This is a genomic window from Flavobacterium sp. WC2509 (genome assembly GCF_052683105.1).
Genome location: NZ_JBQZFG010000001.1, coordinates 1 through 115343, shown reverse-complemented (window position 1 = coordinate 115343; position 115343 = coordinate 1). Strand labels below are relative to the sequence as shown.

The following is a 115343-nucleotide window of genomic DNA, read 5'->3' as shown; positions in this document are numbered from 1 at the left end:
CCCTAATGTTTGCTGTTATCATACTGCTACTCTTCATACATTATCCATACTTAGGATAGGGCTTTGAGTACCCTTCCCTTGCTAGACAAATTTACTTAAAAATATTTTGTTTTAAGTGACTTAAAAGGATTATTATAGGCTTTTTACTACCGTTTTTGACCGTTGCCTTTTGAAAATTGATTTAAATGATGAAATATTTGCTCCAAGCATTCCAGATTTAGTTGCAACGAATATTCAGGATGAACGAGTAAATCAATCATTTTTTAACCTAGAGCCTGTTTAATTTTTATCTAATTATTTTGTTACGTTTCTTTTCGGCTACAAATTCGTTAAATTTTTCGAGATAGTTCTCAACTATCTCTGCAAAATTTGCCTTTTTTCGCTCAAAAATAAACCATAACAATTCTAAAATATAAAATTTAAACAGACTCTTAAATTTTAAATTATTATGGCAAAACAGAAAGGCATAATCAAATTGAAAGGTACTATCGGGGATATTACTTTTTACAAATCAAAAGATGGGTACATTGCCCGTGAAAAAGGGGGCATTGATGCCAACCGAATTGCAACTGATCCTGCATTTCAACGCACACGAGAGAATGGGTCTGAATTTGGCAGAGCAGGTAAGGCTGGAAAAACATTGCGTTTGGCTTTGCGTACGCTGTTATTGAATTCATCCGACAGTAGAATGGTTAGCCGTCTTACTCAAGTGATGATGAAAGTAATTCAAGCGGATGCGACTAATGACCGTGGACAAAGAAATGTCATTGATGGTGAAGCAGAATTGCTCAGCGGTTTTGATTTTAATATCACAGGAAAATTGACTGCTACTTTTTTTGCTCCATTTCTGGGAGGAATCGATCGTGCTACTGGTGAAATCACTGTTGATGTGGATCCATTTATTCCTATTAACATGATTGCTGCTCCAAGCGGGACTACTCATTTTAAAATCATATCAGCCGGTGCCGAAATTGATTTTGAAGCGGAAACATTTGTCTCTTCTACTTCTGAAACGGCTGTACTTCCATGGGACAGTAATCCGACGGTAGCTATCAACCATCTGAATGCTGTTACACCAAATAGTACTAAACCTTTGTTTCTTGCTCTTGGAGTAGAATTCTATCAAGGGGTGAACGGTAAGATGTATCCTTTAAAGAATGGTTCTTACAATCCTTTGGCTTTGGCTCAAGTAAGCGGATTGTAGCATGGATATAGTATTAACCCGTACTTATTTCTCTGACGGGACTAATGGGAAAATCGAATGTGAAGGCAGATTTGTCTGTTATACCATTGAATTGCCCTGGCTCGATAATGCTAAACAGATTTCCTGTATTCCAGAGGGGAAGTATTTATTAAGACGGCGATACAGTCCCAAATTTCAATGGCATGTTGAGGTAGCGGATGTAGCAAACAGAAGTTCTATTTTATTACACCCTGCTAACAATGCCCAAAAGGAATTGAAAGGATGTATAGCTCCTGTAACAAAAGTTTCGGGAGCTGGTTTAGGTCTTCAGTCCAGACAGGCTTTTCTCAAAGTAAAATGTTTAGTTTATAGTGCTTTGGAAAGAAATGAGACTGTTTTATTAATTGTTCAATCATAATCCTTCGACTCCGCTCAGGATGACAGGGATAAAAAAAAACAAATATTTATGAATGTTATGCAAAGAGCGAAAGCTCCCATACCGAAATTTTTTAAAGTGCTTCGAAACATCGGATTGGCTGTCGCAACTATTGGTGGCACCATCGTAGCATCGCCAGTTGCTTTGCCTTTAGCAGTGATAACTGTTGGAGGATATTTGGCTGTTGCGGGTGGTATATTATCCGCAGTGAGCCAGCTTACCACCATAAAAGATGATTTGAATGCAGTCGAGTAATCCTATATTGTTTGGTACTGCAAGCGGTACTTTTTTGAGTGTGCTGCCAAATTTACATTCGGAGGATATTTTAAAAACTGTTTTATTGGCTACTATTGGAGCTATAGTCAGTTTTGTATTTTCCATGATGTTTAAATTTATCGTTAAGAAGTACAGGAAGTAGTTTTACTTAAATTGTTTTTGTTAGAGAAGCCCAAACCGGAATAGGAATGGGCTTTTTTAGATTTTAGATTGAGGATTTTAGATTTTAGATTGAGGATTTTAGAATCAAGAAACAAGATTTTAGATTGTGGGGATTCTTACTTTGTCAGGAGGAAGTATTGTGTGGATTTTGGCCACAGATTGAACGGATTAAACGGATTGTCACTGATTTTTTTATGAGAAGCGTATTTTTGTTTAATCGTTTAATCGTTTAATTGTTTTAATCGTTTAATTGTTTAATTGGGGATTGTTAATTGTTGATTGTTGATTGTTGGGATGGAGGGTTGTTGTTTTTAAAGAAATATTATCGTTTGTCTTTGGCGTCTTTGTCGAAAGCTATGAGGTTTAGTGAGGAACGCAAGCGGGATCGGACACGGTTGCCGTATGTTTCTTCGATTTCGGAAGCGGATAGGTTGGTGGTTATGTGGGTTTGGAGTTTTCGACTAATGAATAAATCATAGCGGGATAAAAGGATTTCGGCTATGACATTGCATTCGTTACCGAAGTATTTGAGGTTGTTTTCGGTTCCCAGATCATCAAAGCAAATTATTTTTGGGGCTGACTTGCTGTATTTGTGAATGATTTCGTAGCCTTCTTTTATAAATTCAAAACTGATGTCTCTACATGGTTTTACTGCAAATTTGTGAGTGGAAGAGGTGAGGTGTTTCATCAAATGCATTAGAGATGTTTTGCCACAGCCAACTGGACCAGAAAGCATAATTCCTTTGTTGAGGTCGATACTGAATTGAACACAAGTTGGTTTGTCTTTGAGGAAATATGCAATTAGTTTGGAAATAATTGTGTGATCATTGTCGTGGATTTTAAAGTCAATACCGTAAAGTTCGACACCTTTTTTCTCGAGCCAAAGTATAATTTCTTTGTAGTTGTAATTGGAGTTTGTTTTCATTGAAGATTCTAAGTTGCTGAGATTCTGATATGGAGTTTATTGGTACTTTTTTATGTGGAAACCACCCCGCCCTATGGGCACCCCTCCAGGGGAGGGGAATTTTTTCGGGATAAAATTATAGTGGTTCTGCGTAGTTTTTATTGGTGGCGGTATTCAGGTGTTTTGCTCTGGTGGGTTTTTCGGGGAGATTGAATTTTTGTGTATTCAACATCCAATTTCTTGCTGATGCCTGCCAATCAACCATAGGAGTTTTGCCTCCTACCAGCCAGCCGTTGCTGGAGAAATGATTGAAGAATTTTTGTGCTTCGATTTCAGGGAAGTTTTGCTGTTCGAAGTAGGTTTTGATTTCTTCGATTGTTGGCTTCTCGACTTCGCTCGAAGTGACAAGAAATTTTTTTTGCTGCTCTTTTTCTATTTTGTTTTTTTCATATGTAGATAATATTGTTTTTGTTGGAGTATGTAATTCGCTTATGTTCATTTGTGTTTGCGACAAATTTTCGGTCGTGCTCATTTCATAATTGGAAAAAGCTATATGCATTTGGAACTGTGGGGATGGCTCTCCCAAGTTTAAATTGTTTGTTTTGTTTATATTGTTTATAGAAGATACCAGCGCTTGTTCAGTGCCTGTTTCGGTACTTGTTTCCTGCTTGTTTAACAGCTGTTCATTTTTTGGATTACTGTTTACTCTTTTTTGAACTGGTTTTGGGTCTTCTGAAAAATTGAAAAGGATTACCATACTGCCTTTGAAAGGATTAAAAGAAGGCATGTATTTAATGTATTTCTTTTCATGTAGTTCTCTCATACATTTATGATAGGTTGCTTTCGAACAAATTTTACTGATATGCATCACTTCTTCTCTTGTTATACTTATCGGACTTCGGAAATGGTTCACATTCCAAAACTGGAATAATGCCATGTATAAACTGATATGGGTTGGGTTGAGGTTTGGATCAACAATTATACGATCGAAGAATCCAGTCAGGTGTTTGATGTAGTTCATTTTTTAAGTTTTTTCTTAATTTTTTTTGTGGTGCAAAAATGTTGGGATAGATTGTTTTTGTATCACAAGGGCAATCACAAGTTGTGAAAGAAAAAACTGTAAATAAATTTTGTTTTTAAGTGTTGAGTTTCCTTATTTGATAAATAGCATTGCGGGAGATTTTGGCCACAGATTGTACGGATTGAACTGATTTTTCACGGATTTTTTTTTTAATGCTTTGACTTGGACTGTGGATTTTCTAGGTGGGGAATTTTGGCCACAGATTTCACGGATTGAACTGATTTTCACGGATTTTTTTGATTGTGGGTTTGGTTGCGGATGCCGTTTCTTCGTTAGGAGGAGAATGTTATAGGGGATTGGATTGCAAAGTTATTGTTGAGGTTTTTTTGTTGTCTAGATGAATAGGTAACTTTGTAACTATATATTGTTATTGATTTTTTAATTTTTTGATGAAGTAGGTGGGAGAGAGGCCTGTTCTATTATTGAATGCTTTTGTGAAATTTTGAGTGGAACCAAAGCCTGCTTCTTCGCCTAATGCTTTGTTGGTGTAATTGCGGTATTTGTTTTCGTTTTTGAGTAATTCTACTATATGGTCGATTTTTAAATCGCTTATGTATTCAATAGTGCCCTTATTACGATAGCGTGTAATTATTTTTGTAACGTATTTGGTATTGGTGTTTAATAGGATTGCCATTTTTCCCAAAGTCATGTCTTTTCCAAGATACTTTTTTTTGGACTCAAATTTTTCAATGTTTTTTAGAATTGTGGCCACCACTTCAGGACTAATATCCAGTTCTATTTCTTTATTGCTGCTGCTTGAATCCAAAGGTTTTTCGGTTCCGGGTTTGCGATTCATTAATTCTTTGAACAGTTTTTTATTTCTAAAATGCCTGTTAACCAATAAAGCTATGATCAAGGTCATTATCATAATGATAATTAATCCACCCACTGTCTCGTATTTCATTGACTGCTCAATGTCTCTTTGAGTTTGTAATAATTTTTTTGTATCGTATTCTTTATGGATTTTTCCTGAAAGGTATCTGTAATCCTGATTTAGAAACTTGTCTACTTTTAAAAGAGCACTTATGTAGTATAACTGTAATTCTTTATTATTCTGCTGTTGATAATAATCAATCAGTAATTCGTATGCTTCCCGTAAATCTGGACGGATATAATTCTGTTTTTGGAAAGCTGTATCTATCTTTTTGAAATAAGGGAGTGCTTTTTCCTGTAAATTTTGTGACCAGTAACTTTTGCCTATATAAAAATTGATTACCGTTTCATTAGTAAGGTCTTTATTGTTTTTTATACTGGGCAATGCCATCGTTAACTTCTTGATGGCGTCTCTATAATTGTGAGTGAAATATTGATTAACTCCTTCTGATTGAATAAAATAGTATTGCATGTCTATGTTTTTCAGTCGTAAACCCTCACGAAGCCCTATTTGATTTATTTGACTTGATAATTTGTATTTTCCTATGCGGTTGTAACAGAGTCCTAAAGAATGAAGTGAATTCAGATAGGCTCGGTCATTTTAATATTTGAAATAGCTAATGCATTCTTTGAACAATGCTATAGCTTCATCATAGAATCCGAGATAAAATTTAATCTGAGCAATTACGTATTTTACTTTATATGTAAGATACTGGCTGTTTGTCTTTGAAAGGTATTCATCTGCTATAAGGTAATTATTGAGTGCTTTTTTATATTCCTTACGATCATAATGTATTATTCCTTTTGTCATATAAACAGATCCGATTAATTCAAGATTGGCTGTTTGTCTGGCAGCGATTACCATACTGTCAACATATTTAAGCTGCAATTTTATATCGCTTTTATAGATTAAAACTTTATAAGCCATTGCCATTTGGCTGAAATTCCTCTCCTTTTTAGCCTTAATTAACCAAGATTGTGCATACAATAGTTCTTTACTATTGTCTTCGTCTTTATAGTGAATATTTTCATTAAAATATTCATAGTCTTTAGCAGAAAGGCTATCTGGAATGGCAAAGTTTTTTTGTTGTGTATAAGCATACTGGTATAAGCATAGCCATACTATGATTAAGTATTTATTTATCATATTTCTAAGAAAATGTGAAGTAGTAATTAGAAGTACTGAATATTGTATTAATGAGTTTTTTAAAAATAAATGTAGCTAAAATAAACTATTAAACACAGGGGTTAACCTTACAAAAAGTATTTTTTGTGATGTTACATGCAACTCGCTGTAGGGTCGGTTATTAGCGAAAAATGCCGTGTATTCAATTCGAGAATCACATAGTATGGATTCAGGAATCGAACAGTTGTTGGTTTGCTCAGGGTAGAATGACCTATTAGTTTTGCCCTGAATTCAAACGGTTTTGTTATGAGCAAAATCAACATCAACACTGTTCAGATTACCCCGGGAGAAATGAACTGATAAAAAAATATCAGTAACATTTAAAACATTAACCAAAATGAAAAACATCAATTTATGCTACATTACTTTAGTTTTATTCTCTTGTATGTCTGTTATTAATTCATATGCTAATAATACTTCTACTCCAATGATTGCTTCCCATTCCATATGTTTGGGACAAACGAAAACGGCTCCAATCATTGATCCAGACTGGACTAAACTTGTAACCTCTTTTAATGCCACACTTGACAGTGTTCATTCGACAGTTAAGTAGTGTATCAATAAACATCATATAAGGATTGAAGATTCCGAAGAGACAGTTTTGTCTCTATTATATTAAGGCTGCTCTATTTGAGCAGCCTTTTTTAGTTTTCGTCTGCATCGTCCATGCGGATAATCAGATTGTTTTTGAGTGTGTTCAGGAATTTTGTCCTGTCAGATTTTCTGTTTCGGATTTCAATAAATACCCTGTGGAATTGTCCTAAATCAATATTAAAAGCGGATTCGAAAAAGGCTGTGACTTCTTTTAGGCCTGAAATTCCATTATTGAATACTCCTTCTGAATGGAGTGCGTAAATCAATTCAACTAATTCTACTTTGGATCCTGTCCATTTTTGTTTTTTAACGATTTGAGAAGGTACCTTTGTTTCTATAGGTTTTCTTTCCAATTGTTTTAATTGATCTTCCAGAAAAACTTTTATCTTTTCATTTGCCAATATTTGTGCCATTTTATAGTCATGTGATGTGGTAAAACGGTGGTCTGCCTGAAAATAAGTACTATCCAGTATTAATTTGGGATCGTATTTTGCCCGTATAAAATATTTGTGATCCAGACAATTATTACCAGTGCGACAGTAGCGGTAAAATTCCTTATTTTCTTTAAAGAATATTTTTAATTTTTGGAGTTCTGCTTTATAATATTTGCGAATCGTTTTTTGTGTCCCTAGTGGTTTGTTGGTTTCTATTGTATAAATCTCGTTGTAATAGATTAGTTTGGCAGTAAATTTTGGTTTGATTTCCCGAAAGAATTCGATTTCTTCTTTTTTCTTCAGGTACTTGTATTTTATGAAAAAGACCTTTAGTTTCTCTACTGCTATCGCAGTACTTTTTATTGCCAGTTCAGCAGATTGTATTGTGTGTTCTGTTTCTAAATGAACTGATTTTAATTGTTTTTCCAGCTCGGATAGTAATGTTTCTGCAAATAATTTCATTAGGGCAGTTTAAGATTTACAATTTAATGGACTCGAGAATTGAATCGGGGCGCAAATCTATTTAGTGAGTGCTATGGTTGCAAATAATGTAGTGTGTGATTCCCGAATTGAATAGAGAAATTCCCGATTTGCATAGGGTGTAAGAGTCGAAAGTTGAAAGTCAAAAGTCAAAAGTGGAGAGTGAAGAGTAAAGATGCAAGATTGAAGATGCAAGAGGGGTACAGTTATCCTTATTTTGTGCTCAGCTCCATTTTTGTCTGGGTAAATTAATTTCATGTTCTTGTGGATAAGGTGCGCGATGGGTACTGCTGACATCTTCCTTGATTTGATTTTGTGTTTTGAACTGGTCTTTAGAGTCCATGTATCGAGGGTCGGGGATGAAGGGCATTTTTGCCATTTTGGTTATGGTAATTGTGGGGAAATGATAGTCCACTTCGACAGTACCCAACAGCAGATAACAGCCGCCTCCTTGAAAAGGATACTGAGTCAGACTGTCGGGAAAGTGGGCTGTGTCAAAATAGGAACCCTCGTGGTCAATCCAAGTTCCAAAATACATTGTTCCTCGTTTGGTAGGTACTTGTTTGCGGGAGATAAGATAGGCTAGCATGCGTACTTGTTTTTTGTGACAGGTCAGCAGGTCTTTGGCCATACTATCTCCTCGGTTCTTGGTTTGTAAAAGATCAAAGGGGGTACAGGAAACAGGGAAGCTTAATAGTTCAATTTCATCAAAAGCATCTTCAAACAGAGAACGTTCCAAAGTAGGGAGTTTATATTCCTTAACGGGTTCCTGAATCAATAGTAAGTTTCTATTTTCGGGTTTGTAATTATTCAAGAGTAGACTGGCAATGACCAACAACTGATTTTTGGATTTGCCTGTAAAGCGAAAAGCTCCAATGAAAATTAGGATTTTTATTCCTTCAATACCCATTGGGATGCGATTAATAAAATCCTCCAACGACTGAAAGTCACCATTACTGTTGCGATCTGAGACTATAAAAGATGCCATTTTGGATTCCAAACTTTGTAGGTGCATAAAACCCAAATAAACTTCGATGCCGTAGAGCGTGGTTTCGTACTCACTTTTATTCACACAAGGATTATTGATGGTGGCTCCAGACATACGCGCTTCGTGCACATAGACTTCGGTTCTGTAAAATCCACCCTGATTGTTTATGACGGCTACCATAAACTCAATAGGATAATATACTTTAAGATACAGGCTTTGATAGCTTTCCACAGCATACGAAGCTGAATGGGCTTTACAAAATGAATAACCTGCAAAGGATTCAATCTGTCGGTAGATTTCCTCGCTAAGGGCTACAGGATGTCCTTTTTGGGCACAGCAGGCAAAGAAATTGTCTTTTACTTTTTGAAGAGCTTCTTTAGAGCGTCCTTTTCCACTCATAGCCCTGCGAAGAATATCGCCATCAGCAGCGGGAAGGCCACCATAATAGAGGGCGATTTTAATAACATCTTCCTGATATACCATAATGCCATAGGTTTCTCCAAGCTGTTCTTGAAAGACAGGATGGAAATACTCGAATTTATCGGGATGGTTGTGACGAAAGATATATTCTTTCATCATACCTGATTGTGCCACACCTGGGCGAATAATGGAGGAAGCAGCTACCAGTATTTTATAATTGTCGCATTTCAGACGTCTGAGTAAACCCCGCATGGCTGGGCTTTCTATATAAAAGCATCCGATGGTTCTGCCTTGTGCCAAATAGCTATTGGCTAAAGCTTCATCTTTTGACAGGGAAGTGTCGCGAATATTCACTCGGATTCCTCTATTTTTCTCGATAAGCTTCACGCTGTCGTCAATATGCCCGATACCGCGCTGGCTCAGGATGTCAAATTTTTCGAAACCAATGTCTTCGGCAATGTGCATGTCAAAAAGTACAATCGGAAATCCCTTGGGAGGCATTTCCAATGGCGTAAAATTGGTAATGGGGTCTTCGGATATTATAATTCCACAGGAATGCATGCTGCGCTGGTTTGGGTATTTCTCCAGTAACATTCCATATTCCTGAACGAGTTTTACAATGCTGTTTGTCTGATGTAATTTTATTGGGTTTTTAGCCAGCATATCTAATTCTTCTTTGGGCAATCCAAAAACTTTACCTACTTCCCGAAAGATGGAGCGGTATTTGAATTCGACATTGGTGCCGCAAAAGGCAACATGATCGGCTCCGTAACGATTGAAAATGTATTCTAAAATTACATCCCGTTCTTTCCAACTCCAGTCGATGTCGAAATCGGGCGGGCTTTTGCGATTCAGGTTTAGAAAGCGTTCAAAATACAAGTCAAGCTCCAAAGGGCAGATATCCGTAATTCCCAGACAGTAGGCAACAATGCTGTTCGCACCGCTACCGCGACCGATGTGCATAAATCCACGGCTGTTGCTGTAGCGAATAATATCCCAAGTGATTAAAAAATAACCGCTAAACTGGAGTTGGTCAATCACTTTAAGTTCTTTTTCTATACGAGCCTTGGCCAAAGAATTGTTTTTTCCATAACGCCACAAAAGTCCCTGATTGGCCAAGGTAGTCAATAGGGCAATATCACTTTCCCGATTATTGGTATAGAATTTTTTGTTTCTGGGGGTATTGAATTCAAATTTAAAATTACAAGCCTCTATCACTTTTTGTGTATTGGAAATAATTTCAGGGTATTCCTGATAGGCTAATAAAAGTGATTCGATAGGCAACATTACTTCAGAAGTTTTACAATAATCTGATTCGGTAAGTTTGGACAGAATGTTGTTCGTATCTATAGCCCGAAGGATTTTATGGAGGTTGAATTCTCTTTTTGTTCTGAACGTTACCGGCTGAAGGATGATCATTTTCGAAATTTTGCTTTTCCATTCTAACAGAAAAAGTTTAGGGAGTTCTTCCGGGCGAATTCCAATATACTCGTTCTTTCTAAGTGTTGTAGGGGCCTGTTCCATGGAATACACTATGCACACATCATTGAATTTAGGCGCGCAAATTGGTAGCGGTTCCCCGCTGAAATTATGGGCAGTTAAAAAGCGATTCATCTCAGCCAGTCCATTGGCATTTTTGGCCAGACCGATATACCGAAATTGGTGCTGACAGCGAAACTCGATTCCGACAATGGGTTTGATGCCTACGGCTCCGCATCCTTTTATAAAGTCATAAATTCCTGTTACGGTATTGATATCAGTAAGTGCCATTGTTTTTACTCCACAAGTGATTGCCTGCCCGATGAGGTCTTCAAGGGGGATAGTGCCGTAACGGAGGGAGTGGAAGGAGTGGGAGTTTAGGTACATTTTTTAATGGTTGATGGTTGATGGTTGATGGTTGATGGTTGATGGTTGATGGTTGGTGGTTGGTGGTTGGTGGTTGGTGGTTGGTGGTTGGTGGTTGGTGGTTGGGGGTGATGTTTAATCGTTAGTCGTTTGATCGTTTGATTTGTTTAATCGTTTAATCGTTTGTGGTTTGTGGGTGATTGTTTGATCGTTTAAGGGGGCGGGGGGATGGTTAATTGTTTAGGGGTTGGGGGGGCGTTTTAGAATTTCTTGTTTGGTGTTGGGTTTGAGGGAAGCGCCGGCGCAGCGCATTACGGCATCGAATCCATAGCGGCTTTTCATTTTATCCATTGCCTGATACAACGACAGCATTTCTTCAGTGTCTTCAAAAAGGTTGATCTGGTATGTACCCCGAATGAGTCCGCTGAAACGTATTCCAATTAATCGCAGACGCATGCGACGTTGGTAGAGTTTGTCAAACAGATCGGTGACTGTATTTGTTAGTATATGATCGGCTGAGGTATATTGCACACGGCATTGCTTGGTCTCCGTATCAAAATTGGCATACCGTATTTTAATAACGACCGTTGATGTTAGCCACTGCTCCGACCGCAACTGAAAAGCCAGTTTTTCAACCATGCCCAACAGTATTCGTTTGAGTTTTGGGATGTCGATTGTATCCTGCGTGAATGTATGCTCTGTTGATATGGACTTTCTTTCGGTATAGGGTTCTACGGGATTGATGTCTATACCATTGGCTTTTTTCCATAGTTCAGTGCCATTTTTTCCTATCATCTGCTGCAGTACTTCAGCTGGCATTTCTGAGAGTGTCTGAATGGTACGGATGCCGATTCTGGAAAGCAACTGAAACGTTTTGTCGCCAACCATCGGGATTTTTTGAATTGATAATGGATTTAAAAAGGACTGTACTAAATGTTCCGGTATTTCCAGATTTTGTTTTTGCTTTCCTTCGCCCGTTCCTATTTTAGAAACGGTTTTGTTGACGGACAGTGCAAAGGTTAGAGGGAGACCTGTTTCTTTTGTAATGGTTTTCGCAAGTTCATTTGTCCACTTGTAACTGCCATAAAATTTATCCATTCCTGTAATGTCAAGATAAAATTCATCAATGCTGGCTTTTTCGACTACTGGTGCATTTTCCTGAATGATTTCTGTAATGGTGTGTGACAATTTTGAATACAATTCCATATCGCCTTTCATCACTTTTGCCTGAGGGCAAAGCCTCATTGCCATAGCAATTGGCATAGCTGAACGTACTCCAAATTTCCTAGCTTCATAAGAGCAGGAAGCGACAACACCTCTTTCGCCACCACCAATAATCAGGGGTATTCCGTTCAATTCTGAGTTTGTCAGTCTTTCGCAGGACACAAAAAAGGTATTCATATCGATATGTACAATTGCCCGTGTCATTTTTCTTTGTTTTTGCAAGGAACAAAATTAGTACAGGTTGTAACATTTTTTAATATATTTGCTGTTACAAATTGTAACAAAATTGTTATGTCCTTATTTTCAGACAACATTAGAACCCTTCGGGCAAGGCATAAGATATCGCAGGAGAAACTTGCCGAGAGCCTTTGCATTACAAGGGGCAGGTATGTTAAGTATGAAGACGGCACTTCGGAGGCTCCCTATGATATTTTAAAGAAAATAGCCCATTATTACCATATTAGCATCGATTTATTGCTATCTGTGGATTTACGTAAAATTGACACTGAAGATTTACTTAAATTAGAGAATAATCGATTGGTACTTCCTATTATGGTGGACAGGGAAGGGGAAAATTTTATTGAAGTTGTTACGCAAAAAGTAAAAGCTGGTTATTTGAACGGTTATGCTGATCCCGAATATATTGAAAATTTACAGCAAATCTCACTTCCTTTTTTAGGTCCTGGCAAGCACAGGGGGTTTCCAGTAGAGGGGGATTCGATGCCTCCCCATGAGGATGGTTCTATAATTATTGGCCGTTATGTGGAATCATTGGGTGAGGTACTTGATGGTAAGACCTACATATTCATTACCAAGAGTGAGGGTATGGTTTATAAGCGCCTTAATAAGAACAAAAAAAATGCACTTATTTTGGAATCAGACAATCGACTTTATCCTAACTATGAAGTTAAAGCCTCTGATGTATTGGAGATATGGGAATATGTTTGCAATATTGGACGAAGCGATATGAAGCCTAAGGTTTCTGAGCCTGTAAGTGTGGAAAAAATGTTTTTAGAATTAAAGCGTGAAATTTCTGAAATGAAAGAAAGTATTAAGAAGTAAGGTGTTTGTTTTTCATAGGTATATAATTTTTTCTCAGGACGAGACAGGGATGGTCTAAAAATTTTTGTAGAAAACCAAAAGACTTTTATCATATTTTGATTTATAAGGACTTTTTGAAAAAAAAGCAAAGTCGGGAGACTTTGCTGAGCGGAGTAAAGAGTAAAGAGTAAAGAGTAAAGAGTAAAGAGTAAAGAGTAAAGAGTAAAGAGTAAAGAGTAAAGAGTAAAGAGTAAAGAGTAAAGAGTAAAGAGGCAAGAGGGGGCATAAATGGGATGTTACTATTTTCTCCAATTTTAACAACTTTTTAATGCTTTCTTTTTGGTTAACTTCTATTTTTGTGCGCTAATTTAAATACTATTATTATGAAAGATTTAGTTGCTAAAATCAATGCCGAATTCGAAACGTTCAAAACAGAATCTGAGTCTCTGATTGAGAAAGGTGTTAAAGCGGCTGGACCAAGAGCCCGTAAATCGACTTTGGAATTGGAAAAACTTTTAAAGGAGTTTAGAAAAGTTTCTGTTGAAGAATCAAAAAAATAAGATTTCAATTAACGGCCCTCTGGATTTTTTTTAGAGGGCTTTTTTTATTACCCTCTGCAATCTATTAGAAGGGGTTGTTTTTACCATCAATAGCATACTTTTAAGTAGTCACGGAATGCCAATTCTACGCCATCTGGTTGGAATAAAAGATGCAAAGTTTAGAACTTGTTTTTTGCATCTTAGTAACTTTGCTGTTGTTTTTCTCGCGAAGGCGCAAAGACGCAAAGTATTGAACTGTTTTTTTTGCATCTTCGTAACATTGCTAAAGCAATATTTTATGGTTTTGAAGCACTTAAAAAAACGCAAATTATGAGACATTTGCAGATAGTACAAATGAACCCTTCATGGAGTTAGTGAAAAAAATAAAAAAACAGCACGCAGATTAGGCAGATTTTTCACTGTACTAGCGGGGGAATAAAAAAGTAACACCCTAAAAATGTTACGCAACAAAGGCGTTACCGTATTATAATAAAGCATTCTGACCAAGTGCATTTAATATGTCATCAATTGTTTTGGCTCCATAAAAACGAATGGCAACACAAAAAAACATGTTCTTATACTACATTATCAGGTCTTTATGACATTTTTTAAAATTACGGCATATTATTTCAATAATTTAGAATTGTCCAATGATAAGGAGGAGGATATAGATAAAAACGCTTAGTGGAAAATATTGCAATTACATAACACTACATATTATGTTGTAAATAGTAAATAATATAAAATATAAGAGATCTATGTTTTGTTGGATTTATAAAGGTATTCACGGGGAAAATCGGGAGACTCTTATCACAATTTCAGTTTACAAGAACTTTATAAAAATGCAAAGGCATGAGACATTTGCTCAGTGTAGAGATGAATACTTCGTGGTACGTGGTTTATTTATTTTTTAAATAAATGTGATAAAAGCGGGTAAATGTAGATTTATATTAAATTTTATATGAGAGAAAAACTAATATTCTAAATTCTAAAACATAATCCAATGAAAGTAAAAAATTACCTATTATTGATGTATTTTATTGCTATAACATCAAATACTATTTTAGCGCAAGATAATAACGCAAAAACTAATTTTTTTGGTGATCGTTTAAAAGATCCTGAGATTTCAGAGAATCATTTAACTTATAAAGGTGTGCTAGAAGCGGATGATTATATAGCTTTTCTAAAGGAACTAAAGACTAAGGATTCAGACCTTTCTAAAAATATCGAAAGTTTATTAAAAGTATCTGGGTTTTCAAATGGTTTCGAAAATTTAAACAGTACTAATGTTAAGTTTGTCAAAAAGATTAAAAACGCTGATGGTACTTATGGTACTGTAGACAAATTTTCTAAAGTAGATGATTTTGGTGGTATAATGAATGCTTTTCTTGTCAACACACAAAGAGGGCCTATATATTTTCTAACGTCAGGCTACCTGTTTTATTCAACAGATTATGATCTTATTTATGACTTTCAAAATGAAGAATTAAGAGGTAATAATGGTAAAAGAATAAAGGATTTTAGGGATGTTAAAGTGCAATACAATAAACCTTTTAGACTTAAAGTAATTAATGTAAATCGATATCTTTATAATGTAAAAGCTACTTTTGACGATGAATTCTTAGTAAGTAATGAGCCAGAGCTTTTTAAGAAATTATTTAAGGGAGAAGGCTTTGATATGTCACTATTAACAGGACTTGCGACATCAGATGCAGAAGCTGCTGCTGGATTTATGGGACAAGATGATGAAACTAAAAAACTTTTAGCTTCTTATCTAGAATTTAAAAAGAAATACAATGCTTTATTATCTAACTACATAAATGCATATAGTGTCTGTCTTCCAGAACCTGTACCTTGTTGTGAGGAAAAAAAAGGTGCTGAAAATTTTAAGCAATTATCGGAAGAATTAGCGACGCTAAATATCAATAACCTTGCTGTGTCGATAGAAGTAACAACGAATCTTAGCCAGGCTGAGAAAGATAAAACTGATCTTACTGCAAAACTTGAAAAAGCAGCTGCAAAAGAAAAACCGGGGATTCAGAAAAAATTACAAGACAATACGAATGAAATTACGAAGCTAACTGCTCAAAAACTTATATTAGCTGAATTATCAAAGATTCTAGCTGATATTACGGATGACAAATTAAGCATACTAGTTCTTTTCGATAATAATTTTATTGCTGAGAATTATCAAATTGCTTTCCCTGCTGTTTATCCCAAAGGGGATAATCTTATTTTTGGTTTGGATATCGAACCTAATAATAATGAAGTAACTAAAAAGTTAGTAAATGTACCATTAAAAGAAATACATTTAAAAGATGATTTGAGAGTTAGAAACAAATGGTTTTACAGTTTTAGTACAGGGCCATTTGTTGGACTGGGGGAAAAATTTCGTGAAGATGAATATGGATGGCAAGCTCAGCCCGGTACTTCAGGAGTAATAGATGATACATCAAGCTATAAAATTATTTCTAATGGACGTTCAGGTCTACCGATTGGAATAAGCGCTATGGCAAATTATGGAGTTAAATTATCGAATTTTTATGGACTTGGTGGATCTATAGGGGTTGGGGCTACTATAAATGAAAATGTTCATCCAGCATATTTTTTTGGTGTAACAAATTTTTTTGGACAGGATAAGCAATTTAATGTTACTTTGGGTCTAGCTTTTATCGAGACTGAAAAATTAAAAAAAGATCTGTATCCAGGAATAGGAACACAATTATATAATGCTCCAATTGATCTTGAGTATACAAAAAAGATGGAGGAAGGTTTTTTTGTAGCGTTATCTTATACTGTATTCAGTTCAACAAAGGTGAATAGAGTTAGAGCAGGAAATACAACAGTTACGCCTACAGTATCTGCAACGTCTGAAGCAGCAGCAGTTGAGCCAGAAGAAAAAAAATAAATTAAACGTAATTTTAGATACGATCCTGTAGAAGAATAGTAGTTTAAGAAAGGTCAGTTAATTTTGAAAATTCGAAATTAACTGGCCATTATTTGATTTAAATAGTTGTCAGAGATTTTTCATGGATATATCTCAGTAAAACTTCTTATATACTTCAATATTAAATTTATTATTTGATAAATCTAAATTGGTTGGTTCATATTTTTTGGCACCAGTCTTGTTAATTACGCTATGATGAATAAATGTACTCTCTATAATTTTTTTTGTGAGCCGTTCTTTATAAGATAATTATTTTTTGTTTTATATAAGGCTGTATTTCAGGTTTAATAAAATGAAAGCGAAAAGCCAAGACGTGAGACCTAGCTTTTTTTGAATTTAGGATTTGATTTGAATGCTAATTTGGGTGAGCAGGGATTACTGCGTCAGTTCACTTCTTTCGTATGCGAATCCACGCGATCGGGTTTCAGGAACTTTTAAAAAAAGCACACAAAGTCATGAGACATTTACCTAGCGTAAAGTTAAACACTTCGTGGAGTTGAGACTTCGTAGTAATCGGGGTAACTTTTTATCGTTAAGTCATTTTAATCCAATTTTCTATAAATTCATTAATCTCATCTTGCCAAAGTCTTACATCTTTGTTAATTGAAATCTTCAAAATACTACATTCTTCATCTTTTTCATCATGATCGCGTTTATAATAGGTTCCAGTATTTGTATTTTTGACTCTACCGGGATATAATAACGCTGTTTTAGATGCATTGTAATAATGAAGATATGCAAACATTTGCCTTAAATCATCGTTGGAAGGTTTGTCATCGTATAGATTTTTCCATTTAGTGTCAAGAACAAAATTTTTGCTGTTATACTTAATAAAAATGTCGGCTTTGAAATATGATTTTCGCTGATTATTAACTTTCCAAAAATCAGTAATTTTTTGTTCTTCTACTTCAAACGACGGATTAAATTTAATACTGTGATAAACGAATTTTTCCCATAGAGCATTCATGTCAAACATCAATGCCACAACTTCATCTTTTCCTTTTGATACATCTGGGTGAAAATTTAAAAGTATCATCTTAGCAATTAAAAGTGATGTTTTATAAGGTTGGGATTTCCTGTTTAAAACAATTTTATCAAATGTGCTTTCTTGAACATTTATATCATTGAGTTCAGGAAAACTCATTATCAATCTATTGATTCTACTTTTTAAAAGCTGAGATCCGTAGGTTTGCTGCAGTACTTTCAGGGCTTTATACAATATTGCATGCAATTGATGCTGATTGTCATATTCTGTTGTATGAACGTAGAATCTCTCTTTATGGACTAAATTGTACTGCAGTTGTTTAGAAAAAATTAGATTTCCAACTAATGATTTTCTATTATCCTCAATCTCTCTATATTGCTTTATCAATCCGTTATGAATTAATTTTTCAACTTCAATTATAAAAAGTTCATAGTAAATATCTAAAAAACTATTTGGCAATAATTTTAAGGAACTAAAACTAGTTGCATTAACATCAAATGCATTTACGGCTTGAAGCATTCTTATTAATAATGAACGCCAGGTATCTTTTTCAGTTTTTTCAATATTTTCATTCCAATTTTTATCTGCTTTCGGCAAGATTTCAATTATCAAGTCATTTAATTGCAATACACCAACAAATTGACAAAAACGCACTCCATTTTTAATTAAGGAATAGAATGGAAATGAGTCTTTATCACTGTTTAGTTTGGTAAGCTGACTTAAATTTAGAAAGGTATTAGACTTATACTTCCCATCTCCATAGAAAGTTTCTAATGCATCTAAATGTTTTGCTTCAAATAGAATTCCATTATATTTTTCACCAAGAATGAGATTTTCATGTTCAAAAAGGGTAATTTGCCTTTTATTCATTAGCAGCTAAAATTGTTGATTTGTTCATCAATGTTTCTAATGCATTATAGAAAGTTTCATCATCTTTAAAATCTGCAATACTATAAATATGTGAATCTCCATTTATATAATCATTTCCATTAAAATCTTTGCTATCGGCAAATAGTTCTTTATGATTTTCAACTTTAGTTTTTGTTACAAAACCAGAACCTAAAACCAGCCCAATTTTATTGTAATCACCATAAAAATATTCTTGTAATAGAGGAATAATATTTTTGTAAAACGCGGTTTTTAATTTATTTTCAATAATTTCTTCGTCATCTAATAGAAAGAAAGAATGACCAATCAGGTGATCCCGGCCTAAAAGAACTTCAATTCTTTTGTTGATCGTTTCTAAAATATCAAACGCAAATATTTTATTCCAAAAATACTTTTCGTTGTCTTCTTCTTCAATCAGATCATATTTTGGCATCATTTCCACAAAGTCAAATCGTCTTCTTAAAGCAGTATCTAAAGCTTCCACTGATCGATCAGCAGTATTCATTGTCCCTAGAATATAAACATTTTCAGGAACGCTAAATTCTTCCTTACTGTATGGTAAAATTGCCGTAATGGCTTCTGGTCTTCCAGTTCTTTTACTTTCTTCAATTAAGGTAATTAATTCTCCAAAAATTTTGGAAACATTTCCACGGTTTATTTCGTCAATGATTAAAACAAAATTTTTATTGGAATTATTAGTATCTTCAATATCTACATGATATTTTTTTTTAATGTATTCGCCAATTGCTGTTGTATATGGTTTCCAATCTTTAATATTACCGTTAATAACATAGTCCCTGGACATTTCCTTAGTAACACCCATATTGGTTCCTTTTTCTGTTTCAGGAATTGCAACTGCTGTTTCATTACTATTGATTATGACTTTAAATTTCTTTTTGTGGCTTGGGGTTTCTAATACAATTGAACCCTTTGCTAAAACTTCTTCTACAAATTTTGAATACGATTCATCAAAGTTTTTAGAAGTTTTCTTTTCAGATGCTTTTATGCATAGGTTTTTAAAAATACCCTTCTCTATTTTATAAATAACTTTGTTATCGACTGTTTTAGGTTTTATTCCTTCAATAAAATCTTCATAACTCATATTTTGATGAAAAGTGGTAAATACAATTTGACCTTCTTTTACTTTCTTTTCAAAAATAACTTTAACTTCATCACGAGTTTTTCCTTTAATTGACTCGCCAATGAGTTCTAAAGATTTATTAATTGTATTATAGGTCTTTCCCGTTCCTGGAGGACCATAGAGAATTTGGTTAAGTGATACTTTGTTTTTTTTATTTGATGACATAAATTCAGCAGTATTATTTCCTTCTCTATTATTATATTTTTTAGAATCAAACTTTTCTTTTAAAAATTTGATATAATTATTATTACCTAATATAGCCCTAGGTCTATCATTAGAACGCTCTTTACTAAAATTAGAAAAATCAGCATTTTTATCATAAATGTTATTTTTTATTATTTCAATTTGGTTCTTATAAATGCTAGTATCTATAATGAAAAGTTCGGTATTGAAACTTTCTTTATATTCGATTTCATATAAGTCTAATTCTTCTACAAGCCGCTCTTTTTTTGCTCCAAACTGCTTTGAATAATAATTACTTAATTTACCATCATTTAATATAAACCAATTGACAAATTCATTTTTGACATTTATTAAATTCACATTTATTTTTCCTTTGTTAATTATTTCAAATCCTTCTTTTTCTAATAGCTGAAAGGCAGGGGTATTACGACCACCTGCAAATGTATTCGGATCAAGTTCTTCTCCTGTGGCAAACCGATTGGCGATGCTAATTACTAATTTTGGCGGATAAGGTTTGTTTTTATGAATTAGATCATACGTACTTGACTGCCTACTTGCTGGGACACCATTTTGATCAATTTCTTCAATTGCAGCCAGTATGTCTTCTTTAGTTATATCTTCCATATCCTAATATAATTGTAGTATTATTTAGTTCTCAATTTTATTGAGTTTGTGTCAATTTGTTCAAACAAATAAGAATAATTTCCTTTTGATTTAGTTGATCTTAACATAATCTGCTTTGCTAAATCGATTCCTCCCTTTCGTTCTGGGTAGAGATTTCTTTTTTCGATATAATCTGCAATTTCATCAAAGGTTGCCGTGAAATTCTCTTTATTGATATTGATTAATGCGATGACAATAGCTTCATGCAGCGTTAATATATTTTTCATTTTATTTACTTTTGAATAGTTTAATTGGATAATCTACGCACTCCAATCGCTAAATTGCCCTTCGGCTTGCTGCATTATTTCTTGGAGTATGTCATTCAATTCTGAGATGCTTACTTTTCCCCGTAACTCTTTTTTTACAGCCAATCGGATACTTGCTTTAGCATCTTCCTTATTCATCCAGTCGAGTTGCAGGTTGTTTTTGACGGCATTTACAACGCCGTGAACGATATCTTGTATCGGTCCAGCTTCTTTAATAATCTCTTTTTTGGAGGCCAATATGTCGTAAAAAGCCAATTCTTCGTCACTTAACCCTAATTCTTTGTTGCGGTGATCTTCTTCTTGCAATTCCCTAGCTCGCTCAACTAATTCGGCTATGGTGGTGTAGGAATCGATTGCATTTTTATGGTAGTTGTCGATTACTCTTTCTAGTTCTTCTTTGAGCGAAGTATATTTTTTGATGTTCTGGTGCAAACGTAATTTTACTTCGTCCATCAGAATGTTTTTCAATAGTTCAATCTTGATATCGATGCTGTCCTTTTCTTTTTTGGCACCCAAAAGGAAATCCTCATTCAAAATAGAAATATCAGCTCTTTCCAATCCTGCCATAGCAAAAACATCCACTATATCGTCAGACTCGATGCTCCGACTAATCAATTCCTTGATTTGATCTTTTTGGTTGGTTCGGGTTCCTTTTACCGATTTGGCATTTCGTATGGCTTTCGACAAATGTTGGATAAACAAAACATCAACGGAGTATTCCTGAATTTCAGGCTGTGATTTTACGATGGATAATAAACCTGTGAGTTTCTTTTCTTCAAGCATGAAACTATTGGCTGGTTCATCGTATTTGATTATGCTGTTCAGCGCTTTTTTTATTAAAAGAATTTTATCACTTTCACGCAATCCTTTCCAGTCTGAATAATCAATATTTTCAGATACTAATCCTTTGCAAATTTCTATTTGGCTGTAGAACATTTCCAAGGCTTGGTGCATGTCAATAGTTGGCTTTCCGTGACCGCCACCGCCTGTGTATTTTGAAGTGGCTATTTTCAGCTGGTCGCCAATTCCGATATAGTCCACAATAACGCCTGAAGGTTTATCTTTAAAAACACGATTGGTTCTGGTAATGGCTTGCATCAAGGTATGTCCTCGCATAATCTTGTCCACATACATGGTATGTACACAAGGTGCATCAAAACCGGTAAGCCACATATCGCGAACAATTACTATTTGTAAGGGATCATTGGGTTTTCGAAACCTTTTCTTTAAAGCTTCTGTGGCATCTTGTGTTCTGATGTGATCGTTCCATGCAATAGGATCTTTGGAAATATTTCCGGTCATTACAACAGCAATTTCGGGACAGCCGTCAATGGCTTTTAGTGCATTATGTATTTTTACGCTATTGCGACGACTCATACATACTACCATTGCTTTACCCGGCAGGGTTTCGGTACGATTCTTATAATGCTTCATTATGTCTTTGGCAATTTTCTGAACGCGTTCTGCCGAACCTGCCGCATCTTCAATTGCTGCCCATTTTAAACTGCCGTCATCTTCCAAATCCTCGGTGATTGCATCTACTTCAGCATCTATATTTTCGTTTCCTAAATGGAGCTTTGCTAAACGGGGTTCGTAGAATATAGGAACGGTAGCTTTATCATTGACCGCTTGCTTGATATCGTAAATGTGTATTGTTTCTCCAAATACATCCTGAGTGTCGGCATCTTTGCTGTCTATTGGAGTTCCTGTAAAACCTATAAAGGAAGCATTGGGAAGTGCTTTGCGCAAGTTGGATGCAAAACCATCCAGTAATCCGTATTGCGTTCTGTGGGCTTCATCTGCCATCACGATAATGTTTTCTCTTTCTGAAAGTATCGGATGGGCAGTTTCTCCCAGTTCATTATCATTGCCTTGTTTTAATCTGAATTTTTCGATGGTCGTAAAGATCACACCTCCGCTACCTGTGGACAATAATTGACGTAATTCATCAGTAGAACCGGCATGTTGTACATCGCCAACCAAATCTTTGGCTAAGACAAAGTTTTCATACAATTGAAAATCCAAATCACTTCTGTCAACCTGCACTACAATTGTTGGGTTTTTCAGTTCGGGTAAGCTTCGTAAGATTCCGGCATAAATAGCCATGGAAATACTTTTTCCGCTGCCTTGCGTATGCCAAATCACGCCAATACGACCATCTCCATAAGGCTTAATGGCTTTTTTTGCAGCTTCTACGGCAAAGTTTACACCAAAAAATTGATGGTATTTGGCTCCCTTTTTTATCAAGGTTCCATTGTGGTCTTCAAAAAAGACAAAGTTTTTAATATAGGACAGTAAACGGTCTTTTGGGAATAATCCGAAAAGCAGGGTATGCATTTGGAAATCATCTTTTACAATTTCGACACCGTTGGTGCTTTTCCAAGCGGCATACCATTCGGAAGTGCTGTTAAACATTCCGTGCTGTGCTTCGTTACCATCGCTAACAATCGTTAGAGCATTGTATTCAAACAATAGCGGAATGTCTTTTCTATAATGCTGTATTTGGTTGAAGGCTTCGTCTATGGTTGTGTTTTCGTCAAACCAGTTTTTGAGTTCAAAAAGGACTAAAGGAATGCCATTGATGTAAATAATAATATCGGGACGGCGTTTGTTTTTGCCTATGATACTGAATTGATTGACACACCAAAAGGTATTGTTTTTTTCGTAACCAGATCTAAAATCAATAGGGTAGATGTGTACTGCTTTTTCATTGTCTTCTTCATCCTTGTATTCGTAGCTGATCCCTTTGGTCAGTTTGAGATGAAAGTCACGGTTGCGGTAATCGATATCGGCTCCAAGATTGTTGCAAAAGTCGGCTACGGCAAGATCTTGTATTTCAGGAGGAAGCTGTGGGTATTGGTTCACAATAAATTCCCGTAATTGGTCTTTTAGAATGACTGAATTTGCATTTTGTGGCAACTCATTTCCTTTAACATGTATATAGCCCAAATCAGTAAGCCATTCTATGGTTGCCTGCTCTATTACTGCTTCTGTAGTCATGTAGTTTTTATTAAATGCCACTAAAATACATTGTTTTAAAGAAATACTACTATATTTACTACACATTTATAATAAATTGTATGGTTGACATTCCCAAGGTTAAAACAGAATTTTTATTAGAAGAAACAAAAACAAGTGGGCACGCCCCTTTGAAGTTTATTTGCAACGATAACAATCTGTATTACTGCAAATATTTAATCGATTTTGATCCCAATGAAATTAACTGTCTTGCTTATGAAATAGTTTCCCATTATTTATTGAAAGCTTTGAATATCCCTACTCCCGATATTGCTTTGGTTCAAATTTCCGAAGGGACTTTGGATAAAAGTAAAATCATAAAAAACAGACGGCTTCGAGTAAATCATACTTGCTTTGGTTCTAAAGGAATAGATCCATCAGAAGAAATTACCGAATTTGAAATCTGTACTAGCAAAAGAGATTACAATCGAATTCAAAATCAAGAGGATGTAATTAAAATTGCCCTTTTTGATTTATGGATTAATAATGCTGACCGAGGACGATTTATCGATCCGGGATTTAATTACAATCTTTTGGCTGTTAGTTTTGGCAATCAACGTAAAATAATGGCATTTGACCATGCTTTTGTTTTTGGCGGAGTACAGCAAATTGGCGTATTTAATTCTAAAATGCCTTTTGAGAATCAGGGAAAATTCCATCAATCTGATTTTTATAAGAGCTTCATCGGCTATATGGATGAACAAGAAGTTATTAACATTGTTGATAATTTCATACCTTTGCTGAAGATTTCACATAAAGAGGTTATTGATTCTATTATACTTCAATTGACTGATATATGGAAATTAACGCCTAATTTAGCGGACCGAATTCAGGAGTATTTGTTTTGTGAAGAGCGAATAGAAAAGGTAAAATCGGTTATATTACACAGTAAATCCATTTTTTGAAATGAAAACATTTTTTAGCATCGTCAGTATTCAAACCAATCCTATTTCTACGGAAAAAGTGGTTATGGGAGTATTGGCTATTACCAAAAATGAAATTTATTTTGATTATTCTAAAAGCAAATTGGGATTATTGGATAAATTGGCTCCTGCCAAAATTGGGATTGGCATCATGGCTAAAAATACTTTACAGCAAATCAAACAAAAGGTTGCTGAGGAGAATAAAGCACTGATTAAAGGCCAGACGAAACTACAATTTGAAAAATCGATTTTCTCCAAAGATTATATTTCCTATTTGAATAAATACAATAATGGCATTTTGCATTTTTCGGAACCTGCTTCTTTGCCTTTTGATTTTACTGCCGAAAAATTTGCTCAGTATTATAACAACTTTGTGGGTGAGATTGCTCCTGTAGAAGCCAAAAAAGAAATCGTAACTTTTGCCAAAAAGATTAAGCCCGCATTTGAAAAGGAAGGTCTTGATGAAAAAGCAGATTTAAAATTTACTTTTGAGCCTTTTACTTTCAATGGTATTCTAAAAGAAACACACATCCCATTGATTACTAAAAACGGTGCCATTAGTGCCATTCAAACTGTTGATTTTAGTTTGGGGGAACAAACCGTGGTGCACCATTTGTACGAAACCTTAATCATCCAAAAGGCTTTGAATGTCTTTGCCGAAAAAGCAAAAACTACAGTTAAAAAAATTAAAATAGCTTTTGAAGAACCGGCCCAAGGAACCTTGCAACACGATTTGTTTGATTTGAGTATTAAAAACTATAAAGACGATTTTGATTTTATTACACCCGATATATTAGAAAAAGAAACAGAAATGATTAGTAATAGTAACAATATCAAGTTTTCTGAATTTCTTTTGACTTTAGAATCATAAAAAGGGCTTTTCAGCCCTTTCTTTTTTATAATACGTTTTCTATTTGTTCTCTAAACTCTTTTAACCGCACTTCACCGCTGATTAATCTTGGCAATAATGTATCGCGGAGTTGTGTCAAGGTTTGGTTTTCTTTAATATTTGCTTTTATCTTTTCAAAATTCATATCAACTTCCTTTTTTATTTCTTCAAATATTTCTTTAGACGGAACAATTACTTTTATGTTTTTAAAAGTTGAAGTTGTAATGGTGTCAAAAACAGAACCATAAGAAACATTCATGAAATGAGTCATTAGTGACTGTATCAGTAAATATGTCAATGCTTGTGAATAATTTGATTTTGAATAGATTCCATAGCATGATTGATTAATTGCCATTGGTTTTGCAATTATTCCAAATTTGCCGACAGAACCTCTCGCTACAACAATGACAGTATCTTCTGGAAGAATTTTTGTTGCACTTTTTTCTACACCTAACTGAGTTATTTTTTTTTCAGTGTCATTTATATATGAACCTCCATTATTACTTCCAATATCTTTTGCCGAAACCCAATAAATGTTACCATTCCAATAGTTTTCAACAGTTGTTTTTGGAGTCCCGCCACTTAAAAGTTGGAATAATTCAAGGAATGGTTTCACTTCCCAACCTTTAGGGATCATTCCCAATTCACTTTCTGCAAACTCATCGTCCTGAAATGGACCAAAATCTACAAACCAGTGTTTATAAAGTGTCATTGCCATTTCCTCAAGAGTATTGTTGATGGCGAGATTGTTTTCTATTTTATCGTCTATGACGGAGAGGATGGAGGCAATGGATTGTTGTTCTTGTATTGAAGGAAGCTTGATTTCAAATTCTTCAATCATACTTTTGGTTATCGCTTGTCTTGTTGCACCGGCACTAGCCAAATTTAGCAATGAGTTTTTATTAGAAGTTTCAAGAAGTGAATATTTCAGAAAACTAGGATTTAAGATTTCTTTATTTGCTCTAATAATTGCAACGTGTTGATTTACTCTTGCAGGCAAAAGTTCTTTTGGAACTTGACAAACCCTTGCAACAGAATCACCAGTAATATTAAATAAAACATCTTCTTCTTCCAGAGTGACATTGTTTAATTTTGAAGCTTGTGCGTCATCTATAAAAGCTAAACCATTAGTAGAAAAAGTAAAATCCAAAACATTTTGGCTTCTAATCAAAGAAATACCGGAAGTTTTGTAGGCTTCTTGACCACCTCTAGGAGTAGATCCACTTCCGATTTTAGTTGTTACTTGTGAGAGTTTATATGATTTCCAGTTGTTAGGCATTTATTTCTTTATCTAAAAGTGAAAGCTTCTCAGCAATGGTTCTAATTAATTTTAGACTAGAGTCGAAAGTAATATCTGTCTTATCAAAGCTTTCATCGTGTAATAAATTGTCAAAATGTCGGGCAATACCAACTTTTGAAATAGGTGTGCTTTTTTTATTCCAAACTGCTTCTTCTATACCTTCTTCAAAATAAAATTCTTTTATTTTAGTAACAACAGCTGTTTTATATCTTGAAGCTTTAATTTTTGATAAATCTAATAAGAATTCAGTCTCAGGTGTTCTTAAATTATAAACACCAATTTCTACTAATTCTTTAGAATAATTTATTACAGCTTGCTGTAATAACTTACTAGGCATCAAATCTTCAATAGATACAGCATCTCTATTGAATTCATTAACTTGAATTAAATCAAGCATTTCTTTGTTATCAATTTCAACTACTTTTTTGTTTAATCTGTTATAAGTTGAAGTGGAGTCCGAATCAATTAAAACCAGAGTAGGCCTATCATCATCCATTATTATCTGTACCATTGAAGGTAGGTTACTTTCAGTTCCAGCATCTATAAAAGAAAATAGATCCGTATTGATATTCAGTTTTCCTTTATTGTTGAAATAATTCATCAAACTTGAAATGAAAATTAAATCTTCAGGACCTTCGACAATTAGTGCTTTATCAGAATAATAAAAACTATCTTTTATATTTAGCCCTAAAGAAGAGCGCATGGGTTTCCAGTTTTTGGAGAATCCTTTGTGTTTAAAATGCGTACCTAAATCATGATCGCGTTCCACGATTTTCACCCTATTTGGATGTAAACGATTTATTAAAAACGGAGAATGAGTAGTGTAAATAATTCTATATTTCTTTGAAAGCTCTTCTAAATACTTTAACAAATCTCTTTGTCCACTTGGGTGTAATCTCAAACCTGGCTCATCAAGAAGAAAAATAATATCTTGAGTATCATCATCAGCCAGGGTTGCCATTTCAATCAATAAATTGAAATAATACTTAAATCCTTCACTTCTTTCATCTATCGAATAGGTTGATTCTGTTCCATCTTCAATTTGCAAATATATTTCACCAGAGTCATGTACAAATTCGAAATTTAAATTATCGTCCTGGGTATAATATTTTTTTATAAACTTTTTATTCAGATTTTTGTTTAGTCTATCTAAATACTGCTTTAACTGAACTCTTTCTGTTGGTATTTTCGAAGTGTCTTTTAAGCCTGCAATTTTTAATAGTTTATAAAGTGAAGTATCTATAGCTGTTTCATTTTTCAAATCCGTTAAAGTTACAGTATAAGTTAAATCAATACTTTCTTTAATTTTTATAATTATTGTTTGAAAATTATATATATCAGGACTAGATATAGTAAATTGAGAATCGTCAAAAAGGGGTATTTTTATAGCGGGTGTAAGACTATTAATTAAATAGAAATTTGCACTAGTATTTAATTGATTTTTTGTTTCAAATACAATATAATCTGGCAAAAATGAAGACTTCACAGATTCTTCACTAAACGACGATCTAAAAGCATCTAAGAACGCATTAAAACCATCAACCTTTATATTGTAATGAAACGAAATATTAGGAATTTCTTGATTAGTATACTTTTCACTAGCTCTTCTAGTGTGTTTTTTGTAATCAAGAGTCAACATATTGTCAAGGTCTGCAAAATCAAAAACATCTAAAACATTACTTTTACCGCTTTCATTTTGTCCCACTAAACAAGTTAGACGGTCATTTAAATCCCATTCTATTTTTTTAATAGATTTATAATCTTCAATAATTATTTTTTCTAATCTCATATTTTTAAAATTATCTTATAAAACTGCGTAACATGCTTGTTTATAGATTGTTTGTTTTTTAAAGTTGCTCTAGCTATTAGGTTTTCTCCGCTGTCTTTAATTTTTTTTATTGTTTTCAATTCCAAAAATTGCTTTAGAAATATTTCTTAGCCTGTCTATAAAATCATTTAAGCCAAAGCCAATTATTCCTGATATGGCAAGTAAGAAATATAATCTTGAACTTGAAAGTTTATTTGTATTCAATTCCATCATACCTCCATAGTATAAAAAATAAAAGATAACTCCTGCCAAAAAACCTATTGTTGGTCTCAAAAAGTACCAAGGCCACCATCGGTCTACATCAAGGTCGTCTTTATAACTAGCATTACCAACAAAGTCCCAAAGACTTCTAATGTTAACTCCTATAACTGAAATTAATCCGGAAGCTATAAGTAACCATGGTAATTGATTCTGATCACTCTTTTGCGATTTATAAGCCAATACATTTACTTCTTTGAAATAGCTATTGTCTGATTTTATTGAATCAGGAGCCAATCCAATAAGTTCTTGCTTCATATTATCGTTTATAAATTCTGATGATATTAATGTGTCTTTTTCATAGATGAACCAAGAAGGTGATTTTTTAAAGTTTAATTTAATGTTTTCATTGTTATTCCAATATTGCGTATGTCTTATATTGTCATTTAAATTAAAAGTGAAAATATAGATAAATAATCCTACTATTAATAAAGAAAAGAAAGTCAAATTAAATGCTGTATATTTTTTTTGTTTTTCAAATCCAAATTTCCTTAAACCTAATGTAAATACAAAGTAGTCACGCATTTTCGATTTTTTTTTAATTTCAAAACTTTGATATATTTCAAATAAACCTTTAAACACACAAAAAAAAGACTCTCGTTTTTTTCCCGTAGGCAAATCATTTTTTAAATAGGGTGCAATTCTAAAAAGTCTTAAAATAGCATACTTATCTATAATTTCTTGATCTATATTGATGTTTATTTTCGTGTTTAGTTTAGTTATTATTCTATTAAAAAAATCACTTTTGCCTTCTCTAGCATATAAATAACCAATCGACATTGCTAAATCGCCGGAAATCATTTCTTCAAAATCAATAAAACCTGCAAATTCGTTTCTATCATTAATTATTATATTTTCTGGATAGAAATCCAACCAAATCAATGCTTTTTTGTCTGAATGATAAAGGTTTTTAAAAGAAATATTGTCCTTAAAATCATTTAGTATCTTTTCAACGTCATTATTTTTATTGTATTTTCTTATTTGTTTTTTTCCTTCATTATAAGCGTTTTCAATAAATAATTTCCAAGTAGAGAAGGATCCTAGTAAATTTGTTTGGAGAGGTCCGAAATCTTCGCAACTTATCGATGATAATTTTAATAGATTGTCGACAATATCTTCAACAATTCTATTTTTGGAATCGTCCGTTAAACTGCTATAAATACTATTTAACGTATTCCCTTCAATGTAATCATATAATATATAATTACTTTTTGCATCCTTATTTTCTATTGAAGAACTAATGTAATTAGGGACTTTCACACCAGCTTCTTTTGCTTTTTTAAAAACTTCAGGTTCAAATTTCAATATCGATTCTCTACCGTCAGGGTATATTCTTAAAATGACTTTTTTCTCTATGTTTTCATCACCCTTTTTGACTGTTAAAAGGTATTTATCGGTCATAACACCTTGTTCAATTTTAACTGATTTTATAACCTTAATATCATTATGTTTTTCGATTTCTTTAAAAATAGTTTTCATAATCAATCTAAATTGAATTCGTTTAGTAAATCTTTATTTAAGGTAGGGATAAAAAAGAAGCTTGTGAATTTATCTAAGTCTTTATAAAAAGCTTTGTTCTTTAATAACCATTTGTTTGTTGAAACATCAATATCAAAATTTAATTTTGATGCATAATGAAGAATTCTAAACCAAAGTATTGAATTTCTAGAAATATTAATCTCTTTTGATAACATTTCATCTGGATAATCAAAACGCACCATTTTAATCACTTTGTCTTCTATATCTTTTAATCCATTACAAGGACTATAAAAGTGACCGTCATTTAGTCTGTAAGCAATACTATTGGCGGTAAAATCAAATTGGTTTAAAACGTCAGTGATCGTCGAGCATTTTTCCACTCCATTATTGAATCGTTCAATTGAAATAATATCATAATAGATTTTACTATTTAAAGGAAACCATCTCAACGAGCCAAATGGACCAACATCTAGCACCCCATTTTTTTCCATTATCTCCAATAGTGGTTCTATATTTCCTTTATAAAATAAGTCAATATCTTTTATTTCTAATTCATTGTCTATGAAATAGTTTCTTACAACTCCTCCAGCTATATTTAATTCTAAATTATTTATCTCTTTTAATGAGTTCATAATTAATTTAAAACTATCTATGACTTCAAGTTTTTTTAGAATATTTTGAAAATGATTCATCATAATTTATGGAAATTATTTAAAATCTTTTCTTGCAACTCGTTTCCTTTTGCAAACTGCATCTGTAATTGAGCTTTTAATGCTTCCATTTTGTCCTCAAATAAAATACCGTCGTCTTCTACTTCTTCTGTACCTACATAAATTCCAGGTGTAAGTTTGTAGTCCTGTTTTTTTACTTCTTCTAGTGTTGCATTGTAACTATAGCCATCCGTATTATCGTAAGTACCATCCACATTACGCCAAGCATGGTAGGTTTCGGCTACTTTGTCAATATCCGCATCAGTAAAAACACGTAATTTTCTACTTTCCATAGTTCCCATTTTACTAGTATCTATGAACAGGATTTCGTTAGTACGTTCTCTATGCACACCGTCTTTACCATCACGGTTTTTACTCAAAATGAAAATACAGGCAGGGATTCCTGTGGTCAAAAACAACTTATCAGGCAAACGAACGATACAGTCAATCATGTGGTTGTTTACCATAAATTCACGTACATTTTTTTCGCCTTTGTTGTTTGAGGTCATTGCTCCATTTGCCATTACGATCGAAGCTGTTCCCGTATCACTGAGGTGACTCCAAAAGGTTTGCATCCACATATAGTTGGCACTTCCATCAGTTGTGAATTCTTCTTTTGGTCCAAATAGGCGGGGATCATTTTCGGGTAAATCTTCAGGATGCCATTGGCTTACGTTAAAGGGCGGGTTCACGATGATAAAATCGGCTTTTAGCTCCGGGAATTTGTCGTTGAGTAAAGAGTCTCCTAAACGTACGTCAAAAGACAGATCGCGTAAGGCTAAGTTCATTTTACACAAACGCAAGGTGCCATCGTAACGTTCCTGTCCGTAGATAGAAATATTCTTTTTATCTCCTCCGTGTGATTCCAAAAATTTCAGGGACTGCACAAACATACCTCCCGAACCACAGGCTGCGTCAAATATTTTTCCTTGGTAAGGCTCTATCATTTCGACCATCAAACGCACGATGCTTCCCGGTGTAAAGAACTGTCCTGCACCAGAACCTTCAGCAATGGCGAACTTGCCAATGTAGTACTCATAGACACGCCCCAAAATATCGCTTTCGGGATTTTCTTTTTGGGAGAGTTTTGGGTTTGATAAAAGATTTATTAATCCGCCCACCTGTCTTGGAGACAATTGGCTTTTTACAAAAAGGCGGGGTAATATTCCTTTTAAATCAGGACGGAAAAGTGCTAATGTACTATCCAAAACATCAAATGCATCGTCAATAATTACTTTTATATTGTCTTGCTCTGCATTTTCTTTTAGGAATTGCCAAGTGGCTTCTTTAGGAATGATGTATATGTTTTTGGAAAGGTACTCGTCGGCATCTTCCAACACGTAATTGATTTCGTCTTGATTTTGTGTATAATAACCAGAAGTTTTGTCTTGGACTAAATGGATTAATTCTTCTTTTCGAATCTCATATCGTTCTGACATGTGCTTGAGGAAAATCAAGGGAAGAATATAGTCTTTGTATTGATTTTCAGCTACTGCTCCGCGTAGTTCGTTTGCTGCTTTCCAAAGTTCTTGTTCGAAGTTTATATCGGCTTTTATAGGATTCTTTGACATTATCTCTTTAAATGGTTTTATCTATAGTAATTTGCTAAGGTATTGAAATTAATTTCATCCTTATTGAGAGAAACCACAAAGAATTAGACTTTTTATTATTTTAAGAGATTGTTAATTCTTGCAAGAATATTTAGTGTTTGTGGATTGTTCAGAAGTAAATAAAGAGGTATCAACGCTGTGGCACGAGCGGGACGCTCGCGCCAGCAGGGGTATTAAACCTACATCATGATTCATTGTAAATTAAAAAGCTGTATAAGATAAAAAGAGTGATACTAGTAAAATCGCAATAAAAATAATTCTAGTTGATTTTCTCTTTTTATTAGTAAGATCTTGTCGTATTTGCTCAATTTTAATTTTTCTTTCTTCAAAGTCAAAATCCTCTTTTTTTAGGAAATTATTTTTATCAAGATATTTTAATGCTGCTAATCTTCCATTTTCTAATAGAAAACCTTTTTCAGAAGGACTTAATTTAAATGAATAAGTACTTATAGGATATGGGTCAATTATAATAATTTGATCTCTATACTTTTCTAAAACAGCTGGATCTTCAGATTCAGTACCTAGCATAAGTAAGTCACGGAATATATTGTTTCTTTTTGTCTTATAAATCTCTCTACCCAAATATAATCCTATAAATTTTGAATTTGGATTGTCTCTAAGTAATACTTCCACCGGAAAATTATTCTGAACACCTCCATCAAAAACATTTAGTCCTTCATTTTTCTGTGGAGTGAAAAAAAATGGAATTGACATACTGCATCTTGCAGCGTACGATGCTATAGTATCTTTGTTTTTTTCGTTAAATGAATCGAACGTCAAAGCATCCTTATCTCTGCGACTAGCATATATAGTAACTCTTTTTGGGAGATGTCCAAGTTTAACTGCATAGGCAGAATCTAATTTCAAGGCTAATAATTCATCAATCCAATCTATGAAAGAATTTGCTTCATATAAACCACTTTTAGTAACTAAATTGTATATCGCTTTTAGTAAATTTGCATCTTTGAAATCACTAAAATCTTTCTTTTCCAAGATAGATTTTAGATCATTATGAGTATATCCGCATGCCAGTAGTAGAGCTGTTACTGCACCCGCAGATGTACCTGCATACCAATCAAATTCATGAAATTTCGTTAGTTCTTCTAGGGCACCAACATACGCTAGGCCTTTAATTCCTCCACCCTTCATTATTAGCGCTAACTCAAATTGATCATCAAACTTTAGCACGCCTGAAACTTTTAAAAAATGAAACGTTTCCGTTAATAATATTTCTGTAGCATTTTGAGTTATCTTGGCATTATTATAACGATCACTTATATCCTTGACCCACAATAGACCTTTTTCTTCATAATCTATAGCAGTTTTCCATTTCACTTTTACTTTGTAGTGAAATTCCATAGATATAGCAAGAATATCTGTAGTAAATGTATCTGATGAAGACAAGAAAATATTATTTGAGAAGTTTATAATAAGGAACTATAAATACATCTCGTGTATTTTTTTTTTCTCCCCACATGGTATCAATCGTATCGGGAATTTCATTATAATCATCAAAATCCCTTCCGATCTTCGATCCATCATCATCTAATATTCTATATATTGTAGTAAGGATTAGATTTTCTTTCATCAAAATAAAAGCAATATTTATTTCTTCCCTTGAAAATGAAAACTTGCTTGAGTAAAATATTTCCATAGAAATTGCATTTGTGTTAGGGTGGGATTTAAACCACTCTAAAACAGCTTGAAAAACACGCTTATACTGCGGGAATTCTTTAGCTAAATTCTGCAATTTTTCTTCTGACATATTTGTATTCTTGAGGTTTTATCTTAGCAGGAATAATTATTTGATTAATACCATCTCTTCCGATAATTACATTAATATCACTTTTTAATTCTCCATTAGATCCATCTGCTAAGAATCTAACGACCACTCCATCGGCCTTTCCATTGCCATTTAAATAAGCTTCAATTGCTTGTTTTCTTGAGCCTTCTGACAACAAATCACTTTGGCCTTGATCGTCAAAAGCTCTTATCGAAGCCCTCCCAAATTGAGAATCAATTAAAGTGACACTAATTAATTTATAAATCTTTTCGTTGTCTTCCGATTTTTTTAAAATATTATTCACACAATCGGTTAGATCCACATATTTAATCTCCGTTTCAGGATTTATACCTTGGCCTCCATTATAAATCTTATTTCTAATTAACTTAATCGATTCATTTAAACTTTTAGCTGAATCGAATGAAGTTCTACTAATTTTTATCTCTAATTGTTCACTTTCAGTCCATTCAATCAAGTAAATCAATCTGCTTTCAGTTCTTTCAAATGTTACTACCCGTTGACCTTTAGAAATATCATATTTGTCATCTATTTTTATCTCTCTAACTTTTCGGTCGTACATTTTTAATAACCATGTATTTTTCACTCCTCGATATGGGGATCGAAAATCCGCCCATTCAAATTTGGTAGGCTTTATCGTTAATTTTGGAAATCCTAATTTTATCGATTGACTAACAATAGAGTCTATAATCGAATTTCCATCATTATATTTTTGACTTATTGTTTTGTTAATAGGTTCGTAAAGGTAAATATATTGATCACCAAACTCTTCAGAGTCTTTAATCAAAATTTGTAAATCTGTTGCAGGAATAATATTTTTTTCCACTGCATCAAGTAAATTATTTACATTATCTAATTTATTCCCACTTAAAGTAATATCATCCTTATGTGCATCTTTGTAAGTTTTTAACAATTCATGAATGTCCTCTTTTAAAACTTGTGAGTTGAGTAATTCAGTATAAATATCTCTTTGCGCTAGAATCATAACTTTAAAATTGTATAGAAAAAAATAAGTAATTATTTAATTTATTTTGACAAACCTATGAAAAATTTTGCAACATTGTTTAAGCTTTTCAAAATCACAGAAAAAAAGATGCATTCTTAGCATCTTTTTCGTAGTCGTATTTAATCAAGTTCAAACTTTATTTTTGAAATTTATCTTTAATTATCGATTAACTTAAAAAAATCTGAAAGTTTCATATTACGAGATTCACAGATTTTTTTAAGTGTATTGACTGGGATATTATAATTTGAAGCTTTGATGTTTAGTGCGGTATTTTTAATTTTCCTAACTATACTTTCTTCAATATTGTGATCTAATGCAAATGACCTCTGGGATTTATAAGATTCAATCCAGTTTCTATAGATATAGTTACAAATGATATTGTTTGTTGCAGTCATTATAACAAAGGAAAGTTAATCACTAAAAAATAACGCGTACTAAAGTGCGCATTATGAAATATTTTCTTATATTTGTTTTATCATTACGGGTATGTAATGTATTTTTGCGATTCTTCATATAAAAATATTTGAAGCATTCGCTTAGAATCTCGCGTTAGAAAACTGGTAATTTTGCAACGAGATGATAAGTAAGATGCTCACGTCCTATGGCGTGGGCTCACTTATTGTTGCACGGTATACCAGTACCTCTAACGCAGTAAGCTGAGTTCCATGCCTTTTTTTATGCCTTTTATTTTAGGTTAGAACTCCTGCTTTTATTCTTAGCGTTATTTTTCTTCATTTTTACTAGTCTCGCAGAAATGCAATGGCAATGGCAATGACAATGTCAATGGCAATTTCAATTTCAATGAGAATGCCTTATTACAGTTTTAAAAAATTAATTTAAAATGGTGCTTATGGTATAAAACGGAATTTTTCTATTATTTAATGCCTGTGCTGATTCTTTATTTTGAATTAGTGTTTCGGTGCAGGCTTTATTTTAATTGTTAATTGTGAGTTGTTAATTGTGAGTGGGGGATTGAGGTGAATAATTGTGAGGTTGCTTCGTTCCTCGCAATGACTTTGAGGTGAGGGTACCAATCTTTGTCGAGTTGCTTGTGTGGTCCTTCCTTCGTCAGGATGACAATATTGTGGGGATGTGGATTGTGGGAAGCCTATGATCGTGAGGTTGCTTCGTTCCTCGCAATGACAGTGAGCAGGTTGCAGGTTGTAGATTACAGAGGGTAGGTTGCAGATTGCAGAAAGCAGAAAGCAGAATGCAGAGGGCAGAAAGCAGAAAGCAGAAAGCAGAATAGTGAGGTTGCTTCGTTCCTCGCAATGACGTAAAACAAATAAATATTTAATTTAAAATTAAAATATGTGCCTATGATATAGACAAAAAACTATAATAAAAATGGCCCTCTAACCGTCTGGACAACATATAGAGGACCGTAGCTAAACAAAACTGAATATTTTAATTTAACCAACCCAATATTATGAATAATTTTTCATTATCTATGGGGGGAAGGGCTTTTTGTTTCCTGTTTTTAATGGGAGTGATACTGTCTTTTTCGCCTATTCAAGCTCATAATTTTTCTCGGCAACCTCTTGCCAAGCCCCAACAGCATCAGGTACAGGGAACTGTCACCGATGGCAACAGTACTTTGCCTGGTGTTACTATTTCGATAAAGAATAAAACTCATGTGTTTAGTGTATCGGATTATAACGGAGGGTATGAACTTTCTGCATCACCTCAAGATACTTTGGTGTTTACTTATGTGGGATACCGCACGGAAATTGTTCCTGTGCAGGGGCGTACTACAATCAACATAGTGTTACAGCCCGATGCTACCACCTTGCGGGAAGTAAAAATCAATGCGGGATATTACAGTGTAAAGGAAAGCGAACGCACTGGAAGTATTGCCAAAATCACTGCCTCGGATATCGAGAAACAGCCCGTGACTAATGTGCTTGCTACGATGCAGGGCAGGATGGCGGGTGTGGATATCGTGCAGGACAGTGGCTCGCCGGGCGGATCTTTTAGTATTAAGATTCGGGGGCAAAACAGTCTGCGAGCCGATGGGAATCAACCGCTGTATATTATAGATGGTGTTCCTTATTCATCGGAAACCATTGGCTCTACGACGACCTCGGGAACTGCGCCGACTATGACCAGTCCGCTGAATTCTATTAATCCGCAGGACATCGAAAGCATCGAGGTGCTTAAGGATGCCGATGCGACTGCTATTTATGGTTCGCGCGGGGCTAATGGGGTAGTACTGATTACTACTAAAAAAGGAAAGGCGGGAGATACCCGTTTTACGATTAATACTTCCACCAGTTTTGGGACTGTGACTAAATTGCCTAAGCTGATGAATACCCAGCAGTATCTGGCTATGCGCCAGCAGGCTTTTGCCAATGATGGCGTGACCACTTATCCCGCGACCGCCTACGATGTAAACGGAACGTGGAGTAAGGAGCGCAATACTGACTGGCAGGAAGAACTGCTGGGCGGTACTGCCACTATTTATAATATGCAGGCTTCGGTATCAGGAGGGAGTGCGCAGACACAGTACTTGTTGAGCGGTAATTACAGAACGGAAACGACTGTTTTTCCGGGTGATTTTGAGTATAAAAAGGGCTCGGCTCATTTTAGCATGAACCATAAATCGGAAGATGAGCGTTTTAGAATAAATTTTTCAGGGAACTACACCACGCAGAACAATAATATGCCTTCGGTGGATTTGACTCCGGTATCCCGAACTCTTCCACCTAATGCTCCTGCATTGTATGATGCTAACGGCAATCTGAATTGGGAAAATGGGACATGGACGAATCCGCTGGCGGGATTGGAGTCGGAATTTGAATCCCGTATTAATGATCTTGTTGCCAATGCAGTGCTGTCGTACCGTTTTGTTCCCAATCTGGAATTTAAAAGCAGTTTTGGCTTTACGGATCTGCAGAATAATGAAAGCCGTACGATGCCCTCGACGATGTACAATCCCTCTTTTGGACTGAACAGTAAGACTTCGAGCATAAGCACCAATTCGACTGCCCGCAGTTCGTGGATTATCGAGCCACAGCTTAATTATACGACAGAAATTGGCAAAGGGCAATTTGAAGTTTTGCTAGGAAGCACTTTCCAAAATCAGCATACCGAGCGCCTTTATCTGGGAGGTACTGGTTTTTCGAGCAATAGTCTAATTCATGATATGGCATCGGCGACCACCAAAACTGTTCGGCAGAGTGATGCTACTGTTTATAAATATGAAGCCCTTTTTGCCCGTCTGAATTACAATTGGGATACCCGTTATATCGTTAACCTGACTGCCCGTCGTGATGGTTCGAGCCGTTTTGGTCCTGGGAAGCAGTTTGCGACTTTTGGGGCTGTTGGAGCGGCGTGGCTTTTTTCTAACGAGGCTTTTTTGAAAAACAACACTGTACTTAGTTTTGGAAAACTGCGCGCTAGTTACGGAAGTACGGGTAACGATCAGATAGGGGATTACCAGTTTCTGGACACTTATGTTTCGACTGGCAATAATTATCAGGGAACTGTAGGATTACAGCCTGCCCGCTTGTTTAATCCTGAGTTTGGATGGGAGACCAATCAAAAACTGGAAGCGGCATTGGAAACGGGATTTTTGAAAGACCGTATTTTTCTAACCACCGCCTACTACCGTAACCGCTCCTCCAACCAACTGGTGGGCGTACCGCTGCCAGGGACGGCAGGATTCAGTTCGCTGTACGGGAATCTTGACGCTACGGTGCAGAACAGCGGATTGGAGTTGACGCTGAGGACTATTAACCTGACCCGTGAACACTTTGAATGGAGCAGTAGTTTTAATATTTCGTTTAACCGCAATAAGCTAATTTCCTATCCCAATCTTGCCAGTTCCACCAATGCCAATACGTATGTAGTTGGAGAACCTATCTCCATTACCAAAGTTTTTCATTATACGGGCATGAACCCTACAACTGGTATTTATGAATTTACCGATATGAACGGCGACGGCCTCACAACTACTCTGGGTGATAAACAGGCATTAGCGAATTTGAGTCCAAAATATTTTGGTGGATTGGAGAACCATTTTAAATACAAAGGGGCACAGCTGGATTTTCTGTTTCAGTTTGTGAAGCAGGAGGCTTTTGCGCCACAGCCCGGAGTTCCTGGAGGGATGCAGAACCAACTGGAAAGCGTTGGCGATTCTGCCACACAGCAGCCTTATACGGCAGGAAAGAACAGTAATGCTGTGACGGCTTATTTTCGTTATGCAACTAGTGATGGTGCGGTGGAGGATGCTTCGTATATACGGCTTAAGAATATTTCGCTGACGTATGATTTGCCGTTAAAGGTTAGTCAGGGGATTCGGTGTCAGGTGTATTGGCAGGGGCAGAATTTATTGACGTTTAGTCATTATTCTAATGGTGATCCTGAGTTTAAGTTTGGGGGGTATTTGCCGCCGTTGCGGGTTAATGCTGTGGGGGTTAAGGTTAGTTTTTGATTTCGTCTAGGTTTATTTGAAGAGTATTTTACTTTTTTTCTTGATAAAAAAAGTAACAAAAAAATCAAGCCTAGAATATTTTTTTACTAAAAATCATCGAACGGATTTTCCCTATCGCGACCCCAGCCGCTCGTGTTTCACACTCGACTCCGGGGTCACTCCCTTCGGCCAATGCGCAAAATCCTTATCGTGATTTTTTATAAAAAAATATAAGGGCGCGAGAGAGGACGGTTTCATGAGTTTATTTCTGTTTTATTGAGAGTATTTTACTTTTTTTCTTGATAAAAAAAGTAACAAAAAAATCAAGCCTGAATATTTTTATATCAGAAAATCATCGGACAGATTTATCTCACTTAGCTCTTATTTTTATTGGTGTTCGATGAACCTCACTTCGTTTCGGTTTTCCTTATCGCGACCCCAGCCGCTCGTGTTTCACACTCGACTCCGGGGTCACTCCCTTCGGCCAACGCGCAAAATCCTTATCGTGATTTTTTATAAAAAAATATAAGGGCGATAAGAGGACGGTTTCATGAGTTTATTGCTGTTGTTTATTTTACTTTGATTATTGATTCGCATGCTGAGGTTACGTGGTTTTCGTAATCTGTTTTTAACCAAAATATTTTAATTATGAAAAATTATATAAAACCTATAATGCTGTTTATGGCATTCTTTTCTTTTGCGGGATGTGATAATTTTGTGGATGTTGCTATTCCTGATTCGCAGCTCACGGGGGATCTTGTTTTTGAGGATGCCAATACTGCTAGTGCTGCTTTGGCGGATATTTATTCGAAACTACGGGACAGTGGTATGTTGGCTGGAAGCAATATTGGTTCGGGTTCGTATTTAGGGCTATATGCGGACGAGCTGTTTTATTATGGGGCGAGTAACGAAAATAGCCTGTTTGTTTTTAATAATACGCTACTGCCTAATACGGCGGCTGTCTCACAATTGTGGAATGACAGCTATCAGCAGATATACTGCGCCAATGCTGTTATAGAAGGCTGTGAAAAGTCGGTAGCACTTAGTAAAGCGGATAGGAATCAGTTTATCGGGGAGGCTAGTTTTATAAGGGCGATGGTACATTTTTACCTGACGAACCTTTATGGCGATGTGGCTTATATTACCACAACGAATTATGAAATTACCCGACAGGCAACCCGCATGCCTGTTGCCGCTGTTTATGCTTCGATTATTGCCGATTTGAATCGGGCGATTGCCTTATTGCCTGAAAATTATCTGTCGGCTGACAGGGTAAGGCCTAACCGCTCGACGGCAATTGCTTTACTGGCGAGGGTTTATCTGTATAGAGGGGATTGGGCAGAAGCTTCCAATGCCGCCTCGGCGGTTTTGAATAATCCGGCGTATGTTTGGGAAACCAATCTTGATAAAACCTTTTTGAAGGATTGTAAGGCTACCATCTGGCAGTTCATTCCCAAAGCGGCGGGCAATAATACCGATGAAGGGGCACTGTTTATCTTTAAGAGCGGACCGCCAACTTTTGCAGGACTGCGTCCAGAATTGTTCCAATCGTTTGCCAGCAATGATCTTAGAAAAACACGCTGGATTGCTACTGTTACCGATGGCAAGACTACTTGGTATCATGCCAATAAATACAAGCAAAAAACTGCTACAGCGACCTCGGTGGAGTATTCGATTGTTTTCAGATTGGCAGAACAATACCTTATCAGGGCAGAAGCCCGCGCGAGACAAGGGGAACTGATTGGGGCGAAGGAAGATTTGAACGTAATACGGAAAACGGCAGGACTGCTCAATACGACAGCGATTACAGCAGATGATATTGTGGCTGCGGTTATGCAGGAAAGACGGTTTGAATTGTTTACCGAATATGGACATCGTTTTTTCGACTTAAAAAGAAGTGGTACGCTTGACAGCACGCTGCCTATCCTAAAACCGGGATGGAATAAAACGGATGCTTTATGGCCGATACCTGAAAAAGAACTGCTGGCTAATCCGAATCTTACCCCAAATCCGGGTTACTGATGAAAGGGTCTTTTTTGTCGGCTGTTTATGGCATCATTGTCATAACGCTGAGTGGTTTGGTTTGCTGTCCCGTTATGGGACAGGTACCAACCCAAAAGCGACTGACCGAGGCTGATTACGGTCTTTGGGGAACGATGGGGGCGGAACAGATTTCGCCTAAGGGGGAATGGGCGAGTTATCGGATGGAATATGAGTCTAATGCAGACACTCTGTTTGTTGTCAATACACAGACACATCAGCGGTATTTTTTTGCGGGAGCGAGTATGGGCAGATTCAACACAGATCGGACGTTTGCTTACAACAGAAAAGATATGTTGGTGCTGGTTGATTTAAATACTGGAGAGGATATCAGGATTCCTGATGTGGCCCGTTATGATTTTTCGGCAGACGGGCATTATCTTATCACACTGGAAAAAGGACAAAAAGAGCAAAAGCAACAACAACTTGTGATTCGAAAGGACGGAAAGGTTATAGATGTGATTGCCAATGTAACGGAATTTCGCTGGAATGAAGCCAATACAATGTTGGTTTATGCAACAGCAACAAATGGTATTGCCATGGCGGGGTATCTGATTTTGCAAAAGACTTATGCCAAACAGCCCATTATCTCATCATCAGTCCAGACTTATACCGTCCTTAGATGGCAGTACAAAGGGAACAATGTTGCTTTTTTCGGTAACAGTGGAGGAAAAATAGAGCTGTATCGTTATGAGATTGGTTCTGGCAAGCTGTATGTTTTAAAAAGTACGGATGTTATTTTTCCCAAAGTCATGGAGATTGATCCTAACCAAAATGTGCCGCTGTCGTTATCAAGGGACGGTGAAAAGGTGTTTTTTGGAATAACTGCCTCAACGGTAACTGACAATAGTATGCCGGATGATGCTGTTGAAATTTGGCACGCAAAAGATAAAAAGATCTATCCCAAGCGCAAGCTGGCCGCTAAAGTAAAGCGCGAAGACTACCTTGCGGTTTGGGATGTCAAAGATAATAGTGTACGCCAGATCACCACAATAGATCAGCCGTGGTCGATGTTTAATGGCACTCAAGATTATGCTCTTACGGCTTCGCCTTGGCAGTATGAGCCTAAAACAAAAATGATTGCCGATATGGATTACTATTTGGTACATCCCCAAACTGGTAAACGGGAACTGTTATTGAAAGAGCAGTCGGGATTCATTGATAAGTTGGGTATTTCGCCTGATGGACGCTATATTACTTACTATAAAGAAAGCAATTGGTGGGTTTATGACCTTAAAAACAAAACCCACACCAATGTCACTAAAGGGCTGGATGTGTCTTGGGACAACAGGGCAACAGACCCCGGAAATGAATTGAAGGTTTGGGGACAGCCTGGTTGGTCGGTAGATAATCGATGGGCGCTGTATTATGATTATAATGATATTTGGGCGATTTCACCAGATGGATTAGAGCGTAAACGGCTCACTCGAGGCAAGGAAAAACAACTGCGTTTTCGTTTTGATGCTTCGGCTGTTTCAGATGGTCAACCAAATAGTAAGGGGCGGAGCATTTATCGCTATGATCTTTCCAAAAAAGTGTTGTTAACTGCACTTGATTTATATGGAGGTGCGGCTGGATACTATATGCTCGAGCCTAAAAAAACGGAACAGCCCCTCGTGATGGATAATAGCTTTGTTAGCAAACTGCAAAAGGCCAAAGATAGTGATGCTTTTATCTATGTGACACAACGATTTGACCATCCGCCCTGTCTGATGTTTAAAAAAAGTATGAATCAGCCAGCTACTATTTTGGCGCAAAGTAATCCGCAACATCAATTGTATGAATGGGGGAAATCGGAAATGATTCATTATTCCGACAGTAAAGGCAGACTGCTCAATGGGGCTCTGTTTTATCCTGCGGGCTATGATCCTTCCAAGCGATACCCTATGGTGGTTTATATTTATGAAATAGTATCGCGTGATGTCAACAATTATGTGAATCCAACATTGCATAATACCATTGGGTTTAATATCACAAATCTGACCGCTGACGGCTATGCGGTACTGCTGGCTGATATTGCTTTTGAAAAGGGCAATACGGGATTTTCGGCGGTGGACTGCGTGACGAAGGCTGCCTCTAAAGTTATTGAAATGGGAGTAGCCGATGCCCGAAGCATTGGGCTGATGGGGCATTCGTTCGGCGGTTATGAGGCCAATTTTATCATTACGCAGACCCATATGTTTGCCACAGCGGTAAGCGGTGCTGGAGTTTCGGATACCACAGGGAGTTATTTTACTATCAATTTGGATGATAATACGCCAGATGGCTGGCGGTATGAAAACCAGCAATACCGCATGGGGTGGTCTTTTTTTGAGAATCAGGAAGCTTATTATCGTAATTCACCATTGTTTAATGCCAGTAATATTAAAACTCCATTATTGACTTGGGCTGGTAAACAGGATACTAATGTACAGCCTAGGCAGGCGGCTGCTTTTTATGCTGCACTAAGGAGGTTGCAAAAGGAGCATGTGATGCTGGTGTATCCCAATGAAGGGCATATTTTTTATAATTCTAAAAATCAGGAGGATTTGACCCGTAGAATGCAGGAGTGGTTGGGGTGTTATTTGAAGGGGGAGGGGAAAAGGGAATGGATGAAGGGGGATTGGGAGAAGTGATTTTTTTTGATTGTTTGATTTTTGGATTTTTAGATTTTTAGATTGTTTGAGGGTAAAAGTTTGGCCACGGATTAAACAGATTGTCACGGATTTTTTTTATTGGAAGAGTATTTTACTTTTTTTCTTGATAAAAAAAGTAACAAAAAAATCAAGCCTGAATATTTTTAAAGATAAAATAATCGAACAGATTTTCCTTATCGTGACCCCAGCCGTTCGTGCTGGGCACTCACTTGGGGGTCACTCCCTTCGGCCAGCGCGCAAATCTTTATCGTTATTTTGTCTTTAAAAATATAAGGGCGATAAGAGGACGTTTTCATGAATTTATTATCTGTTGTTGATTTTGACAGGGATTGTGGAGTGCGTGGGGTGGGTGAATTATCTTGAGAGATTTTTAGTGTTTGACAAGAGGGAAATAGCATCAATACTGATGTTTTGCGTTCTTCAAATTCTTGATAGAGAGTAGAATTGGATAAATTATTAAAGTTTTAAATAGAAATTATAATGTTTAAAAAATACAAATTAGTTGTTGCTTTTTTATTTGCAATTGGGAATGTTTTCTTTTCGAATGCACAAAATTTTAAGGCAAATGACCCCATTGCGGTTAATCAAAAAGTTATAAAAGGGGTTTTGCCCAACGGTATGACTTATTATATTTATCCTACTACGGTTAATAAAAATACGGCGAGTTATTATATTATTCAAAATGTGGGTTCTATTTTGGAAAATGACCAGCAAAAAGGGTTGGCGCATTTCTTGGAGCATATGGCTTTTAATGGAACTAAGCATTTTGAAGGAAAAGGTATTTTGAATACACTTCAAAAGCAGGGGGCTGTTTTTGGTAAAAACATTAATGCTTACACAGGGACAGATGAGACTGTTTACAATCTCGATAATATTCCGTCGCAGGATGGGGGAGTGGTTGATACCTGTCTGCTGGTTTTGCATGATTGGTCCAATTTTTTGTCTTTGACTAATGAAGAAATTGATGCCGAGCGTGGTGTAATTATCGAAGAATGGAGAACCCGACAAAATGCTGGACAGCGAATTTACAAGCAGTTAGATCCGTTTTATTATAACAATTGTTTGTATGCCCACCGTGATCCTATAGGTGATATGAGTATTATTAAAAACTTTGATTATCAGGTTCTGAAGGATTTTTATAAAGATTGGTATCGTCCAGATTTACAGGCCATCGCCATAGTGGGAGATGTGAATGCCGCTGCCATTGAAGCGAAAATTAAGAAACTTTTTGCGGATATTCCGACGCCTCAAAACTCGAAAAAGCGTTTTGAAGTAGCCATTCCTGAAAATGACAATCCCACTTTTAAACTGGCTTTGGATAAAGAAATTTCAGCTTCTGAGATTACTTATATGATTCGTCATACTGCTGAAAAACCTACGGGTACTTTTGCCGATTTGGAAAGATCAACCCAGCGCAATATTGCGTTTTCAATGCTGAATAACCGTTTGCTGGAAATGGCACAAAAGCAGCAATGCCCTTTTAAAAGGGCCCAAATCAGTTATCAGAATTACTGCCGTTTGAATGCAATTTTAGAGATAAGCCTTTCTCCTAAACCGAATCAGCAGGCACAAGCTTTTACTGTCGTAATGAACGAATGGGTACGTGCGTGTACATTTGGTTTTTCAAAAGGAGAAATAGAAAGGGCTGTAGCCGAAAAAGTTTCATCTTATGAAGATTATCTGGATAAGATAAATGAGATTTCGCATAAAAGCATCATTAGAATGGTAAAAGATGATTATTTACATCACGAAATCATTGGTGATCCGAAAGCAGAATTCGAAATGGTAAAAGCCATACTGCAACAGTTGGATACTAAAACGCTTGAAGCTAGTCTTAATCAATTATATACAATTAAAAACCGTGTAGTTACCGTGACTGGTATTGAAAACGAAACCAACTTGAATCAGGAACAGGCGCTTAATATTATATACAAAGCTGAACATGACAGTTCTTTACAACCTTATGTTGATTCTTTTGTCGCTAAAACTCTTATGGGCGATATGGTTTTGAAACCGGGTAAGATTGTATCGGAACAAAAAACGGCAGCAATTGATGCCACTACGTATGTATTAAGTAACGGAGTTAAAGTACACTACAAATTTGTCGACAAAAACAAGAAAGACGTACGACTAAAAGCAGAAAGTTTTGGTGGAGCTTCGTTGTATGTACCAAAAGATATACCATCGGTAAGTCGTGCTGCCTCTTTGGCAATGATGTCTGGAGTGGGATTACTATCGAATATCGATTTAGAAAAAGTACTGAACGGAAAAACAGCCAGTACTTCGGTAGAGATTGATAATTTAACTGAAACGGTTTCTGGATCAGCGAATGTAAAGGACATTGAAACTATGATGCAATTAGTGCACTTGCGTTTTGCACAGCCAAGATTTGATGCAGATATGTTTGCACTACTGAAACAAAAATTGCAAAATTCACTAAAGAGCAAAGAAAAAGACATTCGTTTTAAAATGGCAGATAGCTTGACTTTTGCCATTTATGGAAAAAACAATCCTAAAATACGTATGATGGATCAGCAGTATATTGATGATTTGTCTTTTGACACAATGAAATCCGTGTATCAGGAGCGTTTTGCCGATGTATCCAATTTTGATTTTTATGTAGTGGGTGATGTGACTCCCGAGGTTTTGAAACCGCTACTGGAAAAATATATTGCAAGTATTCAAAGCATCAAACGTAAAGAAAATTTTAAAGACAATACCGTTGACTGGATTGCCAATAAAATAGATAAAGATGTTTTTATACAAATGGAAACGCCTAAGAGTTCTGTTCGAATTAAATACCTCGAAGATTATGCTTTTTCACAAAAGAATAAAATTATGGCCTCTTTCCTTGCGGATATTCTGACTTTGAGATATACCGAAAGTTTACGGGAAAAAGAGGGTGGGATTTATAGCGCTCATGTGAGTTCGAGTTTGATTAAACTGCCAAAACCAATGGCTTCTCTTTCTATTGCATTTGATTGTGATGCTAATAAAGTTGAACACTTATTACCTATTGTTTATCAGGAAATTGAGAAGATTAAAAAGGGATCTATTGTTACCGAAGATTTAGAAAAAACGAGAACTAATTACATAAAGTCAAGAAAAGACAGTCAGAATTTTAATAGTTATAGTATGGATTTGGCTTATAATTTTTTCAAAAATAACTTCAATATGGACGACCCTAAAAATTATGTGGATATTGTAAATTCTATTACAGAAAAGGATATTCAGGATTTTGCCAATTCTTTTTTGAATAAAGCCAAGTTTTATGAAGTAGTGTATAAACCGCTATTATAGGTTTTATAATTTTTTATTTTCCCTATCATTTCTTATTTTGAATTAGTAACCGATTAAGTTGTATAGTGGATTATGTGAGGGCTGGATGTTTGTCATTCAGTCCTTTTTTTTTGGATTATTTGATTATTCGATTTTTGGATTGTTTGGAGGTGAAAGTTTGGCCACGGATTGGACGGATTGAAATAGGATGCTATTATTAATTGAAGAGTATTTTACTTTTTTTCTTGATAAAAAAAGTAACAAAAAAATATTCATGGTTTATTATTGTTTTTTCGGAATTCATGAATCTTCGATTTCAAGCCTAGAATATTTTTACACCAAAAATCATCGAACGGATTTATCTCACTTAGCTCTTATTTTCATTGGTGTTCGATGAACCTCACTTCGTTTCGGTTTTTCCTATCGGGACCCAACCGCTCGTGTTTCACACTCGACTCTTGGGTCACTCCCTACGGCCAGCGCGCAAATCCTTATCGTGATTTTAGGCGCAAAAATATAAGGGCGAGAAAGGACGTTTTCATGAGTTTATTGTCTGTTAATTTGATTTGTTTTCTGGGATTACTTGTGGACATGGAAAAGTTTGGCCACGGATTGGACGGATTGAACAGATTTTTCACGGATTTTTTTATACTGCTGATTTTGATTGGGATTGTGGAGTTGCTTGATGAGGTACTTCCTTCGTCAGGATGACACTATTGTGGGGAATAGTGTAGGGGAGAATTACTTATAGGGATTGTGAGTAGGAGTTAGCGGTTATAGGTACGTTCTAAAATAATATGCAGTTCCCTCTTTTGAAAACTGCATATTACAATTAAAATGAATTAGTCAATTATTTTGTATAAGTTGACGTTACAGGCATTTGCTTCGTCTTTTGCAAAAGCTTGTCTAGGAGAGGCTTCAGCTGTCATACAGGCTTGTCCTGAGTTTACTTCTGAACAGTTTACTTCGACTTCATCGCAGTCTTGTGGTGATGGATTCTGGATGTAACCCAAAACAGCTACCACTTTTTTTGACTCTTTTATTTTTGCTTCATTGGTGCTTACCGCTGCAGCACTTGCCAATGTGAATGCCAATACAGGCAAAATCACTTTTACAATTGTTTTCATAATACTAGAATTTTAATTATAGTTTTGACTTACTCTTTTTTACAGGTTTTCAGTCTCGGTCCTGTTACTGGCCAGTAAATTTTTATATTGTTGGTTATTGGTTGTTAGTTGTTGGTTGGGGCTTTGAAAAATTTTTTGTTTAAACGGTATTTGTGTATCTGATGACCTATGATTGCATATAAATTATTTTCCGATATCAGCATGGAATGGATTTTTGCTTTTTTACTATTATAGATGTAGAAGCTGAATAAATAGGTTTTCTGATTTATATCATATATATCAATGATGGATGCTTGTTTCCACATTTTTTTTGATTCGTAGCGTCCCATTATCTTGGAGTTGACAAAGAGCAAATTTCCTGAAATAGCTATAAGCTGATTGACTGTTGATGGGATCGAAGCCAATTTTCTTTGGCCTGTCTCTTTTATAAATGCTACTTTGAGGTTGGCATGCGCCGTAGTATCAATTGTTTTTCCACGGTAGTTGAGCTGAAGATCTTTGTTTGCCACAATGAACTGGTTTCTATAATAATAGGCGTAGATGAATTTTTGTGTATGGCTGTCATATTGCATCATGCCATCGGTATCGAAGAAGCCATCAATTTGTTTTTGAAGGAGGTTAGGAGCATACTGCACTTGCAGGGAATCTGAAAAATTAAAAGTTCCGAGTATGTTATTTCGTGATTTTAATTCCTGTGCGCGAAACGCAATTTTATCTGGTGCGATAATTTCGGCCTTTGAGAAATAGTAATTGTTGCTGTGCATCAGTAGTTTCGCTTTCCAGTTGGCTGTATTTCCTTTATAAATAACGGGTACTGTTCCGTCCATTAAATAGAAATAAGGAGGTGATACCCTTACCTGTACCGAACTGAAAGGAAAGTCTTCCCGTTCTAATTGAATTTTATATTTGTTTTTTATTTTTAGTGTGCTGTCGTAAGCTGTGATGTGCAACGGTGCGAGATTGTCGCCAAGGTAAACAGTATTGCCATCAGTGCCTGCAATATATTGGGAATTACTGTTTAAGCTGGTTTCGCCAACTTTGAATGCGGAACCCTGAATGAAACGGCGAATAAAAGGGTTTTCGTGGTGCATCGCGTTTTCTGATGCGAGGAATAGTGCTATTATTATAAATGTACTTGAACATGTAATTATTGGCAGTATACTAATCGCCTGTTTTTTGTTAGCACTTAGAAGCAATACTGCAATTGCTGCCATTAGTGTAAAACCTATATTAAAAGCTAAATGCTCATACCAAGTCATTTTTTCCAATATTCCTCCACAGGAACATGGTACATAAGAGGAATAGTTTAGGATTACGATAATATAAGCTGTGAATAGTATCATTAGCATAAAAGAAGCCAGCAGACCAACAAAACGTGTTTTTGGAACTGCAAGTAATATGGCGATTGTGAATTCGACCACTAGAAGGGAATAAGAAATGAATCCCGTGAAAGCACTTAATAGTGGGGACTGGCCTAATTGTGTCTGGAAGTTTTGAAATTCAAGTGCTTTGCTGAGTGCAGCATAGATGAAGAGGAGTATCAATGACAGACTTATTATTTCGACTGCTAGTTCTTTTAATTTGGCACTATTTATTTTTATGCTCATAATTTTACAGGTTTATATTGTAAAATTCTGTTTATTAATGTTATAGCTGTTTGCGTATTGGGAGTTTCTCTATGCAGAATGGGAAATGGACTTAGAAAATTAGTTTAATGTAAAAAATAATGTTTCTGGTAGTGAACAAATTTCTAGTAATGAAGAGCTTTTTTCTTTTGTCTTGATACAAAAGAAACAAAAAATCAAGCCTGAATATTTTTGCACAAAAAATCATCGAACAGATTTTTCCTATCGCGACCCCAGCCGCTTCGCTAGGGGGGCACTCCCAACGGCCAGCGCGCAAATCTTTATCGTGATTTTTTGTGTAAAAATATAAGGGCGACTAAATGACGTTTTCAGGAATTTATAACTGTAGTTTATTTTAAAGATGATTTCTAAATTATAGTATTATCCCGTTTCAATTCGCTGGGTGAATAGCTAAATTTTTTTTTGAATGCTTTGTAGAAATTGGTGTAGTCGTTGTAGCCGCTGATAAATGCGATTTCTTTTAACGGGATGTTTGTTTGAAGGATAAGGAGGTGGGCTTTTTTTAGTCTTTCTTCGGTGTAAAACTGATAGATACTGGTGTTGAAAAAATGCCTGAAAGTGTCTTTTAATTTGAATTCGTTGACATTGAATATTTTTGATAATTCGCTGGTAGTAGGGAGCTGATTTTCTACGTTTTTTAAAATGTATTCCCGGACCTTTTGAATGAGTACTGCGTCTGATTGATTGTGTACTACTGAGCTCGAGATATGTGTTGCTTCGGGTAACAGATCCTGAAGAACCGTTGTAATAAAATTAATGATAATATCATCGCTATATAAAAATCTTGAAACGGTACAGTAGGAGGGAATCAAGTGTTGGCTTTGCGTACTAAATATGAATTGAACGACTGCAAAGGCATTGCTATCTGCTGCTGTTTCAGTTTTGATCTTATCCCAAATTGGAATGGATTGTTTGGCTAAAATTTCGTCAAATCGTAATTCTAAAAGTTTGTCGGCATTGTATTCCAGGAGAGCAGGAATTTGATGGCTAAAGCTTTTGATTGTAAAAGTATTGTTTAGAATAATTGTTGCCTGTACCAAACCTTGGTAGGTGTAATGCGGATTTATAAAACCTAAGGTAGTTGTTAATGACTGCATTTTTTCGGCTACAGTATTTAGTATAGTTACCAGTTCATCCAACTCTTTACTTTCTGTATCAGGTTTTAACTTTAATGTAAAGTTACCAGTTGCCATTTCGAATAGCATCTGGTATATGTTTTTTACTTTTTGTTGGATATGGCTGTTCATCTAAATTACAACTAGTGGATGTACTTGTATGTGCGCTGATGAACAAAATTATGGGAGATTATTTTTAAAAACTACAGTAGTGATGTTTGATTCGGGAATTGAATAGGGGTGTTGAATAGGTAAATTATTACTAAGAGTTTGATTAGTTGATCAATTTTATTAATGATTTTTTTGTCTTCATCACGGTAATCTTCAGTTGTTATTAAAATTAATAAAGACTAAGACAAAAGAATTTGATAGTATGAGAAAAGAAAAAACCCTTTAAATCATATGATTTAAAGGGTTTAAGTTCAATTTGTATTTCTACTGGCGGAGAAAATAATATTTAACCCGCTCCCCTAAGTCCTCTTTAATAGAAACAAGTAATCGTTATTTTAAGAATACCGAAGTATTCCGACATCGTACTCGTTGCTATATGCCGTTTCTGCCTTATCACACTTACTCCAATATGCACTTTTAGTATTTTGCGTGATCGACTGCTTGGACAATTGAAGCGGATACGAAGTCGGGAGACTTCGCACAGCACAGGTGCATTCAAGAACCCTATGTTTTTTACGGAACACTTTGCAGAGCGGGGAACAAGTATTTTAAGAATACTGAAATCTCCGACCTCACTCGTTGCTATATGTTATCACACTTACTCCAATAAGCACTTCAAGTATTTTGCATGATCTACTGCTTGGACAATCGGAGCGGGTACGAAGTCGGGAGACTTCGCATAGCACAGGTGCATTTAAGAACGCTTTGCTTTTCGTGGAACACTTTGCAGAGAGGGTTTTGCAAGTGTTTTTTTTTGTTTTATAAACTTTCTTTTCGAAAACTATTTCAAGGTTATAATCCAGTTTTATTTCTTCACCACAACTATTTGATGATTATAGTATCTCTATAGTTCTTATAACTATACTCATTACTTTTTTGTTATTGTATAATTATGTTTTATTTATTTTAAATGTTATTTAAATCTGAGTTTTTGTCACCCATTTTTAATCTTTTCTTATTTGTAATAAGACAAAAAATGTTTTGAGTAAAATATGCATTTAATATTTTGAAACTGTTAAAGAAACTAAATTGATCTCCAGATTGTGGTAATTTAAAATAAAATATTAGTAAATAATGGAATTAAATCTATTAAAAATGGCTATTGTTAGTACTTTTGATACAACATTTATAAATTATCATTTTAAAAATAAATATGAAATTGAGGAAGCTAAAAAAATAGCATACTCACGTACTTCGTATTTATTTTCATTTGCTATTTTAATAATATCTCTTGTTGTCTTGATTTTAACTTTGGCTTTGTTTAAAGTAGTGATGGGGCATATTATGATAATAGTATGTACTTTTAGTATTACCTTATTGTTGTACATAAAAAATAATAGGATTCAGCAACATGTTAAAAATTATGTTGATTTTAAATTAGAAAAATATTCTGAAGCTTTTGTTAGATCCAATAAAAAAAGAGGATTACTTAATGCTGCTTATTTTGGAATTATTTTAGGAATGGGTGGATATGTAGCAATTAGGCTATTAGGATGGCTATTTTATCATTTATAGTCATTCGTGATTATAAAGAATATACAGTAATTAAAAGACAGGTCATTGTGTTTCTATTGAATTTGTGTGATAGTATTGCAATTGTCAAAACCAGGAAATTACTGTCCAGTTTTTATGTAAATTCCTGAATGAGAATAGTAAAAAAAGTTTAAGCCTTTTGGGATTTTTTACAATTTTATTTCCCGATGCAAAAATTGGCAAAAATATTACCTAACAATTCATCATTAGAAACCTGACCAGTAATCAGTCCAAATTGATATAAAGCTTCGCGAATATCTAACGCAATTAGATCACTTGAAAGATTAGTTTCTAAACCAAATTTCACTTTTGTGATTTCATCCAATGCTTTTAATAAGGAGTCATAATGTCTTGTATTAGTTACAATTGTCTCATTATTACGTAAAGCTCCAGTATTAACAAAAGAAAGCAATTCATTCTTTAATTCATCTACACCAATTTTTTCTTTAGCAGAAATGTAAATGGTTGTTAGTTGTTGGTTATTGGTCGTTAGTTTTTCGTTAATAGCCGATAGGTTTGCTGGCGAAATCAAATCTTTTTTATTGATAATAAATAAGATTGGTTTTTGAGGAAATTGGTTTCTGGTTTTTCCGATTTCCACTAGCAAATCATCTAATTTTCCATCAACGGATAACTGGCAACCATCAACCAAATATAAAACCACTTGTGCCTGTTCTATTTTTTCGAACGTTTTTTTAATTCCAATACTCTCAACATAATCCTTAGTTTCGCGAATTCCGGCAGTGTCAATAAATCGGAATCCAATTCCACCAATCACTAATTCATCTTCAATTGTATCGCGGGTAGTACCTGCAATTTCCGAAACAATGGCGCGTTCTTCGTTTAACAAAGCATTCAATAAAGTAGATTTACCAACGTTTGGTTCACCAACAATGGCAACAGGAATCCCGTTCTTAATGACATTTCCAATAGCAAACGAATCGATTAAACGTTTTAATACAAACTCAATTCGGTTCAATAACTCATAAAACTGAGTTCTATCTGCAAATTCTACATCTTCTTCGGCGAAGTCTAATTCGAGTTCAATTAAGGAAGCAAAATTCAATAATTCTTCACGCAGTTTAGCAATTTCATTAGAGAAACCTCCGCGCATTTGTTGCATCGCAATTTGATGAGAAGCTTCATTATCTGATGAAATCAAATCAGCTACAGCTTCGGCTTGCGAAAGATCGAGTTTGCCATTCAAAAAAGCTCTTAGGGTAAATTCTCCTGGATCAGCCATTCGACAGCCTTTTCGCAGTAATAATTGAATAATTTGTTGCTGAATATAAGTCGAGCCATGACAAGAAATCTCGACAGTATTTTCACCAGTATAGGAATTTGGGTTTTTAAAAATAGAAACTAAAACTTGGTCTAATGTTTTTTCTCCATCTACAATATGTCCCAAATGCAGAGTATGCGTTTTTTGTGTGGTTAAATCCTTGTTTTTGATAGATTTAAAAACTGAATTTGCAATAGTAATAGCATTTTCTCCGGAAATCCGAATTATGGCAATTGCACCAGCTCCCGATGGTGTGGCCAATGCCACAATAGAATCTTGATTTATCATAGCGCAAAGATATAAAATTAGCAACTAAGTAACGAACGTAGGGCATTCGCATTTAAAAAACAAACATTGTTTTGTTATTTTGGCAAGCAATTGAATTAGCTATGGATTGCAAGAATAAAACAGATTAGAATGGATTTTTTAATAAACCTGTGTAAAATCCGCTTAATCTGTATAATCTGTGTGCCATTTTTTGAAATCATTTAAGAGCATATAGGTTTTGGCTTTATTTCAACGTAATTTCAATAGATTTTTTAAGTTTTATAGGGTGAATTTTAATGAGTATTGATAAAAAATTCTTTTTATTAAAGGACATAATAATCTTATTTTAAGAAAAAAATAACTGTTAAATTACTGGTAATTATACTATTGTTGTTTTTTTAATTGGTTAAATTTGAGAAACAAACCTAAATTAAAAATAAGATGAAAAAGATTTTATTTCCAACCGATTTTTCTGATGTCGCAAATAATGCTTTTGTTCACGCTTTAGAATTTGCAAAAATTATAAAAGGAGAAATTCTTTTATTACATACTTTTGAATTACCTGTTATCGAAAATCAATTTACTCCAGATAGTTACTTTTCTATTTATGATTCGATGCAATTGACCCAATTTGATATGTTTAAAGGACAAATTCCAAAGCTTCGGGAATTGGCCGAAAAGCAACATTTAGAAAATATTAAGCTAAGTCATAAACTCGTCGAAGGAGATTTGATATACAATATTAAAAGGACGATCGAAGAAGAAAATATTGATTTTGTCATTATGGGAACTTCTGGGGCCACAGGATGGGAAGCTTTTTTTATAGGTTCTAATACGGGAGCTGTAGTTTCGGCGGTTAATGTTCCTGTACTGAGTGTCCCTGTTGAAGCTGAATTTACTAAAGTTAAAAACATTGGCTTTACCACACGTTTCAGAGAAAAAGATAAAAAATCATTGCGACAAGTGTTGAAAATTGCTAAAAAATCAAATGCTGCTGTCAAATGTTTATATGTTAAAACCAGTAAATCGGATATAGACCAAGAGGCTATCAATCAATGGGAAAAAGAATTTTTGAACGAACCAATTGAATTTTCAGTTGTCCAAAGTGATCTGGTCAAGGAGAATATTTTGGATTTTATCTCTCATAAAAATATTGATATTTTGGCGATGATTACACATAAAAGAAATTTCTTTTCAGAGCTGTTTAATCCAAGTCTGACACAGAAGTTTTCTAACATTTCAACTGTACCAATTTTAGCAATGCACGAGGAGGAATAGATTGTAGAATGTAGATTTTAGATTTTAGATTTTAGATTTTAGATTTTAGATTTTTTTATTGAAATTGCCATTGAAATTGCCATTGAAATTGAATACGATATTCCTTATATTTGTTTATCATTAAATAAAAAAATGGAAATATATAAAAGCAATAGCCAAAGCTATTCACAGGAGTTAAAAGCAATCAATACGAAATACAATACTATTAGTTTTTTTAGATTTATTAGTATTTTACTTTTTTTAGGAAGTCTATTTTATTACATAAAAACCAGCGAATCAATATTTGTCATAATGGCAATTATATTGTTTGCTGGTTTTCTTATTTTGATGCGAATTCATTCTAAGTTATCCTTCCAGAAAAAGATAAAAACGGCTCTTGTAGCTATCAATAAAAATGAAACTACGTATTTAGAACGAAAATCAATCCCATTTGAAAATGGTGCCGAATTCAATGATTTTCATCATCCATATGCTTATGATTTAGATATTTTTGGAGAACATTCTTTATTCCAAAATCTAAATAGAACCGCCACTTTTATCGGTAAAAAGACCTTAGCAAAGCAATTATTAACACTTTTGCCAAATGATGAAATACTAAGAAATCACAAAGCTGTAGAAGAATTAAGTAAAAAATTAAATTGGCGTCAGGAATTTTTGGCTTTCGCCAAAGTAGGTCAGGACAATGAAACTTTTTATAAAACATTGTTGCAATGGAGAGTGTATAATAGTAAGCCTTTATCTAAAGTAGCTGTGGTAATTTCGTATTTATTTCCGGCGCTTTTTGTAAGTTGTATTATAGGGTATTTGTTGACTTCAAACATGGTTTTCCTGACGTATTCTTCTTTTATGTTTGTAATTAATTTGGGTGTTTTGGGTAATTTCACAAAGCGTATTCAAATGGAAATTGCACAATCCGAAAACATCAATACAATAATTAGTCAATACAGTTTATTGGTTCAAAAAATTGAAAACGAAAATTTTAAGTCGGAGAAACTGAAAGATTTACAACAAAAATTAAACTTTAAAAACCAAAAGGCTAGCGCACATCTTCAAAAATTAGCGGAGTTGTTTTCTAATATGGAAACTATTGGGAATTTTGTGACTGCTTTATTATTTAACGGAACATTTCTTTTTAATCTTCACGTTTTAAAATCGATGATTGCCTGGAAAAAAGAACATGCTGAAGTTTTAGAAGAATGGCTGGAAGTAATTGGTGAATTTGAAATGCTCAATAGTTTGGCAAATTTCGCTTATAATAATCCCGATTTTGTGTATCCTGAATTGAATTCTAATTATGAAATTGCTTTTTCTAATCTAAGTCATCCTTTATTAAATCCAGTAACTAGAGTAGGGAATGAGGTACAGTTTCAGCCACAATCTTTTATGATTTTGACAGGTTCCAATATGTCAGGTAAAAGTACATTTTTGCGTAGTTTAGGAATAAATATGGTGCTTGCTGGAATGGGATCTCCTGTTTGTGCAAGTTGTGCTAATGTGCATCCATTGCCAGTTTTGGTTTCGATGCGTCTTTCAGATTCCTTATCAGATAGCGAATCGTATTTCTTTGCCGAAATCAAGCGTCTAAAGCAAATTATGGACGAATTAGAAGCGAATCCTGCTTTTGTTCTCTTGGATGAAATTTTAAGAGGTACAAATTCAGATGATAAGCGAAACGGAACCATTGAAGTGGTCAAAAAAGTGATTGCCCAAAAAGCTATTGGTGCAATTGCAACTCACGATATTGAAGTTTGTTTGACGACTAATGAATATCCAAATATCCTAACCAATAAATGTTTTGAAGTAGAAATTAGTAACGACGAATTGCATTTTGATTACACACTCCGTGACGGAATTTGTAAAAACAAAAGTGCCACTTTCCTAATGAAAAAAATGGGTGTGATTTAAGAGGGAAGTTAGCAGTTAGCAGATTTTAGTAGGCAGTTTTCAGACTGTGATTTAATTTGTCTAGCTATATCGTATATCAATATATTAGAAAAAACTTAAATTTAATATGACACGAGACCATTATATTCCGTTTAATAAGGAATTCTTACTCGAGCAACAACTAGCAACTTTCTCAGATAATCCCAAAAAGATTGAAAATTTTAAAAAGCTTTTCGATATTATTGAACATTATTATCATTACGAAGCCTTTAATCTTAATCAGAGTCTAAAACAAAATTATGCCTTATTCGACCCAGATTTAAGTCAGCAAGAAAAAGAAGGGTTTATTGGCAAAAGTGATTTTTTAGCATTTAAGGAAACACTTTTAAAAGTTCTTAATCACAGTAATTATACTCGTGTCCATCAGGAAACTTTAGATATTGCATTCAAGAATTCGGACTTAATTGGTTTGGATTTAGCGATAGATTTTAATGCTTTCAAAGATTATGAAATGTATGTTCGTGGGGAACATAAGGCAAAGGAAAAGATAACAAAATACTTCTTTTGGAAGAAAGAAATAGAGATTGAATACTACGACCGTGTTATGATTTATCTTAATTATAACGATGCGGATTATCTGAAAGAGAAAAAAGTTAAATTAAGAAAAATGCCTATTGAGCCTGGTTCAATAGCTTTGAAAATATTTAAACGTGTTCCTAAAAATGACTTAGAAACGATATTTCCAAATGCAATCCCGATGATGTCAACTACAGATAAGTTGCTTTTATGGGTGCCTGCTATTTTTGGAGGAGTTTCGTTATTAAGTGCCAAAGTAATTCCTGCTTTGATAGGCATGTATGGCGCTTATCAATCGGGTGAAGCTATTGATTTTTTGAATAGTAAAACCTCATTAAATCAAGGTTTGATTGCGTTGGGCATACTTTCTGCCTATTTATTTCGTCAGTACAATAACTATGTCAATAAGAAAATTAGATACTCAAAAATGCTGTCCGATAGTCTTTATTTTAAAAATTTAGGGAATAACAGCGGTGCATTTTATTCATTATTAAATTCTTCGGAAGAAGAAGTGCTTAAAGAAACTATTTTGGTATATGCTTTTTTAAGTAGAAGTAAAAATCCGTTATCTGCGGAAGAGCTAGATGATCAAATTGAGTCTTGGTTTTCATCAGAATTAAATACAAATCTAGATTTTGATGTAAAAGATGCCTTATCTAAATTAAAAAATATTGGGCTGGGTGTAGAAACAAATGGGAAGTGGGACGTACTTCCTTTAGAAGAATCACTTATTCAAATTGACACCTTATGGGATGGAGTTTTTGATTATAATCAAGGGTAGTTTATATGCTTTGCCTTCCATTGTGAAATATCTTGGGAACTTTGCGCTTAAAGCAAAAAAAAACCAAAACCTTGGTTAGGGAGTTTTGGTTTTTTCAAATATAAAATGGTTTTGGTTAGTTTCGTGTTTTAATACAACTAGTTGTTTAGCATTACTGGCATTACAAGCATTGTTACTGTTTCACCTTCTTCTAGTCCATCAATTGGAGTTAGAATTCCAGCTCTGTTTGGTAATGACATTTCAAGCATTATCATATCTGATTGAAGATTGTTCAGCATTTCAGTCAAGAAACGAGAGTTGAATCCAATTTGCATATCATCTCCTTGATAATCACAAGTCAATCTTTCTTCCGCTTTGTTAGAATAGTCAATATCTTCAGCAGAAATATTCAATTCAGCACCAGCTACTTTCAAACGAATTTGGTGTGTTGTTTTGTTTGAGAAAATAGCAACACGACGTACTGAACTCAAAAATTGAGAACGATCCATCATTAATTTGTTTGGATTTTCTTTTGGAATAACCGCTTCGTAATTTGGGTATTTCCCATCAATCAAACGACATAATAAAATGTAGTTATCAAAAGAGAAAGTAGCATTCGAATCGTTGTATTCTATTTTAACTTCAGCATCTGATGAGCCTAGGATACTTTTTAAAATGGTCAAAGGTTTCTTAGGCATAATAAATTCTGCTACTTGTGATGCTTTTACATCCGAGCGAGCATATTTTACCAATTTGTGAGCATCTGTTGCTACAAAAATCAAACCTTCTGGTGAAAACTGGAAGAAAACTCCAGACATTACTGGACGTAAATCATCGTTTCCAGCTGCAAAAATAGTTTTGCTAATTGCTGTTGCCAAAACATCTGCAGGAACTAATGTTACAGATGGTTCGTCTAAGCTTACTGATTTTGGAAATTCTTCTCCTGGAGCATATGCTAATGCATATTTACCTGAATTAGAACTAATTTCGATAGTACTGTTTTCTTCAACTGTGAAAGTTAGCGGTTGTTCTGGAAAAGTCTTAAGGATCTCCAATAATAGTTTAGCAGGAACAGCAACACTTCCTTTGCTTGTAGAGTCGATGGCCAATGTAGCAGACATAGTAGTCTCTAAATCGGATGCCGAAACAGTTAATTCGTTATTATTTAATTCAAATAAAAAGTTGTCTAAGATAGGCAAGGTATTGTTGCTATTGATAACACTACCTAAAACTTGTAATTGCTTTAATAAGTACGAACTCGATACTATAAATTTCATCTGTATTGTTTTGTTTTTAATGGTGTACTTTTTTAAAATAAAATTTGTCATACACTTTTACAAATATATTGTAAACTATTCTAGTATCGCAAATTTTTTATTAACATCTATTTGCTGTATTTTCTTTTTCTTAACAATGTAAATCCAAAGCCAAATAAAACTAAAATTAAGATTGGAAGCCCGAGAGTTAGGAACTGTGTGAAAGTATAGTTTTCATATACTTTTTCTTTATCCAACAAAGGCAAATCGAGATCTTTGCTTCTAATGTTAATAAGTCCAGTGTCATCCAACAAGTAATTGACACAATTCATCATAAAATCTTTATTGTCATATAAATTGCCAGATCGTTGGTCGTAACCTAATTCTACTGGTTGTCCCGCTTTATCCAATTGGTTTTTTATAAGATCTCCATCCGAAATTACAATCATTTTACTTTCTTTTCCTTTGTTTAAAAAGGATTTATCGTCAAATGGTAATACACGATTTTCAAACATTGAATGAAAAGATCCTTCTAATAAAACTGCTAACGGAATATTTCCTTTATTCAAGTACTCAGCAGGGGAGGTTTGTTCCGAAACCATATTCAAACTGATTTGCGCGGGAGTTCCTATTTTTTTAGAATAAGGAGAAGATTGTAACAGAACTGTTTTTTTAATTCCATTTTTCAAAGTATCGATTGCATTGGCAAAATCAAATTTGATTCCGCCTAAATTTTTCACGATAGGATGTTTACTGATTGGATACACTTGTGGGGCAAATTTCCAGTTAAAATCCTGATAGGTTGTCCCGCTTCCTTGTTCTCCACTGGCTAGTTTTATAGGACTTCCTTGTTCATCTTTAACTAAGTCCGGATTGATACGAACTCCATATTTAAAGAATAAATCATTCAGATTTAAATCTTTTGGAAATGCTAAAGTAGCGCCAGATGGATTGTAAAGACTATCCATTTCGGCATTAACTTGTTCTACTAACCATAGTGTTTTTCCACCATTAATGATGAATTGATCCAGAACCAGTTTTTCTTCGTCAGTAAAAGCTTCGGTTGGTTTGGCAATAACGGCCAAGTCATAATTCTGTAATGATTTTAATGTCCCCGTTGGATTTTTAGCAACTGAATCTAAAGTAAATGGACCAATGAAGTAGCTTTCGCGAACTTGCATCAGGAATTTAGCAATATGTCTTTCTTCTAGTTCTCCATTTCCTTTTATGATAGCAACTTTCTTTTGTTTGCCTTTAGAAATTTTATTAATTCCATCAGATATCGAATATTCAAGATGCTGAACTGAACCAATTACTTTTTGAGTCGTATTAGTTCCCATAATATTTTTCAACAATGGGATATTGACTTCTTTGTTATTGTAAACTGCAATTGCCCAAGGAAAAACCATTGATTGAGATTGTTTTCCTTTATCGTCAACCGTAATATTGATAGGAGTAAGCCCTTTTCGATATAATTCTTTGATATTTTCCATGCTTTCGTCTTTGTTCTCCAGCGGATCAACAAATTCGATGATAATATTAGAATTATAGGCTTGAAATTCTTCTAATAACTGTTTGGATTCTTGCTGTAATCGCTTGAATTCAGCGGGTAATTCTCCTTGTAAATAGACTTTTATTGATAAAGGTGCTTTTACCTCTTTGATGATTTTTAAAGTCGTAGGCGAAAGCGTATACCGATGATCTTGCGTTAAATCAAATCGGTGAAAAATGAAATTACTAATGATGTTTAAAAAGAATACGATCGCAACAGTAATCAATAACGATTTGGCGTTTTTTATATTGAATGCTTTCATTACGACTTGATAGATTTTAAATTATAAACGGTGAAAGAAAGGAACAAAACAGCAATGCTCACAAAATAGATGACATCTCGAGTATCAATAACGCCTCTGCTCATACTTTTATAATGATCCTGCATTCCAAAATATTCAATAAAAGAAGAGAAACTTGGCAAAATAGAAGCTAATCCCTGAAAACCAAAATAGAAAATGAAGCACAAAAATACAGCGATAATAAATGAAACAATCTGATTCTCAGAAATCGAAGAAGTAAAAATTCCAATTGCAGAATAAGCTGCGATTAAAAATAATAAACCAAAATAAGATCCAAGTGTACTTCCCATATCTATATTTCCTTCGGGATTACCAAGATTCCAAATTACAGCAACATAAATAAAAGTGGGGATGATGGCCATTACTATTAATAGAAAAGCGCCTAAAAATTTCCCATTTACAATTTCCCAAAGACTGATGGGTTTTGTGAGTAATAATTCGAGCGTGCCTTGTTTTTTCTCATCCGAGAAGCTACGCATTGTTACTGCAGGAATCAGGAATATTAAAATCCATGGAGCCAAAGTGAAAAATGGTGTTAAATCCGCAAAACCAGTATTCAATACATTATATTCACCTTCAAAAACCCAAAGGAATAAGCCATTTCCAATTAAGAAAAGGGCAATTACTAAATATCCAATTGGTGAGCCAAAAAAGGATTTTATTTCGCGAAATACAATTGACTTCATTTATTTTTTTGTTTAATCGTTGATTTGTTTATTTGCTACAAAGGCGCAAATATACTAAGTTTATTAATCTGAAATTTGCAGTTTGAAAACTGCAATCTAAAATCTGCTTACTGCAAACTTACTAATTTATCGACGCTCCAAGCCTCAGGTTTTGCATTGAATAATTTTTTAGTGTATTCCCAAACGTTATAAAAAAGCTCTGAATTGCGATAATTTTCCAAATCAGCTTCTGATTCCCAATAGCTATAAGTAAAGAAAATACTTTTATTGTTTTTATCTTGATACAATTCTAAAAAACGATTTCCTGGAGCGTTTCGTATTTTATCTTTCATAAGTTCAAAGTTTTCCAAAAAAGCAGGAATATGTTCCTCATGAAAACTCAGTTTTACTATTCTTACAAACATGATTACATTCTATTTAATGAAAAATAAATAACAATTTCAATGGCAATATCAATTTCAAAAACTCTATTTTCTTTTCTCTTTGTTCTTTTTTCTAAAATCTGAAATCAAAAATTGTTACCCGAGCCTGAATGGCGAACAGGCGAAGCAATCAACAATCTTAAATTTTTAACTCTTAAATTGTATCGAAACCACATCTCTATAATTAAGACCTAATAACGAACTTGCAGAACCTACTGTTAAAGGATTACTTCTAAAAACGGCTATTTCTAGAAAACCAGCCTCATTAAAAATAGCTAGTTTCTCTCCTTCATAATATTTTATTGGATATTTATCGGAACTGGCTATAGCCGAATAATAGGGTAAAATGGTTTTTATAGTTTGTGCTTTAAAAACAATTTTATAACTTCTTCCTTTTACACATTCCAAAAACTGTTTTTTTGAAATATTAGTTACAACATTACCAAAATGGTCAATATAAATCACATTTCCTTTCAATTCACTTCCGTCTTCGGATAAAATTACTTGTAAATCAGTTACTTGTTTTAAGTTGCTGATTTCTTTTCCAATAACACTTAATGCTCCGCCTTTGGCAACATGGCATGCTACTTTTACAAAAACATCCAGATCGGTTGCTTCATTATGCAAGCGGTCATGGATGGTTATGGCGACAATTTTTTGAGGAATTATCTTTTGCGAAAGCATACTTAATATACCATTATCAGAAGCGATAAAGAAATGATCGTTCCATTGCATTACAATATGTTGGTTTTCTTTATTGGATTCTAAATCGACACCAATTATATGAACAGTGCCTTTCGGAAAACTATTATAAGAAGCCGAAATGATGTAACTAGCTTCGGCTGTATTGAATGGATCGATGTAATGCGAAATGTCAATAATAGAAGCGTCAGAATACTCAGATAATATTTTCCCTTTCAAAGCGCCGACAAAGTGGTCTTTTAAGCCGTAATCGGTAGTAAGGGTAATTATTGACATAAGATTGTTTATAACTATTGAGTTTTGAAGCGACCGAAACTTATTTTTTCTTAAATTTGAGAAATGCAAAGCTAAAGTATTTTATACTTTATTGAAACAGAATTTTATTTGATTTAAAACAAAATGTATGTCTAAGTTTATTTTTATTTTATTTCTTTTATTTACGAGTATAAATTCATTTGGTCAGAGTTATTTTTCAAAAAAAAAAGCAACTGAATCAAATGTTTCAGATGATTTAATCATCGTTAAAAGTGAAAAAAAGGAAATAGTGAATGAAACAAAGATTAATTTGTTGCTTAACAATAATCTTTGCGAAATCTTATCGATTAAGCCTTCTGATTTAATGAATGAAAAAATGTTAAAAAAATTAAAAGCTAACGTGTAATTAGAACTAGAATTCCCTAAATTCTAGAAGAGATGTTTTTAGTGTTATTTGCCTACTGATTTAGAAATTAAAAACTGTAATGCAATATTACAGCGCAAAGATTGAATTGATTTAAACTCAATTAATTAACTTAAAAACTTCTTATTTTGAACGAACGAATCATTGAACTCATCGACATTGCTCCCAAAGATTTCTGGGGGACACAGGACTCTCACTTAGAGTCAATTAAAAAACTTTATCCAAAACTAAAAATTGTAGCAAGAGGTACCACTCTTAAAGCATTTGGTGACAAAGATGTTTTAGATGAATTTGAAATGCGGTTCCAGCGTTTGATGTTGCATTTTACCAGATATAATACTATAGATGATAATGTAATCGAACGAGTGATTTCAAGTGACTCCAAAGAGGAAACAAGAGTATTTGGTCACGACAAAATCTTAGTGCACGGAGTAGGCGGAAAAATTATTAAAGCCATGACTCCTAATCAGCAATTGCTGGTTGATACTATGGAAAAAAATGATATGGTATTTGCTGTTGGCCCTGCTGGTACAGGAAAAACCTATACAGGTGTTGCTATGGCTGTAAAAGCATTGAAGGAAAAGCAAGTCAAGCGTATAATACTTACTAGACCAGCTGTAGAAGCAGGTGAAAATCTTGGTTTTCTTCCAGGAGACATGAAAGAAAAACTAGATCCATATATGCAACCTCTTTATGATGCATTGCGTGATATGTTACCAAACGAAAAGCTAGAAGATTATATTTTGAAGGGAATTATTCAAATTGCTCCTTTGGCTTTCATGCGTGGAAGAACTTTAGATCATGCCTTTGTGATTTTGGATGAAGCTCAAAACACAACGCATTCGCAAATGAAAATGTTTTTGACGCGTATGGGTAAAAGTGCTAAGTTTATGATTACTGGAGATCCAGGCCAAGTAGATTTGCCTCGAAGAACTATATCAGGTCTTAAAGAAGCTTTATTGGTTTTAAAAGATGTAGATGGAATTGGTATTATTTATTTAGACGATAAAGACATCGTGCGCCACCGATTGGTGAAAAAAGTAATTGATGCTTACAAACAAATAGAAAATAATGACTATTAAAGTTATAATAAAAAAGATAATTAAAATTAAAAGGAGAAGCTCGTCGTAGAGTTTCTCCTTTTTGTATAAATAAATGGGAGTTCTTGTTTGTTTTGCTAATTAAAGTTAATAGATCTATATAATTAAGTTAAATGCATTTTATATAAAACTAACTTTTTTGGTATGTTATTGAAAAACAATAAATTTGCAATGATTAAAATGAAATTGAAATTAAAAAATGTCGAAACAAAAAATTAAAGTAGTAATAAGCGATTTAGACGGAACATTACTCAACTCAGATCACACAATATCAGCGTATACCAAATCTGTTTTTCAAGAATTACACAAACAAAATTATTTGATTATTGTTGCTACAGGTCGCCATCACATGGATGCTATGGCAATCATAAATAGCTTGGACTTTCCTGTTTATTTAGTAACGTCAAATGGTGCAAGAATCCATTCACCACAAAAGGAATTACTGTATTCTTTTAATATGGATGGAGATTCGGTTAAATCTGTTTTATCATTGGATATTGATCCAGAGATTACAACTGTTTTATTTAGGGAGACTGTTTGGCAAACTTCAAAAACGAATAATAAGCTAAATGCTTTTCAAAAAGATTTGGCATATCCTCCTCAAGTGGTTGATTTTTCAGAGCTTGATGATTTTAATGCCATAAAGATATTTTTTACTCATGACGATCATCAAAAATTAGTTGATTTAAAAGAAAAAATTCTTGAAAATCATTTAGATGTTTTTAGTCATGCTTTTAGTTTACCGATTTGCTTAGAATTTATGGATAAATCAGTGGATAAAAGTGTTGCGATAGGCAAGATTCTTGAAAAAGAAGGTTTTACATTTGAAGAAGCTATCTCTTTTGGTGATGGTTTTAATGATGAAAAAATGTTGGGTGCCACTGGAATCGGACTAATAATGGGTAACGCACCAGAAAATTTAAAAAACAAATTGCCTCATTTAGAAGTGATTTCAACTAATAATGAGGATGGCGTAGCCAAATATTTAGCTGCAATTTTAGAAGGATTGAGTGTTTCATCTTAAATATAAATCATTATGAACAGTTATTTTGAAAGAGTTAAGCAAAATTGTATTTCAGGGATTTTATTTTTATTGCCTGTTTTGATTTTATTGATCTTGGTCAAAAAAGTTTTTGGTTACTTCGCTAAGTTTGGTGGCGGAATTGCAAAAATGATTGGGTTTGATAAAATATTGGGACCGAATGCAGCCAACTTTTTTGGAGCGCTGATTTTGATTCTATTCGTGTATTTATGTGGGTATTTGGTGCGAATGGCTTTTTTTAAAAGGATGAGCGATTCAATTGATGCCAAACTAAAAGAAGTAATTCCGGGTTATGAAAAGCATAAAGAAATGGCCAAAAAGCAGTTGGTTGATGAGCCAAAAGTAGAAAATGATGTACCTGCTTTAATACAGTTTGGAGATTATTGGCAACCTGGATTTTTGATAGAGCAGGATAATGAAGGAAATGCTGTAGTAAACATACCCAACTCTGATGGAAGCGAAATATATGTTGTTCCGATTCAAAAGGTAAAAATCCTTAAAGACACTACCTTAACTACACTTAAAGCTTCTATTAAAGCCTCAGGAAAAGGACTTCTGGCTTGTAAATAGAACTTTTGGTTTTCCTTGCGTTCTCTATTAATTAGTTTTAAATTTGCATCCATAAAAATAACAACAACACACTACTAATGAGCAATACAATTACCACAACCAATTTTAATTTTCCGAATCAAAAATCAGTGTATCGCGGAAAAGTAAGGGAAGTTTACAATATTAATGACGATTTACTTGTAATGATAGCTACTGATAGACTATCTGCATTTGATGTAGTTTTGCCAAAAGGAATTCCATACAAAGGACAAATTTTGAATCAAATTGCTACAAAATTCATGGAACTGACTCAAGATATTGTACCAAACTGGTTAATTGCTACTCCAGATCCAAGTGTTGCTGTTGGGCATTTATGTGAGCCTTTCAAGGTTGAAATGGTTATTCGTGGTTATGTTTCTGGTCATGCAGCACGTGAATATGCTCTTGGGAAAAGGCAAATTTGTGGCGTAACAATGGCTGAAGGTTTGAAAGAAAATGACAAATTTCCAAAGCCAATTATTACACCAACCACTAAAGCGGATAACGGAGAACATGATGCCGATATTTCTAGAGAAGATATTCTTGCGAAAGGAATTGTTACTGAAGAAGATTATCTAGTTTTAGAAAAATATACTCGTGCTTTATTTCAAAGAGGAACTGAAATCGCTGCAAGTCGTGGTTTGATTTTGGTGGATACAAAATACGAATTTGGAAAAACCAAAGACGGTGTTATCGTATTGATTGACGAAATTCACACGCCAGATTCTTCTCGTTATTTCTATTCTGAAGGATATCAGGAAAGACAAGATAAAGGGGAGGAGCAAAAACAATTGTCGAAAGAATTTGTAAGACGTTGGTTAATTCAAAATGGATTTCAAGGTCTTGAAGGACAACAAATTCCTGACATGACTGATGAATACATTGAAACTGTTTCTGATAGATATATAGAATTATACGAAAACATTTTAGGAGAAAAGTTTGTGAAAGCTGACATTTCGAATATTAATGAAAGAATCGAGAAAAATGTTTTGGCTTATTTGGCACAAAGATAAATTTGAGTCTAATCGCTAAATAGCGATATTATAAAAAAAACCATAATTCATTGTTTGAGTTATGGTTTTTTGCTTTGAGCTTATTAAAAAAAAAGAAATAAAAAAACTCTTTGTGTGGAAGAGTTTTAATAAATTATTTTTTGATGATGTCTTCTAAAACAGCTTTGTTATCGTAGTTAATCACTTTGATTATGATTTGCTGATTCTTTTTAGTTTTGCCTTCAATAACATATAATTTTCCTTTTTTCAAAGGAACATTGCTATTATCAAAATCTACATCTCCTAGTTTTAAAGTGGCCTTAATATCGGTAGTATCAATCCATTTTTGTGATAAAATAAGGGAAGCCTTATCAGAATAAAAAAAAGGTTTAGTGCTTAAATCATTCAAGACTCTAGCATTTGGAAAATAATTACAACGGGTATCTTTTCCACTAAAAATAGCAGCTACAATAAATCCTCCCATTATTAAACCTATTAAATAGTAGGCAAAACGCTGTATAAAGTTCATATTTTAATTTTTGCGCAAAGGTATGGGAAAGTTTAGTTAAAAAACAATTAAATTAATGTCGTTATCTGGTAAATCAAACCAGTCGCCAATGGCCTTATTGGTAAGAATGCCGTGATATAGATAAACACCATTTTTTAAACCTGAATTACAGCGTATCGCACTTTCGATACCGCCATCTTCGGCAATTTGCAATAAATAAGGAGTAATAATATTGCTTATAGAAAGAGAAGCTGTTTTGGAATATCGGGAAGGAATATTAGGAACACAATAATGTAAAACGTTGCTTTTAATAAAAGTGGGTTTTTCGTGAGTAGTCACTTCGGATGTTTCAAAACAACCTCCAGTATCAATACTGATATCAACAATTACAGCTCCTTTTTTCATGTGTTCAACCATAGTTTCGCTAACTACTACAGGACATCGTTCTTTTCCTCTCATGGCACCAATAGCAACATCGCAACGCCTTAGTGCTTTAAGTAATGATTTTTGTTGTATAGTTGAAGTAAAAATACGTTGGCTTAGGTTGTTTTGCAATCTGCGGAGTTTTGTTATTGAATTATCAAAAACTTTGACACTAGCACCAAGTCCAATAGCAGTCTTAGCAGCAAATTCACCAGCTGTTCCTGCTCCTAGAATGACTACTTCAGTAGGGGCAACTCCAGTGATATTACCAAATAAGAGTCCTTTTCCAAACTCATTAGTAATCATCAATTCGGCAGCAATTAATATAGAAGCGGTTCCTGCGATTTCGCTCAATGAACGTACGGCAGGGTAAGATCCGTCTTCATCTTTTAAATATTCAAAAGCAAGTGCAGTTATTTTTTTTTTGGATAAAGCTTCGAAATAGGCTTTTTTTCTTGTTTTTAATTGAATTGCCGATAAAACAATTGTTTTTGAATTCATCATTTCAATTTCGGCAATTGTTGGTGGTTCTACTTTCAAAATCATAGGACAACCGAAAACTTTTTTGGTGTCTTGACTGATTTCGGCACCAGCATCACTGTATTCCTTATCACTGTAACTAGAACTCATCCCTGCACCTGCTTCAATCATTACGCGATGACCTTGATAGGTAAGCGAATTTACTGCGTCTGGAGTTAAACAAATGCGTCTTTCTTGATAACTATTCTCTTTTGGAATCCCTATAAAAAGTTGGCTTTTATGTCTAGCTATTTCTAGTTTTTCTTCTTGAGGCAGTAATTGTTCTTTTGTGAATGGACTTAGAGACATTGATTTCGTGTAATTAGTGGTACAATTTACAAAAAAGATTCAAAGTATTGTGTTTTACGACTTACTAACTTGGATTGTATCAAATTATTCTGATTAGGGTAGAGAAGTTAGTTTAGTTCTAATAAGCGCTCTCCACTTGGTAGCAATTCGATTGTAATTACAGTATGATGATCTGGAATCAAGTTTTCAATTTTTTCAGACCATTCGATGAAACACCAATTTCCAGAATACAAATAATCGTCTACGCCCATATCCAAAGCTTCGGTTTCTTTATTTAATCTGTAAAAATCAAAATGATAAACGGTTTTATTTGTGTCAGTTTGGTATTCATTCACTAATGAAAAAGTCGGACTGCTTGTAGCATCATTTACGCCCAATGTTTTGCAAAGCTGTTTGATTAATGTTGTTTTTCCAACCCCCATTTCTCCATTGAAAAGGATTACTTTGTTTGGGTTTTGATCTAAAATTTTTTGCGCAACTTCGGCAAGTTGGTCTATAGAAAATGTAATTGTCATTTTTAAAATATTGTTATGCATTTTGGATCAATGTTCAGTTTTTAATAATCTAAGTTTTAAATTTATTCATCAGCATAATAACTGCCAACTAAAAACTGAACACTGACCACTTTTTTACTTTGGATTAAAAACAAGAAATGGAATAATCATTTCTTCCAATGAAATTCCACCATGTTGATAGGTGTTTTTGTAATAGCTCACATAATGATTATAGTTGTTTACATAAGCCAAAAATAAATCGTTTTTGGCGAAAATATACGAACTACTCATATTTATGGCAGGTAATCCAATAAGTTTTGGCTCTTTTACAGCATAGACATCTTTTTGTTCGTAAGTTAGACTACGTCCTGTTTTGTAACGTAAATTCAAGCTGGTGTTTTTGTCGCCAACTACTTTCGATGGGTTTTTCACATTAATCGTTCCGTGATCGGTAGTCAGGATTAATTTGAAACCTAATTTTTGCGCTTGCTGAATGATTTCTAATAAAGGTGAGTTTTTAAACCAACTTAAAGTTAAGGAACGATACGCTTTATCATCAGAGGCAAGTTCTTTCACCACATCCATTTCGGTTTTAGCATGTGAAAGCATATCGACGAAATTATATACCACAGTAACAAGATCGTTGTCTTTTAACGATCTAAAGCTCTCAGCTAGTTTTTTTCCTCCAGCCAAATTGGTGATTTTAAAATAATCTTCTTTTAAGTCAAGTCTTAAACGTTTAATCTGCGCTGTTAAAAACTCGGCTTCATATAAGTTTTTACCACCTTCTTCTGGGTCGTTTTTCCAATACTGCGGAAATTGTTTTTCCATTTCAAGTGGCGTTAATCCAGAAAAAATGGCATTTCTTGCGTATTGTGTAGCCGTAGGAAGTATAGAGAAATAAGGAACTTCTTTTTCCAGTTTGTAGTAATTGCCTACGACGCTTTCAAAAGCTTTCCACTGATCGTAGCGCAAATTGTCAATTACAACGAAAAGTACCGGTTTGTCTTTTTTCAGAATTTCCGGAACGACCAATTCTTTGAATAAATTATGGGATTGAATCGGTTTATCCGCTTTTGGTGCAAACCAATCTTCATAATTGCGTTCTATGAATTTACCAAATTGAGAATTGGCTTCCACTTTTTGAGATTCTAAAATTTCGATCATTCCTTGATCGTCAATGTTTTCTAATTCAAGTTCCCAAAAAATAAGTTTTTTATACAATTCAACCCAATCTTCATAGGAATTAACCATCGCCATTTCCATAGTGATTTTGCGGAATTCTTTTTGGTAATCCAAAGTCGTTTTTTGTGAAATCAGTCTAGAGTGGTCTAAATTTTTCTTCAAACTCAATAAAATCTGATTTGGATTCACAGGTTTTATCAAATAATCAGCGATTTTGGAACCAATCGCTTCTTCCATTATGTATTCTTCTTCGCTCTTGGTAATCATAATCATCGGAATCGAAGATTTTTTCTCTTTCATCTCCGATAATGTTTCCAAGCCACTCATTCCAGGCATATTTTCGTCAAGAAAAACAATGTCAAAATTGTTTTCGTCAAAAATATCGATAGCATCGCGTCCATTATTACAAGTGGTAACGCTATAATTTTTTTTCTCCAGAAATAATATATGTGGTTTGAGCAAATCGATTTCGTCATCAACCCAAAGTATTTTTATGTTCTCCATTTTAATTTATTTTAGTGCAATTTAGTTTTATAGAACTAAAAAAATATTAAAAATAGTATAAAGTTGATTAAAAATAATTGCAATAAATCTAATTTGTAATTGTTGGGAGCAGAAATTAATGGGGATTCTATCATTAAATAGTATTTTTGCGGAACTAAATTTAGAACTATGTTATTTCTTATTCTGTCTGTAATTTGTAGTGTTATTGTGGGTGTTATTTTTAAAATAGCTCGCTATTATCAAGTATCTGCTACACAAATTGTAGCTTTCAATTATGTTTTTGCCTTAGTATTGTGTTATTTGTTTTTTAGCCCAGATTTAGCTGTTTTGGATGCTTCTTCACCTTGGGGAATCTTCATTTCATTAGGTGTTTTATTGCCTGTTGTATTTCTTTTTCTGGCAGCTTCCATAAAATATATGGGTATTGTAAAAACGGATGCCGCTCAAAGATTATCGTTGATTATTTCCATTTTGGGGGCTTGGTTGTTTTTTGGAGAACAATTCAGTGCACTTAAATTAATGGCTCTTTTGTTTGGGTTTCCAGCTTTATTGCTTATTCTGAACAAACCAACAGAAAACAAAGAAAATAAATGGTTTTATCCCGCACTTGTATTGCTTGGTTTTGGAGTAATAGATTTACTTTTTAAGCAAATTGCCCTAACTTCTACAGTGCCTTTTACGACTTCGCTATTTGTTCTTTTTTCGATTTCGCTTGTAATAATGATAGTTTTTAACGGGTGTCAATTGCTTTTCAAAAAAACTAAAATGGATTTCAAAAGCATTATTTTCGGAGGTTTAGTTGGTATTTTCAATTTTGGAAATATTCTGTTTTATCTAAAGGCTCATCAGGCATTTGCCGAAAATCCTTCAACTGTTTTTGCTGGGATGAATATGGGAGTTATAGTGATTGGCAGTCTTGTAGGGATATTTATTTTCAAGGAAAAAGTAACCAAGCTAAACATAACAGGTCTTTTATTGGCCTTGATCGCAATAGTTTTTATTGTGTTTTCCCAATTGAAGTAATCTAAGTTTCAGAGTGAAAGAATTGCTTCACTATTTGCTGTTCTTTAAGTGATTTTATCTGGAAATATGGATTCATGATGCCTTGCTATATTCGGCGCAAAAAAAAATGCTGGATATAACGCTTTTATCAAAGTTAAAGAGTTTTTTTTGAAATAATTTCTGAAGTAAAATCATCAAGAATCCATATTAATACCTTTGAATTTAGTTTGCAACTTTCTTGTATTCAAAAGTTCCTACTTCATCCGAAGTCATTATTCTTTTTTCACTGTCAAAAAAGTCGATGTGAAATTTTACGGGAAGAATAAGCGTCGAAGTTATTGTCAAATTTGAATTGTCTTTGGATAGTTTCCATTTGCTTTTATGGATTTCACTACCGACAAGACTTTGAAATTCACCATTTTCTAGAAATAATTGGAAAACTTGATCTGTTTTGAAAGTTTTTTGAATGCTTTTTTCTTTGCCGTTTTTGGTCCATTTAACCAGTTGCCATTTTCCAAGTAATTCTTTTGAAGTCTGAGCATTTGCAAGAAAGCCAATAATACAAGCTAAGGATAAAAATACTTTTCTCATTGAGTTGTTATTTTGAAGTTATGGCAACAATTTACGATTTTTTGAAAATTATCTAATTAATTTTCTGTTGTTTTTCGCTGTTGTGTTAAATAACAAGGTGTTAAGTCGATAATAATAGGGATTCTCACATTTCCTTGAGAAATTGTAGCAAATAGCGTAACAAAGGTGTCTTAAAAAGCCAAATCTTTCTGTTCAAGTTTTTAAAAGGGGTCTATTGCAAAAACGGCAGAATTGAAATTGTAATTTTTTTCATTCCGCATTTTTATTATATATTTGAACTTTGTAAACTAGCCCCGATAGTAGTGGAAATCCTTTTGTGTTTTTTTCAGACACAAAAGATTGCAACGAATAGCGGGAATAGCTCCTAATAAAAAATAAACTAATTTTAGAACATGAAATTACTAGAAGGAAAAGTGGCCATTATTACTGGTGCAAGTCGTGGAATTGGAAGAGGAATTGCTGAAGTTTTTGCAAAAAACGGAGCGAATGTTGCCTTTACTTATAGTTCATCTGTAGAGTCTGCAGAGGCTTTAGAAAACGAATTGAATGCTTTGGGAATAAAAGCAAAAGGATACAAGTCTAATGCAGCCGATTTTAATGAAGCGCAAACTTTTGTTGATGCTGTTTTGGCAGAATTTGGAACAGTAGATATCTTGATTAACAACGCTGGAATTACTAAAGATAATTTATTAATGAGGATGTCAGAAGCTGATTTTGACCAGGTTATCGATGTTAACTTGAAGTCAGTTTTTAATATGACTAAAGCGATTCAAAAGACATTTTTAAAACAACGTGCAGGTTCAATTATCAATATTAGTTCTGTGGTTGGTGTTTCTGGTAACGCTGGTCAAACCAATTATGCTGCTTCTAAAGCTGGTGCAATTGGTTTTACTAAATCAGTAGCATTGGAGTTAGGTTCACGTAATATTCGTTGCAACGCAATTGCTCCAGGTTTTATTGAAACTGAAATGACTGCAAAATTGAGTGAAGATGTTGTAAAAGGATGGAGAGAAGGAATTCCTTTGAAACGCGGAGGTTCTACAGAAGACGTTGCTAATGCTTGTTTGTTCTTGGCCTCTGATATGAGTGCTTATATTACTGGGCAAGTATTGAATGTTTGTGGTGGAATGCTAACATAGTAATTTAATGATTGAAAAATTTAGAGATTAAAAAATATAATTAATTAGTTAATTTTTCAATTCTTAAATATTTAAATCTTTTAATCTAAAAAATGACAACAAACACGATTCTATTACTTATACTTTCTTTGTTAATAGCGGGTGGTCTGTCGTTTTTTCAATATTTATACAAAGTCAAAAACAAATCAAAAGTCGGTTTGTTTTTGACTTTTTTGCGTTTTTCAAGTGTTTTTTTAATTCTATTACTTCTGATAAATCCAATTATCACAACAAGTAAGTTAGAAATTGTAAAAACACCATTACCTATTGTGGTTGATAATTCCAGTTCTATTTCTTTTTTGAATACAAAAGAAAAAGCTTTAGAATTATCTCAAAAATTAGCTTCCAATAATGCTATTCAAGATAAATTTGAAGTGCAATCCTATTTTTTTGATTCCGATTTTAGACAATCAGATAGCCTTACTTTTGATGGGACTCAAACGAATTTGGATTTGGTTGCCAAAAATTTGAAGAGTATTTATAAAAATGCATTTTATCCAACAGTGATTATTACCGATGGAAATCAAACTTCGGGCAATGATTATGTTTATAGCTTTAATGAAAATAATAAAGTCTATCCTTTGGTTTTGGGAGATACTACCAAGGTTTTGGATTTAAAAATCAATCAGCTGAATGTAAACAGATATGCGTTCCTAAAAAATAAATTCCCAGTAGAAGTATTTTTGCAATATTCAGGGAATAAAAGCATAACTGCTAATTTTAGTATAACTCAAGGAAATGAGGTCCTAAGTAAAGAGACTGTTTCGTTTTCGGCTTCTAAAAAAACAGCGACAGTAAATGTGCTTTTGCCTGCAAACAAAGTAGGATTACAGGTGTATAAAGCAAAAATTGATTCTAAGGAAAGTGAAAAAAACACGTTCAATAATATCAAAAATTTTGCGGTTGAAGTTATTGATCAAAAAACAACTGTTGCTATTATTTCAGCAACTAATCATCCTGATATTGCTGTTTTCAAAAGAGCAATTGAGTCTAATTTACAACATAAAGTAATATTAGTTAAACCAAACGAAATTAAATCTTTACAGGATTATAATGTACTTATTTTGTATCAGCCAACTTCTGTTTTTAAGTCAGTTTTTGAAGCTAATAAAAAAGCCAATTTAAACACGTTTATTATAACTGGAACGAGTACCGATTTTACATTTTTAAACCAACAGCAAAACAATTTTGTTTTTAAAATGAGCGGTCAGGAAGAAGATTATTTGGCTCGTTTTGAATCTCAGTTCAATCTATTTGCGGTGGATAATCTAGGATTCGAAAATTTTCCTCCTTTGGAGAATAGTTTCGGAACAATTACGACTAATGGTGAAGTCAATGTGTTGCTTTCTGCCAAAATTAGAAATATAGATGCCAAAGCTCCTTTGCTGTCTTTTACGGAGAATCAAGGAAGAAGAACGGCTTATTTATTTGGTGAAAACAGTTGGAAATGGAGTTTGCAAAGTCATATTGATAATCAGTCCTTTGAAAAATATGACGTTTTTATCAATAAGATTATACAATATTTAGCTTCTAATAATGCTAAAAAAGCATTGGTAGTCAATCACGAGAGCTTTTATAACTCTGGTGAAGCTATCGAAATTAATGCTCAATATTTCAATAAAAACTATGATTTTGATGAAAAAGCAAATTTGACAATTGCTGTGACCAACGTAAAAACAAAGCAAACTAAAAACTTCGATCTTTTAAAAGGAAACAATACCTATAAAGTAAATCTTGATGGACTTTTGGCTGGAAGTTATAATTTCTCTGTAAAAGAATTGAATTCCAAAACATCTTATTCCAGTCATTTTGAAATTCTGGATTTTGATATTGAAAAGCAATTTGTAAATCCAGATGTTCAAAAATTAAAACAATTAGCCTCACAAACTAAAGGGAAAGCTTTTTATCCGAATCAAATTGATGCATTGATTAAAACATTGTTGGATAATGAGGAATATAAAGCGGTTCAGAAAGATGTTGTAACCAAATCTCCTTTGATAGACTGGAAATGGCTGTTGGTTTTGATTGCTGTTTTTCTTTCTACGGAATGGTTTGTTAGGAAATATAATGGGATGTTGTAGTTATTAATATAGAAAAAATACGAGTATGGATTTTAGACTAAAAGTATTTTTTACTGTTGCAACACGACTGAGCTTTACCAAAGCTGCTTCTGAATTATTCATTACGCAACCCGCTATTTCCAAGCATATCCAAGAATTGGAAGAAGAATACAAAATCAAGCTTTTTGAAAGAAACGGCTCGAAAATAGCGCTCACGAATGCGGGAGAAATGCTGTTGAAACATACCAAGAGTATCTTTGAAATTTACAGGGAAATTGACTTTGATATGAGTACATTTATCAATGAGCGAAAAGGTTTGTTACGATTGGGTGCCAGTACTACGATTTCTCAATACATTATTCCGCCGTTGTTGGCACGATTTCATCAAAAATTGGAATCTGTTAAAGTGAATTTGCTAAATGGAAACACAGAACAAATTGAAAATGCTCTGCTGAACAAAGAAATTGAAATTGGAATTGTGGAAGGGCAATCTAAAAATCAATCGATAAAATACACGCAATTTATTAGAGATGAGTTGGTTTTGGTTTGTAATGTGAATCATCCTTTAGTTCACAAAAAAGAAATTGCTCCAGCTGATTTTAAGTCTTTGCGATTTGTTGTGCGTGAACAAGGTTCAGGAACACTTGAAGTTATTGAATATGCCTTGAAACCTTTTCATATTAAAATTGATGATTTACAGGTTGAAATGCAGTTAGGTAGTACCGAAAGTATTAAATCGTATTTGTTAAATTCGGATTGTGTGGCTTTTATGTCAATTCATGCGATCTCTAAAGAATTGAAAAATAAAGAATTGCAAATAATTGATGTTGATAATTTGACAATTGAGCGTTATTTTTACATCATTACTCTACAAGGAAAATCAGATTCGCTTACTGAATTATTCATAAAAAACATTTCGAGTTATTATAACTTAAAGTTATAGTAGATTATTTTTAACGATTAGCCTTTCTGGCGTTTTCAAGCGACCTTTGTAGTGTTAAAAATGATAAAGAAATGAAAACGCATAGTGTGAATGCTCCAATTTTTTTTAGAATCAATACTACAGTGCAACAAATTATTTTTGTTTTGCTGTTGCTTCTTTGTTTATTTCCTATCATTTCTCCTCCGATAGCCTTACTATTGGGATTGATTGTTGCAAACCTTTCAGGACATCCTTTTTTGCATTTAAATCATAGAGCAACTACCGTGTTATTGCAGGTTTCTGTTGTAGGATTGGGATTTGGTATGAATGTGAATAGTGCTGTTGCTGCAGGTAAGGAAGGTTTCTTTTTTACAATTGGTTCCATTATAGCAACTATTGCTTTGGGAACTTTGTTGGGAAAATGGTTCAAAATTCAGAAGAAAACATCTCATCTCATTTCTTGCGGAACGGCTATTTGCGGAGGAAGTGCTATTGCTGCAATTGCTCCAGTAATACAATCGGATGAAAAGCAAACTTCGGTGGCTTTGGGAGTGATTTTTATATTGAATTCAATTGCTTTGTTTGTATTTCCTTCCGTTGGACATTTATTGAATATGTCTCAAAATGATTTTGGTATGTGGTGTGCTATTGCGATTCACGATACGAGTTCTGTAGTGGGAGCTGCTAATAGATATGGAGCTGAGGCTTTGCAGGTTGCTACAACGGTTAAATTAGCCAGAGCTTTGTGGATTATTCCTGTGGCTTTAATTACTGCAGTCGTTTTTAAAAATAAAGCAAGTAAATTAAAAATACCATACTTTATTGGATTGTTTATTTTGGCAATGATTTGTAATACTTATTTTTCTCCTGTTGCGAATATTGCTCCGCATTTTGTATCAATTGCAAAAACAGGACTAACAGTTACTTTATTTTTGATAGGGGCGGGGCTTAACCGTTCTGTTTTGAAATCGGTAGGATTATTGCCGTTATTACAAGGTGTTTTGCTTTGGATAAGTATTGCTTTAGGTACTTTATTGGCGATATTGTATTTTTAAATAACAGATTAGAATTGTGATTTAGCTATTGATTACTTTTATTTTCTTCATAATTAGTTATTTCCAGATATAGTTTTGATTACGCTTTTTTGCGTGAGGGATTGAAGTGGAACTCTTTTTCTTTTCAAATGCCACGGGTTTAAACCCGTGGCATTTGAAAAGAAAAAAGCGGGAACGGAAAGCCCGACCCTGAGTTTTTTACGAAGGGTCACGCCCAAATTATTATCAATGACAGTTTTAGATTTATTTTCTTTGAGTTAACATAATATTAAACACAAAATGCTTGAATTATGTTTAAAAAAAATACTTTTGTACTTCGATAAAATAGATATAATGAAAAACTTTAAATTGAAACAATCAGTACTTACTTTCTCTGCAATTGGTATTGCTTTTATTACTTTGTCTTGGGGTATTTTTGGTCACGAGCATATTAATAATTCGGCTGTAATGGCTTTGCCAAAACCAATGCAAACATTTTTTTATAATCATATTGATTTTATAACTCAAGAAGCCACGGTTCCAGATTTGCGAAAATATACATTGCGTGATAAAGCTGAAGGACCACGTCATTATATGGACGTAGAGAATTTTGGAGCGGTAGATTCTATTCCGCTTCCATTTGAAGATGCTAAGAAAAAATATACGGAGAAGTTTTTGAATGATAACGGTATCTTGCCTTGGTATATTCAGGAAGTAATGACCAAGTTAACGAAAGCAATGAAAGACAAAAGAAAGACTGAAATTTTGTTTTTAGCAGCAGATTTGGCTCATTATATTGGCGATGCAAACATGCCTTTGCATACATCTGCGAATCATGATGGGCAACTTACGAATCAAAAAGGAATACATTCTATGTTTGAATCCCGTATTCCGGAATTGTTTGGTAAGAACTATAATTATTATACAGGAGAAGCCAAGTACATTGATAATGTTGAAAAAGCGACTTGGGATATGGTAAAGGATTCACATAGTCAAGTAGCAGTTCTTTTGCAAGTTGATAAAAAGTTGCGTGATAGCTTTGTGCCTGGGAATATATTTGATAAAGATGAAAAAGGGAATATTGCTAAGAATAAGTTTAATGATATGATTTATTCTAAAGAATATGTGACTCAATTTCATACCGCTTTGAATGGTTTAGTGGAAAAACAAATTCGTAAAGCCATTGTTTCTACAGCCAATTTTTGGTACACAGCTTGGGTTAATGCAGGAAAACCAAATCTTGAAGAATTAGATTCAAAAGAAATGACTAACCGCAATAAAAAGAATTTAAAGAATGATTTAAAACTTTGGAAAACTGGAAAACTTTTTGGTTTGGAGAGTGAGAATGATTTTTAATTAACTGTTTGAAAGTAAATAGAAAAGCCTGTAAATTGAATATTTACAGGCTTTTTTGTATTTAAGAAATTAGAACTTAATTTATTTTACTTGTTGGTATTTCTTTTTCTTCAAAATATCTGATGCTGTTTGATAATATGATATAGCTTCGTTAACAAGGTCTGTTCTTTCGGATTTCAAAGGAACCTGATCGTAATAGATTTGAAAATCTGGAGCCGTTTTTTGATCTGGTTTTAAATTCAATTGAAATTGTTTTACGGCTTGTTTTGGAGAAAGTATTGTCAACACATTGTCTTTAATCAATCCCAAATCCTGATAAGTAGCTATTAATGCTCTTGGTTTATAATCTGATTTTAAAACATCTTGTCCGTAAAATTTACTTTGGTAATTGAAGTGTAACAAACCAAAAAGCGTTGGCATTACATCGATTTGTGACATTACATTCGTATATTTTTTGGGCTGAATAAATCCTGGGCTGTAAATCATGGCTGGAATTCTGTATTTATCAACAGGAAGTTCTGTTTTACCTGCACTTGAAGCACAGTGATCGGCAAGAATTACAAAAACTGTATTTTTGAACCACGGTTGTTTGCTTGCCATAGCAAAGAATTTTCTCAAAGCATAATCGGTATATTTTACACCGCCTTCACGAGATTTAGAATCGCCTGGAATATCAATTTTATCATTTGGGTAGGTAAATGGACGGTGATTGCTCACAGTCATCCAGTGATTAAAGAACGGTTTACCAGTTTTGGCTTCGGTATTCATCGTTTTTATGGCTTTATTAGCCATATCTTCGTCGCAAACTCCCCAAATATTAGCAAAAGTAATTTCTTCGGGTGCGAATGTTTTTTTATCGATAATATCATATCCATTTCCTGTAAAAAAGTCTTCCATATTGTCAAAAAAGGCATCACCTCCGTAAAGGAATTTTACATTGTACTCTTTTTGTTTAAAAACAGACGCTGTAGAAAATTTGTTTTTATTGTCTTCTCGTTTTACCACACTTTCTCCAGCAGTAGGAGGAAAGCATAAGGTTACTGCTTCAAGTCCACGAACGGTTCTATTTCCAACAGCATATAAATTAGTAAACAATAAACTCTTTTGAGCCAAATCGTCCAAAAATGGAGTGATCTTTTGGTCATTACCATACATTTTCATAAAATCGGCACTGTAGCTTTCAATGGTAATTAAAACAACGTTTTTAGTTATTTCAGTACTGTCGCTTTTAATTTGTCTTAAAGTTGAAACTCCAGAAATTGATGGAATTTGTTTTCCTAGTAAAGCAAATGCTTCATTTTCGGGTAAAGTCTTGTAAAATTTAAAATAATCTAATTCACTGTTCATGAAAGCCAAATAGAAACGGTACATTCCATTAGCCTGCAGTTCATTGGTGAAAACATTTTGAGAGTTTTCTTTTTTAGCTAATGAAGGAACAGCGTATAAAGCGATAGCAAACAATGCAAGATAAATTGCAGATATCTTCAATTTCTCAGGAAATGTTGGAATGGTATCAATATAATTTCTTGTTCTTTTTACAATAAAATAAGTCACAGTACCAGCAATTAAAAACAATGCTGAAAATAACGGAATTACAGGGTAAGATTCCATGATGTTCCCAATTACTTCATTAGTGTAAACTAAATAATTTACAGCTATAAAGTTGTATTTAACTCCAAATTCATTCCAGAAAAAATACTCGCTAATTCCATTTTGAAGGATAAGTACAACATATAAAAACATCACAAAAGTGAATAGCCAAAATCTGATTTTGTCTCTATGTTTTGGAAGAAAAAGTAAAAGTCCGAACAAAAGTGTTTTGAGTCCGACGAAAATCAAACCGATTTTTGGTAAAGCTCCACCATATTCATTTAGAATCGTTTTTCCAGATGCAATATAAAGGAACAATGCAACAAAAAAAACGAAAATTATGTAACCGTATGGCTTGTAGTATTTAGAGTTTGATATAAAAATAAGATATAACCACAAGAATCCTGTTGCTATAACAAATACAAATAGATCTGAAACAATACCTATAGTAAAGATTTTTAAGCTATCAATAAAAACAAAAGAAGTTTGTGTTATAGGATGAAACATCAACACAATTCGAAGAACAAAACTTACGATGATATAGAAAAGTGCTAGGTTGTAAAAAGGAGAAAACTTTTTTAGTAGGTTCATAGAGTAATTTTATTTTTGGGCAAAAATACAAAAAAGAGGGGCGAAATGATGTTTATGCTATAATTTGATTATTTAATTGTACATAAACAAAAATGACCCCAAGCTATTTTGGAGTCATTTTTGTTTAAAATTAAGAGTTTTCTTGTGATTATCGATTTATCAATTTTGCTTTTTCTTTGATAATATCACTTATTTTTTTATTCTCAATTTTACTTTCAAGCCATGAAATAATATCTAAATATAAAAAAGCTCTTTTCTCATAGGTGTTTTTTTCTAATTCAATAAATCGCTCTCTCATTTTGATAAACTCTTTCTTAATATCGCTCGGATATAAGTTGCTCAAGTTTTTTAGAAAACGAATAATCTCTTTTTGCACCTCATGTAAGTCATTCATTTTGATTAAAAATTTATAAGTACTCAATAGCTGACTTTCTAAATTAAAATCTTTGCCTGATTCATAATGCGCAATTAAACACAATAAACGGGCAAAACAAGCCAAATCCTCACGAACATAAAGATTTTTGTTATTGATGATTTTTTCCAAATAAACGATACATTCTTGGTACTTTTCATTTCCAAAATAAATACTGGCAATTTTGTAATAGAACATCATTTCGTGGTGTTCATCCAAGTGCTCACTATGAACTTTTATTTTGTTTAAAATCTCAGGAATGAGATATTCGCTTTCAGCAAAAGTGCCTTCTAGTATATGATAGTTTAATTTATTATTATAAATGTATAGAAATGATAGAGAAGCAATATTGTCATTTACAGGGAATCTTGGATCGCTGATGGTTTCTTCTAAAAGGTTTAAATATTTTTTAAAATTGGTTTTGTATTTCAACATGAATAGAGATTCCAATAAGTAATGATTTCCTTTTAGGAAAAAAACAGGGTTTAGGAAAATCATATTCTTATTGTCATAAAATAAAGTGACCCATTTAGCCGCAAATTTATAACAGGAAAGAAAATCTTGTACTAAAAAGCTTCTCCAAAGATTGGCATTATAGAACCAATATTTTTCTCTAAAACCAAATTTAGATTGATCTAAACGCGCAATGTGTTTTACGAAATAATCATCAATATATTTGTATTCTTCATCGCTTTTTACATAACCTGTTTTAAGCATTATACCATACAATTGAAGCGATAAATTAGATAATTTACTTGAAATGGTATTGCGGTAGTTCAGTTCTTTGGCCTGAATAACTAATTCATCGGCACGTCCTTGAATACTTCTGGTAATGTATTGTGATTCAATTAGTTTTTCGAATTCAACGATTTCAAATGCCATATATTTTTCATCGTTTTCTATGGCTTGTTGCTTTGTTTTGTCTAATATTTTAAGACTTTGTTTGTAAAGACCTTTATTATATAGTATGGCTGCGAAGTCAATTTGTTCGCGCAGTTGATACCTGATATTCTGACTAGGAATATTCAAACGAATGCTTACTAGTATTTGTTTGTATAGATAAGATTTTAAATTAGACAATTGTACTTTTTTAATCAAACCGTTCTTAAGTATCAGTTTCTCATCATATACTTCTGATTTATCCAAAATATTAAATAATTCGATAAATTTTGTATTTGAACTGGTCTCTAAACGGCTCGCAAAAATTTTAAATTGCCTTTTTTCAGATTTGGAAAGGGATTTTATTAATACAAATAAAAAATCTTTTTGATGGTTAGCCATTGTATTATAAAAGTGTTTAACTTGCTGTTTTTCAGCACATTGATTTGTTATTTTTTACGTTATAAATAGTATATTTACTCAAAAGTAGGTTTAGTTTTGAGTAAATGAAAAGTATATTTGTTTCAAGATGTGAAATTACATTAAATAAATTAAAATGAATAGAGAGAAAGTTCAAATTTTTGATACCACTTTAAGAGACGGAGAGCAGGTCCCAGGATGTAAATTAGACACCAATCAAAAACTCGTTATAGCCAATCGCCTTGACGAAATGGGAGTAGACATCATTGAAGCTGGTTTTCCTGTTTCTAGTCCAGGTGATTTTTTATCTGTTTCTGAAATATGTAAAATTGTAAAAAACGCAACTGTTTGTGGGCTTACCAGAGCTGTAGAAAATGATATTGATGTAGCAGCACAAGCTTTGAAGCATGCGGTTAGACCTAGAATACATACAGGAATAGGGACTTCGGATTCACATATTATTCATAAATTACAAACTACACCAGAAGATATAATTGCAAGAGCTAAACATGCTGTTGCACACGCTAAAAAATATGTTGAAGATGTAGAGTTTTACGCAGAAGATGCAGGTAGAACAGATAATGCATTCTTGGCTAAAGTTTGTGAAGAAGTAATAAAATCAGGTGCTACTGTTCTTAATATTCCGGATACTACTGGATATTGTTTGCCAGAAGAATATGGTGCAAAAATAAAATACCTTAAAGAAAATGTAAAAGGAATTGAAAACGTTACTATTTCTTGTCATTGTCATAATGATTTAGGTATGGCTACTGCGAATTCAATTGCTGGAGCTGTAAATGGTGCTCGTCAAATTGAATGTACTATTAATGGTATAGGGGAAAGAGCTGGAAATACTGCCCTTGAAGAAGTGGTTATGATTTTTAAACAACATCCTTATTTAAATTTATATACCGATATTGATAGTAAACAATTGAACGAAATGAGTCGATTGGTTTCTGATAGTATGGGAATGATTGTGCAGCCAAATAAAGCAATAGTTGGTGCTAATGCTTTTGCTCATAGTTCTGGAATTCACCAAGATGGTGTAATCAAAAATAGAGCTACTTATGAAATCATGGATCCTTTAGATGTTGGGGTCAATGAGTCGTCTATTATTCTTACTGCAAGAAGCGGTAGAGCTGCTTTGGCTTATAGAGCTAAAAAAGTAGGTTACGAGCTTACCAAAACACAATTAGATATTGTATATGTTGAGTTTTTAAAATTTGCCGATATCAAAAAAGAAGTTTTGGATAGTGATATTCATCAAATTATAGAAGCTAGCAGAATATATGTTGACAATTTTTAATAGAAATATTACTTCTAAAAAATAAATAAAATGAACTTAAAAATAGCAGTACTTTCAGGTGATGGTGTAGGTCCAGAAGTTATCTTACAAGCTAAAAAAGCGTTGTATGCTATTAGTGTTGCTTATGATCATGAATTTATTTTTGAGGATGCATTTATAGGAGCTGTTGCTATCGAAAAAACGGGGAATCCTTTGCCAGAACAGACACTTAATCTTTGTTTAAATACGGATGCTGTGTTGTTTGGTGCTATTGGAAATCCTAAATATGATAACAATCCGGAATCTAAAATCCGTCCAGAGCAAGGATTATTAAGACTAAGACAAGAACTAGGTCTTTTTGCAAATATTAGACCAATAAAACCATTTAAAAATCTTCTGGATGCTTCTCCTATAAAAAAAGAAGTAATCGAAAATGTAGATTTTGTAATTTATAGAGAGTTAACTGGTGGATCGTATTATGGCGATAAAGTCACAAACGATGAAGGAACTTTTGCTTCAGATATATGTGAATATTCAGAAACTGAAATTAATCGTATAACGCATCAGGCTTTTAAAGCGGCCCAAGGCAGAAGAAAAAAAGTAACGTTGGTTGATAAGGCTAATGTGTTGGAAACGTCTAGATTGTGGAGAAAATTAGTTAAAGAGATTGCGAAACAATATCCAGATGTAAAATTAGAATGCCAATACATTGATAATGTTGCTATGCAAATTATTACAGACCCAAAACAGTATGATGTAATCTTAACAGAGAATCTGTTTGGTGACATATTATCAGATGAAGCTTGTGCAATTATGGGGTCTATAGGATTGATGGCGTCTGCCTCAGTAGGAGAAAATAAAGCACTTTTTGAGCCAATTCATGGCTCTTATCCACAAGCAAAAAAGAAGAATATTGCTAATCCTATTGCTTCAATTTTATCGGCAGCTATGTTGTTAGAACATTTTGGATTACATAAAGAAGCTAAAAAAGTATATGAAGCTGTAGAGAAAGCAATTGAATATAAAGTAGTTACTATTGATTTGAACCCAGGTTCAAGATTTGGGACTAATGATGTTGGAGATTTTATTTCAAATGTTATATTAAGTAAAGATGATTTGTATTTTAAAAACGATAATGTTCAAATTGGGCAGTCAACTATCGTTTAATTAGTTAAAGTCACAAAACATTGCATTAAATCACTAAATATTATTAGTTTGTTGATATAATTTTTTTTTGTTGTGATTTTTTTTATACTTTTGCAAAGTCAAAAAAAAGAAAATGAAACACATTATCAACGTCCTTTTAGTTTTAAGTGTCATTGTGGTAATCACATATGAAAAGGGATTGGTATAGATATAAGTGAAAATATATTTAAAACCTCCCATAATTTGGGAGGTTTTTTTTTAAATAAAAATAAAATACACAAATAAAAATAGAATGGAATTAAATAAATACAGCAAGACAATCACGCAAGATGAAACACAACCAGCTTCTCAGGCTATGTTCTACGGAATTGGTTTGACAGAAGAAGATCTTAAAAAAGCGCAGGTAGGAATTGTAAGTATGGGTTATGATGGAAATCCTTGTAACATGCACTTAAACGACCTGGCTAAAGATATTAAGACAGGAGTCTGGGATGCTGATTTAGTCGGTTTGATTTTTAATACTATTGGTGTAAGTGATGGTATTTCAAACGGAAATGATGGAATGCGTTTTTCTTTGGTTTCTCGTGATGTAATTGCAGATTCTATTGAAACAGTTATGGGAGCACAATGGTATGACGGTTTGATTGCTGTACCAGGTTGTGATAAAAATATGCCAGGTGCCTTAATGGCTATGGGTAGAGTAAATCGCCCATCTATTATGGTTTACGGAGGATCTATTCACCCAGGAAAATGGAAAGGTGAAGATTTGAATATTGTTTCTGCTTTTGAAGCTTTAGGTAAAAAAATCAAGAACACAATTACACCTGAAGATTTCAAAGGAGTAATTCAAAATGCTTGTCCAGGTGCAGGTGCTTGTGGTGGAATGTACACAGCTAACACTATGTCATCAGCAATTGAAGCATTAGGAATGAGTTTGCCTTACAGTTCTTCTAATCCAGCTTTGAGTCCAGAAAAGAAACAAGAATGTGTTGATGCTGGTAAAGCAATCAGAATATTATTAGAAAAAGATATAAAACCTAGAGACATTATGACTCGTAAAGCATTCGAAAATGCAATTACGATAGTAGCTGTTTTAGGAGGTTCTACAAATGCGGTTATGCACTTAATTGCAATGGCTCACTCTGTAGGTATTGAATTGACATTAAAAGATTTTCAAGATATTAGTGATAAAACACCATTATTAGCCGACTTGAAACCAAGTGGTAAATACTTAATGGAAGATTTACACAATGTTGGTGGTGTTCCTGCGGTAATGAAATATTTATTAAAAGAAGGTTTCTTGCACGGGGATTGTTTAACTGTAACAGGGAAAACAATTGCAGAGAATTTAGCTTCAGTTCCTGATTTGCATGATGGTCAAGAAGTTATTCATGAAATTCAAAAAGCATTAAAAGCTACTGGAAATATTCAAATTCTTTATGGAAATCTAGCTACAGAAGGTTGTGTTGCTAAAATTAGTGGTAAAGAAGGAGAATTTTTTGAAGGTACAGCTGTAGTTTTTGAAGGTGAAAAAGATGTAATCAGAGGAATACAAGCAGGAGAAGTGAAACCTGGAAACGTAGTAATTATTCGTTACTGTGGTCCAAAAGGTGGTCCTGGAATGTCTGAAATGTTAAAACCAACATCTGCTATTATGGGAGCTGGTTTAGGAAATTCAGTTGCTTTAATTACTGACGGACGTTTCTCTGGAGGTTCACACGGTTTTGTCGTCGGGCATGTTACTCCAGAAGCGTATGAGGGTGGTGGAATTGCATTAATCGAAAACGGTGATGTTATTACAATTGATGCTGTGAAAAATACTATCGATATGAAAATTTCTAATGAAGAATTGGTAAAACGTAAAGCCAATTGGAAACAGCCAGTATCACCAATCAAACAAGGAGTTTTACTTAAATATATGCGTTCGGTCTCCAGTGCCTCTGAGGGATGTGTTACCGACAAATAATTTAATAAAAACTAACAATCTTTAAGTCTGAAACAAAAAGATTTATAGATAAAAAAGATAAAATACATGAAAATATCAGGGGCAGAAGCCGTTATCAGATGTTTATTGGCAGAAGGTGTAGATTTGGTTTATGGTTATCCAGGTGGAGCAATCATGCCGGTTTACGATGAATTATATAAATTTCAAGATCAATTGCACCATGTTTTGGTGCGTCACGAACAAGGTGCGGCTCATGCTGCGCAAGGTTTTGCAAGAGCTACAGGTAAAGTAGGGGTAGCGATTGCTACTTCTGGACCAGGTGCAACCAATTTAGTAACAGGTATTGCTGATGCTCAAATCGACTCTACACCGTTAGTGTGTATTACAGGTCAGGTTGGAAAGCACTTATTAGGTTCTGATGCTTTTCAGGAAACAGATATTATTGGAATTTCAACTCCAGTAACAAAATGGAATTATCAAATTACTGAAGCTCACGAAATTCCAGAAATTATTGCTAAAGCTTTTTATATCGCGAGATCAGGTCGTCCAGGCCCAGTTTTGATTGATATTACAAAAAATGCTCAATTCGATGAATTCGAGTTTAGTTATGAAAAATGTACTTCTATTAGAAGTTATCATCCAAAACCAGTTTTGAATCTTAAAAAAGTTGAAGAAGCTGCTGATATAATTAATAATGCCAAAAAACCATTTATCATTTTCGGTCAAGGTGTTATTTTAAGTCAAGCTGAAGAACAGTTGAAAAGATTGGTTGAGAAATCAGGAATTCCAGCAGCTTGGACTATTTTAGGACTTTCAGCTTTGCCAACAGACCATCCTCTAAATGTAGGTATGGTGGGGATGCACGGTAATTATGGTCCGAATGTTTTGACTAATGAATGTGATGTTTTAATTGCATTAGGGATGCGTTTTGATGACCGTGTTACTGGAAATTTAGCTACTTATGCTAAACAAGCTAAAGTAATTCATATTGAAATTGACCCAGCTGAAGTCGATAAAAACGTAAAAACAGAAGTTGCTGTTTTAGCTGATGTTAAAGAAGCATTGACTGCTTTGATTCCATTAATTGACAAAAAATCACACGATTCTTGGCACAATGAATTCAAAGAAAAATATAAAATTGAGTTAGAAGCTGTTATAGACGAAGAGTTAGCTCCAACTAATGGTAAAGGAATTTCGATGGGAGAAACTATCGAAATGATTAACAAACACTCGAAAGGGGATGCAATTATGGTTTCGGATGTAGGACAACATCAAATGTTTGCTTGCCGTTATGCTAAATTCAATACAACCAAAAGTAATGTTACTTCTGGAGGTTTAGGAACAATGGGATTTGCTTTACCAGCTGCTATTGGAGCTAAAATGGGTAGACCAGATCGTGAAGTTGTAGCGATTATTGGAGACGGAGGTTTTCAAATGAATATCCAAGAATTAGGTACAATTCATCAAACGAAAGTTCCAGTGAAGATTGTTGTGTTAAATAATGAATTTCTTGGTATGGTTCGCCAATGGCAAGAATTGTTTTTTGACTATAGATATGCTTCTACAGTAATGATAAATCCAAACTTTTGCGCTATTGCAGAAGGATATTATATCAAATCTAGAAAAGTAACTAAAAGAGAAGAATTAGACGAAGCAGTAGCTGAAATGTTAGCTTCCAAAGATTCTTATTTCCTTGAAGTTATGGTAGAAAAAGAAAACAATGTATTCCCAATGATTCCAACAGGAGCTTCGGTTTCTGATATCCGATTAAGTTAAAAAATTATGGAAAATAAAATATTCACCATTTCTGTTTATTCAGAAAACAATGTTGGTTTATTGAATAGGATTTCAGGGATTTTCTTGAAACGTCATATCAATATATTGAGTTTGAATGTATCCGGATCGGAAATTGAAAATGTTTCTCGTTTCATTATCGTAGTAAAAACTACTGAAAAATGGGTGCAAAACATTGTTGGTCAAATCGAAAAACAAATCGAAGTTATCAAAGCATTCTATCATGTAGATGAAGAAACGATTTTTTTAGAAAGTGCTATATTCAAAATAGACTCTAGTTTATTATTCGATGAAAGACAAATTCAGAATATCATCAAAGAGAGTCATTCTGAAATCGTAACCGTATCAAGAGACTTTTTCGTGATTTCAAAATCAGGAAAACATGCAGAAATTCAAGCTTTATACGAAAAACTAAAACCTTTTGGAATTATGCAATTTGTACGTTCTGGCAGAATATCGGTTTCAAAAGAAAAAATGGAAATATCATCCTTATTAGAATCATTATAGTAAAACATAATCTGTAGCATTAAAAATTGGCAGATTACAATTTCAATTATTAAAATTTTACATTCATTAAATATTAAAAAAAAATGGCAAATTATTTCAATTCATTACCACTTAGATTACAATTAGAACAATTAGGAGTTTGTGAATTCATGGATCAATCTGAATTCTCAAATGGAATAGATGCATTAGCAGGAAAAAAAGTAGTTATTGTTGGTTGTGGAGCTCAAGGTTTGAACCAAGGTTTAAACATGAGAGATTCAGGTTTAGATATTTCTTATGCTTTACGTGCTGATGCAATTGCTGAGAAAAGAGCTTCTTTTAAAAATGCTACTGATAATGGATTCAAAGTGGGAACTTATGAAGAATTAATCCCAACAGCTGATTTAGTTTGTAACCTTACACCAGATAAACAACATACTGCTGTTGTTACAGCAATCATGCCATTGATGAAACAAGGTGCTACTTTAGCATATTCTCATGGATTTAATATTGTTGAAGAAGGAATGCAAATCCGTAAAGACTTAACTGTTATTATGTGTGCTCCTAAATGTCCAGGATCTGAAGTGCGTGAAGAATACAAAAGAGGATTTGGTGTACCAACTCTTATCGCAGTTCACCCAGAAAATGACCCTAATGGTTTTGGTTTAGATCAAGCAAAAGCGTATGCAGTTGCTACAGGAGGAAATAGAGCAGGAGTTTTACGTTCTTCTTTCGTAGCTGAAGTAAAATCAGATTTAATGGGTGAGCAAACAATCTTATGTGGATTATTGCAAACTGGTTCTATCTTGTGTTTTGACAAAATGGTTGCTGAAGGAATTGACGCTGGATATGCTTCTAAATTAATCCAATACGGATGGGAAACTATCACAGAAGGATTGAAATATGGTGGAATTACAAACATGATGGACAGATTGTCTAATCCTGCTAAAATTGCTGCATTCAATGCTGCTGAAGAATTAAAAGACATTATGCGTCCATTGTTCAGAAAACACATGGATGATATTATCTCTGGTCACTTCTCTAAAACAATGATGGAAGATTGGGCTAATGATGATAAAAACTTATTGGCTTGGAGAGCAGCTACAGGAGATACTAATTTTGAAAAAACTCCAGCTGGAAATGTTGAAATTTCTGAGCAAGAATACTACGATAATGGTACCTTAATGGTAGCTATGGTAAAAGCTGGTGTTGAATTAGCTTTCGAAGCAATGACAGATTCAGGAATTATCGAAGAATCAGCATACTACGAATCATTACACGAAACGCCATTAATTGCTAACACAATTGCAAGAAAGAAATTGTTCGAAATGAACCGTGTAATTTCTGATACTGCTGAGTACGGATGTTACTTATTTGATCACGCTGCTAAGCCATTAATCGCTGAATACGTGAAAAATGCACCAAGTAATTTAGTTGGACGTCCATTCAATAACGGAAATAACGGAGTTGATAATAAAGAGTTAATTGAAATTAATTCAATTATCAGAAACCACCCAGTTGAAGAAGTAGGAGCTTGGTTGAGAGAATCAATGACTGCAATGAAAAAAATTGTATAATTAATTATTAAGAATTTACCACACATGAGTGTGCGGGGATTTGCATAGTATCAAAAAGGGTTTAAATATTTTGAATTAGTAAGCACTTATTGGACAATTGGATGATATTCATGCATAATTACATTCACTTAACTTCGATTTTACTGTAAGTTAAGTGAAGTAATCCCTAGTTATATTTTAGCGGCTTTTTTTCATTAAAAAGAGAATAAAATTGTTGTTAATATTGTTATAAAAGGCATTTTAGTTTCTAACTATGCCTTTTTTTTGTTTTAAATTCGGAGATAATTCTAAAACGCTATTGAAAAATCATAAAATTTTGAAGAAATTCGTTTATTTATTATTTTTTTAATGCATTTTGCAAATGAATAGTTTTGAAAACCGAAGAGATTTAATACTTTTATAAAAAATTTAATAAAGATGAGTTATTTTAAAATTGATAGTCTAGAACAATACTTTAAACATTATAATAAATCGATACGTGAGCCTCGAAAATTTTGGGGAAAAATAGCTGAGGAAAACTTCACATGGTATCAATACTGGGACAAAGTTGTCGATTTTAATATGGCTGACGCCGAAGTAAAATGGTTTGTTGATGCTAAAGTAAATATTACTAAGAATTGTATTGATAGACATCTTGCTAAAAAAGGAGATAAAACCGCTATAATTTTTGAACCAAATGATCCTTCTGAGGAAGCATTGCACATAAGTTATAATGAACTTTATGAGCGTGTATCTAAAATGGCCAATGTTTTAAGAGAACAAGGTATTACAAAAGGGGATCGTGTTTGTATTTATTTACCAATGATACCTGAATTGGCAGTGTCAGTTTTGGCTTGTGCTAGAATTGGAGCTATACATTCAGTTGTATTTGCTGGTTTCTCAGCATCTGCGGTGGCTTCTAGAATAAATGATAGTGAATGTAAAATGGTAATTACTTCTGATGGTGGATACCGTGGAAATAAAACCATTGATTTGAAAGGAATAATCGATGATGCTTTGCAAAATTGCCCAAGTGTTACTTCTGTTTTAGTGGCAAAAAGAACAAATGCGGAAATCCAAATGAAAGCTGGTCGTGATAAATGGTTACAACCGCTTCTAGATAATGCACTTAATAATAGTGTTGCTGAAATCATGGATGCTGAAGATCCATTGTTTATATTGTATACGTCAGGATCGACAGGTAAACCTAAAGGAATGGTTCATACAACCGCTGGATATATGGTTTATACGGCCTATACTTTTAAGAACGTTTTCAATTATGAAGAGAATGACATTTTCTGGTGTACTGCTGATATAGGTTGGATTACTGGACACTCTTATATATTATACGGGCCATTATTAAATGGTGCAACTACTGTAATCTTTGAAGGTGTTCCTTCTTACCCAGATTTTAGCCGTTTTTGGGAAACAATAGAAAAACATAAAGTAAATCAATTTTATACTGCACCAACAGCTATTCGTGCATTAGCAAAAGAAAATTTATCTTATATTCAAAAATTCCCATTAAAATCTTTAAAAGTAATCGGTTCAGTTGGAGAGCCAATTAATGAGGAAGCTTGGCACTGGTATAATGATCACGTAGGAGGGAAGCGTTGCCCAGTTGTAGATACTTGGTGGCAAACAGAAACAGGTGGAATTATGATCGCTCCATTAGCGTTTTTAACGCCAACGAAACCAACTTACGCTACTTTGCCATTACCAGGAATTCAACCAGTTTTAATGGATGAAAAGCGTAATGAAATTGAAGGAAATCAAGTAGATGGAAGTTTGTGTATTAAATTTCCGTGGCCAGGTATTGCAAGAACGATTTGGGGAGATCATCAAAGATATAAAGACACCTATTTCTCTGCTTTCCCAGGTAAATATTTTACAGGTGATGGTGCTTTGCGTGACGAAGTTGGTTACTATAGAATTACTGGTCGTGTTGATGATGTAGTAATTGTTTCTGGTCATAATTTAGGAACGGCACCAATTGAAGATGCTATTAATGAACATCCAGCTGTGGCAGAGTCTGCAATTGTTGGTTTTCCACATGATATTAAAGGTAATGCTTTATATGGTTATGTGATTTTAAAAGAATCTGGTGAATATAGAGATAGAGATAATTTAACCAAAGAAATCAATCAGCATGTTGCTGATCACATTGGACCAATTGCTAAATTAGATAAAATCCAATATGTTACAGGTTTACCAAAAACTAGATCAGGAAAAATTATGCGCCGTATTTTAAGAAAAATTGCTGAAGGTGATTATTCTAATTTTGGTGATATTACAACTTTATTAAACCCTGAAATAGTTGATGAAATTGTTAAAGGGAAAATAGTTTAAAAGATATTTCAAATCTAATTAAAACTGCTTCAATTTCTGAAGCAGTTTTTTTTTGCTTTTTATTAAAATGTTGAGAATGAAATCGCTCTATTTTGTTATATAATTAGATTAAATTGTTAATTTTAAGTTAAAATTAAGTACTATGTGATGCATAATACCTTTTTAAAGATATATATTTGCATAGGATAATATCATAGTTATCTAATCAATCATCAATCAAAAATTAATTATCATGAAAAAATCAATCATCTATCTAGGAGTTGCTTTAATCACTGCAACAGGTGTTGTATCAGCATCAAATCTGAATTCATTTTCAAATACTTCTTATGAAGTTAAATCACATGAAAATGTATCACCTTTGAGTATTGCTATTTACAAAGGAGATTTAAACATCGTTAAAAAGTTTGTAGAATACGGAGCAGATGTAAATGAGCAATCAAATGGTTTGAGTCCATTAATGGTTGCTGCCCGTTACAATAAAGTTGAAATTATTAAATATTTATTGTCTAAAGGTGCTAAACTTGATGTAAAGGATGAATATGGATTTACTGCATTAAAATATGCAGAATTATCCAAAGCAAATGATGCTATTCAACTTTTGAAAAGTAAATAGTAAAAGCTTAAAAAGACATTATTTATAAAATAAATCATTTAAAATTAACCAAAAAAGCATCATTATACTCTTTATAATGATGCTTTTTTTTATGCATAAAATTTTACGATTTCTTTATCTTGTGTTTTTGAAAATAATAACAAAGAAGTAATAGCGCCAATTGTTGCAAACAACATATCCGATTGTGTGTCCCAAACATATCCTTGTGTTCCTAAAAAAGCATCTCCACCATCTCCTGTTGCAATAGAAACAAACCATTCAATCCATTCGTATGCTGCGCTAATTGCCAAACAAATGCATATAATTATAAAGTTAAAAAAGCTTTGATTTGAAATTACTTTCTTTCGAATAAAAAGTTCTCTAATTATCATAGCAGGTACAAAACCTTGTGCAAAATGCCCCACCTTGTCATAATTATTTCTACTTTGATGAAATACTTCTTTAATATAATCAAAAAAAGGAACTTCGGCATAAGTATAATGACCGCCAATGAAAAGGATGATACAATGAATTAAAATCAAAGTATAAGTAAAATTAGTAAAACTAAATTTTTTGAACGTCAATGCTAAGATTAAAAGTCCAATTATAGCAGGAATAATTTCTAAAAAACAAGTAAATCCTTCTTTCGGATTGATGATAGACCAAAGTAAAGTTGCAGTAAACAGGGTTAATAATAGATAGATATATTTCATTTGTGGCATATAAAGTTTTGTTATGTTTAATAACTGGTATCATCAAGCGCTACTTTTCCATTGAATGTTCTGTATAAAAAGAAAAAATAGGCTAATAATAAAGGTGCTCCTATGACAACTATTGTCAGCATTATACCCAATGATTTTTGGGAGGAAGCAGCATTGTAAATTGTTACGTTAAACTTTGGATCAATTGTTGAAATTAAAAGTGTTGGATATAATTGTAAAGCCACAAGAATTAGCAAAAAGGCCATTGTCAAAGAAGAAAATATCAATGCCAGCATGTATTGTTCTTTTGAAACTAATCGCGGAACATTGGCAACCGCCAAAAAAGAAATTACAGGAACCACAAAATAAATGGGATTCGCTCTAAAATTGGCAGTAACTTCAGGAATAAAAACTAGAGTATACAATGTGGTAATTCCAAAACTTATAATGAAGAAAATCATTCCTTTTTGGAGTAAAAATGTGAGCCTTAGATGTAGTCTCCCTTCTGTTTTTAATAAAAGATAAATAGCACCTTGTGTCATGAAAATGGATAGAGTTGTAAATCCAACCATTATGGCATAAGGATTCAGAAAATAAAAAAAGGCACCTCCTTGATAACTAAAATTTGGACCTAAAGCAAAACCTTGTAAAATATTGGCCAAAATAACTCCTAATAAAAAGGCAATTGAAATACTGGAAATGCTATAAATAATATCCCAACTAGTTCTCCACCATGTCATTTCTTCGATACTTCTAAATTTGATAGCAGCAGCACGAAGTATATTCAATACTAAAAAAAGCATAAAGGGTACATACATTGCAGATAACATTGTTGCATACATAACAGGAAATCCAGCAAATAATGCTCCACCACCAATAATTAACCAAACCTGATTAGCATCCCAAACTGGAGCAATAGCGTTTATAGCAATTCTTCGGCTTAAATCTTTTCTGAAAAATAAATGCCATGCACCAGCTCCAAAATCAAAACCTTCTAAAATGGCATAACCTGAAAATAATAATCCGATTACTAAATACCATAATGTTGGATAGTCAATTCCTAAAAATGTCTCCATAATACTAAAAAGTTTTGAAAGTTATTGGTGTTTGTGCTTCGTCATAGGGTCCATGTTTTATTTTTTTGTTAACGGTGTATAGAAATAAGACAAGCAATAGTGAATAGACAACCGTGAATATTACTAAAGAAAATACAATTTGATTGGCTGAGACTTCTTGAGAAAAAGCATTACTGGTTCTTAACTGTCCATAAACAACCCAAGGTTGTCTTCCCATTTCGGCAGTAAACCAGCCCACCTGATTAGCAATTTGAGGCAAAATAACTGAAAACGAGAAAATCCATAAGAGCCATTTGTTGTCAAATAATTTTCCCCTCCACCATAAAAAACTGGCGTATAATGTAAGTCCTATCAATGCCATTCCAATGGCAACCATAATATGATAAAATTGAAAAACTGCATTTATCTGGCTAGGCCTGTCTTCAACCGGAAAATTATTTAATCCTTTTATAGGAGCATTAAAATCCTGATGAACCAAGAAAGATAATCCGCCAGGTATTGCAATTCCAGTTACTTTTTGTTTTTCTTTATCGACCCAACCTAGAAGATATAAATCGGCAGGTTTATCTTTTTCAAAATGCCCTTCCATTGTCGCTAGTTTTGCGGGTTGATTTACAGAAACTCCATCCGCTGTACTATGACCTGAAATTAATTGGGTAAGTGAAAAAATGGTGGCAACAGCTAGAGAAATTTTGAAAGCCTTTTTCGATATTTCAATATAACGTCCTTTTCTAATGTAGTAAGCATGTACGCTTAACACCAAAAAGGCGCCAGCCAAAATTGCACCTTGCCAAGTATGAATGATTCGATCTACACTTGAAGGATTGAATACCATTGCCCAAAAATCGGTCACTTCGGCACGAGCGTGTAAGCCTGTACCAACAATATGATATCCCGCAGGAGTTTGCTGCCAGGAATTGGCAACGACAATCCAAACAGCAGAAAACATAGAGCCTAAAAACACACCTAAAGCAGATACAAAATGTACCCAAGGTTTTACACGATTCCATCCAAAAAGTAATACTCCAAGAAAAGTACTCTCCAAACCAAAAGCAAATAATCCTTCAGCAGCCAATGCACTTCCAAAAATATCACCTACATAACGCGAATAAACAGCCCAGTTCGTACCAAATTCAAATTCCATTATGATTCCAGTAGCGACACCTATTCCAAAAGTTATAGCAAATATTTTAATCCAAAAACGTGTCAAAATTTCGTAATCTTTATTTCCGGTTTTAAGATAAAGTCCTTCCATAATTACCATTATCAAACCAATTCCAATACTTAATGGGGGATAGATATAATGAAAGGCAATTGTAAAGGCAAATTGTATGCGGGCAAGTATTTCAACATCCATAATAAAAAAGCTTTATTTTAAAGTATAATATAAAAAAAAGCACCATTCTATAATGGTGCTTCGGATTTTATTTAAAATAAGAGAAGGTTTCGTTATTCTCAATCTTCAATAATGTTTCGTAAATCAATTTAATTACGTTTTCAACATCTTCACGGTGTACCATTTCGACGGTTGTGTGCATGTATCGCAGCGGCAGTGAAATCAAAGCCGACGCTACACCGCCATTACTGTATGCAAAAGCATCGGTGTCTGTACCAGTAACCCTTGAAGAAGCTAAACGCTGAAACGGAATGTTTTTCTCTACAGCAGTATCTAGAATTAATTCTCTCAGATTGTTTTGAACAGCAGGAGCATAAGTAACAACTGGTCCTTTACCAATTTTAGTATCACCTTCAATTTTTTTGTCAATCATCGGTGTCGTCGAATCATGACAAACATCAGTTACAATGGCAACATTTGGTTTGATGGTTTGAGTAATCATTTCAGCACCTCTTAAACCCACTTCTTCTTGAACTGCATTTGTAATATACAAACCAAAAGGAAGTTTTATATTGTTTTCATGTAATAAACGAGCAACTTCAGCAATCATAAATCCTCCCATTCGATTATCTATGGCACGACAAACAAATTTATTATCGTTCATGATCATGAATTCATCAGGATAAGTAATAACACAACCTACATGAACACCTAGTTTTTCAACTTGTTCTTTGGTTTCGCAACCTAAATCGATAAAAATATTACTAATCTTAGGATTTTCTTCCTTGTCTCTATTTCGGGTATGAATAGCTGGCCAACCAAAAACTCCTTTTACAATTCCATTTTTAGTGTGAATGTTTACACGCTTCGATGGAGCAATTTGATGGTCAGAACCACCATTTCGTATCACATATACCAATCCATCATCGGTTATATAGTTCACATACCAGGCAATTTCGTCAGCATGTCCTTCGATTACAACTTTGTATGGAGCATCAGGATTAATAACTCCAACAGCAGTCCCATAAGTATCGGTAATAAAAGTATCTACGTATGGTTTTAAATAATCCATCCATATTTTTTGACCTTCACTTTCAAAGCCGGTAGGAGAGGCGTTATTCAAATATTTCTCTAAAAAGGTTATAGATGTTGCATTCAATATCGATTCAGTACTCATATAATTTATTTTTTCGCTAAATTAGAAATTTGTCTTTATAGTTCTATATTTAATGTATAATTTTGTGTTAAAAATATTTCTCTATGAAGCTTTCTATAATTTTATTTTTCTGTTTTTTAACATCATTATCAATCCATGCCCAAGAGCCAAAAAATGACAATATTCCTATGGGATATGTGTTAACAGAGGCTGATAGTATATTTGGAGATACAATTGTGTTGCCTGAATTAGTAATTCCAACACAAAAAATGAGTGATGAAGATAAAAAGCAATTTTTATTACTGCAAAAAAGAGTTTACGCTACTTATCCTTACGCTAGAATTGCTGCCGAAAGATTGACTTCATTAAATAGAGGTATGCAAAAGTTTACCAGCAACAGAGATAAAAGAAGGTATTTCAAAATAGTAGAGGACTATTTGACTAATGAATTTGAAGCTAGTCTAAAAAAGCTTTCCAGAAAGCAAGGCCAGATTTTAATTAAATTAATAGACAGACAGACAGGGACGACAACGTACGATTTGATTAAAAATCTCAAAAGTGGATTAAAAGCATTTTTATCAAACACTACGGCTTATATGTTCAATATCGATTTAAAAATGAAATATCAGCCCTATGTGGTCAATGAGGATTATTTAATTGAAACTATTTTAGTCAGAGGCTTTGAATCCGGTAGACTTAGAAAACAAGAGGCTGCACATCCAATAGATTATGATAAGCTAGACGAAGCATGGCTCAAAAAATAAGATAATACCCTTGTAAGATTACCAAATAATTAAGAAAGAGACAATTACCTAGAGAGTTGTCTCTTTTTTGTTTTAATACTACTCAGGAGCTATTTCCTGCTATCCGCTACAATCTTGTGAGCCGAACCCCGGCCCACAAGGATTTTCACTACTATCAGGGCTAGGGCCTCAGGTTTCATAATAAAGAAAGTTGAAAACCGCACCTTATATATAGTATAGGAGCAACAAAAGAAAGCCCCTGTTTCATACAGATATATACAATTCCAACGTAATCCACGACACCACCACCCAAGAACCTCAAGTAATAAAAGAAAAAATCCGTGTAAATCCGCTTGATCCGTAAAATCTGTGGCCTATGCCAAAGTGATACACCCCGCATAAAAACCAAAAAACTGCTTCAAATCCCATTAAAACGTCAAAAAGCGCAATAAAAGGCGGTTCTAAATTACGAACTCATCAAAAAGCACTACCTGTAACCTACGAAAAACCAGTGTATTAAAAAATAAACAAAAAATAGTTGCGAAAAGGTATTGTAGAAACGAATAAACTGACTACTTTTGCACCCGCAACAACTGCTACGCTCTTAGAAACACTGACAAGTTAAAAAATCAAAGTGAAAAAATATTTTCAAAAAAAGATTTAAAAAAGCTTGTGAGATTTAAAAGAGTAGTTTACTTTTGCACCCCGCAAAACACGCAACGTTCCTTGAGATACTGATAAGAAAAAGAGAAGAAATTGAGAATTAAATTTTTCAAAAAAAAACTTTAAATTTTCTTGCCAGTTAAAAAGAAATTGCTACTTTTGCACCCGCTTTGAGAGACAATCGAAAAGCGAAATAATAAAGAAGACACGTTCCTAGACATATTGAATTGACAGCCGTTCTGATGTAAATCAGAACAAATAAAATAAGAGTAATAGAATCGTATAGATTTGAATAAAGACCAATAGAGACTGAGTCGAATAATAATTAGAATTAGATTAATCTAATTCAAACAATATACGATGAAGAGTTTGATCCTGGCTCAGGATGAACGCTAGCGGCAGGCTTAACACATGCAAGTCGAGGGGTATTGTTCTTCGGAATGAGAGACCGGCGCACGGGTGCGTAACGCGTATGCAATCTACCTTTTACAGAGGGATAGCCCAGAGAAATTTGGATTAATACCTCATAGTATTACGACCTGGCATCAGGATGTAATTAAAGTTACAACGGTAAAAGATGAGCATGCGTCCCATTAGCTAGTTGGTAAGGTAACGGCTTACCAAGGCTACGATGGGTAGGGGTCCTGAGAGGGAGATCCCCCACACTGGTACTGAGACACGGACCAGACTCCTACGGGAGGCAGCAGTGAGGAATATTGGACAATGGGCGCAAGCCTGATCCAGCCATGCCGCGTGCAGGATGACGGTCCTATGGATTGTAAACTGCTTTTGCACAGGAAGAAACAACATTACGTGTAATGTCTTGACGGTACTGTGAGAATAAGGATCGGCTAACTCCGTGCCAGCAGCCGCGGTAATACGGAGGATCCAAGCGTTATCCGGAATCATTGGGTTTAAAGGGTCCGTAGGCGGTTTAGTAAGTCAGTGGTGAAAGCCCATCGCTCAACGGTGGAACGGCCATTGATACTGCTAGACTTGAATTATTAGGAAGTAACTAGAATATGTAGTGTAGCGGTGAAATGCTTAGAGATTACATGGAATACCAATTGCGAAGGCAGGTTACTACTAATGGATTGACGCTGATGGACGAAAGCGTGGGTAGCGAACAGGATTAGATACCCTGGTAGTCCACGCCGTAAACGATGGATACTAGCTGTTGGGAGCAATCTCAGTGGCTAAGCGAAAGTGATAAGTATCCCACCTGGGGAGTACGTTCGCAAGAATGAAACTCAAAGGAATTGACGGGGGCCCGCACAAGCGGTGGAGCATGTGGTTTAATTCGATGATACGCGAGGAACCTTACCAAGGCTTAAATGTAGATTGACCGGTTTGGAAACAGACTTTTCGCAAGACAATTTACAAGGTGCTGCATGGTTGTCGTCAGCTCGTGCCGTGAGGTGTCAGGTTAAGTCCTATAACGAGCGCAACCCCTGTTGTTAGTTGCCAGCGAGTCATGTCGGGAACTCTAACGAGACTGCCAGTGCAAACTGTGAGGAAGGTGGGGATGACGTCAAATCATCACGGCCCTTACGCCTTGGGCTACACACGTGCTACAATGGCCGGTACAGAGAGCAGCCACTGGGCGACCAGGAGCGAATCTACAAAACCGGTCACAGTTCGGATCGGAGTCTGCAACTCGACTCCGTGAAGCTGGAATCGCTAGTAATCGGATATCAGCCATGATCCGGTGAATACGTTCCCGGGCCTTGTACACACCGCCCGTCAAGCCATGGAAGCTGGGGGTGCCTGAAGTCGGTGACCGCAAGGAGCTGCCTAGGGTAAAACTGGTAACTAGGGCTAAGTCGTAACAAGGTAGCCGTACCGGAAGGTGCGGCTGGAACACCTCCTTTCTAGAGCCTTAGTGTTAGTTGATTTATCAACACGGTAAGGAAAGAAGACGAAGAATTTATGGGTTACAAATTAAAGATTATATTACTCTTGCTGTTAATTTAAAAAAAAAGAATAAATGTATAGACGTTGCATTGCAACGACTGTTACAATTTAAGAATAAAGAGTGTCTCGTAGCTCAGCTGGTTAGAGTACTACACTGATAATGTAGGGGTCGACAGTTCGAGTCTGTCCGAGACAACTATTTAAGCTTAATAAAAAGGAAATTCTAGAGTTGAGAGGTTATGAAACAAGATTCATAATTCATAATTCACAATTCATAATTAAATTGGGGGATTAGCTCAGCTGGCTAGAGCGCCTGCCTTGCACGCAGGAGGTCAACGGTTCGACTCCGTTATTCTCCACGATTTTAGTCATAAAGTCTAAAGTCATAAAGTTCAAAGTGATTCACTTGACGACTTTCGACTTTTGAGATTCGACTAAATAAAAGTTCATTGACATATTGAGATAAGAAATAATAAAAGTAGAAAGCGTTTTTTACTATTTATAGTAAAAGACAAAAAAAAACGGTCATATTAATTTATGATTGGTACAATAAGCAAAATAAGGGCGTATGGGGGATGCCTTGGCTCTCAGAGGCGATGAAAGGCGTGATAAGCTGCGAAAAGTTACGGGGATTGGCACACACGATACGATCCGTAAATACCTGAATGGGGCAACCCACTATGTTGAAGACATAGTACACCGATAGGTGGGCAAACCCGCTGAACTGAAACATCTAAGTAGGCGGAGGAGAAGAAAACAAAAGTGATTCCGTAAGTAGTGGCGAGCGAACGCGGATTAGCCCAAACCAATGTTGTTACGGCAATGTTGGGGTTGTAGGACCACGACATTTTATGCAAACTGAACAAGAAGTTACTGGAAAGTAGCGCCAAAGAGAGTGATAGCCTCGTATTGGTAAGGGATGTAATAGATAGTGGTATCCTGAGTAGGGCGGGGCACGTGAAACCCTGTCTGAATTTGGCGGGACCATCCGCTAAGGCTAAATACTCCTGAGAGACCGATAGTGAACCAGTACCGTGAGGGAAAGGTGAAAAGAACCGTGAATAACGGAGTGAAATAGATCCTGAAACCATACGCTTACAAGCGGTCGGAGCCCTTTTGTGGGGTGACGGCGTGCCTTTTGCATAATGAGCCTACGAGTTAACGTTGCTGGCAAGGATAAATGGTTAAGCCATGGATCCGTAGCGAAAGCGAGTCTGAATAGGGCGCTTTAGTCAGTAGTGTTAGACGCGAAACCGTGTGATCTACCCATGGGCAGGATGAAGCGCTGGTAACACAGTGTGGAGGTCCGAACCGGTTGACGTTGAAAAGTCTTCGGATGACCTGTGGGTAGGGGTGAAAGGCCAATCAAACTCGGAAATAGCTCGTACTCCCCGAAATGCATTTAGGTGCAGCGCATATTATAAGTTATATAGAGGTAGAGCTACTGATTGGATGCGGGGGCTTCACCGCCTACCAATTCCTGACAAACTCCGAATGCTATATAATGTTTTTATGCAGTGAGGGCTTGGGTGCTAAGGTCCAAGTCCGAGAGGGAAAGAACCCAGACCATCAGCTAAGGTCCCCAAATATATGTTAAGTTGAAAGAACGAGGTTTGTCTGCCCAGACAGCTAGGATGTTGGCTTGGAAGCAGCCATTCATTTAAAGAGTGCGTAACAGCTCACTAGTCGAGCGGACGAGCATGGATAATAATCGGGCATAAACATATTACCGAAGCTATGGATTTGTAATTTATTACAAGTGGTAGGGGAGCATTCTAACAGGGTTGAAGGTGTGTTGTAAAGCATGCTGGACTGGTTAGAAAAGAAAATGTAGGCATAAGTAACGATAATGCGGGCGAGAAACCCGCACACCGAAAGACTAAGGTTTCCACAGCTATGCTAATCAGCTGTGGGTTAGTCGGGACCTAAGGCGAACCCGAAAGGGACAGTCGATGGACCACGGGTTAATATTCCCGTACTACTAATTACTGTGATGGGGTGACGGAGTGATGAAAGCGCCGCGAACTGACGGAATAGTTCGTTGAAGTACCTACCTATAAGCTGCGCAGGCAAATCCACGCGGCTTGGGGAAATACGATAGTACTCGGAGTCTTCGGACAAAGAGATAGTGCGCCTAAGGGCTTCCAAGAAAAACCTCTAAACTTCAGGTAATTAGTACCCGTACCGCAAACCGACACAGGTAGTCGAGGAGAGAATCCTAAGGTGCTCGAGAGATTCATGGCTAAGGAATTAGGCAAAATAGACCCGTAACTTCGGGAGAAGGGTCGCCCCGAGTAATCGGGGCCGCAGTGAAGAGGTCCAGGCGACTGTTTATCAAAAACACAGGGCTCTGCAAAATCGTAAGATGAAGTATAGGGCCTGACACCTGCCCGGTGCTGGAAGGTTAAGAGGAGATGTTATCTTCGGAGAAGCATTGAATTGAAGCCCCAGTAAACGGCGGCCGTAACTATAACGGTCCTAAGGTAGCGAAATTCCTTGTCGGGTAAGTTCCGACCTGCACGAATGGTGTAACGATCTGGACACTGTCTCAGCCATGAGCTCGGTGAAATTGTAGTAACGGTGAAGATGCCGTTTACCCGCAGTGGGACGAAAAGACCCTGTGCACCTTTACTATAGCTTAGTATTGACCTTGGATAAATGATGTGTAGGATAGGTTGGAGACTGTGAAGTGGCGTCGCTAGGCGTTGTGGAGTCATTGTTGAAATACAACCCTTTGTTTATCTGAGGCCTAACCCCATTTTGTGGGGGACATTGCTTGGTGGGTAGTTTGACTGGGGTGGTCGCCTCCAAAAGAGTAACGGAGGCTTCTAAAGGTTCCCTCAGTACGCTTGGTAACCGTGCGTAGAGTGCAATGGCATAAGGGAGCTTGACTGAGAGACATACAGGTCGATCAGGTACGAAAGTAGAGCATAGTGATCCGGTGGTTCCGCATGGAAGGGCCATCGCTCAAAGGATAAAAGGTACGCCGGGGATAACAGGCTGATCTCCCCCAAGAGCTCATATCGACGGGGGGGTTTGGCACCTCGATGTCGGCTCGTCACATCCTGGGGCTGGAGAAGGTCCCAAGGGTTGGGCTGTTCGCCCATTAAAGTGGCACGCGAGCTGGGTTCAGAACGTCGTGAGACAGTTCGGTCTCTATCTACTGTGGGCGCAAGAAATTTGAGTGGATCTGATTCTAGTACGAGAGGACCGAATTGGACTAACCTCTAGTGTATCTGTTGTCCCGCCAGGGGCACCGCAGAGTAGCTACGTTGGGAAGGGATAAGCGCTGAAAGCATATAAGCGCGAAACCCACCACAAGATGAGATTTCTTTTAAGGATCGTGGGAGATGACCACGTTGATAGGCTATAGATGTAAAGGCAGTAATGTCATAGTCGAGTAGTACTAATAATCCGTAAGCTTATGTACACCCTTTTCCCCCGATGCAAATCGGGGGGAGAAACTTTCTAATAAAATACTTTTATATTCTTTATCTCAGTATGTTAAGATATTGTTTTAATTATTAATGGTTAATGATCGATTATTAATTAAAAAGTTGTGCAAAGCAACTAACAACCTTAAGGTGGTTATTGCGGCGGGGCTCACCTCTTCCCATCCCGAACAGAGTAGTTAAGCCCGCCTGCGCAGATGGTACTGCAGTTATGTGGGAGAGTATGTCGCTGCCTTTTTTTATAAAAACCCTGTTTCAATATGAAACAGGGTTTTTTATACCAAAATTAAAGAATTTTGGTGCCTTAGCTCAGATGGTAGAGCAATGGACTGAAAATCCATGTGTCCCTGGTTCGATCCCTGGAGGCACCACTTTAATGCTCGGATGGTGAAATTGGTAGACACGCTGGACTTAAAATCCAGTGAACAGCAATGTTCGTGCGGGTTCAAGTCCCGCTCTGAGTACAATAAAAAACTTCATTTAGATAAAACTAAATGGAGTTTTTTTGTTTATAAGATTTATTATAGTTGTTATTTTTAAATCGACTTCAAAAGCTTTAATTTTTTCACTAAATGATTATTCACAATGTAATTATTGTTTTTTAAAAGTTCATGAATTTAATTTCTACTGATGAAATATTTTTCATTTTTTAGCGGTTTTTAGGAAAGCAAAGTATAAGTTTGATAAATCTAGATATTTTAAGAATAAATATGTTATATTGTCTATTTTGTTGAAATATATAATATATTTGGTTAAAATAACATATTTGTCAAAATAATTATTGAAAATCTTATAAAAAACATCATTAATACTAAAGCTAATAATATTTTGTGAGCGATTGAAAAAGTTACCAAACTTACGCTTGCATCACAAAAGGTTATATAAAAATTGAAAATAAACTTGATTATAAGTTAATTGTTTTATGTAATTGCGGCACGCACAGTGCATTTTAGCTAAGAAATTATCAGAGAATTTCTTGGTTTATATTATTGCTTAGATATACTGTTTTAATTCTTTTGATGCTTTAGAAATGTGAAAAAAATGGTTTATTTTTACAGTAAAATAATTTAAAAGTGAATAGAATGGATTGGATTACCGCTAGAGAATTCGAAGATATTACTTATAAAAAATGTAATGGTGTTGCTAGAATTGCATTTAATAGACCCGATGTACGTAATGCTTTTAGACCTAAGACAACATCTGAATTGTATCAGGCTTTTTATGATGCGCAAGAGGACACTTCTATAGGAGTTGTTTTACTATCGGCAGAAGGACCGTCGTCAAAGGATGGGGTGTATTCATTTTGTAGTGGAGGAGATCAAAACGCTCGTGGACATCAAGGGTATGTTGGAGAAGACGGACAACATCGTTTGAATATTCTTGAAGTACAGCGTTTGATTCGTTTTATGCCTAAAGTCGTTATTGCTGTGGTTCCAGGTTGGGCTGTTGGAGGAGGGCATAGTTTGCATGTTGTTTGCGATATGACTTTGGCAAGTAAAGAGCACGCTATTTTTAAACAAACAGATGCAGACGTAACTAGTTTCGATGGTGGATATGGATCTGCTTATCTTGCCAAAATGGTTGGGCAGAAAAAAGCACGTGAAATTTTCTTTTTAGGTAGAAATTATTCTGCTCAAGAGGCAATGGATATGGGAATGGTTAATGCCGTTATTCCACATGCTGAATTAGAAGATACTGCTTATGAATGGGCACAGGAGATTTTAGCAAAATCACCAACGTCTATTAAAATGCTGAAATTTGCTATGAATCTTACTGATGATGGTATGGTTGGACAGCAAGTATTTGCTGGTGAAGCTACTAGATTAGCCTATATGACAGAAGAGGCTAAAGAGGGTAGAAATGCTTTTCTTGAAAAACGTAAACCAAATTTTGAGAAAAAGTGGTTACCCTAAAAAAAGGTTAAAAGAATTAGTAAATAACTCAAACAATTTTAACGAATAAAAAAAATAATGAAACATTGGATTGAAGCTGCAAGATTAAGAACATTACCATTATCCGTTTCGGGAATTATTGTGGGTAGTATGTATGCATTAAGACCTACAGATAATATTGAGACTCCAACAGAAGTTTTTAGTTGGGCAATTTTTGGTTTTGCATTATTAACTACTTTAGGGTTGCAGGTACTTTCTAATTTTGCTAATGATTATGGTGATGGAATCAAAGGAACTGATAATGAAGATAGAGTTGGACCAAAGAGAGCTATTCAAAGCGGTGTAATAACACCTGAGGCGATGAAAAAAGCTTTAGTAGTAACTTCTATACTAACTTTGACATCTGCAATATTCTTGATTTATGTTGCGTTCGGAGAAAGTAATCTTGTTTATTCTCTGTTTTATCTGATATTAGGAATATTGGCTATTGCTTCTGCTATTCGTTATACTGTTGGAAAATCTGCCTATGGATATAGAGGCTATGGAGATGTTTTTGTTTTTGTTTTCTTTGGGCTGGTTAGTACTATAGGTGTCAACTTTTTATATTCTAAACAATTGGAGGTGGCTATTATTTTGCCAGCTATTGCAATAGGATTATTAAGTGTTGGAGTTTTGAATTTGAATAACATGCGTGATGAAGCTTCTGATACTAAAGCAGGTAAAAATACTTTAGTTGTAAAGATAGGAGCAGCAAATGCTAAAAAATATCACTTTTTTCTAATTATAGGTGCTATGATTTCGGTTGTGATTTTTGCTATAATAAGTGATTTTCATTTTGATCAATATTTGTTTTTGTTAGCATATATTCCGCTGATAAAGCATTTAATCACAGTATCCAAAAATCAAGATCCAAAATTACTCGATCCAGAATTAAAAAAAGTTGCGTTAAGTACCTTTTTGCTTTCTATATTGTTGTCAATTTGTATGATTTCATTAATTTCAGATATCGTTGTAAACGTTTTCTTGGGAGGTAGATAATTCAAAAGTCATTATAGATTTCAAAAAACACTTATAAAGTTTAATAATCACAAGCCAAAAAAGATGAAAATAACATTCTACGGTCACGCCTCTTTAGGAATTGAAGTAAGTGGCAAACATATTCTTGTTGATCCCTATATTTCGGCTAATCCGAAAGCATCTCATATTGATATTAATAGCTTAAAAGCTGATTATATTTTATTGACACACGCCCATGGTGATCATATTCTTGATGTTGAATCTATTGCAAAAAGAACCAATGCAGTGATTGTTTCCAATGCAGAAATTGCCACTTATTATGGAGAAAAAGGGTTTCAATCACACCCAATGAATCACGGCGGAAGCTGGAATTTCGATTTTGGAAAAGTGAAATATGTAAATGCAATTCACTCGAGTACTTTTCCTGATGGTACTCCTGGCGGAAATCCTGGCGGTTTTGTAATCGAAGGAGAACATAAAAATATTTATATTGCTGGTGATACAGCACTAACGATGGATATGAAATTGATTCCAATGAGAACTAAACTCGATTTAGCAATTTTTCCAATTGGAGATAATTTCACTATGGATGTAGAAGACGCTATAATTGCTTCTGATTTTGTAGATTGTGATAAAGTATTAGGATATCATTTCGACACCTTTGGATATATCGAGATTAATCACGAGGAAGCTATCAAGAAATTCTTCGATAAAGGAAAAGACTTAATGTTGTTAGAAATAGGTAGCTTTATTGAACTTTAATATAAGGAGCTATTTCCTGCTGTTCGTTTCAATCTTGTTGGCCGAACCCCGGCCAACAAGGATTTCCACTTCCATCAGGGCTAGGGCATCCCGAATTTTAAGATCATTTATTTTAACTCAGATCAATTGTTATAATGATTAAACCATTTCTTTTATTAATAACATTTCTATTTACAACAAATACATTCGCACAACAAGACGGTTATTGGGACAAAGAGCGATCAACATCTAAAGAAATTAAGGTTTCTGCCCGAGATCGTATTGTTGTTAAAATCGATGATTTGCCAGTAGGAACTACCGAAATTGTTTACAGAATCACTCTTCTAGATGAAAATCAACAATTAGCAGGTAGTTTGGTTTCTGTTTTAAAATCAATCCCAGATCAAACTGGAATTAGTCAGGGTTCTGCAGGTGCTGTTTTCGTTTTGTCAAAAATATCTGGAGATGATAAATGCACGTATGCTATTTTCTCAAAAGAAGATTTGGCTGCTCAGTACAAAGATTCAGGAAAAACACTCGAATCGTGTTTGATTCAAAATGAACTTGTTAGTAAAGATGCAAAACGACTATCTGTAGATAAATCAAGCTGTTTAAGTAATGATAATGGTTCTTTGTGGTTTGGTTTTGAAAGCAAAAATTGGATAATGAACCAAAAAATCATTCTTGAAGTTGTGCCTTGGATAGATAAAAAATTAAGCCGAGGATGGAGTCTAGAGAATCGAAAATTCATAATTGACCAATGTAAAACTTCCAATCTGGCTCAAAAAATGAGCAATTCTGATAGTTTTTGTGTTTGTGTATTGGATAAAATTCAAACCAAATACAAATTTCAGGAGTTTCAAAAGCTGTTGCCGATGGAACGTTCTAAAGTTTTTAAAGACGCTGGTGATGTTTGTTTAAGTGAAACCAATACTTCTGTGACTACTTCTACTGATTTGCGTAAAGAAGCTTCTGTTTTGATAAAAAACAATAAGTATGGTGCTGCAATTGAGAAATTAACGGTAATTATAAATAATGGTAAGGCTACAGTCTTAGATTATAATACTATTGGGAGCTGCTATCTTTTGACTAAACAATACGGAAAAGCATTAAAATACCTTCAAGATGGAGAAAAGCTAGATAATACGGAGTTGCTAATTAAACTAAATTTAGCTCATGCTTATTTGTTGAATGATAATTATAAAGAAGCTAAAAAAATCTATGCGAAATACAAAAATCAAAATGTAACTGACAGTTTGAGTTGGATTCAAAAAACCGAACAGGATTTCAAGGCTTTCCAAAAAGCAGGAATTCAAAACGAAGATTTTGAACGTGTATTGAAATTGATTAAAGAGTAATTTTAAATATATAAGCCAAGTAAGTCTATGTTTATGCTAACCAGTTAATAATTTGTTTCAATTTCATACTTATTTAAAAATTTAAAATAATGCAGGCAACCTATCATAAATACATTTTAAATTTCAAACGACCTTCTGGAACTTCTCGAGGGGTAATGATTGAAAAAGAAACATGGTTTATTGTTTTAGAAGAAAATGGTAAAAAAGGAATAGGGGAATGTGGTATTTTGAGAGGTTTAAGTATTGATGATCGTGCAGACTATGAAGAAAAATTGCATTGGAGTTGTTCTAATATTCATCTCGGGAAAGATAAACTTTGGGAAGCATTGTTAGAATTTCCATCCATACAGTTTGGAATCGAAATGGCTTTCCAGTCTTTGATCAGTGAAAATCCTTTTTTGCTATTTCCTTCTGACTTCACAAAAGGTAAAAAAAGCATTGAAATAAATGGTTTAGTTTGGATGGGAGAAGAAGCTTTTATGAAGCAACAAATCGAAGAAAAATTAGCCAATGGATACAAGTGTATTAAACTTAAAATTGGGGCTATAGATTTTGATAAAGAACTACAATTATTGCGATATATTCGACAGTATTTTACTCCTGAACAAGTAGAAATAAGAGTCGATGCAAACGGTGCTTTTTCTCTAAGTGAAGCTTTATATAAATTAAACCAATTATCTGAATTTGAGTTACATAGTATTGAGCAACCTATTCAAAAAAATAACACTGACACTATGTCAGAGCTGTGTAGAACCACTCCATTTCCAATTGCTCTAGATGAAGAACTGATTGGTGTGTTTTCAACCGAAGAAAAAGAAGTTTTACTCCAAAAAATCAAACCACAATATATCATTTTGAAGCCTAGTTTTGTAGGTGGATTTAGAGGGACTCAAGAATGGATTTCATTAGCTGAAAAATATAATATTGGCTGGTGGATAACTTCTGCTTTAGAAAGTAATATTGGGCTTAACGCAATTGCACAATGGACTTTTTTGCTCAACAATATAATGCCTCAAGGATTAGGAACAGGAGCGTTATATACTAATAACTACAATTGTCCCTTAGAGGTTTCTCAAGGTCAATTATGGTATCGAACTGAATTGAATTGGGATTTGAATACGGCTGATTTTATTTAATCACTGAACTTGGAATGTCGCCTAGAAGAATTCAAACTTATTACTTCTTAAATTAAAAATCTTAAGTGGATTTAATCTGCTGTTCTATATCATTTTTTGATAAAAAATATATGTAGAATATAGGGGCGAAAAAAAAACGCTTCGATACTATCGAAGCGTTTTTCAAATTATAATAAATCAATTATTTTTGAACTGGAGCAGTTGTAGTTGTTGTAGATGGTTTTTTCATCTCTTTTTCAACCATATCGTAGAACTGATCAATTTTTGGCATTACATAGATACGAGTTCTTCTGTTTTTAGCTTTGTTTTCTGGAGAATCATTTGGTACCAAAGGTACAAAAGAGCTTCTACCTGCTGCAATTAATTGAGCTGGATTTACTCCTAGATCACCAGATAAAATACGGATAATTGCTGTTGAACGTTTAACACTCAAATCCCAGTTGTCAATTAAACAAGAATTTCCTTTTAACACATCAGTATCAGTATGACCTTCAACCATACATTCAAAATCTGGCTTATCGTTTACAACTTTAGCAACTTTAGCTAAAACTCCTTTTGCTTTATCGCTTACTTCATAACTACCACTTTTAAATAACATTTTATCAGAGATAGAGATAAAAACTACACCTTTATCAACGTTGATTTCGATGTCTTTGTCATCTAATCCAACTACAGATTTTAAACTAGTAACAACTGCAAGAGTAACGCTGTCTTTTTTGGTTAAAGCGTCTTGCATTCTGCTAATTTTCAAATCTTTTTCTTTGATAGATTCTAAAGCTTTTTCAATATTTTCGGCTCCTTTAGTAGACAAGATAGTCATGTCTTTTGAAGTAGAAATCAAATGTTGATTAGTTTCTTTCAAGCCATCTACAGTTGCTTTAAGACCAGCTTTTTCTTCTAAACAAGAATTTAATTTTACAGTACAAGTATTTAATAAATCTTGTGTCTCCTTGTTTTTAGCTTCTAAGGCCGCATATTGTTTTTTAGATACGCAAGAAGTTAGTAGTGCTAAAGCGGATAAAGTAATCATTATTTTTTTCATAGATTCCAAATTTAATTAAACGTGTGTTTTACAAAGTTAGTTTTTAAATGTTAATTTTAAATGTAAATTATTGTTAAATGTAGTTACCAAAAACTGTGCCACTTTTTACATAATAACCATAAACGATGCTTTTAGTTTTAAAGTATATTTTCATTTGATTTTTTTCTCTTTTTTTATAATTTTTAAAAAATAGACTATAAAAAGAAAAATGTGCGCGTATAATTGCCCAACAATGAGAGAATTGACTCGAAAACACAAATTTAACTCCAGCAATCCCATCTAACATTAGTCTGATGAAAAGTACTTGAATAAGGTTTTTTTGTGGTAAATTTTTTGTTAACATCAGTAATGAATTTCTGAAATTAAGAAATGTTTTTTGAGAATTTGCCTTTTGCAAAGTTGCGCCTCCCACGTGGTAAACAATTGATTCTGAATTGTATTTAATGCTATATCCTCTATTGATTGCACGCCAACATAAATCAATTTCTTCTTGATGAGCAAAAAAATCTTCATCAAAACCTTTCAATTCTTTATAAACTTCGCTTCGAATAAAAAAACAAGCACCAGAAGCCCAAAATATTTCAGTTGTATCATTATATTGTCTATTGTCTTTTTCTAAAGTATCAAAAATACGACCTCTGCAAAATGGATAGCCAAACTTATCGATGAATCCACCAGCAGCACCTGCGTATTCGAAATAGTCTTTTTGTTTAAAATCCAAAATCTTTGGTTGTATAATCGCTGTTTTAGGATTTGAATCAAAAGTTTCTAATATGGGTTTTAACCAATTTTCGGTAACCTCAATGTCTGAATTAACCAATGCATAAATTTCAGCATCTATATGTTGTAATGCATCATTATAACCTCCGGCAAATCCTTGATTGATTTTATTTTGAACTACTTTAACGGTGGGAAAATTATTTTTTACAAATGCTACTGACTCATCAGTCGAGGCATTATCAGCAACGTATATAGTTGCTTCAGGCGAAAATTGAATTACAGAAGGCAAAAACTGTTCTAAAAGTTTTACACCATTCCAATTCAATATAACAACAGCTATTTTCATTTTGGATTGTTAGATTGTTAGGTTTCTAGAT

Annotated in this window: 83 protein-coding genes, 4 tRNA genes and 3 rRNA genes; 49 read left to right on the top strand and 41 right to left on the bottom strand. The window is 34.4% G+C overall.

Annotation, left to right across the window (positions count from 1 at the left end; all coding sequences use genetic code 11):
- The first annotated feature begins 448 nt into the window (after nucleotides 1–448).
- Genes ACUN3A_RS00450 through ACUN3A_RS00440 form a run of 3 tightly spaced genes read left to right on the top strand, consistent with a single transcriptional unit; the run spans nucleotide 449 to nucleotide 1874 of the window.
- A complete protein-coding gene (locus tag ACUN3A_RS00450; RefSeq protein WP_445549378.1) occupies nucleotides 449–1204 on the top strand; it encodes a hypothetical protein in 756 nt (251 codons plus the stop codon).
- A gap of 1 nt (nucleotide 1205) precedes the next feature.
- On the top strand, nucleotides 1206–1601 hold the full coding sequence (locus tag ACUN3A_RS00445; RefSeq protein WP_445549377.1) for a DUF5675 family protein: 396 nt from the start codon (nucleotides 1206–1208) through the stop codon (nucleotides 1599–1601).
- Between the two features lie 48 nt (nucleotides 1602–1649).
- Entirely contained in the window at nucleotides 1650–1874 is a 225-nt protein-coding gene (locus ACUN3A_RS00440) for a hypothetical protein (RefSeq protein WP_445549376.1), read from the top strand.
- Between the two features lie 505 nt (nucleotides 1875–2379).
- Here ACUN3A_RS00440 and ACUN3A_RS00435 read toward each other — a convergent pair.
- The 4 genes from ACUN3A_RS00435 to ACUN3A_RS00420 form a co-directional block, all read right to left on the bottom strand.
- A complete protein-coding gene (locus ACUN3A_RS00435; RefSeq protein ID WP_445549375.1) occupies nucleotides 2380–2982 on the bottom strand; it encodes an AAA family ATPase in 603 nt (200 codons plus the stop codon).
- Between the two features lie 115 nt (nucleotides 2983–3097).
- Nucleotides 3098–3982, bottom strand: coding sequence for a transcriptional regulator (locus tag ACUN3A_RS00430; protein ID WP_445549374.1), 885 nt, complete (start codon nucleotides 3980–3982; stop codon nucleotides 3098–3100).
- Nucleotides 3983–4409: 427 nt separating this feature from the next.
- Complete coding sequence (locus tag ACUN3A_RS00425; protein WP_445549373.1) at nucleotides 4410–5387, bottom strand: helix-turn-helix domain-containing protein; 978 nt, start codon at nucleotides 5385–5387, stop codon at nucleotides 4410–4412.
- A gap of 129 nt (nucleotides 5388–5516) precedes the next feature.
- Nucleotides 5517–6062, bottom strand: coding sequence for a hypothetical protein (locus ACUN3A_RS00420; protein ID WP_445549372.1), 546 nt, complete (start codon nucleotides 6060–6062; stop codon nucleotides 5517–5519).
- A 376-nt stretch (nucleotides 6063–6438) separates the two neighbouring features.
- Between ACUN3A_RS00420 and ACUN3A_RS00415 the strand changes: the two genes are divergently transcribed.
- Complete coding sequence (locus ACUN3A_RS00415; RefSeq protein ID WP_445549371.1) at nucleotides 6439–6654, top strand: hypothetical protein; 216 nt, start codon at nucleotides 6439–6441, stop codon at nucleotides 6652–6654.
- A gap of 91 nt (nucleotides 6655–6745) precedes the next feature.
- Here the strand turns inward: ACUN3A_RS00415 and ACUN3A_RS00410 are convergent, their stop codons facing one another.
- The 3 genes from ACUN3A_RS00410 to dinB form a co-directional block, all read right to left on the bottom strand.
- Nucleotides 6746–7591 carry an RteC domain-containing protein gene (locus ACUN3A_RS00410; RefSeq protein ID WP_445549370.1) on the bottom strand — a complete coding sequence of 282 codons (846 nt, stop codon included), beginning with the start codon at nucleotides 7589–7591 and terminating at the stop codon, nucleotides 6746–6748.
- Nucleotides 7592–7832: 241 nt separating this feature from the next.
- A complete protein-coding gene (locus ACUN3A_RS00405) occupies nucleotides 7833–10883 on the bottom strand; it encodes a DNA polymerase III subunit alpha (protein WP_445549369.1) in 3051 nt (1016 codons plus the stop codon).
- Nucleotides 10884–11102: 219 nt separating this feature from the next.
- Nucleotides 11103–12290, bottom strand: coding sequence for a DNA polymerase IV (gene dinB / locus ACUN3A_RS00400; protein ID WP_445549368.1), 1188 nt, complete (start codon nucleotides 12288–12290; stop codon nucleotides 11103–11105).
- Between the two features lie 87 nt (nucleotides 12291–12377).
- On the opposite strand from dinB, the gene ACUN3A_RS00395 reads away from it, so the two are divergent.
- From ACUN3A_RS00395 to ACUN3A_RS00385, 3 genes are all read left to right on the top strand, one after another.
- Nucleotides 12378–13148: an XRE family transcriptional regulator gene (locus ACUN3A_RS00395; protein WP_445549367.1), complete on the top strand. Its 771-nt coding sequence runs from the start codon at nucleotides 12378–12380 to the stop codon at nucleotides 13146–13148.
- Between the two features lie 362 nt (nucleotides 13149–13510).
- Nucleotides 13511–13687: a histone H1 gene (locus ACUN3A_RS00390; protein ID WP_077375025.1), complete on the top strand. Its 177-nt coding sequence runs from the start codon at nucleotides 13511–13513 to the stop codon at nucleotides 13685–13687.
- Between the two features lie 982 nt (nucleotides 13688–14669).
- Complete coding sequence (locus tag ACUN3A_RS00385; protein ID WP_445549366.1) at nucleotides 14670–16574, top strand: hypothetical protein; 1905 nt, start codon at nucleotides 14670–14672, stop codon at nucleotides 16572–16574.
- A gap of 571 nt (nucleotides 16575–17145) precedes the next feature.
- On the opposite strand, the gene ACUN3A_RS00380 is transcribed toward ACUN3A_RS00385, so the two are convergent.
- The 4 genes from ACUN3A_RS00380 to ACUN3A_RS00365 are packed head-to-tail and all read right to left on the bottom strand — an operon-like array spanning nucleotide 17146 to nucleotide 23739.
- Nucleotides 17146–18468, bottom strand: coding sequence for an McrC family protein (locus ACUN3A_RS00380; protein ID WP_445549365.1), 1323 nt, complete (start codon nucleotides 18466–18468; stop codon nucleotides 17146–17148).
- A complete protein-coding gene (locus ACUN3A_RS00375; protein WP_445549364.1) occupies nucleotides 18461–20434 on the bottom strand; it encodes an McrB family protein in 1974 nt (657 codons plus the stop codon). The genes ACUN3A_RS00380 and ACUN3A_RS00375 overlap by 8 nt, the downstream gene beginning before the upstream one ends.
- Before the next feature lie 20 nt (nucleotides 20435–20454).
- Nucleotides 20455–20700: a hypothetical protein gene (locus tag ACUN3A_RS00370; protein ID WP_445549363.1), complete on the bottom strand. Its 246-nt coding sequence runs from the start codon at nucleotides 20698–20700 to the stop codon at nucleotides 20455–20457.
- 33 nt (nucleotides 20701–20733) lie between these two features.
- The gene (locus ACUN3A_RS00365; protein ID WP_445549362.1) at nucleotides 20734–23739 is read right to left on the bottom strand and encodes a type I restriction endonuclease subunit R; all 3006 of its coding nucleotides are present in this window, start codon (nucleotides 23737–23739) and stop codon (nucleotides 20734–20736) included.
- 80 nt (nucleotides 23740–23819) lie between these two features.
- Here ACUN3A_RS00365 and ACUN3A_RS00360 point away from each other — a divergent pair, with 80 nt between their 5' ends.
- Together ACUN3A_RS00360 and ACUN3A_RS00355 are read left to right on the top strand one after the other, a co-directional pair.
- Nucleotides 23820–24662 carry a HipA family kinase gene (locus tag ACUN3A_RS00360; protein WP_445549361.1) on the top strand — a complete coding sequence of 281 codons (843 nt, stop codon included), beginning with the start codon at nucleotides 23820–23822 and terminating at the stop codon, nucleotides 24660–24662.
- 1 nt (nucleotide 24663) lies between these two features.
- The gene (locus ACUN3A_RS00355) at nucleotides 24664–25551 is read left to right on the top strand and encodes a hypothetical protein (RefSeq protein ID WP_445549360.1); all 888 of its coding nucleotides are present in this window, start codon (nucleotides 24664–24666) and stop codon (nucleotides 25549–25551) included.
- Nucleotides 25552–25576: 25 nt separating this feature from the next.
- On the opposite strand, the gene ACUN3A_RS00350 is transcribed toward ACUN3A_RS00355, so the two are convergent.
- The 8 genes from ACUN3A_RS00350 to ACUN3A_RS00315 form a co-directional block, all read right to left on the bottom strand.
- Nucleotides 25577–26848, bottom strand: a complete 1272-nt coding sequence (locus tag ACUN3A_RS00350; RefSeq protein WP_445549359.1) for a restriction endonuclease subunit S — start codon at nucleotides 26846–26848, stop codon at nucleotides 25577–25579.
- Nucleotides 26841–28658: an ATP-dependent nuclease gene (locus tag ACUN3A_RS00345; protein ID WP_445549358.1), complete on the bottom strand. Its 1818-nt coding sequence runs from the start codon at nucleotides 28656–28658 to the stop codon at nucleotides 26841–26843. The genes ACUN3A_RS00350 and ACUN3A_RS00345 overlap by 8 nt, the downstream gene beginning before the upstream one ends.
- 96 nt (nucleotides 28659–28754) lie before the next feature.
- Nucleotides 28755–30434 (bottom strand): aminoglycoside phosphotransferase family protein, encoded by a 1680-nt coding sequence (locus tag ACUN3A_RS00340; RefSeq protein WP_445549357.1) that lies wholly within the window; start codon nucleotides 30432–30434, stop codon nucleotides 28755–28757.
- Nucleotides 30435–30436: 2 nt separating this feature from the next.
- Nucleotides 30437–31129: a hypothetical protein gene (locus ACUN3A_RS00335; protein WP_445549356.1), complete on the bottom strand. Its 693-nt coding sequence runs from the start codon at nucleotides 31127–31129 to the stop codon at nucleotides 30437–30439.
- On the bottom strand, nucleotides 31126–32715 hold the full coding sequence (locus ACUN3A_RS00330; RefSeq protein WP_445549355.1) for an N-6 DNA methylase: 1590 nt from the start codon (nucleotides 32713–32715) through the stop codon (nucleotides 31126–31128). Before ACUN3A_RS00330 ends, ACUN3A_RS00335 begins: the two co-directional genes overlap by 4 nt.
- Before the next feature lie 240 nt (nucleotides 32716–32955).
- Nucleotides 32956–34158, bottom strand: coding sequence for a patatin-like phospholipase family protein (locus ACUN3A_RS00325; RefSeq protein ID WP_445549354.1), 1203 nt, complete (start codon nucleotides 34156–34158; stop codon nucleotides 32956–32958).
- 7 nt (nucleotides 34159–34165) lie between these two features.
- Nucleotides 34166–34519 (bottom strand): hypothetical protein, encoded by a 354-nt coding sequence (locus ACUN3A_RS00320; RefSeq protein WP_445549353.1) that lies wholly within the window; start codon nucleotides 34517–34519, stop codon nucleotides 34166–34168.
- Nucleotides 34488–35540 carry a hypothetical protein gene (locus ACUN3A_RS00315; RefSeq protein ID WP_445549352.1) on the bottom strand — a complete coding sequence of 351 codons (1053 nt, stop codon included), beginning with the start codon at nucleotides 35538–35540 and terminating at the stop codon, nucleotides 34488–34490. Before ACUN3A_RS00315 ends, ACUN3A_RS00320 begins: the two co-directional genes overlap by 32 nt.
- A gap of 1450 nt (nucleotides 35541–36990) precedes the next feature.
- On the opposite strand from ACUN3A_RS00315, the gene ACUN3A_RS00310 reads away from it, so the two are divergent.
- The 4 genes from ACUN3A_RS00310 to ACUN3A_RS00295 all read left to right on the top strand — a co-directional run bounded on the left by ACUN3A_RS00310 (nucleotide 36991) and on the right by ACUN3A_RS00295 (nucleotide 47951).
- Nucleotides 36991–39996 (top strand): SusC/RagA family TonB-linked outer membrane protein, encoded by a 3006-nt coding sequence (locus tag ACUN3A_RS00310; protein ID WP_445549351.1) that lies wholly within the window; start codon nucleotides 36991–36993, stop codon nucleotides 39994–39996.
- Nucleotides 39997–40623: 627 nt separating this feature from the next.
- A complete protein-coding gene (locus tag ACUN3A_RS00305; RefSeq protein WP_445549350.1) occupies nucleotides 40624–41997 on the top strand; it encodes a RagB/SusD family nutrient uptake outer membrane protein in 1374 nt (457 codons plus the stop codon).
- Nucleotides 41997–44630 carry a S9 family peptidase gene (locus tag ACUN3A_RS00300; protein WP_445549349.1) on the top strand — a complete coding sequence of 878 codons (2634 nt, stop codon included), beginning with the start codon at nucleotides 41997–41999 and terminating at the stop codon, nucleotides 44628–44630. The genes ACUN3A_RS00305 and ACUN3A_RS00300 overlap by 1 nt, the downstream gene beginning before the upstream one ends.
- 501 nt (nucleotides 44631–45131) lie before the next feature.
- Nucleotides 45132–47951, top strand: a complete 2820-nt coding sequence (locus ACUN3A_RS00295; RefSeq protein WP_445549348.1) for a M16 family metallopeptidase — start codon at nucleotides 45132–45134, stop codon at nucleotides 47949–47951.
- Between the two features lie 821 nt (nucleotides 47952–48772).
- Here ACUN3A_RS00295 and ACUN3A_RS00290 read toward each other — a convergent pair.
- From ACUN3A_RS00290 to ACUN3A_RS00280, 3 genes are all read right to left on the bottom strand, one after another.
- Nucleotides 48773–49057, bottom strand: a complete 285-nt coding sequence (locus ACUN3A_RS00290; RefSeq protein ID WP_445549347.1) for a DUF6520 family protein — start codon at nucleotides 49055–49057, stop codon at nucleotides 48773–48775.
- Between the two features lie 104 nt (nucleotides 49058–49161).
- Nucleotides 49162–50664, bottom strand: a complete 1503-nt coding sequence (locus ACUN3A_RS00285; RefSeq protein WP_445549346.1) for a MauE/DoxX family redox-associated membrane protein — start codon at nucleotides 50662–50664, stop codon at nucleotides 49162–49164.
- 386 nt (nucleotides 50665–51050) lie between these two features.
- On the bottom strand, nucleotides 51051–51908 hold the full coding sequence (locus ACUN3A_RS00280) for a helix-turn-helix domain-containing protein (protein WP_445549345.1): 858 nt from the start codon (nucleotides 51906–51908) through the stop codon (nucleotides 51051–51053).
- A 1155-nt stretch (nucleotides 51909–53063) separates the two neighbouring features.
- On the opposite strand from ACUN3A_RS00280, the gene ACUN3A_RS00275 reads away from it, so the two are divergent.
- Entirely contained in the window at nucleotides 53064–53504 is a 441-nt protein-coding gene (locus ACUN3A_RS00275) for a hypothetical protein (RefSeq protein ID WP_445549344.1), read from the top strand.
- 175 nt (nucleotides 53505–53679) lie between these two features.
- Here ACUN3A_RS00275 and mnmE read toward each other — a convergent pair whose 3' ends face one another.
- The gene (gene mnmE / locus ACUN3A_RS00270) at nucleotides 53680–55092 is read right to left on the bottom strand and encodes a tRNA uridine-5-carboxymethylaminomethyl(34) synthesis GTPase MnmE (protein ID WP_445549343.1); all 1413 of its coding nucleotides are present in this window, start codon (nucleotides 55090–55092) and stop codon (nucleotides 53680–53682) included.
- Nucleotides 55093–55512: 420 nt separating this feature from the next.
- On the opposite strand from mnmE, the gene ACUN3A_RS00265 reads away from it, so the two are divergent.
- The 3 genes from ACUN3A_RS00265 to ACUN3A_RS00255 all read left to right on the top strand — a co-directional run bounded on the left by ACUN3A_RS00265 (nucleotide 55513) and on the right by ACUN3A_RS00255 (nucleotide 59590).
- Complete coding sequence (locus ACUN3A_RS00265; RefSeq protein WP_445549342.1) at nucleotides 55513–56349, top strand: universal stress protein; 837 nt, start codon at nucleotides 55513–55515, stop codon at nucleotides 56347–56349.
- Nucleotides 56350–56481: 132 nt separating this feature from the next.
- Entirely contained in the window at nucleotides 56482–58254 is a 1773-nt protein-coding gene (locus ACUN3A_RS00260) for a MutS-related protein (RefSeq protein WP_445549341.1), read from the top strand.
- A 106-nt stretch (nucleotides 58255–58360) separates the two neighbouring features.
- Entirely contained in the window at nucleotides 58361–59590 is a 1230-nt protein-coding gene (locus tag ACUN3A_RS00255) for a TMEM143 family protein (protein ID WP_445549340.1), read from the top strand.
- Nucleotides 59591–59727: 137 nt separating this feature from the next.
- Here ACUN3A_RS00255 and dnaN read toward each other — a convergent pair whose 3' ends face one another.
- The 5 genes from dnaN to ACUN3A_RS00230 all read right to left on the bottom strand — a co-directional run bounded on the left by dnaN (nucleotide 59728) and on the right by ACUN3A_RS00230 (nucleotide 64764).
- Nucleotides 59728–60846: a DNA polymerase III subunit beta gene (gene dnaN / locus ACUN3A_RS00250; RefSeq protein WP_445549339.1), complete on the bottom strand. Its 1119-nt coding sequence runs from the start codon at nucleotides 60844–60846 to the stop codon at nucleotides 59728–59730.
- 107 nt (nucleotides 60847–60953) lie between these two features.
- Nucleotides 60954–62639, bottom strand: coding sequence for a gliding motility-associated ABC transporter substrate-binding protein GldG (gene gldG / locus ACUN3A_RS00245; protein WP_445549338.1), 1686 nt, complete (start codon nucleotides 62637–62639; stop codon nucleotides 60954–60956).
- On the bottom strand, nucleotides 62639–63364 hold the full coding sequence (gene gldF, locus ACUN3A_RS00240; RefSeq protein ID WP_445549337.1) for a gliding motility-associated ABC transporter permease subunit GldF: 726 nt from the start codon (nucleotides 63362–63364) through the stop codon (nucleotides 62639–62641). The genes gldG and gldF overlap by 1 nt, the downstream gene beginning before the upstream one ends.
- A gap of 107 nt (nucleotides 63365–63471) precedes the next feature.
- Nucleotides 63472–63768, bottom strand: coding sequence for a putative quinol monooxygenase (locus tag ACUN3A_RS00235; RefSeq protein WP_445549336.1), 297 nt, complete (start codon nucleotides 63766–63768; stop codon nucleotides 63472–63474).
- Nucleotides 63769–63933: 165 nt separating this feature from the next.
- Nucleotides 63934–64764, bottom strand: coding sequence for an SAM hydrolase/SAM-dependent halogenase family protein (locus tag ACUN3A_RS00230; protein WP_445549335.1), 831 nt, complete (start codon nucleotides 64762–64764; stop codon nucleotides 63934–63936).
- 127 nt (nucleotides 64765–64891) lie between these two features.
- On the opposite strand from ACUN3A_RS00230, the gene ACUN3A_RS00225 reads away from it, so the two are divergent.
- The 5 genes from ACUN3A_RS00225 to ACUN3A_RS00205 all read left to right on the top strand — a co-directional run bounded on the left by ACUN3A_RS00225 (nucleotide 64892) and on the right by ACUN3A_RS00205 (nucleotide 68910).
- On the top strand, nucleotides 64892–65149 hold the full coding sequence (locus ACUN3A_RS00225) for a hypothetical protein (protein ID WP_445549334.1): 258 nt from the start codon (nucleotides 64892–64894) through the stop codon (nucleotides 65147–65149).
- 146 nt (nucleotides 65150–65295) lie between these two features.
- Nucleotides 65296–66249, top strand: coding sequence for a PhoH family protein (locus ACUN3A_RS00220; protein ID WP_445549333.1), 954 nt, complete (start codon nucleotides 65296–65298; stop codon nucleotides 66247–66249).
- A gap of 217 nt (nucleotides 66250–66466) precedes the next feature.
- Nucleotides 66467–67291, top strand: coding sequence for a Cof-type HAD-IIB family hydrolase (locus tag ACUN3A_RS00215; RefSeq protein WP_445549332.1), 825 nt, complete (start codon nucleotides 66467–66469; stop codon nucleotides 67289–67291).
- A gap of 12 nt (nucleotides 67292–67303) precedes the next feature.
- Nucleotides 67304–67879, top strand: coding sequence for a hypothetical protein (locus tag ACUN3A_RS00210; protein ID WP_445549331.1), 576 nt, complete (start codon nucleotides 67304–67306; stop codon nucleotides 67877–67879).
- A gap of 77 nt (nucleotides 67880–67956) precedes the next feature.
- On the top strand, nucleotides 67957–68910 hold the full coding sequence (locus ACUN3A_RS00205; RefSeq protein ID WP_445549330.1) for a phosphoribosylaminoimidazolesuccinocarboxamide synthase: 954 nt from the start codon (nucleotides 67957–67959) through the stop codon (nucleotides 68908–68910).
- Between the two features lie 133 nt (nucleotides 68911–69043).
- Here ACUN3A_RS00205 and ACUN3A_RS00200 read toward each other — a convergent pair whose 3' ends face one another.
- From ACUN3A_RS00200 to porX, 4 genes are all read right to left on the bottom strand, one after another.
- A complete protein-coding gene (locus ACUN3A_RS00200) occupies nucleotides 69044–69418 on the bottom strand; it encodes a DUF4258 domain-containing protein (protein ID WP_445549329.1) in 375 nt (124 codons plus the stop codon).
- A 36-nt stretch (nucleotides 69419–69454) separates the two neighbouring features.
- A complete protein-coding gene (locus tag ACUN3A_RS00195; protein ID WP_445549328.1) occupies nucleotides 69455–70648 on the bottom strand; it encodes an alanine dehydrogenase in 1194 nt (397 codons plus the stop codon).
- Nucleotides 70649–70755: 107 nt separating this feature from the next.
- Nucleotides 70756–71163, bottom strand: a complete 408-nt coding sequence (gene tsaE / locus ACUN3A_RS00190) for a tRNA (adenosine(37)-N6)-threonylcarbamoyltransferase complex ATPase subunit type 1 TsaE (RefSeq protein ID WP_445549327.1) — start codon at nucleotides 71161–71163, stop codon at nucleotides 70756–70758.
- 114 nt (nucleotides 71164–71277) lie between these two features.
- A complete protein-coding gene (gene porX, locus ACUN3A_RS00185; protein ID WP_445549326.1) occupies nucleotides 71278–72831 on the bottom strand; it encodes a T9SS response regulator signal transducer PorX in 1554 nt (517 codons plus the stop codon).
- Nucleotides 72832–72999: 168 nt separating this feature from the next.
- Between porX and ACUN3A_RS00180 the strand changes: the two genes are divergently transcribed.
- The gene (locus ACUN3A_RS00180) at nucleotides 73000–73854 is read left to right on the top strand and encodes an EamA family transporter (RefSeq protein WP_445549325.1); all 855 of its coding nucleotides are present in this window, start codon (nucleotides 73000–73002) and stop codon (nucleotides 73852–73854) included.
- Between the two features lie 201 nt (nucleotides 73855–74055).
- Here ACUN3A_RS00180 and ACUN3A_RS00175 read toward each other — a convergent pair whose 3' ends face one another.
- Entirely contained in the window at nucleotides 74056–74424 is a 369-nt protein-coding gene (locus ACUN3A_RS00175) for a hypothetical protein (protein ID WP_445549324.1), read from the bottom strand.
- A 392-nt stretch (nucleotides 74425–74816) separates the two neighbouring features.
- Between ACUN3A_RS00175 and fabG the strand changes: the two genes are divergently transcribed.
- The 5 genes from fabG to ACUN3A_RS00150 all read left to right on the top strand — a co-directional run bounded on the left by fabG (nucleotide 74817) and on the right by ACUN3A_RS00150 (nucleotide 80974).
- On the top strand, nucleotides 74817–75563 hold the full coding sequence (fabG, locus tag ACUN3A_RS00170; protein ID WP_445549323.1) for a 3-oxoacyl-[acyl-carrier-protein] reductase: 747 nt from the start codon (nucleotides 74817–74819) through the stop codon (nucleotides 75561–75563).
- A 92-nt stretch (nucleotides 75564–75655) separates the two neighbouring features.
- Entirely contained in the window at nucleotides 75656–77683 is a 2028-nt protein-coding gene (locus tag ACUN3A_RS00165; RefSeq protein WP_445549322.1) for a hypothetical protein, read from the top strand.
- Nucleotides 77684–77708: 25 nt separating this feature from the next.
- A complete protein-coding gene (locus tag ACUN3A_RS00160; protein WP_445549321.1) occupies nucleotides 77709–78605 on the top strand; it encodes a LysR family transcriptional regulator in 897 nt (298 codons plus the stop codon).
- 71 nt (nucleotides 78606–78676) lie between these two features.
- Nucleotides 78677–79639: a YeiH family protein gene (locus ACUN3A_RS00155; RefSeq protein WP_445549320.1), complete on the top strand. Its 963-nt coding sequence runs from the start codon at nucleotides 78677–78679 to the stop codon at nucleotides 79637–79639.
- A 333-nt stretch (nucleotides 79640–79972) separates the two neighbouring features.
- Nucleotides 79973–80974: a zinc dependent phospholipase C family protein gene (locus tag ACUN3A_RS00150; protein WP_445549319.1), complete on the top strand. Its 1002-nt coding sequence runs from the start codon at nucleotides 79973–79975 to the stop codon at nucleotides 80972–80974.
- 81 nt (nucleotides 80975–81055) lie between these two features.
- Here the strand turns inward: ACUN3A_RS00150 and ACUN3A_RS00145 are convergent, their stop codons facing one another.
- Both ACUN3A_RS00145 and ACUN3A_RS00140 read right to left on the bottom strand, forming a co-directional pair.
- A complete protein-coding gene (locus ACUN3A_RS00145) occupies nucleotides 81056–83155 on the bottom strand; it encodes an LTA synthase family protein (RefSeq protein WP_445549318.1) in 2100 nt (699 codons plus the stop codon).
- A 148-nt stretch (nucleotides 83156–83303) separates the two neighbouring features.
- The gene (locus tag ACUN3A_RS00140) at nucleotides 83304–84848 is read right to left on the bottom strand and encodes a hypothetical protein (RefSeq protein WP_445549317.1); all 1545 of its coding nucleotides are present in this window, start codon (nucleotides 84846–84848) and stop codon (nucleotides 83304–83306) included.
- Between the two features lie 154 nt (nucleotides 84849–85002).
- Between ACUN3A_RS00140 and ACUN3A_RS00135 the strand changes: the two genes are divergently transcribed.
- The 8 genes from ACUN3A_RS00135 to ACUN3A_RS00100 all read left to right on the top strand — a co-directional run bounded on the left by ACUN3A_RS00135 (nucleotide 85003) and on the right by ACUN3A_RS00100 (nucleotide 96040).
- The gene (locus ACUN3A_RS00135) at nucleotides 85003–86172 is read left to right on the top strand and encodes a 2-isopropylmalate synthase (protein ID WP_445549316.1); all 1170 of its coding nucleotides are present in this window, start codon (nucleotides 85003–85005) and stop codon (nucleotides 86170–86172) included.
- Between the two features lie 30 nt (nucleotides 86173–86202).
- Nucleotides 86203–87318, top strand: coding sequence for a 3-isopropylmalate dehydrogenase (gene leuB / locus ACUN3A_RS00130; RefSeq protein ID WP_445549315.1), 1116 nt, complete (start codon nucleotides 86203–86205; stop codon nucleotides 87316–87318).
- 271 nt (nucleotides 87319–87589) lie between these two features.
- The gene (gene ilvD / locus ACUN3A_RS00125; RefSeq protein WP_445549314.1) at nucleotides 87590–89263 is read left to right on the top strand and encodes a dihydroxy-acid dehydratase; all 1674 of its coding nucleotides are present in this window, start codon (nucleotides 87590–87592) and stop codon (nucleotides 89261–89263) included.
- A 66-nt stretch (nucleotides 89264–89329) separates the two neighbouring features.
- On the top strand, nucleotides 89330–91018 hold the full coding sequence (gene ilvB / locus ACUN3A_RS00120; RefSeq protein WP_445549313.1) for a biosynthetic-type acetolactate synthase large subunit: 1689 nt from the start codon (nucleotides 89330–89332) through the stop codon (nucleotides 91016–91018).
- 6 nt (nucleotides 91019–91024) lie between these two features.
- The gene (gene ilvN / locus ACUN3A_RS00115) at nucleotides 91025–91543 is read left to right on the top strand and encodes an acetolactate synthase small subunit (RefSeq protein ID WP_445549312.1); all 519 of its coding nucleotides are present in this window, start codon (nucleotides 91025–91027) and stop codon (nucleotides 91541–91543) included.
- A gap of 83 nt (nucleotides 91544–91626) precedes the next feature.
- Nucleotides 91627–93099, top strand: coding sequence for a ketol-acid reductoisomerase (gene ilvC / locus ACUN3A_RS00110; RefSeq protein WP_445549311.1), 1473 nt, complete (start codon nucleotides 91627–91629; stop codon nucleotides 93097–93099).
- Between the two features lie 417 nt (nucleotides 93100–93516).
- Complete coding sequence (acs, locus tag ACUN3A_RS00105; RefSeq protein ID WP_445549310.1) at nucleotides 93517–95427, top strand: acetate--CoA ligase; 1911 nt, start codon at nucleotides 93517–93519, stop codon at nucleotides 95425–95427.
- A gap of 232 nt (nucleotides 95428–95659) precedes the next feature.
- Nucleotides 95660–96040: an ankyrin repeat domain-containing protein gene (locus ACUN3A_RS00100; protein ID WP_445549309.1), complete on the top strand. Its 381-nt coding sequence runs from the start codon at nucleotides 95660–95662 to the stop codon at nucleotides 96038–96040.
- An 89-nt stretch (nucleotides 96041–96129) separates the two neighbouring features.
- Here ACUN3A_RS00100 and ACUN3A_RS00095 read toward each other — a convergent pair whose 3' ends face one another.
- The 4 genes from ACUN3A_RS00095 to ACUN3A_RS00080 form a co-directional block, all read right to left on the bottom strand.
- A complete protein-coding gene (locus tag ACUN3A_RS00095; RefSeq protein ID WP_445549308.1) occupies nucleotides 96130–96732 on the bottom strand; it encodes a DUF2238 domain-containing protein in 603 nt (200 codons plus the stop codon).
- Between the two features lie 26 nt (nucleotides 96733–96758).
- A complete protein-coding gene (gene cydB, locus ACUN3A_RS00090) occupies nucleotides 96759–97796 on the bottom strand; it encodes a cytochrome d ubiquinol oxidase subunit II (protein ID WP_445549307.1) in 1038 nt (345 codons plus the stop codon).
- 4 nt (nucleotides 97797–97800) lie between these two features.
- The gene (locus ACUN3A_RS00085) at nucleotides 97801–99153 is read right to left on the bottom strand and encodes a cytochrome ubiquinol oxidase subunit I (protein ID WP_445549306.1); all 1353 of its coding nucleotides are present in this window, start codon (nucleotides 99151–99153) and stop codon (nucleotides 97801–97803) included.
- Between the two features lie 67 nt (nucleotides 99154–99220).
- Nucleotides 99221–100309, bottom strand: coding sequence for a M42 family metallopeptidase (locus ACUN3A_RS00080; RefSeq protein WP_445549305.1), 1089 nt, complete (start codon nucleotides 100307–100309; stop codon nucleotides 99221–99223).
- Nucleotides 100310–100392: 83 nt separating this feature from the next.
- Between ACUN3A_RS00080 and ACUN3A_RS00075 the strand changes: the two genes are divergently transcribed.
- From ACUN3A_RS00075 to ACUN3A_RS00015, 13 genes are all read left to right on the top strand, one after another.
- Complete coding sequence (locus ACUN3A_RS00075) at nucleotides 100393–101052, top strand: DUF4294 domain-containing protein (protein ID WP_445549304.1); 660 nt, start codon at nucleotides 100393–100395, stop codon at nucleotides 101050–101052.
- 999 nt (nucleotides 101053–102051) lie between these two features.
- Nucleotides 102052–103565, top strand: a 16S ribosomal RNA gene (locus ACUN3A_RS00070).
- A 165-nt stretch (nucleotides 103566–103730) separates the two neighbouring features.
- Nucleotides 103731–103804: transfer RNA gene (locus ACUN3A_RS00065), tRNA-Ile, on the top strand.
- 89 nt (nucleotides 103805–103893) lie between these two features.
- Nucleotides 103894–103967 (top strand) — tRNA-Ala (locus tag ACUN3A_RS00060).
- A gap of 188 nt (nucleotides 103968–104155) precedes the next feature.
- Nucleotides 104156–107038, top strand: a 23S ribosomal RNA gene (locus ACUN3A_RS00055).
- A 150-nt stretch (nucleotides 107039–107188) separates the two neighbouring features.
- Nucleotides 107189–107298, top strand: a 5S ribosomal RNA gene (rrf, locus tag ACUN3A_RS00050).
- Together the 16S, 23S and 5S rRNA genes with 4 tRNA genes alongside form the textbook arrangement of a ribosomal RNA operon.
- A gap of 60 nt (nucleotides 107299–107358) precedes the next feature.
- Nucleotides 107359–107431, top strand: a tRNA-Phe gene (locus ACUN3A_RS00045).
- A 7-nt stretch (nucleotides 107432–107438) separates the two neighbouring features.
- Nucleotides 107439–107524, top strand: a tRNA-Leu gene (locus ACUN3A_RS00040).
- 618 nt (nucleotides 107525–108142) lie between these two features.
- Nucleotides 108143–108973 (top strand): 1,4-dihydroxy-2-naphthoyl-CoA synthase, encoded by an 831-nt coding sequence (locus ACUN3A_RS00035; protein ID WP_445549303.1) that lies wholly within the window; start codon nucleotides 108143–108145, stop codon nucleotides 108971–108973.
- Nucleotides 108974–109030: 57 nt separating this feature from the next.
- Entirely contained in the window at nucleotides 109031–109990 is a 960-nt protein-coding gene (gene menA / locus ACUN3A_RS00030) for a 1,4-dihydroxy-2-naphthoate octaprenyltransferase (RefSeq protein WP_445549302.1), read from the top strand.
- A 63-nt stretch (nucleotides 109991–110053) separates the two neighbouring features.
- The gene (locus ACUN3A_RS00025) at nucleotides 110054–110731 is read left to right on the top strand and encodes a metal-dependent hydrolase (protein ID WP_445549301.1); all 678 of its coding nucleotides are present in this window, start codon (nucleotides 110054–110056) and stop codon (nucleotides 110729–110731) included.
- A 134-nt stretch (nucleotides 110732–110865) separates the two neighbouring features.
- Entirely contained in the window at nucleotides 110866–112068 is a 1203-nt protein-coding gene (locus tag ACUN3A_RS00020; protein ID WP_445549300.1) for a tetratricopeptide repeat protein, read from the top strand.
- A gap of 89 nt (nucleotides 112069–112157) precedes the next feature.
- On the top strand, nucleotides 112158–113204 hold the full coding sequence (locus ACUN3A_RS00015) for an o-succinylbenzoate synthase (protein ID WP_445549299.1): 1047 nt from the start codon (nucleotides 112158–112160) through the stop codon (nucleotides 113202–113204).
- A 181-nt stretch (nucleotides 113205–113385) separates the two neighbouring features.
- Here the strand turns inward: ACUN3A_RS00015 and ACUN3A_RS00010 are convergent, their stop codons facing one another.
- Entirely contained in the window at nucleotides 113386–114246 is an 861-nt protein-coding gene (locus ACUN3A_RS00010) for an OmpA/MotB family protein (RefSeq protein WP_445549298.1), read from the bottom strand.
- A gap of 73 nt (nucleotides 114247–114319) precedes the next feature.
- Nucleotides 114320–115312, bottom strand: a complete 993-nt coding sequence (locus ACUN3A_RS00005) for a glycosyltransferase family 2 protein (protein WP_445549297.1) — start codon at nucleotides 115310–115312, stop codon at nucleotides 114320–114322.
- Between the last annotated feature and the right edge of the window lie 31 nt (nucleotides 115313–115343).

Bases quoted from the DNA above. Each gene is read 5' to 3' on its own strand.
- ACUN3A_RS00450 (WP_445549378.1), top strand. From the start codon at position 449: ATGGCAAAACAGAAAGGCATAATCAAATTGAAAGGTACTATCGGGGAT.
- ACUN3A_RS00445 (WP_445549377.1), top strand. From the start codon at position 1,206: ATGGATATAGTATTAACCCGTACTTATTTCTCTGACGGGACTAATGGG.
- ACUN3A_RS00440 (WP_445549376.1), top strand. From the start codon at position 1,650: ATGAATGTTATGCAAAGAGCGAAAGCTCCCATACCGAAATTTTTTAAA.
- ACUN3A_RS00435 (WP_445549375.1), bottom strand. From the start codon at position 2,982: ATGAAAACAAACTCCAATTACAACTACAAAGAAATTATACTTTGGCTC.
- ACUN3A_RS00430 (WP_445549374.1), bottom strand. From the start codon at position 3,982: ATGAACTACATCAAACACCTGACTGGATTCTTCGATCGTATAATTGTT.
- ACUN3A_RS00425 (WP_445549373.1), bottom strand. From the start codon at position 5,387: ATGCAATACTATTTTATTCAATCAGAAGGAGTTAATCAATATTTCACT.
- ACUN3A_RS00420 (WP_445549372.1), bottom strand. From the start codon at position 6,062: ATGATAAATAAATACTTAATCATAGTATGGCTATGCTTATACCAGTAT.
- ACUN3A_RS00415 (WP_445549371.1), top strand. From the start codon at position 6,439: ATGAAAAACATCAATTTATGCTACATTACTTTAGTTTTATTCTCTTGT.
- ACUN3A_RS00410 (WP_445549370.1), bottom strand. From the start codon at position 7,591: ATGAAATTATTTGCAGAAACATTACTATCCGAGCTGGAAAAACAATTA.
- ACUN3A_RS00405 (WP_445549369.1), bottom strand. From the start codon at position 10,883: ATGTACCTAAACTCCCACTCCTTCCACTCCCTCCGTTACGGCACTATC.
- dinB (WP_445549368.1), bottom strand. From the start codon at position 12,290: ATGACACGGGCAATTGTACATATCGATATGAATACCTTTTTTGTGTCC.
- ACUN3A_RS00395 (WP_445549367.1), top strand. From the start codon at position 12,378: ATGTCCTTATTTTCAGACAACATTAGAACCCTTCGGGCAAGGCATAAG.
- ACUN3A_RS00390 (WP_077375025.1), top strand. From the start codon at position 13,511: ATGAAAGATTTAGTTGCTAAAATCAATGCCGAATTCGAAACGTTCAAA.
- ACUN3A_RS00385 (WP_445549366.1), top strand. From the start codon at position 14,670: ATGAAAGTAAAAAATTACCTATTATTGATGTATTTTATTGCTATAACA.
- ACUN3A_RS00380 (WP_445549365.1), bottom strand. From the start codon at position 18,468: ATGAATAAAAGGCAAATTACCCTTTTTGAACATGAAAATCTCATTCTT.
- ACUN3A_RS00375 (WP_445549364.1), bottom strand. From the start codon at position 20,434: ATGGAAGATATAACTAAAGAAGACATACTGGCTGCAATTGAAGAAATT.
- ACUN3A_RS00370 (WP_445549363.1), bottom strand. From the start codon at position 20,700: ATGAAAAATATATTAACGCTGCATGAAGCTATTGTCATCGCATTAATC.
- ACUN3A_RS00365 (WP_445549362.1), bottom strand. From the start codon at position 23,739: ATGACTACAGAAGCAGTAATAGAGCAGGCAACCATAGAATGGCTTACT.
- ACUN3A_RS00360 (WP_445549361.1), top strand. From the start codon at position 23,820: ATGGTTGACATTCCCAAGGTTAAAACAGAATTTTTATTAGAAGAAACA.
- ACUN3A_RS00355 (WP_445549360.1), top strand. From the start codon at position 24,664: ATGAAAACATTTTTTAGCATCGTCAGTATTCAAACCAATCCTATTTCT.
- ACUN3A_RS00350 (WP_445549359.1), bottom strand. From the start codon at position 26,848: ATGCCTAACAACTGGAAATCATATAAACTCTCACAAGTAACAACTAAA.
- ACUN3A_RS00345 (WP_445549358.1), bottom strand. From the start codon at position 28,658: ATGAGATTAGAAAAAATAATTATTGAAGATTATAAATCTATTAAAAAA.
- ACUN3A_RS00340 (WP_445549357.1), bottom strand. From the start codon at position 30,434: ATGAAAACTATTTTTAAAGAAATCGAAAAACATAATGATATTAAGGTT.
- ACUN3A_RS00335 (WP_445549356.1), bottom strand. From the start codon at position 31,129: ATGATGAATCATTTTCAAAATATTCTAAAAAAACTTGAAGTCATAGAT.
- ACUN3A_RS00330 (WP_445549355.1), bottom strand. From the start codon at position 32,715: ATGTCAAAGAATCCTATAAAAGCCGATATAAACTTCGAACAAGAACTT.
- ACUN3A_RS00320 (WP_445549353.1), bottom strand. From the start codon at position 34,519: ATGTCAGAAGAAAAATTGCAGAATTTAGCTAAAGAATTCCCGCAGTAT.
- ACUN3A_RS00315 (WP_445549352.1), bottom strand. From the start codon at position 35,540: ATGATTCTAGCGCAAAGAGATATTTATACTGAATTACTCAACTCACAA.
- ACUN3A_RS00310 (WP_445549351.1), top strand. From the start codon at position 36,991: ATGAATAATTTTTCATTATCTATGGGGGGAAGGGCTTTTTGTTTCCTG.
- ACUN3A_RS00305 (WP_445549350.1), top strand. From the start codon at position 40,624: ATGAAAAATTATATAAAACCTATAATGCTGTTTATGGCATTCTTTTCT.
- ACUN3A_RS00300 (WP_445549349.1), top strand. From the start codon at position 41,997: ATGAAAGGGTCTTTTTTGTCGGCTGTTTATGGCATCATTGTCATAACG.
- ACUN3A_RS00295 (WP_445549348.1), top strand. From the start codon at position 45,132: ATGTTTAAAAAATACAAATTAGTTGTTGCTTTTTTATTTGCAATTGGG.
- ACUN3A_RS00290 (WP_445549347.1), bottom strand. From the start codon at position 49,057: ATGAAAACAATTGTAAAAGTGATTTTGCCTGTATTGGCATTCACATTG.
- ACUN3A_RS00285 (WP_445549346.1), bottom strand. From the start codon at position 50,664: ATGAGCATAAAAATAAATAGTGCCAAATTAAAAGAACTAGCAGTCGAA.
- ACUN3A_RS00280 (WP_445549345.1), bottom strand. From the start codon at position 51,908: ATGCTATTCGAAATGGCAACTGGTAACTTTACATTAAAGTTAAAACCT.
- ACUN3A_RS00275 (WP_445549344.1), top strand. From the start codon at position 53,064: ATGGAATTAAATCTATTAAAAATGGCTATTGTTAGTACTTTTGATACA.
- mnmE (WP_445549343.1), bottom strand. From the start codon at position 55,092: ATGATAAATCAAGATTCTATTGTGGCATTGGCCACACCATCGGGAGCT.
- ACUN3A_RS00265 (WP_445549342.1), top strand. From the start codon at position 55,513: ATGAAAAAGATTTTATTTCCAACCGATTTTTCTGATGTCGCAAATAAT.
- ACUN3A_RS00260 (WP_445549341.1), top strand. From the start codon at position 56,482: ATGGAAATATATAAAAGCAATAGCCAAAGCTATTCACAGGAGTTAAAA.
- ACUN3A_RS00255 (WP_445549340.1), top strand. From the start codon at position 58,361: ATGACACGAGACCATTATATTCCGTTTAATAAGGAATTCTTACTCGAG.
- dnaN (WP_445549339.1), bottom strand. From the start codon at position 60,846: ATGAAATTTATAGTATCGAGTTCGTACTTATTAAAGCAATTACAAGTT.
- gldG (WP_445549338.1), bottom strand. From the start codon at position 62,639: ATGAAAGCATTCAATATAAAAAACGCCAAATCGTTATTGATTACTGTT.
- gldF (WP_445549337.1), bottom strand. From the start codon at position 63,364: ATGAAGTCAATTGTATTTCGCGAAATAAAATCCTTTTTTGGCTCACCA.
- ACUN3A_RS00235 (WP_445549336.1), bottom strand. From the start codon at position 63,768: ATGTTTGTAAGAATAGTAAAACTGAGTTTTCATGAGGAACATATTCCT.
- ACUN3A_RS00230 (WP_445549335.1), bottom strand. From the start codon at position 64,764: ATGTCAATAATTACCCTTACTACCGATTACGGCTTAAAAGACCACTTT.
- ACUN3A_RS00225 (WP_445549334.1), top strand. From the start codon at position 64,892: ATGTCTAAGTTTATTTTTATTTTATTTCTTTTATTTACGAGTATAAAT.
- ACUN3A_RS00215 (WP_445549332.1), top strand. From the start codon at position 66,467: ATGTCGAAACAAAAAATTAAAGTAGTAATAAGCGATTTAGACGGAACA.
- ACUN3A_RS00210 (WP_445549331.1), top strand. From the start codon at position 67,304: ATGAACAGTTATTTTGAAAGAGTTAAGCAAAATTGTATTTCAGGGATT.
- ACUN3A_RS00205 (WP_445549330.1), top strand. From the start codon at position 67,957: ATGAGCAATACAATTACCACAACCAATTTTAATTTTCCGAATCAAAAA.
- ACUN3A_RS00200 (WP_445549329.1), bottom strand. From the start codon at position 69,418: ATGAACTTTATACAGCGTTTTGCCTACTATTTAATAGGTTTAATAATG.
- ACUN3A_RS00195 (WP_445549328.1), bottom strand. From the start codon at position 70,648: ATGTCTCTAAGTCCATTCACAAAAGAACAATTACTGCCTCAAGAAGAA.
- tsaE (WP_445549327.1), bottom strand. From the start codon at position 71,163: ATGACAATTACATTTTCTATAGACCAACTTGCCGAAGTTGCGCAAAAA.
- porX (WP_445549326.1), bottom strand. From the start codon at position 72,831: ATGGAGAACATAAAAATACTTTGGGTTGATGACGAAATCGATTTGCTC.
- ACUN3A_RS00180 (WP_445549325.1), top strand. From the start codon at position 73,000: ATGTTATTTCTTATTCTGTCTGTAATTTGTAGTGTTATTGTGGGTGTT.
- ACUN3A_RS00175 (WP_445549324.1), bottom strand. From the start codon at position 74,424: ATGAGAAAAGTATTTTTATCCTTAGCTTGTATTATTGGCTTTCTTGCA.
- fabG (WP_445549323.1), top strand. From the start codon at position 74,817: ATGAAATTACTAGAAGGAAAAGTGGCCATTATTACTGGTGCAAGTCGT.
- ACUN3A_RS00165 (WP_445549322.1), top strand. From the start codon at position 75,656: ATGACAACAAACACGATTCTATTACTTATACTTTCTTTGTTAATAGCG.
- ACUN3A_RS00160 (WP_445549321.1), top strand. From the start codon at position 77,709: ATGGATTTTAGACTAAAAGTATTTTTTACTGTTGCAACACGACTGAGC.
- ACUN3A_RS00155 (WP_445549320.1), top strand. From the start codon at position 78,677: ATGAAAACGCATAGTGTGAATGCTCCAATTTTTTTTAGAATCAATACT.
- ACUN3A_RS00150 (WP_445549319.1), top strand. From the start codon at position 79,973: ATGAAAAACTTTAAATTGAAACAATCAGTACTTACTTTCTCTGCAATT.
- ACUN3A_RS00145 (WP_445549318.1), bottom strand. From the start codon at position 83,155: ATGAACCTACTAAAAAAGTTTTCTCCTTTTTACAACCTAGCACTTTTC.
- ACUN3A_RS00140 (WP_445549317.1), bottom strand. From the start codon at position 84,848: ATGGCTAACCATCAAAAAGATTTTTTATTTGTATTAATAAAATCCCTT.
- ACUN3A_RS00135 (WP_445549316.1), top strand. From the start codon at position 85,003: ATGAATAGAGAGAAAGTTCAAATTTTTGATACCACTTTAAGAGACGGA.
- leuB (WP_445549315.1), top strand. From the start codon at position 86,203: ATGAACTTAAAAATAGCAGTACTTTCAGGTGATGGTGTAGGTCCAGAA.
- ilvD (WP_445549314.1), top strand. From the start codon at position 87,590: ATGGAATTAAATAAATACAGCAAGACAATCACGCAAGATGAAACACAA.
- ilvB (WP_445549313.1), top strand. From the start codon at position 89,330: ATGAAAATATCAGGGGCAGAAGCCGTTATCAGATGTTTATTGGCAGAA.
- ilvN (WP_445549312.1), top strand. From the start codon at position 91,025: ATGGAAAATAAAATATTCACCATTTCTGTTTATTCAGAAAACAATGTT.
- ilvC (WP_445549311.1), top strand. From the start codon at position 91,627: ATGGCAAATTATTTCAATTCATTACCACTTAGATTACAATTAGAACAA.
- acs (WP_445549310.1), top strand. From the start codon at position 93,517: ATGAGTTATTTTAAAATTGATAGTCTAGAACAATACTTTAAACATTAT.
- ACUN3A_RS00100 (WP_445549309.1), top strand. From the start codon at position 95,660: ATGAAAAAATCAATCATCTATCTAGGAGTTGCTTTAATCACTGCAACA.
- ACUN3A_RS00095 (WP_445549308.1), bottom strand. From the start codon at position 96,732: ATGAAATATATCTATCTATTATTAACCCTGTTTACTGCAACTTTACTT.
- cydB (WP_445549307.1), bottom strand. From the start codon at position 97,796: ATGGAGACATTTTTAGGAATTGACTATCCAACATTATGGTATTTAGTA.
- ACUN3A_RS00085 (WP_445549306.1), bottom strand. From the start codon at position 99,153: ATGGATGTTGAAATACTTGCCCGCATACAATTTGCCTTTACAATTGCC.
- ACUN3A_RS00080 (WP_445549305.1), bottom strand. From the start codon at position 100,309: ATGAGTACTGAATCGATATTGAATGCAACATCTATAACCTTTTTAGAG.
- ACUN3A_RS00075 (WP_445549304.1), top strand. From the start codon at position 100,393: ATGAAGCTTTCTATAATTTTATTTTTCTGTTTTTTAACATCATTATCA.
- ACUN3A_RS00035 (WP_445549303.1), top strand. From the start codon at position 108,143: ATGGATTGGATTACCGCTAGAGAATTCGAAGATATTACTTATAAAAAA.
- menA (WP_445549302.1), top strand. From the start codon at position 109,031: ATGAAACATTGGATTGAAGCTGCAAGATTAAGAACATTACCATTATCC.
- ACUN3A_RS00025 (WP_445549301.1), top strand. From the start codon at position 110,054: ATGAAAATAACATTCTACGGTCACGCCTCTTTAGGAATTGAAGTAAGT.
- ACUN3A_RS00020 (WP_445549300.1), top strand. From the start codon at position 110,866: ATGATTAAACCATTTCTTTTATTAATAACATTTCTATTTACAACAAAT.
- ACUN3A_RS00015 (WP_445549299.1), top strand. From the start codon at position 112,158: ATGCAGGCAACCTATCATAAATACATTTTAAATTTCAAACGACCTTCT.
- ACUN3A_RS00010 (WP_445549298.1), bottom strand. From the start codon at position 114,246: ATGAAAAAAATAATGATTACTTTATCCGCTTTAGCACTACTAACTTCT.
- ACUN3A_RS00005 (WP_445549297.1), bottom strand. From the start codon at position 115,312: ATGAAAATAGCTGTTGTTATATTGAATTGGAATGGTGTAAAACTTTTA.